This window comes from Mojavia sp. (genome assembly GCF_059505145.1).
In genome coordinates this window covers 1-103,570 of sequence record NZ_JCACKA010000071.1, presented here as the reverse complement: position 1 = coordinate 103,570, position 103,570 = coordinate 1, and the positions used below count along the sequence as shown (strand labels likewise).

Genomic DNA, 103,570 nt, shown 5'->3' with positions numbered 1-103,570 from the left:
TGTTGTAACTGGTGGCGACATCGGGATGGTCTTCTCCCAGCAGCCGTTGCCTCAGTGACAATGCTGTTTGATACAGTGGTTCAGCTTCCGCGTACCTGCCTTGGGATTCGTAGAGTCCAGCCAGGTTGTTGTAACTGCTGGCGACATCGGGATGGTCTTCTCCCAGCAGCCGTTGCCTCAGGGACAATGCTGTTTGATACAGTGGTTCAGCTTCCGCGTACCGTCCTTGGTAATAGTAGAGTCCAGCCAGGTTGTTGTAACTGGTGGCGACAGAGGGATGGTCTTCTCCCAGCAGCCGTTGCCTCAGTGACAATGCTGTTTGATACAGTGGTTCAGCTTCCGCGTACCGTCCTTGGTAATAGTAGAGTCCAGCCAGGTTGTTGTAACTGGTGGCGACAGAGGGATGGTCTTCTCCCAGCAGCCGTTGCCTCAGTGACAATGCTGTTTTCAACAGTGGTTCAGCTTCCGCGTACTGACCCCGTTCGATCAAGTAGTAACCAGTCCTAGCAAGTAACAAAGCTGCTGTTTCTAACTCAAATTGATACAGCGAGATCCAATTAATTGCAACTCTTGCATGGGGTAAAAGTCGCTCACAGACCAACCAATTTACATATTCAGCATTGGGAAAGACTTCTGTAACTGCACAAACAGTCCTTTCTGCCCAAAGACGGCAATTGTCTTCATCCATCTCGGCTTTTAACACTGACTGCACTAGGCGGTGAATATCAAAGGTTTTATTAATCGGGTTCCGGTAAATCAGCGAAAACCGTCCCGCTTCTGCGATAACTTTGACAAAATCTAGGGGTTTGTTTGCTAATGAGCTAAGATTTTCTCCTAATTCTGCTGCACCTGCGGTAAAAATTTCTTCAGGAATCGCATCAGGTGCTAAAAAGGCGCAAACGCGAATTAAATCGGCGGCGGTGGGGTTGCGTTGTAATACTTTCTCAAAGGCGAGGGAAAAGGTGATGCTCACGCTGGGATGATCAATTGCCAGTTCGCCTCGTTCCGCCAGTAGTCTCGCCCCTTCTTCTCGGTAAAATTGCAAATACTCCGCCAAATTTGAGGGAGTTTCTTCAATAAACGCTGCTGCTTGATCTAATGCTAAGGGTAAACCGTCCATTTCCCGCGAGATGGTTTTTGCTAAACTGCGTTCTTCTTCCGTCACCGCATCCAACCCCGCATTTTCTGCAATCAGTTTGGCACGCCGCAGCAACAACAGCGCCCCATCTTCCGGTTGCAACTTTTTAATTTCAATTCGCTGATATATCCCCGTCGCCTGAGCGCGGGTAGTCAACAACACATAACCTTGATGTGCCTCTGGTAAATACTCCCGCAGCATGGGAATTTCATCGGCGTTATCTAAAATCAACAGCCAGCCGTTATGTGTTGCTAACCACTGCTTAACTGCCTTAACTACTAAGCTTTCATCCTTTTCTTGGCTGACAGGTAAATTCAGTAAACGCGCAACTTCCACAAAACCCGATACCAATTCTAGGTGGGAAGCTGCCCTTACCCACAGTATCTGCTGATACTCATGACGATAGCGATAGGCAAACTCGATCGCAGTTTGAGTTTTGCCAATCCCACCCAAACCGCTTAATGCTGCTAACTTCTTTGTTAACAAAGCATTCCGCATTTCCTGCAACACCGCTTCGCGTCCTGTAAAAAACGGGTTGCGTGGGTATGGTATATTCCACAATTCTTCCGGTACAGTTTCGTTCTTCGGTAGCGGGATGATGTTTACTAATTCCTGTTGGAGTACTTGCAAACCACAACCCGTTGATGCTTCCGCCCACCTCAACAATGCAGAAACGCGATCGCCTTGAGGAGCAGTAAGCGGTGGAATTACATTATTTGGCGCATCCACGGCAAACAACAGCATATCCAACTGCTGCGGCGGTAAATCATTGAGCAGTTGCATGAGTGTAGAGCGATCGCGTGGGGGTGTAACCATTAGCGAATTGACAAGAGTAATGTTCTATTTTAAAACAACAAGACCTACGCCAATTTTCCGTTAAATGTAGGGTGTGTTGTCGCCCAGCGCAATGCACCGTCTGAAAGTAATTACACAAGCGATCGCTTTAGGTATCTGTATAAATTTAACGTGAATTAGATAAATTCAGGTGCGTTATCGGCATAACACACCCTACGTTGAGAAGGGTATCGGATTTTGCAGAATTACGGTGAAAGAATGTTATCCAATTCCTGTTGCAGTGTTTCCAAACCGCAACCTGTTGGCCCTTGTGCCCATCTTAATAATGCAGCAGCGCGATCGCCTTGGGGAGCAGTCATCGGTGGAACTACACCATTGGGTGCATCCACTGTAAACAAAAGCATATCTAACTGCTGTGGTGGTAAATCATTGAGTAGTTTAATCAGTTTAAATCGATCTATTTTAGGCGCAGGCTTTGCAGGTTTAGGTGTGAAGGTAGTTGTTTGTGTAGCTCCGAATGCAGCCTTTAATGCTGTATTAATTTTGATCACAGGAGTAAGATGCTCTGGAATTCCTTGCAATTGAATTGCATTGCAACCAAACTTATAAGCGTCTTCTACAGTGCGTCCGCCACCGAGAGCATCATAAAACCCCACGGAAAAATTAATTGCAGCTTTATCTCCAATGGCTTTGCTCATCCCAATCACATAGCCAACGTGCCCAATCATAGCTTTGGCTTGCGCTTCGGAATAACAAGCATTGAGTACAATACACTCAACTCGACCTGCAAATAATTCAAACAGATTTGCCAAAGCTTCTGTATTGACTAGTTTACTTTTACCTTGTTCATCCTCAAATATCAGTCCTTCATCCACTCCATGACCGCAAAAGTGAACGATTTGGGGTTCCACATCTAACAATGCTCGACGCAGATCATTTATTCTCACAGCCGATCGAGGTTGTAACTTAATTTGGTCACGATATTTAGACCGTCGCAACCCTTCTTCAATCTCCCGCACTTCTACATCTAGGCGCAGTCTTGCTTCATCTACGGGACTAGCTGCAAGTACAAGAATTGTTTTGACCGCAGGACTATTGCTCATGATGGAGTCAGAAAAGTTATACCATTCAGTTTAATAAATATACAAATACGCGAGTAAGGATTTCGCAATGCTAAACCCCTACGAAATTCTGCTGTCAAGTTCATCAAATTTCACGGTTCCATTCCTCAACAATGAATGAATAATTAAAACCAGCTTTAACCGAATAGATTGCATCAAATCCTTCTTGCCAATTTGGTAAAACCAGCTTTTTATAAGTCGCTAATAATCCAACTAAAGGTACAACTTGCTCAGGAGACCTTTGGCTATTTCGTTGCTTGCAGTCTTCCAATTTAGATTGAAAGGAATAACCCAAAACCCTAAAACGTTTCGCTTTAGCTGGAAGAATATAACGTTTTCTGTCTTCAACAGTCGGGTTAGTGTTATCTATCACAAAAGGCTGTTTAGCTTCTAAGCAGGCTTGAAAAAGGATTTGCTCTCGATGACGAGTTTTGAGCATATCAAGGTTAATACGAATGTGGGTATTAAAGAAGCGATCGCGATAAAAAGTAGACTTACCCGCTCCCTGGATTCCTATAAAAATAATTGCTTCCATTTACAGAAATTATCATTTTTATCTGTGTTTATTTGTGGTTATTTAATTTTTTGGCGTTGTTTAAGAAGGGGATGATTTTTTTCACGCAGAGGCGCAGAGGCGCAGAGAAAAAGAATTATATATTAGGACTTACGCACTGAAGTCTGAAACCCTGATCCCCCCTAACCCCCCTTAAAAAAGGGGGAACGTCTAAAGCCACGCCACTTGCTACAAGTCGGGGAACCCGCCTAACGCAGTGGCTCCCCTTTTTAAGGGGGTTGGGGGATCTGAGTGCGTAAGTTCTAATATATATGCAACTGGTTTTGTACTCAGCACTCATCACTTTGCTATAAACACCGCCATTTGTGTTGGTGAACCGACCTCTGGATCTTCTGTTCCTACAGGTTGAAATTCTACATTGTAATTAAAGCGTTCTGCTACTTTGTTCGCCCAGTTGTGAAACTCTTGACGCGTCCATTCAAAGCGGTGGTCTTTATGTCGCAGTTTGCCAGCCGGGAGGTTTTCAAATTTGACGTTGTACTCAATATTAGGCGTTGTCACTACTACTGTTTTTGGTCGAGCAAACTCGAACAAAACTTTTTCAAATGCTTCTAGGCGCGGTAAATCGAGATGTTCAATTACCTCAATTACTGTAGCAGCATCGTAACCGCTGAGGCGTTTGTCTTGGTAGGTGAGTGCGCCTTGAATTAGTTGCAGACGTTCCCATTGGTTGCGGGGAAGGCGCAGGCGGTCTAATCTCTCTTGGGCAATTTCTAATGCCCTGTGAGAAACATCTACACCTGTAACCTGTTCAAAAAAGATATCTTTGATGAGTATTTTCAAAAGATTTCCCTGACCGCAGCCTAAATCAATCACCCGCTTTGCACCGCTTTGCTTTAAGGCAGCAATCACAGCATTCATTCGCTGTTGATTCAAGCTAATAGGTTTTTCTACCGCCGCTTCTTCTTGGGCATGGCTTTCTTCGGTACTGTCGGGATCGGGATTATCTTCTTCTGCTAGTTGGGCTAAAGCGAGACGAGTCAGGCGCTGCTGTTGTTTGAGGTAACGTCTGGTAATTTGTTCTCGCGCTGGATGCTTAGTTAACCAACCCTCACCATGACGTAGTAACTTTTCAATTTCATCATCGCCTACCCAATAGTGTTTATCGTCATCTAAGACTGGAATTAAAACGTAGAGATGACTTAACAAGTCGCCCAGAGGCAGAGTGTGCTGTAGTTCAACGGTAAAATATTGGCTCTGTCCCCAATCAATAAATTCCTCATCTAAGGTGTGTCCTTGGGCACTTACGGTGTAACCTAACGGCTCAAACAATTGCCGCAGAAAACTTTCACCGCCACGACAAGGTAAGACAGATAATTTTGCAACTAAAGGAATAGGAGTTTGGGCGAGTTCTGGTCTGTCTTTGCAGCGACCTGATAAAGCACTGCCAAATACTTGGGCGATCGCTACACTTAAAAATGATGAAGCAACATAAGGGCGATCGTTTACATATTGTTCTAGCCTTGTACTACGTCCCCGCACCAGCTTTACTGGATCAACATCCAACAACAACGCCGCCGTACATAGTTCTGGCTTCGCTTCTGGGTAAAATACGTGCGCCTGTCCAAAAGTTAAAGAAAAAGACTGGCAGCGATCTGGGTGTTTATGTAGTAAGTAGCCTAACTCCGTTGCTGGGGAGTGTGTCGTTGCGATGGTGAGCAGCATTCACTTGTGCAGGGTTCAGGGGAATAGTTGATGAATACCGCTTTAGAGTAAACGATTACGGAAAAAAATAATGGTACTGTTGAGGAATATTAAGCAATATCAAAGAAGGGAACAGAGAACGAACAACAGTTCCCTGTTCCCTATTGCCATTTAATACAAACAACAGCTAGGTGATAATCCACAACATCACTCACTTTTAGCTTTCTTACTAAAAATTCGATAATAAAGCCATGTGCTAGTTTCCTTTAAGGGAAACAGTATATATGTGAGAGGATTTATTGCCACAATGATATTACGAAAATCCCGCCGTGCAAAAAAGAGGATGGCACGAGCCACTTGCTGTGCTGACATCACTCCATAAGGATTAAGTTGACTTTTAAATGGCCCAAGGATTAACTTGCGAATTATACAATCCCCATCTAATCGCTTGAGAGTGACAATATCTCCTAGCGATCGTTTGCTGAGTTCATAAAGCGGACTCAACGCTGGGGATACCTCAGCCTCAGAAGTGTTAACCCAAATTTCCTTAGTTGCTTTTGATTGTGGCCCTGTTACAGTCGTCAAAAATATATCCATCAACCGCAAGGCTGAAAAGGTATTTATTTCATAGGAGGAGTTGATTGCCTCTGATGTGCGGCTACTATAGACATTAACTCCATGATTGATAATCAAAATATCAACTTTTTCTAATCTCTCCTTTAAAGCTGCCTCATTACCCAATTGCCAAGCAACCACAGTTATTCCATCATGCCCCTGTAATTTTTCTGGGTTTGTCGTCAAAGCTACTACCTTGGCGTTATGCTTTAAAAGTTCAGCAGTCAATGCTTGACCTAAAGCTCCAGAAGCACCAGTTAAAGCGACAGTTTTTCCTTTCAGAGATAGTGCTGTTCCCAGTATTATATCCACTAGAGGAAAAACACCACTGTAATAGGCATTGACATTATCAAAATGATGCCGCCAATGGTAAGACCGATTCACCCACCAAACAGATGGAATTGCCTCTAATGGCCCAGGTAGGTGGTTATAGTCTGTATCAATTGACCCCTGGAAGTATCGCACTGACGCACCATACAAGAAGGTGCAAGCATAGGCTACTCCCAGCCAGAAACCGATTTGCTGGATAAGCAAGGCAGTTACCGCCAAAATCGCCACTAAAAGACTTGACTCTAAAATATCGTGGTAGAGCTGGGAATCTTGGTAAGCTTTCAACGAAACTATCGATAAATCCCGACGATAGGCCATATGGTGCTTATTGTGCCATTTAGCAAGCCAACTCACCTGGTGGCACAAAGCATGATAGCTGTCTCTTAATACCTCAGCCAACACAAGAGAGAATAATCCCCAACTGGCAAACTGCAAACAGGCATTTACCATAGACCAATGAATCCGTAATTGACCCTCAATTTCAGCCCAGCCTTCAGCTAACACACTCATAGTAATTTTTTTGTACTCACTTTCTGTAATCATTCTTCATAATCTAATAAGAATGGGCTAAGGTCGAGTTCTAGCGCAAACTTTCAATGGGAACTAGTGGTTGCCATGCTCTGTCTCAAGCAGGTAGGGACACATACTCATGGGCTTTCAACCTGGGTTTTGTAAAGAAAATTCCAAACTAATCAACGATCATTAAAAGAAAGTAGGTAAAGAGTATACTTGGGCTTTTTCAATGATTTGCGATCGCAACAACCGCGATCAAGATGTGTATTTAGAAGGCAAAACGGCAGTTGCTACCCTGCCTTAAGCCCTACTCTTCTCCTGTCGCAGACGCTACGCGAACGAGAACGGCTAGCCTTCGGCAACGCTAAAGGCGAACGCCGAACGGGTGTCTACAAGTCTAGCGACCGAACGCACTGCCTTGTCCATCGGCGGTTTATTTCATCTAACTAATGCACTAATTTAGCTGTGCCACGCCGCTACAAAGAAGATATATTGATGCTTGCGATAAAAATATCGTGATCTAATATTGTTGGGTATCTTATCATTTACGATCGCCACAAGACCGATGATTGAAGTTGAGCATCTAAGTAAAATTTACGGTTCCACCCCAGCGATTACTGATGTCACTTTTAGCGTCGAACCTGGGGAGATTTTAGGGTTTTTAGGGCCGAATGGCGCTGGTAAAACTACAACCATGCGAATTTTAGCCGGTTATTTACCAGCAACCAAGGGTACAGCCAAGATTGCAGGCTTTGATGTTCATGACAATTCCCTGGCTGTGCGGCAACGAATTGGTTATTTACCAGAAACACCGCCGTTGTATCCTGATATGTCGGTGGAGGGGTTTTTGCATTTTGTTGCTCGAATCAAAGGAGTTCCAGCAGGCGATCGCAATAATAAAGTGCAAGCTGCGATCGGCCGCTGTAATTTAGAAGATAAGCGTCAAGTGATTATTCGCAAACTTTCTAAAGGATATCGTCAAAGAGTTGGCATTGCTCAGGCGATCGTCCACGATCCACCAGCAATTATTTTAGATGAACCCACCGTCGGACTTGACCCCCGCCAAATTATTGAGGTGCGGAATTTAATTAAAAGCCTTGCTGGAACCCACACGATCATTCTTTCTACCCACATTCTGCCAGAAGTGAGCATGACTTGTAGCCGTGTCGCCATCATCAATCGCGGTAAAGTAGTCGCCACCAACACACCAGAAAATCTCATGACACAGTTGACAGGTGGTTCTGGATATGAATTAGAAATTGAAGGAGAAGCAGCTTTAGCAAAACAGGTATTGCAAAATATATCTGGTGTGAGTTTGGTAGAATCAATTCCTGGTCATCACCTCCCCAGGGAAAATCGCGCCTACCTGCGGGTGATATCCCAACCAGGAACAGAACCAGGAAAAGATATTGTCACAACATTAGTACGTGCGGGATTCGCCTTACATGAAATGCGGCGTGTCAGCGCTACCCTGGAAGATGTGTTCTTGCAACTAACAACAGAAGAAAAGAACTTAGAATCTATTGAAGATTCAGCAGCCAAAGAAGGAGAAGCAGCGTAAATGGGTATAGTCCTGAGTAACATTATTGCCATTTATCGCCGAGAGTTACAGAGTTATTTTGTATCGCCTTTAGCTTATGCGATCGCTGGCATCTTTTGGTTAATAGCTGGATTGTTTTTAGTGATGATTTTGCTAGGGCCAGGTGGCATTTTACCAACAGTCACAGCCTTAGATTTACAAGGGCAACAATTTGGAGTGCCAGTCCCAGCAATAGATGTACCCTATGAATTTGTGCGGGCATTTTTAGACAGAATGGGGTGGCTGTTGTTGTTTGTGTTGCCAATTCTTTCAATGGGACTTTATGCCGAAGAACGCAAACGGGGCACTTTGGAACTATTAGCCACGTCACCAGTCACAAACTGGGCGGTAGCTGTCGGTAAATTATTAGGAGTGCTAACTTTTTTCACAACTATGATTTTACCTCTGCTAGTAATTGAGGCGATCGTCATCAGTGGAGCTAATCCCCCAATGTCACCCACAATAATTTTGCTGGGTCATTTTGGATTAATCTTGCTAGCAGCAGCAATTTTATCTTTAGGAATGTTTATTTCTTCATTAACAGACAGCACAATTCTCTCTGCTGTATTTACTTTTGCAGTAATTTTATTGCTATTATTCTTGGATTTAATTGCTAAAACTGTTCCCGGCCCTGTAGGTGAAGCCTTGGGTTATATCTCACTGCTAAAACATTTCAATACTTTAATCCAAGGCATTTTCGATACCAGTGCCTTGCTTTTATTTGCCAGTTACATTTTTCTCGGTGTCTTTTTGACATCTCAATCAATTGATGCACTGCGCTTTCAACGTCAGTAGTCAATACTCATTTTAATTACATCTGTGAATAACAAGATCCCCGACTATTCTAAGAGGCTGTTTGAAAAGTGGTTGGCTGTGATTTTAGGCACTTATTGATCCCCCCTAGCCCCCCTTAAAAAGGGAGGAACTAAAGTCAAAGCCCCCCTTTTTAAGGGGAGCCACTGCGTTGGTGAGGCAGCGCGGTCTTGGGGGTTTCCCCCATGAGCGACTGCCGAAAGGGTTCCCCGACTTGTAGCAAGTGGCGTGGATTTAGGGGGATCTAAAATATTTTGCTACCGACGAAAGTATTTTTAAAACATCCTCTAAGAAGTCGGGGATCTAAGCCTCTCAATTTTGACAAATAATATGAAAAAAATCGTTAAAAAGAAACCTTGGAAATATTTATTTTGGCTTGGCCCATTCCTAATTGTTGCAGGTTTAACTGCTGGGTCAGTCGCGGCACAGTGGGGGCCAATTCCTTTAGGATTGCTGATTACAGGAATTGTTATTAGTGGGTTGTGGGTAGTATGGCAAAGTCAGCAAAGCCAATGGTGGAGGCGTCGTTCTACCCAAGCTGGCACTAATGCCATAGCTGCAACTCTAGCAGTATTAGCAATTTTAGGGTTAATTAACTTTTTAGGTACTCGCTACCATGTGCGGGCAGACTTAACAGAAGCTCAGTTATTTACCCTTGCTCCCCAATCGCGGGAATTAGTAAATGCTTTACCACAGCCAGTTAAGGTATGGGTGTTTGATGTCACTCAGAATCCTCAAGACCAGGAGTTATTAGAAAATTATCAACGGCAAGGGTCAAACTTTAAATTTGAGTATGTTGATCCCCAGGCTAGACCAGGATTAGCAGAAAAGTTTGGCGTTAAAGATTACGGAGAAGTTTACCTAGAATCTCAAGATAAAAGACAGTTAGTTCAGGTAGTAAATGAAAATGAACGACTGTCAGAAGTTAGGTTAACTAGTCGTCTGCAACAAATTACCAGTGCCAGCACAGCTAAAGTTTACTTCCTTCAAGGTCACGGGGAACGCCCACTTACAGCCGCTGAGGGTGGAATGTCCCAAGCAGTTCAGGGATTAGGTGACAAAAACTTTACTACATCACCGCTGAATTTAGCCGAACAGACAAAAGTTCCTGATGATGCTGCTGCTGTGGTGGTAGCGGGCCCTAAACGCGGAATGTTTGAAGGTGAAGTTAAAGCTTTGCAAGATTACCTGAATCGAGGCGGTAACTTGCTGCTGATGATTGACCCGAATACTGATCCTAAACTCGACAACTTACTTAAAGATTGGGGCGTTCGCCTTGATAATCGTTTGGCTGTTGATACCTCTGGAAATGTAGGACTTGGCCCAGCAGTACCGTTAATTACAGAATACGGACAACATCCAATTACTAAAGAGTTTGGTAACGGCATCTCTTTTTATCGGTTAGCACGTCCAATAGAAACTAGTCCAGTAGCTGGTGTTGAAGCTACTCCTTTACTGCGAACCAAACCTTATCCCAACAGTTGGGCAGAAAGCGACCTGCAAAGCGAAAAATTGGAGTTTAATGCTGACAAAGACCTCCAAGGCCCGCTAACTTTGGGTGTGGCTTTGAAGAAAAAACTGCCAGCCACATCAGAAGTCAAATCAACCCCAACTCCAACAGCATTACCATCACCGACAACTCAAGGTCAAGCCAGCCCAACTCCGCAAGCTTCGCCTACTCCGGCAGCATTACCATCACCGACAACTCAAGGTCAAGCTAGCCCGACTCCGCAAGCTTCGCCAACTTCAACAGCATTACCATCACCGACAACTCAAGGTCAAGCTAGCCCGACTCCGCAAACTTCGCCTACTGCGACAGCATTACCATCACCGACAACTAATCAGCAGACTGAACAAACTGCCAAAGAGTCACGGTTAGTAGTATTAGGAAATTCGGATTTTGCTACCGACGGCTTGTTTCAACAGCAACTAAATGGTGATGTGTTCCTTAACTCAGTCACTTGGCTGAGTCAACAGGATCAGCAACCGCTGTCAATTCGTCCCAAAGAAGCAAAAAACCGCCGACTCAACCTAACAAGCACACAAGCCAATCTTTTGGCATTGTCGTCTTTATTAGGTCTACCTTTAATTGGGTTTGCGGCGGCAGCTGTTATTTGGTGGAAACGCCGTTGAGGAAGAAGCAGGGGGGCAGGGGAGACAAGGGGGCAAGGGGACAAGGGGACAAGGGGAAAGAACCATGATTAACTCCAGAACTTACGCACTCAGATCCCCCAACCCCCTTAGAAAGGGGCAGCCCTGCGCCCTTGCGGGTTCCCCGACTTTCTCAGTGGCGTGGCTTTAGACGTTCCCCCCCTTTTAAGGGGGGCTAGGGGGGATCGGGGTTTCAGGCTTGAGTGCGTAAGTCCTAAACTCTTACTCCCTGTCCCCCCATCCCCCATGCTCCTTGTCTTCTTTATCCAATGCCCAATGCCCATTGACCAATGACCAATGACCATTGACGAAAAATGAAATTTTCTCGCACGACTTTAATTTTGATATTGCTAGCGCTGGGTTTGGGGAGTTTTGTTTATTTCTATGAAATTCGAGGTGCAACTCAGCGAGAAGAAGTTAAGCAACAAAACCAGCAAATTTTCTCTTTTACAGAAGACGATGTGCAGTCTTTGACAATTACAACTAAAAAGATTGCCTTGTCTGTGGAACGTAACGCCCAAGGAAGCCAGCCCAAGTGGTTGCTTAAATCCCCTGTATCAGAGCCAGCAAATGATGCTATTGTTTCTTATTTGACGGATTTGTTGGTTAAGGGTACGGCTACTCGCACTGTGTCAATCCCAGCTAATCAAAAAGGAGATTTTGGCTTAGATCAACCCCAAGCAACTATCAATATCAATCTCAAAAATCAGAAAACTCATCAATTACTGTTAGGTAAATCTGACTTTAACCGCCGTTTTTTATACGTTCAAGCTGACCCTACTGTAAAACCCGATGGTAATATAGATGTGCTGTTGGTATCTACAGATTTTGAAAACGCAGTGAATCGGGAAATATCAGAGTGGAAACAACCCGTAGATAATAGCGAACAAAAGTCTACACCAAGCCCGGAGAAACTAACTCCACCAAGCAGCAAATAAGCAATTACCAAACTCCTCGATATTTCCATGACCAATCCAACAGCAACATTGCTCATTTCTTGCCCCGATCAACGAGGGTTAGTGGCGAAAATTGCTAACTTTATTTATGCCAATGGCGGCAATATCATTCATGCAGATCAACATACAGACTTTGCCGCCGGGTTGTTTCTTACTCGTATAGAATGGCAGTTAGAGGGATTTAATCTGCCACGAGATTTAATTGGCCCTGCATTTAATGCCATAGCACAACCTTTAGGTGCTAAGTGGGAGTTACACTTTTCTGATACAGTTCCCCGTATTGCTATTTGGGTAAGTCGCCAAGACCATTGTTTATTTGACTTGATTTGGCGGCTACGTGCTAAAGAGTTTTTGGCTGAGATTCCTTTAATTATTAGCAACCATCCTGATTTAAAAGCAGTAGCAGAACAATTTGGCATTGACTATCATCACATTCCTATCACAAAGGATAACAAGCTAGAACAGGAAGAAAAACAACTAGAATTACTGCGTCATTACAAAATTAATTTGGTTGTATTGGCGAAATATATGCAAATTGTTAGTGCAGATTTTATTACTAAATTTCCGCAAATTATTAATATTCATCACTCCTTTTTACCAGCTTTTGTAGGAGCGAATCCTTACCACAGAGCTTTTGAACGTGGTGTTAAAATTATTGGTGCAACAGCGCATTATGCTACTGCTGATTTAGATGCCGGGCCAATTATTGAACAGGATGTAGTAAGAGTTAGCCACCGGGACGCTGTTGAAGACTTGGTAAGAAAAGGTAAAGATTTGGAGCGAGTTGTACTAGCAAGAGCAGTGCGATCGCACTTGCAAAACCGTGTGTTAGTTTATGGCAATAGAACAGTAGTCTTTGAGTGATTTAGCATCTAGGCAAAAACTGCTTGGTATTACTTCAATAAGTTTCTAGCGATCGCCTGAGCATCTAAGCGACATAATTTTACCTTTGTGATGATGTTTGCACCTATTCTTTGATAAAAATTAATTCCACGCTCGTTAGATGCAGCTACAGTCCAATCGATCCGACCACAACCTTTTTTCTGCCCTATCTGACACAAGCGTTGTATAAGTGCCTCACCAACACCGTAGCTTCGATGTTCAGCTTTGACATATAAATCATCAAGCCAAATTCCAGGTTTTGCTAAGAAAGTTGAATAGATAAAGTGATAGGTAGCTAACCCAATAGCATTGCCATCAACCTCCGCTAAAAGTACAAAAGTAAGCGGTTTTTCTCCAAATAAATCAACTTCTAGCTTTTTAGGAGTTGCTTCTACAGATTCAGGACAACCATCAAACTCGGCTTTCAGATAAATCAATTCCATAATTTGAGAAATGTCTCTGTGCGTTGCATCTCGAATTGAAATATTTGTGCCGAGCATTTTCTTACTATTTACCATTTCCCTACACTTTGTATTGGGAGATAACTTCTTGTTCAACTTCGGCTGCTTTGATCCATTCTTGCATTGTCGGCATTGCCAAAATTGCCTCTAGGTAATTTTTAGCAACAGCATCTAACTGCACATCATAAGTAACAAACCGCAATACCACAGGCGCAAACATCGCATCGGCAATTGTGAACTCACCAAACAACATATCGCCACCAGCCCCAAACTTATGGCGAAATTCTCGCCAGATGCTGGTGATGCGGTCAATGTCTTTTTGCACATCAGGTGTCAAGCCTTGGCCTGGTAGTTTAGCACGGCAATTCATCGGCATATTCTGGCGCAGATTTTGAAAGCCTGAGTGCATTTCCGCGCTGATAGAACGAGCCAATGCTCTAGCAATTTTATCCTCTGGCCACCAGTGCAGATGCGGAAATTCTTCAGCTAGGTATTCGCAAATAGCTAATGAATCCCAGATGGCTTGATTGTTATGTAACAAAACAGGTACTTTACCTGAAGGAGAATATTGCTGAATTTGGATTGTAGATTCTGGAGTGTACAGAGGAATATTAATTTCATTGAATTGCAAACCGAATTGCTTCATAGCTAGCCACGGACGTAATGACCAAGATGAATAATTCTTATTGCCAATTACTAAGGTAAGTTGCGCCATATTTTTAGTGTCGATAAAGCTGCTCAATCCACATAGATATATCAACTTCAGAGCCTGAAGAAAAAGATTTGCCTGTTACCGGATCGTAAGCTTGCCAATAAATATTGCCGTGGCGGTCAATTTTTTGCCTAACTTGTAATTCGTCTGGATCTGCTAGTAGTATTTTCATCTCAGATTGCCAGAAATTTAACAATGATTTCCAAACAGATGTGAGGATATTATCGCTTAATTTACTTTTGCATAGATAGTTAGAATTTAGTTCTATGCCTGCTGATTTCAGACAGCTAACTTCCTCTTTCATCGGATTATTCCTGATAAATGCTCAGTACATAAGACTGTAACAACCTCTCAGTTAACAATCAAAACATGGCTTGTATAGTTTATATAAATGCTATTTATAGATATAAAATTCTTGAATACCATCTTTTTGGCACAATAATGTGTGTAGCCTTGATATCATCAACAGCCCATGAAAATCTTCCAACTTCGAGCCGTAGTTGCAGTAGCCGATCATGGCAACTTTAGTGAAGCAGCCTTAGAATTGCAACTTTCTCAACCTGCGGTGAGTCATGCTATTGCTACTTTAGAAGAAGAATTGGGTGTGCCTCTATTTGCCAGAGGTCGTCATGGTGCTGTATTAACACCTGCTGGAGAGCGGATTTTATATCATGCTCGTCAGTCACTGCAACATCTAGAGATGATGCAACGAGAAGCTAACCTGCATAAAGGTTTGCATGGTGGTCATGTGCGGATTGCAGCTTTTCGCAGCGTTGCTACTCATTTACTCCCAAAGGCGATCGCTTCTTTTCACGATCAATTCCCAGAAGTTGCTGTCACCATCATAGAATGTCCCGCGTTCCCTGATGTAGAACAATGTTTGCGTGAGGGACGTGCCGATATTGGGATCACCTGTTTGCCGACTAGTGATGAATTTGATGTATGGGAAATTTTTCGGGATGAATATGTAGCTTTAATCCCACCCCAGGCAAAAATTAACGCTGCAAAGATTACTTGGGAAGAAATAGGTGCTTATCCACCAGTCTTACTTCCTTGTGCGCCCTGTGGACGCATTGTCCACAATCACCTCAAAACTATAGCCATCCCCATCAATACAGCTAGCGATATTCAAGAAGACTCTACAGTTGTCAGTATGGTCAATCAAGGACTCAGAGCAGCTATTATGCCTCGTTTAGCAGCTGTACCCATCCCTACGAAAGTGCAGGTACACAGTTTGCCAACACCCTTAGAGAGAGTTATTGGTGTTGCAGTTTTATCTAATGCTCTTCATATTCCAGCCGTGTTTACGTTTTTAGAGATGCTGAGAAAATTTGATTTTTATACTTTAGCTAAATTCACTCTCTAACAATTCATTTTTACGCATAAATTACCATGACCTACCGCATTGTTGAGCAACTAAGCGAAAATCAAATTTTGCAATTAGTAGAGTTGTACAAAAATGAATTTTGGAGTAAAAAACGTACATATCCAGATGTTGTGAAGATGCTTGCGGCTTCAGATCTAATTATTGGTTTAGTTGATGAGAGCGAACAATTAATTGGTTTTACCCGCATTCTTACAGATTTTGTTTATCGTGCAACTGTTTACGATGTGATCATCAAGCCTACCCATCGAAAAATTGGGCTTGGTGTGAAATTGATGGATGCAGTGATTAATCATCCTCAGTTAAGTGCAGTGGAGCTAGTGGCTCTTTACTGTTTGCCTGAAATGATCCCATTTTATCAACGCTGGCGCTTTACTAATGAGGTGGGCGAACTTCAGTTGATGCATCGTTACAAGCAATGATCCCTAAAAGGTGCAATATGATTATTAACCCGGAAAATGTACCCAGTCGCACCAGTTCAATTTACCCCGATGAATTTAAGTCTCTGGTGCAAGGACGAGTCAAACAAGCATTAGGAAATGCGGCTGGATTAAAAAATTTTGGTGTCAACTTAGTTACTCTTGAGCCAGGAAGTTGTTCTGCTCTCAGACATTGGCATACCCGACAAGATGAGTTCATTTATGTCATCGCAGGTGAAGTGACTTTAATTACTAATGTAGGAGCGCAAATTCTTCAACCAGGAATGATGGCAGGTTTTCCGGCTGGTGAAGCAGATGGACACCACCTGGTGAATCGCTCTGATGCTGCGGTAGTTTATTTAGAAATTGGCGATAGAACTTCTGATGATCGGGCTTATTACCCAGATGATGACTTGATTGCCGAACCGAGTGCGGATGGTAGTCGAATTTTTACACATAAAGATGGTACTTTGTACGAAAGTTAATTAATTTGGACAGACGCGATATCTGCATAAATGCGATCGCAATTTATATCATGTCCGTTTAAAGATTTCTCATTATGGCAGCAGGGAAGCAGAGGGGCAGGGAGCAGGGGAGGTAGCAACTGGGCACTTAGAACTCAGCACTCACCACTCCTCATACCAAGTTGCAATCAAAAGTACCAACTGTCATTGCGAGCGAAACAAAGTGGAGCGAAGCAACCTCCCCTAACGAAAGATTACTACAACAGAACGCAACTTGGTATCAGCTGTCGTTTCTCTATCTGGGCAGATTTCATTATTGGGACTTAGATAATACAATTTTCCCTTAATAGTGCTACACATAGGCAGCAGGAGAAATAATTTCTAGCTGTAGAAGCCGGATTTCAGATCACGCAGAGCCATTTGTGACTTAGGAGTAATTAATTTAACAGAAATTTTACAACTAGAGTTATTATTTATGGCTGTCATATTTTAAACAATCGCCTTTCAACAACCAATGGTGAACTCTACCCTTGTTAGCACACTCTATGTCGACTCCGTGAAGGGGAATGATGCCAATGCAGGTTCACGGTTGAGTCCCTTTAAAAGCCTTACCCGTGCCTTAAAAACATCCACAAAATCTACAATTATTCAGTTGGGAGCGGGGACATATAACGCCGCTACTGGTGAGGTGTTTCCACTAATTATTCCTGCGGGAGTAATTGTAGTAGGTAGCGAAGCCAATAAAGGTGCTGGCATTGTCATTTCCGGCAGTGGTACGTATCAGAGTCCTAGCTTTGGTGTACAGAACATTACGCTGCTCTTGTTAGGCGATGCCAGTCTCAGAGGTGTTACAGTCACAAATGCTACGGCAAAAGGTACTGGTGTCTGGATTGAATCTACAGCCCCTACGGTAACTAACAATACATTTATTAATTGTGCTAGGGAAGGTATATTTACAACTGGCGCGGCTAAACCTGCAATTTTAGATAATGTGTTTTTGCAAAATGCTGCCAGTGGGTTGACAATGGCACGTTATAGCAAAGGCGAAGTTTTGCGGAATGTGTTTCAAAAGAATGCCTTGGGTATAGCAATTAGTGACTTTGCTGCTCCTTTGGTTGCCAATAATAAACTCTTAGAAAACCAAACAGCGATCGCTCTCTCACGAGATGCACGTCCTGTGCTGCGTCAGAATCAGATTACCAAAAATACTCAAGGTGGTTTGTTAGTTAATGGTAACGCAGTCCCCGACTTAGGTAATACCCAAGACCCTGCTGGGAATATTTTTCGTGAGAATAAAGAATTTGATTTACAAAATGTTACACCACAGCAGCTACTTTCAGTTGGTAATCAATTAAATCCTATCCAGGTAATAGGGCCAGTAGAGTTTCTCACTGCGACGACAGACACACCCAATAAAGTATCAATTGGTACGAGTTTTTATGACTTGGGTGGACATTGGGCAGTAGCTTTTGTGGAAGCATTGGTGAACGAAGGTGCGATTAGTGGCTTTCCCGATGGAACATTTAAGCCAGAAGCCCCCATTACACGTGCCCAGTACGCTGCTATAATTGCGAAAACTTTTTCACTGCCGACTGGAAACAAAAACAGTAAATTTGCTGATATAAAACCAGACTTTTGGGCAGCGTCAGCTATCTTGAGTGCTGCCAATATGGGGTTTGTAAGTGGATTTCCTGATGGTACGTTTCGACCGGGGCAAAATTTAACCAAAATTCAGGCAATAGTATCTATCGTGAATGGTTTGAAATTTAGTGGCGGAAACCCAAATGTGTTAACTGTATACCGCGATCGCGCTCAAATTCCGAGTTACGCCACAAATGCAGTGGCAGTTGCTACCCAAAAACTTTTAGTTGTGAACTATCCCCAACCCGAACAACTAGAACCACTGCGGGAGATCACCCGCGCTGAGGTGGCGGCAATTATTTATCAGGGATTAGTAGCTAGTGGTAAGCAAAAAGCGATCGCCTCACCTTATATTGTCAATCCCGATGTTGACATCCCCTCGTTCACCGACTTGAAGGGACACTGGGCAGAAGCGTTTATTCGGGCATTAGTCAGCCTGGACTTAACTAGAGGTTTTGCCGATGGCAGCTATAAGCCAGATAAACCGATGACTCGCGCCCAGTATGCAGCTTTAGTGGCAGTTGCCTTTAACCCTACAGCCAAACGCCCAGCCATCGAATTTACGGACGTCGCCAAGGATTTTTGGGCTTATCAGGCAATCCAAACCGCGGCTAGTGGTGGCTTTGTCAGCGGATTTAGCGATCGCACGTTCCGCCCCGATCAAAACGTCCAAAGACTACAGGTAATTGTTTCCTTAGTTAACGGATTAGCCCTACCACCCGCTGATATTAATGCCTTACTTGCCTACAGCGATCGTCAAGTGATCCCCGAATATGCACGTAATGCTGTAGCCACCGCTACACAACAGCAGATAGTAGTAAACTACCCAGATCCTAAGCAGCTTGTGCCAGTTCGTGAAGCAACACGTGCTGAAGTAGCAGCTATGGTATATCAAGCTTTGGTGGCGATCAAACGCACGCCAGCCATTAATTCACCCTATATCGTCTCGCATACAGCTTAGTTGACCAAGTAGAATAAAAAACACTTGCTATCAACTTGGCAACACTTGGGCAAAAATCCTGTAGCTAAAAGCACTTTAGGCTATATGCAATGGGTGAAAAATCTAACCTATGTCTGAAACTCATAGCTCCATGTTCAAACCCGTTCCAGACAGTTCTGTCGATTTGGCAACAGCCTTATTAACTCACTATAGCTTCGACCTCGGTGGTTATAGTGCTAGTCAGCTAATTAAACGTTGGGAAAGCGCCTACCCAATTGAATGGATACACATTGCAGTCATTGAGGCGCTATATCAAGGTCGTTACAAAGCAGTTTCTGTACAGCAAATTTTAAATTTCTGGCAGCGGCGGGGTCAAGCTACCTATCATTTCAACATGGAATTTGAACGCCTTATTTGTAGCAAATTTCCTGAAAGCTTAACGTCACTACATACACCAGTTTTATCTCCTGCCAAGAAAAGCACCACTTTGGAGAAGACTCATTCTCACTTAATCAAAGCCAACCCATCACCTAATCAGGTCGAGAATGCTTACCATCAAAGAAAGATTGCGCCTCTACCACCACTAGTGAGTAAAGAACAAAAGCAACTCTCATCTCATAACACACAAAGGATTTCAGAGTCTCCTACACCTAGTGTTGTCGCCTCTACCCCAATGCCTCAACTGTCCTCTAATGTACCGTCAAATTTAGATTTACAAGAGAGGCTTGAGCCAAATACCCCAGTTGCTCCCAGCCCTAAGAAAGCGGCTCATTTCCTACCACCTGCTACCAATCACAGCCCAATAGGGCAATTTACTCCTGAAACAAGCGATCGCACAGAATCATTCACATCCAAACTCAAAGCAATGTCTAGCAGACAAGTTCCAGCAAAAACTTATACTCAAGAAAGATTAACAGGTGAAAATAGCGCCACAAATTAATCAACCCAGCTTTAGGCGAATTGCTGGCATAATTTTATTTTGTCTCAAATTATACTAATTCAAGTAAAACCAGTTACAAATTATTCTCTCTTGCATAAGTCTAGATTTTGTATAAGGAACCACAGATGCACAAAAATCAACGAGGCAGTGCGCCGTTGGTGCTTCCCACGGCAGGCTTGCCTAAGCGTTGTAGCAACTGCCGTATAGACAAATATCGGTGTGATATCATGTCCGGTTAAACACTTGTCATTGCGACCGGAGGGAAGCAATCGCAAAGATATTGGGATTGCGTCGTTCCACTTGGTTGCACTCGCAATGACATATCGCAACTAATTTAGCGGACATGATATGAATCGGTGTTTATTTGTGGTTTATTTTGGTTTTATTTGGATTTTTGCAAGAAGTCTATTATTAAAGCGGATTATAACTGTCATACTCCACCTTGCCATAATCTAACTTAATTATCCGGTCTGCCAGGGGAAAGTAATGAGCGTCGTGGCTGATGACAAATACTGTTTTTCCCTGTTGTTTAAGATTCAAAAGTATTTGTTTGTAGAAAAATTCCCGAAAGTTAGGATCTTGTTCCGATGCCCATTCATCAAATAAACAAATCGGACGATTTTCTAAATAGGCAGTTAATAAAACAAGACGTTTTTGCTGTCCTTGGGATAGTGCTGTTGTTGTTAATTGTCCTTTCACAATCTTAACTTTGCTATCTAAATTTAACAGCCGCAAATATTGCCTAACTTGGATATCTAAATCAGCATTACCAGTATCTAAAAGACGCTCAAATAAGTAAGAATCAGCAAAAACTACAGAAAATTGCTGACGATACCACTCCCGATTTCTATGATCAATTACTTGGTCATCTAACTTAATTTGCCCAGAATTGGGGATGTAAAGTCCTGTAATCACTTTAGCTAGAGTAGATTTGCCGCTACCGTTACCACCAACGATAAATATTAGTTCGCTGGGATAAATAGTTAAATCTATCGGGCCTAAAACAAAATGGTTGTCTTCTTGTTCATCTGGGTAAGCATGGGTAACTTGTTGTAATTCTAGCTTTGTCCAATTCTGTGTTAATGGAAGCTTAATTGCAGAATTAGTCTCAGTTTCAGCGGTTAATTTTAACCCTATCCTCTCGATTTTTTGTAATGTTACACTGGCTTTAGACAGTTGCTGTAGTTTGTCCAAAATGCTCTGCATTGGCAATAGGAGGTAAGTAAGAGTGAGTACATATGCAGATAATATAGAGCGTTCTATAGCTATGTAATTAGGTAAAGCAAACAGCAATAACCCAACTAAGATAAAAAACAGCAGATTTGACCATCCCTGACCAATCGAAAAGCTTAAGAGGGCCGCTACATTATGTTTGCGGGATATAGCTGCACTAGTTTGCAGTTCTTCAGAGAAAAACTCTTGGCGGCGTGTGGCGTGTAGTTTAAGTTCTTTGATTCCATCGGTAAGGGTGCGAAAGTGTTGGAACAAGCGGTCTTGTTCATTTCGTGCCAAGTTCAGAAAATGTTGAGCATTGTTAATCAATAGTTGAATGCTGCCCACCGCTACCATGATAAACCCGACAGTAACAGCAAATACTATGCCTGATAGCCAATAGAGGTAGATTAAGCACCCGCCGATAATTGCAATGTCAACGCAGATAAAGGGAATGGCATAAACCGTGTTGGATAGTGTTGTTATATCCTCGGTTAAAGTTGCCATGAGACGGTTAGGGCCTAATTGTTCTAAATTTATTAGGGGGGAGGATAAAATTCCTTCACTCAAGCGTAACCTGAGACGATAAACTGCATCTTCGGAAATATTGATTAATAAAAATTGGCAAATGAGGCTGTTGAAGAGAACTACTAATGCTAATGCCCCAAAGTACCATACCAAGTTATCTGTGAAATTACCACTGATAGCGCTGTTAATTAGTCCAATTAATCTGGCGGTAGAACCACCACTAACCAAGCCTGTTAAGATAGCGATCGCTATCTGCAACCTAGAAGCCCGTAAAACAAGCCAAAATAAATTCATCCACGCTAAGGCAATGATATTGAGTTAGGTTTGTAGCCAATCAACAATGCGAGTTCCAGCCACTTCCAGTAGCAATCTACATCACTAAAGCCAATATTTCGCAACCAACTCAGTTGTGTTTCTACGTCTAAAAGTTTGTTGGATGGGTCGTCGTTTTCTGGTGCAATACCAAGTGTTTGTAAAAAATGTTCGTGTAGTGTCTCAGTAGGTGAAGCAACGTGTTCTAAATTGCAGAAAATACCACCAGGTTCCAGCATTTGGAAAATTTCTGTATACAGGGTAAGTTTGCGATCGTGGATGAGGTGGTGAATAGCAAAGCTGGAGACAACTGCATCAAATGAACCTAATTCAGGTAGAGGTTCATCCAAGTTATGTGCAATCACTTCCACTGTTGCATCCCCAGCAAAGCGAGTGTTGACCGCCTCCAACATGGTTGCAGAAAAATCAACTGCGACACATTTAGCCTGGGGACGATCAAACTTGAGTAGTGCTAGTAAGCGACCATCTCCAGTTCCTAAATCCAGAATGCGCTTCACAGACTTGGGGACGTGTTCTAGCAAGACTGCTTCCCCTTCGGTACGATGGGGAATTTTATCTATTTGTGTAAGATAGGCCAAGGCATGGTCAGCAGAAGCCCAGAGGTTGGTTTGATTCATCAAAGAACACTGCGCTGCGATCGTACTGTTCTAGCTTGCCATTTAAAGTAGCTCTACAACAATGTTAAATTGTTACTCAACTCAAACAAGCAGCTTAAATTTTTAAGTAGTAATAGCAAATTACTAAAGTCTGATAATTTCTTCGCCGTGAAAAAAAGCATATCCTCAAGCAAAGATAACAACACTAGCCTCAACCTGAGATAGGTATTTAGTTAGCAACTCATGAGCAATTTAATCTCGCATAAATTAGTAATTTTTATATTCAATTTGGGAAGGATAAACTAGAATATTTGCGCGGCAAGCATAAGACTTGTCAGCATCAATATTACTGAGTCAAACAATTAAACTATTGCCTCTATAATATAGCGTTTCCTAGTCTGCTGAGGTATGTATTTGTCTGTATTTATCTGTATTAATCTGTGGTTATCTGTGGTTAATTATTCTTCCTGTACATTACTGGGATAGAAAACGCTATAGTAACGTAAAGTAATCTAGTTTCTAACAAGCAGCAAACTACTTTCTGGGTATTTAACTATGATTAGCAGATTTGTTAGCTTTTCGCTCATTTTGCTTATATTGCCTTTGAATTTTTTCTTTAGCAAGCCAGCGTATGCACACAGTCTTGATTACTGCTTGGAGATACTTCAGAACGCAGCCTATGTAGCCATTAATAATGAGGAGAAGTTTAAAATTAAACAGTATCCTGAGTATGCTGCAATTGCCAAAGATTGTGATAAGTCGCTTAAAAAGGAAGGTTTGATCACCCTTTCACAGTTAAAAGATCGTGACATTGCTAATAGTGTTCTAAACGGTATACTTCTGGCAGAAGATTTGGATGATAAAGTTAAGAAGGATAAAGAAACCAAATTAAAGCAGAAGGAGGAGGATTTGAAAGCAATTCGGAATACAATTTGTTCTAAGAAGAATAAAATAGATGATTTTGCCTGTGTGAGTCAGTGATCGCACAAAGCGCGCCAAGAGCGTTTAGATGTGCAACTCGCTCGCTTAAACCTAAGCACTGAACGATCGCAATCTTAGCTACATAGTTATTGCCAATTTACAGGTATGCCCCTAGCGCGTGCAGGGGCAAGTTTTGCTTTATCGATTACCAATGAGCGATCGCCGCTGGAGCAGCAGGAACGGGAATGGCTAAGAGTTAACAGGAGTTACGCAATTGGAATGAGAGTGTAGAGTGTAAAGAGGATCTACCCTGCCTTCCTCTCACCTGCGTAACTCTCAATATGGTTCGGATAAGCACTCTTCACTGTCCTTGTGGTCTGAGAAAAGGTTAAGGGGTAAAGGATAAAGGGTAAAGGATACATTCAAAACCTTTTCCCTTTCCCCTTTAACCGAACCGTATTGGCGTAACTCCCGTTATGGTTAACGACAAAACTTTAATTCCTGAACACCCACTAGCTAATTTGCACAATCTTGGCTACAGAAGGTACACCGTTATTCAAAATAAACAGCATATAGTGACCTGGTGGACACAAGTTCCTGTCTGAAGGTGCTGTAACGTTTAGACTGCCTGCTGTTTTTGTATAATTTAGGCGATTGATCCGTTGGTTTTCATTAAATCCATGGGTTACGGAGGAGAGTCGTATCCAAGAAACACTTGTAATGTTAGCTGCGTCAGGCGTGTTTACAGCAAACTGCTGACTATAGCTTACACTGGTGGGGGCGGAGGCGATTGTTGGCCGCATTCCAGCGAACAAGTAGGGCGGTGAGTAGATTTCTACATCATAATGTCCTTGATTTTTCGGATCGTTACCGTCTGACGGTTCACCAGCCGCTAAAGGCAAACCTCCGCCTCCTACTAGAACTCGACCATCCGGCAGTAGCGCTGCAAACGAGTGATAAAACCGTCCAACTTTCATGCTGGCCATGGTAGACCACTGCTTCGTTGCTGGATCCCACATCTCTGCGGGTAGGACTGTGCGATCTACACCGTTCTCAATTGCGGTGTTGAAACCTGAGCCGCTAGTTCCTCCTGTGACAATTATTTTGCCGTCCGGCAGGAGCGTAGCGTTATGATGTCTTCGACGGAAAGCCATCGAAGGTACAGGTATCCACTGGTTAGATACAGCCACATCAATGACTTCAGCCGTATTTGTGGGCAGACCGCTATACTTTTCCAGGCCACCACCTACGATCAGTACTCTGCCATTGTCGTACATTACAGACGACCCGTAGAAGCGATCGCCAAGGTTGCTGTTTGACACTGTGCTCCACTGACCGGTTCCCACAGTATTCAAGACGCGCGTAGTTCGATTTGGACCCGAATAAAAGACTCTGCCGCTCGGTGCTACGAAGCCCCATGGATAGTTGTCCAATTTCTGCGGCGCAGCGGTGAGGGAGCGGTATGTTGCACCGCTAGTCCAAACTTCAGGGATTGTAACGATGTCTTGTTCGTCGTTGTTAGTACCAGCAACTACTGCTGCCTCTCCATTGCCAAGGTAGGTGACAGTAGGATACCACCGACCCTTGTTCATTTTATCGATATATGAAAACCAACTGTTGGTGTTGAAGTCATAAACATTAGAGTCGTTCGAGCCGATATCAGCCTGTTGATTAGGATCTGGGGTAGGCGAACCCTCGTGTCCTCCTGCAACCAACAGCCGACCACTCGGAGCAAAAGCATGACCTGCACAGAAAATATCAGTTGCAACAGTCGGTACTGAGGTAAAGGCTTTGGTGTTTGGATCCCAGACTATGCTTTGTGGAGTATTGGCTGGAGCCAGTTTCGGGCGCTGCCAAGCTATCACCTTACCATTGGGGCCTACACTTGCATGAATGGGAACGAGCGGCCATGGATAGGGGCCAGCCCAAGACCCGACTAATGCTGGGTTTGTTCCAGACTGCGCTAAAACAAACTGTTTTGTTGATACCCCACTTAGGATTACGATAACTGTAATTAAAGCAAATACCAAACTAAGAAGTTGCTGCGGTCGAAATAATCTACGCATTGAAACTCCTTCTTTATATTTCATTACTAAATATAACAAGACCTAGCCAACTACCACAGAAAAGTGATGATTGATAGTACAAAAGTATTGTATAGGCTTGCCCTGATCGTTGATTGGGTGATTTAACAAAGCGGCTACTGACGTTTGCGTATTTTCCCTTTAGCGGCGACCCCAGATTTTGCATTGGTAAGTTCTTTGCAACTATGGAAACTGTGCTGTTGCTGACAAATATTGCCCAGCAATTCCGGTTAACATTAGTGCCAAATCAGGAAGTTACACCCTGGTCTGCTTTGAAGTTGCGTCCTAAATATCGGATAAAAATGTTGCTTGCCAAACGGTAATCATGGCATATATTTGCGTAACTTCACTCATCATGCCTCTCTAGCAAGAAACAGAGGGTTAGGATGGTTCAATTTGCTTACTTTGCCGCCACACCAATAATATGAGGACTAACAATCGGAAACGGTGCTTCAAAATGCTCATAATTTACGCTGGCAAATCCAGCATTTTCTAGGGCTACCCAAGTTTCGCGATCGCAGTTACAACCATCACCCAATACTTTCCAAATAGGGCGAATTGTACTTTGTACGCGTCGCAACCGAGTTCCACGTTCTGCGGCGACGTGTTCAATAAATAAAAAGCGTCCACCTGGTTTGAGAACTCTTAAAACTTCTTGTAATGTAGCATCAAGATTCGGTACTGAACATAATACTAAGGTACTAACAACAGCATCCATGCTGTTATCGTCAGCGTCTATGCGTTCAGCAGTACCAGTGCGAAGGTCGATATTTAAGCCCAGCTTTTCTGCTTCTTGTTGAAGATAAGAATGCATGAAGGGGTTTGGTTCAATTCCTACCCAGTGAATATCTTGAGGGTAATAGGGTAGATTGGGGCCAGTTCCAGGGCCAATTTCTAAAACATTGCCGTGCAGGTTGGCGAATAAAGAACGTTTGCGATCGCTTACTACTTTCTCATATCCAGCGCTACCTTTAGCCATCATCCAAGCAAATAGGCGTTTGCCACAATTGCTGCAAATATGATTTGGTGATTTTCCACAACTTTGGTTTACAGCCATTTTATATATTTCCTAGTATTTTGCCTCTCTTGCTTATCTCAGATTACAATTTGCTATGAAAAATTGACCTCAGCCAGTGGACTCACCTGGTTGGGTGATTTTGGATAATTAACAGATGCCAAAATCAGATTAATTTATAAATCAAGGTTTGCTTAAGAATTTTTCAGAGATTTTTTTTGTGCTAACCAAGTAAATAAAACTATACCGCAGAGGTCAGCAGTTAAGTCAACTAAATCAAATGTCCGGTTGGGTGAAAATTTTTGGAGAAATTCTTCAGTCACAGTGAACAGGCTAACTAAAATTGCTGCTAGAGGAATAGGAATACTAAAAAAAATAATTGCCCGCTTCTTGAGTGCCAAATGACTTAAAAAAGCTCCTATACCTATTAATATAAAATGCCCAATTGTGTCATAAAATGGAATAACTGAATTTTTGACGGGTAAAATTTTCATGTAAGCAGAAATAATGATTGTCATCAGTATTCCTAAGTAAAACCAAAAAGCCATGACCCAAAAGCGGTTAGATTTCATGTTATTGCTTAAACAAAACATGTATTATATAGCAATCCGATTTGATTTCTGAATCACTCGTAGAGGTAAGGGACTGGGGATTGGGGACTGGGGACTGGGAAGAAGGAATAAAGGTGTACTGAATTTTGTTCAAAAATCAAATATGAGTCCTATAGCTTCAAGAATAAAAAAGAGTATTCCGCAATTAGAACACCCTTTTTTAATAAAATATGTTAAATTAATGTGAATCTAAGTTAAACATTTTAGGTCTGTAAAATGCCTGTAATCTAGCAAAATTAGGCATGAAGGTTGGCTTGTTCTTGCAACCAAGGATCTACAGGCTGTCCATCTTTGCGACGTAATTCAATTTCCACTACCATTACTTCTTTAGAACCAGGGGGAGCCGGTTTTTTATGGAAGATAATGTCATAGTCTAGTGGATCATGATTGCGTTCTTTCAACCATTCTTGTACCTTGGTTGTGGCGAAGAATGATTGCCCTTGCTCAAACATGCGAGTAATCTGCATTTGTAGCGTGTAGGGATTTAAGCGACCCATTTTCTACCACCTTGATAAAATAATTCGTAGGGTTAGCATCGCCTACCCTACTTGATACTTTCATGTTAGTTGTATCACAACCAAGATTTTTACCATACAGGATATTAACTTAAACTCTCCGTCTAATACGAAATCTGGTTTTAGCTGTTTCTCAGGCTGCTGGTGCTAAGTTGAGATATTCACCCCCAGCAAGCAAGTAAGAGATTTACGCTTGTTTACTGCCAATTTTAATTCTATTGTGGGGGTTCGGTAAACCTCATGAGCTATAGGTGGCAATTCGCAGTCAAAGTTAATCTATCTCAAGGTAAAGCCACAAAACGTCTGGAGTACGGTAAACTGCAATACTAAAGTTATTAATTGACCGTTACAATCAAAACTATAAAGCAAGTGGAGGAGCCACCAGGATGCAAGTTACATACGATTCTGATAAGCGTAAATTGCTATCCTCTCTGTGTCATGGGGCGATTTTCTTTAGTACAGCATTGTTTTCGATTGGAGTTCCAATAGCCATAAATTTACTTTACGACGACCCAGTTGTTAAAAGTAACGCCAAAGAATCGATTAATTTTCACTTCAATGTTTGGTTCTGGGCAACTTTAATTGGTGTCCCACTAGGAATTTTATCTTGGCTTACTTTTGGTATTGGCGGAATTTTATTTTTTCCCGTTGTTGCTTTGGGCTTTGCACTGCACTGGGGATTGACAATTTGGGCAATTTATCATTGTCTCACTCAGCCAGATGAACCGTTTCGTTATCCGTTTATTTTTAGACTTTTCTAATTTTATCGACTCAAGATAAATTTTGCTTTGGCAAAAGGGATGGAGACAACTATCCCTTTTTTTTGTTTTTATTTTAATGGTGCGATCGCTTTAAATAATTATTCTCATCAAATATTACATAAAAGATGGATTTCGGTAAACTCTGGTATTCGTAGGTTATTTAATTATTATCTCTCGCTGGAAATTACTTAAAATTTTAATTTGAGAGCTAATATTTTTCAGTATGATTACTAAGTTAACTATAAAAGTTTAATCTTTTTTTACTGTATTTTTATATTGGATCTATAAATAGCTATTAAGTTTTAGTTTATATATTTATTTATATAAAATCTTAAAATCCTTATAATGTAAACAAATTACCGTGTTTGGGCTTAATTTTATATACAAAAATAATAGAAATATCTATTATTTAAATGGTTTATTTAAAAGATTAAATTTTCAGTATAATTAACATAAAGCGAAAAGATAGCATATATACAGTTGCTTTACCTGGTTATAAACCTTACTTTCAATACATAGGTTTATAATTCTTTGCTTAAAATGAAGGTTGCATCATTAATTCCTGCTTTTTTGATCACAACATCTGTTGTCCTGGCTACGACTTCTATGCCAGCTTCTGCTGTGACTTTTGGTTTTAGCAATATCGCTGGTGGTGATACAGTTGGCGATGCTTACAATTCCAACTTCTCATTTGATGTGATTCAAAGTAGCAGCGATACAGTTCTGTTCCAATTTTCTAACACAGGTTCTGTTGAGCATGCCCTTAAACAGTTTGCGTTCAGCATTGACAATAGTGTATCTGGACTTTTGTCTAATATGATGGTCAATGTGGGCAATGTTGGTACTGTAAACTTCAATGGCAATCCCCAAAATTTATCACAAAGTAATAATATTCTCGGATGGGATGGTACAACTTTTGGCGGAGGAAAATCTGGAAAAAACAGCAATTCATTGCAACCAGGTGAAACTTTAGGCGTTAGTTTCACTGCTAATTATAATAATGTTATTGCTGCTCTAAATGCGCGTACCTTGCAAGTAGGTATTCATGTTGGCAGTCTTCCAGGAGGAGCTAGTGATAGCTACGTAAATAGCAGTCCTATCTCCCAAAGCGTTCCTGAACCAGGTACTATCGTTGGTGTTATGGCTTTTGGAATTGCTGGCTTGTTGACACGGAAGAATAGCAAAAATGAGAAACTAGAAAATATCAAAGCTTAATTTAGGAAAAATTTAGGATTCTGAATTTTGCTATTTTGAAACTGTCTTAACCAAAATACAGTTGGACTTCTATAAATTATTAGCCTTTGAAGCATTGGATAAATTTATATCTAGCGCCAACCAGTTTCATCAGCTATTTTATTTGTTTCCCTTTTCCGTTTGGATGGGGAAACATTTGTATTAAGAGCTGATTCGTAAATAAAAGCTTAAGATGCCATACGCTTGACCATCAGACGAATCAATGAGCCATAAATCATTGCTTCACTTAACTCTGTGTACAACTCATAATCCTTACTCAAACGCCGAAATCGATTGAGCCACCCAAATGTGCGTTCTACAATCCATCGTTTCGGCAATCGCTCAAATGTTTTCGATATCCTTTCAATCACCTCAACACGAACGTGTTCACTCACACTTCAGATTGTGCATGAATCTGCTAGCGATCGCCGCAAGCACGAAGAGATGGGTGTTGTTGCTGGGTGGAACTCCAGTTTCGATTGCCTTGACGAATTTCTGGCGAAGCAAGTCCAACAGCAGCAGAATGGTTTCACAATAACATTGCCATCAGATCGGGAAATCGTCGTGACTCGCGTCTTTAATGCTCCGCGCAGACTTGTCTTTGAGGCCTGGACTCAACCCGAACACGTTCAGCGCTGGTTTGGGGGTTGTAGCAGTATGACAATGACTGTTTGCGAAATCGAACTGCGCGTGGGTGGTGCTTGGCGCTATGTCTTACATGACTCCAAAAACAGCATTGAACACGCATTTTCAGGAGAATATCGTGAAATTGTGCCACCAGAACGATTGGTTAGTACCGAAATCTATAAACCAGTCCCCAATAGCGACCACTTGAATACGCTAACCCTGACTGAAATTGACGGAAAAACAACGCTGCATATTCACATCCAACACCAGTCAAGAGAGCAGCGGGATGGGCATCTCCAATCTGGTATGGAAGAGGGACTGGGCGAGACTCTCAACTGTCTTGAAGAACTCCTCCAATCAATGGCATAACACTCTTACAAAGGATAGCAGCAAATATTGAATGGCAATGAACGCGATCGCTGCTTTTTCCTGTGTAGCGAAATCTTTGAACACAAGAAAATTTGCAGAGAACAATATACATAAATTTCTGCTTCACCTGATTGGGTGAAGCGGAAGAAGGAGGCAATTGCTACCCTAAGAAGCACTGTGGCAAAACTCTATCAAATAGGGGAAATATCATGTTCTCTATTCATAGCCTGCATATCCCTCTACATCAAGTATCAACCCTTAGAATTGGTGACTCGACCTTAGAAATCAAGCAAAAATCACTTATTTGATATCATCGAACGCCATGAGATGAATACAGCACAGAACTAGAAAAAACCATTCTTTAGATAGACTCAATGGGCAGATTTAACTGTCAAACTACATTTGTAGCTTTTGTAGTATAGTTTAAAAAGATACTTTGCTTGCTAAATACTTAAATAGAATTAATCATACAGATTTTCGTCCTGTTCGTTGTTTTCTGTCTCCACGAATGAATTTAATTTTGTTCAACTACTTATGAGTCACACGCTACAAACCACAAAATCTTCATCATGTCACCTGACAATGCAAACCGCACCGCACTCACAGCACGGGCAGTCGCAGCAGCTGTATCGGTTGCTTCTGCCTACGGTGTAAAGGTTGAGGCTCCCCAAGTGCTGAATAATGCTTATTCAGTGCGGGTTTATTTACATCCTGCACCGATTGTTGCTCGTGTCAGTACCGTCACTGCTGTACTCCGTTCTCCAATCGAATCCTGGCTGGCACGGGAAATTTCTGTGGCTAAGTTTCTAGCTTCACAGGTTGCTCCAGTGATTGCACCCAGCGATCACTTACCAGCAATCCCGCATCAGCATGACGGATTGTTTATGACCTTCTGGCACTATGTCCAACCTATATCTGATAGCCTGCCAGATCCTAAAATCATCGGCCGAATGCTGGCTGAATTACACGCCCTGCTGCACGATTACCCTGACGATCTACCTTTATTAGCACCACCCCTAAACGATATTCCCCGCGGGCTGGAACGGCTAAAACAGGCAGGCAATATTCTAACTACAAGTGATTTAACATTGCTGCAAGAGACTTATGATCGCTTATTGCCGCAGTTAACAACCGATCAACTACAACCATTGCATGGAGATGCCAATGCTTTAAATTTAATCCCCACAGCAGAAGGATGGCTGTGGAACGACTTTGAGGACACTTGCAGGGGGCACGTCGCCTGGGACTTGATCAACCTTGATGACGCAGGGAAATCAGCTTATCCCAACGCACCTGACTCTACTGTACTGGAGCCATACATCAAGATGCGACAACTTCACGCGATTGTTTGGGTTTATGCATTATTATCAGAGTTTCCTGACTGGGCTGTTCATGCCAAAGTCATGCTCAATAACCTACGTGATGCACAAGCACCCTCTCAACGAATAGAACCCATACCCCGCAACTAATCTTAGCTGCTTCGTTCACTATGAAAACTTCTCAATCCCAGGGTTCATCATCAAAACCTTCAGTGCCATCTCGCCGAGTACAACTTGGACTGCTAACACTTCTGCTAGTAGTGGGTGGCGGTGTGGTAGTTTGGCGGACAGTTACTCCTATCAGCAACTCAGCATCTTCGCAAATGGCTCAAGGATTTCCGCCAACAACAGTAGAAACCGTTGCTCTGAAACGAGGTGAAGGTATTAGACGCATCCAGTTATTAGGACAAGTAGAGGCCAGTAAAAGTGCCACACTCCGCACCCAAACTGCCGGGACAGTCGAGAGGGTTTTGGTAGAGGTGGGCGATCGCGTTAAGCCGGGAATGACGATCGCCACGTTAGACGATGCGGATCAGCAGCTAGCATTGGCAGAAGCACAAGCAAAGCTGGCCCAGGCGCGCAGCGAACTGGCACGTTTGGAAGTAGGCACCCGACCGGAAATTATTGCCCAGCGTCGAGCGGAACTTCGCTCTGTGCAAGCACGAGAACGGGAAGCACAGCAGAACCTTAAACGTTATCAAGAGTTAGTGGCAGCAGGGGCAATCAGCGAGAGGGCGCTATTAGAGGAAAGGGCTACGGTAGATGCGACAAGAGCCGAACGCTTGAAAGTAGAAGCAGCCCTAGCGGAAGCCACAGCTGGCCCTACCCGTGAAGAAATTGCGGCTCAAAAAGCTAGCGTCGCCGCCGCCGTATCTGCGGTTAATCAGGCACAACTTACTTTGGCGCGGACAGAAGTTAAAGCTCCGGCAGCGGGAATTGTGCGATCACGCGAAGTGAGTGTGGGGGATTTGGTCGAGAGTCGCGATCCAGTGCTAACTCTGGTGAATAGCAACGAGTTAGATGTCTTTTTGGAATTACCAGAGCAACTCAGCGGCAGTATTACCCCTGGTTTACCTGTAGAACTAACTGCCCGTGCGATTCCCAACTGGCAAAAACGCGCCACAATTAGCGGTGTGGTTCCGGCGGCTAATGCAGCATCACGGCGGCAAATGGTAAGGGTGCGATTGCAGAATCCACCCCAGAATTTATTGCCCAAAATGGCGATCGCCGCAGAGCTACAGTTGCAGGTTGAGCCGAATAGCTTTGTCGTCCCCCGCGATGCTTTGGTGCAGCGCGATGACAATTGGCTGGTTTACACCGTTGCCAATGGCAAAGCAGCCCAAATACCCGTGAAACTAGTCGTTGACATGGGCGAAACAATGGCGATTTCTAGCAGTCAATTGCAAGTCGGGCAACCCGTTGTGGTGCGGGGTGGTGAAGCGCTGATGCATGGAGCGCCAGTGCAGATTGCTGAACAAAACACGAGGCCAGAATCATGAACTTCATTGAAACCTCTGTCCGTTGGCGACATGGCACCTTTGTTTTATTCTGCCTGTTGACGATGTTCGGGTTGATTGCCCTGTTCAGGTTGCCTTTGGAACTGCAACCAGGAGGCGATCGCCCAGAAATTACGATTACCACTCCCTACATCGGTGCAGCCCCAGCAGAAGTAGAAGATTTGATCACTCGCCCAATTGAAGATGTGCTGGAGGAAATCGAGGGCGTTGAGGAAATTACTAGCCAAAGTTTATCAGGGATTAGCACCATCACGATCAAGTTTGACTGGGGTACTGATGTCGATGCCCGCCTAGTCAATCTGCTGAACAAATTACAGCAGCTAGAAGAACTACCAGAGGAAGCGGGCGAGTCTGATGTCCAGGTTGCTAGCGGCAACAATAACCCGATGATGTGGATCGTACTGAAGCCCAAACCCGGTTATCAGACTGACTCTAACCGCTACCGCGACCTGATTGAGGAAGTGATTGAACCCGCACTGCGACGAGTCGAAGGGACGAGTCGATTTTTTATTGTCGGCGGACAGGAGCGGGAAGTTGAGGTATTAGTCGATCCGAAAGCCTTATCGGATCGCAATCTTACCCTCACCGATATCACCGACACCCTAAGAACCAACAATCGTGATATTCGGGGCGGGCCCTTGGTGCTAGGAAAACGCGAATATCAGGTGCGGACGGTCAACCGAGCGCAAGAGTTAGATCAACTCAAAACCTTTGTCCTGCGGCGCAACGACGCAGGAACAGTATATCTGGGGGATGTCGCTGAGGTGGAAATGGGGCGCAAGTTCCAGGACAGCGCCTTTCTGTTCAACGATGCTCCCTCTGCCGGAATTGGCATCATCCGTCGGGTAGGCGCGAATGTGCCGCAAGTCTCTAGGGGAGTCCGCGCTGCATTAGCGAATTTGGCAAGGCAATTTGATCGCCAGGGGGAAGGAGTTGAGTTTGAGATTCTTTACGATGAAAGCACGTACATTGACCAGTCGGTGTCTAACGTCCGGGGTGATTTAATTACAGGTGGAGTGTTGGCGATCGCAGTATTGCTACTGTTTTTGGGTTCACTCCGCACCGTTGTTGTTGTTGCCATTAGCATTCCGATTGCGATGATCGTGGTGTTCATCGTCAGTGCAGTGCTGGGGCGATCGCTCAACATCATCAGTTTGGCAGCATTGGGATTTGCGGCGGGGATGGTGGTCGATAACGCGATCGTCGTCATTGAAAACATCTTTACCCACATGCAGCAGGGTAAAAGTCGCCTGCAAGCGGCGATTGATGGGACGCAAGAAGTCGGCGGGGCAATCTTGGCGGCAACATTGGCAAACGTGGCAGTATTTGCGCCCCTGGTGCTGGTGACAGGCGAAGTCGCACAGTTGTTTGTCGATATGGCAATTACAATTACGGCTGCTGCTGTATTATCAATGTTTGCATCATTGACGTTGCTACCAATGTTAGCGAGTCTGTTTCTCAACCCAGCAGAAGCACAGCAAACGTTCCAATTAGGAAACGCCAGCGATTCCCAACTACAAAGTAGCGGCAACTGGCTAGAGCGATCAATCATGCAGACTTCGTTCGGGTTTCGACGGCTGCAAAGCAAGTTAGAAAGCTTTTTATTGGCAACGGTAGGTTGGGCGCTAGGCCCGCGTCGGCTCAAGCGCAGACTTGCATTGCTCTCTATTCCGATTGTTTTGCTAGCTTCCAGTATTGTCTTGCTGCCTCCAGCGGACTATTTACCAGAAGGCAACCTCAATTTTGTGTTTTGGTTGACCGAGACGTTTCCCGGAACCAGTGTCCCAGAGGCAGTCAAACTGTCTGCACCTCCCAGAGGATTCCTGAAAGAGCAATCTGAAATCGCCAACACATTTTTTGTCAACTTTCCGCAGTTTCGCGGGATTGGCATCAGCCTCAAGCCAGAATCAGCGACGGGTAGCGGGCTAGCCCAGATGGTAGAACGCTTGGCTGGTAAAAGCTTTGGTTATCCAGGCTACAAATTCATGTTTCCAATCCGGTTTCCCATCTTCAATGACCCGGGTAAATCCTTTGAGGTGCAGATCATTGGGCCAGACCTGAAACAACTTGGGGAGCTAGAGCAACAGTTGACTCAACAAATCTCAGCCTTGCCGGGAGTTGCGAATGCTCGCTCTAACTCTATTAACGGCGCTCCCCAACTGCAAGTCATTCCTAACCGTGTGCGACTTTCCGAAGTCGGTTTGTCAGAATCGGAGGTTGGGGCGATGGTCGAAGCGGCGCTGGGAGGACGCTTTGCCTCTGAGTTTGTGGATGGTAAAGAAGAACTGGATGTTACTGTACAGTTGCAAAATATCTTTGTCAAAACACCTGAACAGTTGCGCCAGTTGTCGCTGTACAGTTCTCAAATTCCTCAAGCGCAGCAAGCAGGGAATAGTCAGCAATCAATGACTAGCTTTCAAGGGGGACAAGTTCAGCTTGCAGATGTGGCAACTGTTCGCGAAACAACCGGGCCCGGTGTGATTAATCATGTGGATTTAGAACGTTCTACTACTCTAACGGTGAGCTTGACTCCAGATGCACCATTAGGAAAACTTGTCAATCAAACTGAAAATCAAATCCTCGCACCATTACGAACCAAATTGCCGCCGGCATTTCGCGTGGAACTGGCTGGATCTGCGGATCGCCTTTCGGAAACCGTCGGACAACTCGCCTCTGCTTTTGTATTTTCGGTGATTATCACCTATTTGCTACTGGTTGCCCTGTATCGTTCATTCCTCTATCCACTGGTGATTATGGCAACAGTACCAATGGGATTGACAGGAGCATTGCTAAGTCTGGTTGTTGCCAACTGGATTCCTGGTGTGATTGTGCCTTTGGATATGATTACCGGATTGGGGTTTTTGATTTTGACTGGAGTAGTGGTGAATAACGCTATCTTGATTGTGGAGCGAGTGCTACAGCTTCAGGAGGAGGGGCAAAAGTACGATGAATCGCTCTACAATGCGACACGCGATCGCCTCCGTCCTATTTTTATGTCAGCAGGTACGAGCATTCTAGGCATGGTTCCCTTGGCAATCTTTCCAGGACAGGGATCTGAACTGTATCAAGGTCTAGGAATTGCCTTAACCGGAGGTTTAGCGTTTTCCACAATCCTCACCCCGACTGTGGTTCCGGCATTGATGGCACTGTTGCATGATTTTTCACGCGATCGCTCAAAGATTATTGGACAAAATTGATTTAAGGTTGTCTTACATTGGTCGGTTGGGGCCAAGGGGGAAAAGGGAGAGTGTTTATAAGTTTTTTCCACACTGCGATCGCTCTTTGCGATGAACTTTATCGGCGTAGTTTACCGCCGTAGGCATCGCTTCCATGAAACTGCATCAAAGACAATTGCCTGACCCAAGTGATGATCGTCGTATGATGAACCCCTTTTACACGTTCAATGCCTCTAAAACCCAAGACAAGAGAGATACATTTTTAAGCATTCTTCCTTGATCTCATTGCTGTAAGTTCTTGAGGGTTCGTAGTTATCAATAAACTGGCGACCACAGCCCACACATATGTAATTCTGCTTACCATTTTTTCTCCCGTTTTTACGGATATGGCTGGCATCATAACTTGGACAATTCATATTCCAGCACCCAAAATTCATACTCCATCATGCAACGCCTGATTTTCCTTAACAAGCGTGCCATTCGGGTTACTGCCATTTGTGGCAGGAGCGAGCGTATTCCCTGTCCGGTAGCGATCGCTTTAAATTATGGGCAAGAAAGTCCCAGTGATTCTTGGGGGCAGCGATTCATGTAGAGCAAGTATTCACGGATAGCTTTTCTCTAAGAGACCGTCTGGTGCGTCTTGGTTCTGGAACAAAAAAAACAAGGACATTTTACCCACATCTGGGTGATCGCCAAGAAAACCGATTAGTAAACGGCACTCAACAACCAGTCTACGTTTACGCCTGTCACGATCCTGCGGTGGCTGCGGAGTTAAAGGGAGCAATTGATGAGTTTTTCGCACACCCGAATCCGGCCGCGGCACTCAAGAAAGCGGGGGCATTCTCTAAGAAAGCTGTGGTTACTGCTTGATGGTCATCGGTCATTGGTCATTAGTCAACAGTCAGCAGGCAGTGACCGAGCGGAGCGATGTCTGCGACAAGCCGCTAAGAGCATCTACGCACCCGATAATTCTGTTATTGAAGCTATTACAGGGCGATCGCATATTCCCCCAGAGCAATATAAAAGTTAGTAAGCTCTTCGATATCCGACTTTTAAAAAAGTTGGGTATCTTTTTGTTCAAGTGCGTAAGTCTTGGCTATATTACCCAGTTCTTCTAAAGCATCGTTTAAACATCCAGTGTTTATCTCGGTAGATGCAAGATATCAGTTATGCTTACTAATGAATTTGCTAATGCCCATTAGCTGATAAATAATTTTTATTTTAGATATAGTTAATACCATTGCTGGTAATTGCTTATATTTGAATAACTTTAGTGAAATAGTTACGTAAATTTAAAAGTAATTACCCAGTAGTTGCCATTTATAGCAGGGAACAGGGGACAGACTTTAAAGTCGCTCAGTGTCCATGCTTGATAATTAGTCTTTGCGATTATCTATGTTTCGACTGCTATAACTTTTACACAATGAATCTAGCAATGGTGCAAATGAATATGTTTCAGCAAACAATAAAGAAAACTTTTTGCAAAAAGCAACTTCTTTCTCAGCCAATTATTTTTTTAAATCAAGTTTTTTTGGCTATTACAATCATTACGCTTTTTATTGGTAGTAATTCTATAAATACGTTAGCTAATACACATACCAATAAATTCTTAAAGTTTGAAAAAATCAGTTCAAACAAACAACTTACTATTAAATTACCAAACTTAACAGGAAAATACCAAGTAGGCACAGTTACTTACGAATTCACCGATTTTAATCGAGATGAAGTTATTACTACAAATAATTTGATAGATAAGCGGCGGCTTAAAGCTCAAATATGGTATCCCGCTAAAGTATCTCCAGGAAAAACACCCGCGCCTTACATGGAATCTGAGGCAGTACAATTTGCTGCTGAGTTAGTCAAAAATTTGCCCAATGTACCACCAGATATTGCTAAAAACTTCTCTCATTTAATTAGCGTAATTCGTACTCATGCGATTCCTAACGCGCCTCTTGCTTCTCAAAAATTCAGTTATCCCGTCATTTTTTTATCTCATCAAGGTAGCGCAGGGTTTCCTGAGCTACACACTACTTTGGGGGAAGAACTAGCTAGTCACGGCTATATAGTGGTTAATATTTTTCATACTTACGATGCTGCTGTTACTGTGTTTTCAGATCAGACTATTTATGCAGATCCGCAAATTCTGGCGGATTTGTCATCAACAGATCCAAACAAATTTAAGCGCACTGTAGACTTACTTGTAAATATTCGTGCTGCCGATGTCAGCTTTTTACTTGATGAACTGCAAAAAATTAATACTAGTGACCCTAAAGGTATTTTGACGGGACGCTTAGATTTGCAAAAAGTTGGTATTACTGGCCACTCTCTGGGCGGGCAAACTTCTATGCTGGCACTTAGCCGTGAGCAGCGATTAAAAGCTGGAATTGGGATGGATGGTTGGCAACCTGAGATCATTTTAGCGCAGAAACTGAATCAACCTTTTATGCTGCTGCATCAACCCTTTCCTGATTCATCAAATAAAGAGATTGATGCAATTTGGCGAAAGCTAAAAAATGATGGTTACGATGTTTCAATTAAGGGTTCAGAACACCAAGATTTTGCTGATCTACCTTTATTATTAAAACTATTTTCACAACAGATTCAAGGACAATTACGCATAATTGACCCGGCTGAAGCAAACAAAATTATCAAAGCTTATCACTTAGCTTTCTTTGACAAATATCTCAAAAATGATAATTATCCACCTATTGATTGTTTAGCCTACAACTATAGAAAACAAGTGAATTATCGAGCTTTTATTGTGAAACAAACTCAAGCTAAGGTTCTAGGGGGATTCTTCTCATTATTTGCAATAGGAATGATATGCAGACGTAAGCACAAATTAACTAAAATCAAACTCTAACATTCACTAATATTATGTCCGGCTGATCAGTTGTGATAAACGTGCATCTGTGCAGTGGCAAAACTCTCTCCCCTGCCCATTCAATTTTAGATTTGGGATTTTAGATTTTAGATTTGCCATCAATCCAAAATCCAAAATTTAAAATTCTTCTGTCCCCTGCGGCCTTAATCATAAGTCTTTAACCGGACACGATATAAGTCAGATCGCGCTATATTTCTAGTTTTCCACTGCCATTAACTGACTGCGCCTAAACTTTTTAAGGTGGCTATTACTGCTGGGGTTACACCTGTAACATCAGTGATTTTCATCCCTTCGTAGGGGCGATCGCATCTTATAGTTCTAATACACGTACTTGTGAAAATATCCCAGATTTTAATAGTGCCATCACCACTACTACTAGCAAGTAATTGACCATCCGGGCTAAAAGCGACACTATAAACATCTTTGCTATGACCTTGTAAGGTTTGCAGACAATCTCCTGTACTGATTGACCAAAGTTTTATTGTAGAATCACAGCCTGCACTAGCTATAGTTTTACCATCAGGGCTGAATGCGATCGCGCAAATTCCCCGATAGTGTTTAATAATAACTTCCCTACATTCTCCTGTCTCCACATTCCAAAACCTAATTGTGCCATCAATGCTGGCACTGGCTATAGTTTTATTATCAGGGCTAAACTTCACTGATAATACTGCACTTTGATGTCCTGTTAGTGAGTGGAGAATTTCACCAGTTGCTATATTCCATAACTTTAGAGTTAAGTCGGTACTACCAGTAGCTAAAATCTTGCCATCATGACTAAACTCTACTGAATAAACAGCACTATTGTGTCCCGCAAAAATTCTTTCACACTCAGGAGAAGCTAAATCCCATAATCTTACTTCATCATGGTCAATATTGTTAGCTAAAGTAATACCATCACAACCAACCGCTAAAGTTTTGCCATCTGGACTGAAGTTAATTGACCAGATTTCTCGACCCGGTAAATACCAAGTTTGTAATATCTCTGCTGTAGCAATATCCCACAACTTAGCTGTTTCATCTTCGCTACCACTCGCTAACATCTTACCGTCGGGACTCAATGCTACAGATGCAATTGAATTCTGATGACCTACTAATGTACTTACAACTTCTCCTGTACTCACATTCCACAATCTAATTTTCTGGTCATGATGACCACTGGCAATTAACTTTCCATCAAAACTAAAACTAACTGAATTAATTGGTTGAGAATATCCATACCAAGTTCGTAAAACTTGACCTTTACTTATATCCCAAAGTTTAATTGTTTCATCAGTACTTAAACTAACCAAGTTTTGACCATCAGGACTAAAGGTAATTGCTAAAACTTCATCGGAGTGACCTTGCAAAATTTGACAGCATTCACCATTAAATATATTCCATAATCTAACTGTTTGGTCACGACTGCTGCTGGCGAAAGTTTTCCCATCAGGACTAAATGCAATAGACTTAATTGATAGGGTGTGACCACTGCTTTTGATTAAGCAATTTTTATGAGAAATATCCCATAGATGAATAGTAGCATCCGCATTAGCACCACCGATAGCTAATATACGTCCATCCAGATTAAAAGCTAAGGCGGTAATCTGACAACTATGATCGGTTCTAAATGTAGTAAGATTACCACTAGTCGTATCCAACAACTTGATTGTTTGGTCTAAACTAGCTGTGGCTAATGTTTTACCATCAGGGCTTAAAGCAATGGCGGTGATTTTTTCATTGTTTGCAGATATACTCCTAACGCAACGACCATCAGCGATGTTCCAGATTTTGTATGTTTTATCTGAAGCAATACTAACTATTTGCTGACCTTCATTAATAAAAGTCACAGTGATTAATGGTTGTGTATGTCCTGAAAAAGTTTGTACACGCCGACCGTTAATTGTATCAAAACAAGATAATAAACAGTCAGAACCTCCACTAACTACTAGTTTGCCATCTGGACTAAAAGCTAGACAGCGCATCCAACCTTGATGTGCTTTAATTAGCATCAGTTGTTGATTATCTGCAATCTGCCAGAGACAAATTTTGCCATTACCATCACCAATAGCCAAAATTTTACCATCTGGACTAAAGGCGATCGCACTCATGTAACTATTAGTTTGGATAAAACTAGATTTTGCTAAATCAGCACGAGAAAAATTTACATTTTGTAAATTAATTCCTGCCAAATACGCCTGCCAAACAGTTAAATATGAAAAATCATATCCACTCAAATCAACTTTTAAATAACATAAAATATTAATAATATTTCCTATTAAATATCCTGGTTCTAATGGAGATTGCTGTTGCTGTTGAGCTAGTAAATTTTTGAAGTGATTTTCGATTTTATTCCTAGTAACGAATTTTTGGTGCAAGCGTGTGACTATTTCCTGAATAATCAAACGTTGCTGTATACTTCTAATATAATCATCGCTTGTAGCTTTCATCAGAGCATGGCTATTCAAAAAATTGATTTTATTATTAGCTATTTCATTATAAATTTGTTCAATTATACAAGTATTAACATACTCCATTACTACTGGCTGTTGAGTAATTTTAGACGCAGAATTTTTAGCATATTTACTTACCTCAATTAAATAACGCCGTGATAGAGAATCTAGTGCTTCTAATAACTTTGGCAGTGTTACAGGTGAAACTATATCTGCTTGTATTTCTGTAATCGTCACAGCTTCTCGATTAATCGCCAACCAATACATTACCTCTTTTTCTAATTGAGACAAGCGATTAAACTGCTGTTTTAATAAATTAGAAATATCTCCAAATACTGCTGTGCCTTGGGCAAGGAAATCAGAAATATTACTAGCAAATAAATCTTGAATAGTGGTGGAAATAATCTTTAATGCTAAGGGATTACCAGAATAAAGATGAGTTATTTTTTGCCATTCTTCCTCTGTAGCATCAAACTCTCCTTTAGCTTTGAATATTTGTTGTGCCTCAGTAACTTTTAAACCTGATAATTGAAATGAGCGCACAGGAAAAGTTTTCCCTTCCAGGGAAGCGACTTGTTTAGGTTTCTCTCGACTAGTTAATATCAAGCAACTTTGATGAGGTACTTCTCCAACACGCTGGAATAATTCACCATATCCCTCATAACCTGAAAGATAATCACCTGTACCAATAGCACTACTCAAAATTGTTTCAACATTATCTAAGATAATTAAGCAGCGCCGAGAACTAAGAAGTTCTAATAAACTTGATATCAGTTTTGCGGGATTTGTTGGTAAATGATTTACTTGATGCTGAGAAATAAATTTAATTAAATGCGTTAAAACGTCTTCTATCATTGGAGCATTGCGGAGGCTTAACCAGATGATATATTCAAATTCATCTTGGATTTGTTGAGCTAATTTAACTGCTAGGGTAGATTTGCCAATACCACCAATACCTAATAGTGCAAGCAAACGACATCTTTCACCAACAATCCAATGCTTTAGCTGCGCTATATCCGCATTACGTCCATAAAATACACTAACATCATTTGCTTCTCCCCAATCGTGATATTTATTTCTTACAGTTTGATGAAGATAAAAAGATTTTTTATAACCGAATTTTTCTAAGTAGTAAGGAATACGATTCCAACTTTTAATTTTAAAATTTTCTTGACCTAAGCTAGTAAATAAATCTTCAACATATCTATATAAACTATTAGATAAAGTTACTCTAACTGCATTAGCATTTTGTGTTTTGTAGACTTTATCTGCTATTTCAGCAGGGCTGTAACCACATAATAAAGCTCTTAACAATCTTTTTTCGGTAGGAGTTAACCCCTTTTTCTTGGCAGAGGCCAAATCAACATATAACTTATCCAAATTCCAGAAATCTGCTGCCTCTTTAAACTCCTCTGGTTCAGGCAATATGTGCGATGCCATAGATTAAACCAAAAAATCTAATAATGCTAGATTCAACACCTTTTATTAAAGCACATAACTTTGTCAGTAATTTTAACAAAGGTTAAATTTATTAATGAATTTACTAATGCTCATTAGTAGATGAAAAAAATTAAGCTAGTTATGCTTAAAAGCATGAGATTAACTAGCAACTGTAAATATGAAAATGTTGTTTAAAACTGCCGTATCTACAATTTAATATGCATTTTTAGTGTGTAAAAGGAGAATAATCGATGCGAAATCAATGGTTGAAATGTTTGATAGAAACAATGGGGATTGGGGTTGGGCTATTGCTATGGAGCGCGCCTGCGATCGCAGAACCTGCTCCCGTTATCAGACCGTTGTTAAACGATATTCACCACAAGTTACCCAAAGATTTACTCGTTCGTTTGCCAGCAAGCCTTCCCGATGGTTCAACCCAGTTGTACCCTTATCTAGATTCCAACAAACAGGGGTTAAGGATTATGTTTGGGACGACTCCCGATTGTGGTAAATCAAAAGCTCCAAATCATTGCACAATCGGCGGGTTAGGTATCTTTCCTCAAGATTTTCAAGGTTGGCAACTTCAAAGCGATAACTTGACTCCTATTGATATTGGTAATGGCATTCAAGGCTATACATTCACCAGGGGACAGGGACGCAGTACCAATCGGTTAATCACCTGGGAACAAGATGGTGTTCGATATGTAATCGGTGCAATAGAGGCTGTAGTTTCTCAAAACGATTTGCTAAAAATCGCACGTTCAATGGTGACAGAACCTCCAATTGCACCTACCCCGCAAGAGAAATAACTGATCGGGCGATGTAGAGTCAGCATCATCTGAGGCAATCTGATTTTAGAGTTCATGCTCCTGATTATTCCTGTGTCAGGTTTGGTTGTCATTCCTGACATAGGTTTCTCTGTTTGGGTAACTTATACCATTTTGGATTTTGAATTTTAGGATTTCTATTCACAGGTGAGTTGATGCCCATCAGCAAATTTTAACTGCTGACAGATGGATTATATACGGGTTTGGTTGCATGGAAACCCTCTGGCTACGACTGAGCGACACTGACTTCGTTTGTATTTTATCTGCTGTCAGTAAATTGCTCTCACCTCATTTGCATGAGGCGATCGCCTTCAACAATAAGAATTTGTAGGCTCATAATAGTGAAAATGGTTATTATCAGTTCTCATCGTATAGGAAAGATGCCCAGCATCGTTGAAGGAAAGTAGGCGCATTGTTCCATCAGCATCAATCCGCACTTCACTAATCGCACAGTTATACATATCTAAGGACAACCACAACTCGATGGGTAAGTTAAGTAAACGGCAAAGAAAAGAACCTAGCAAATTGCCATGACTCACAATCACTTCATGTGTTATCCCTGCTTTTGGAGGTTGAAAGTACTTCTCAAAAGCTTGCTGTGACTGTATTTCTCCCGCCGCTACTGCTTCAAAATCTACATAATGCGTCCACATATTCAAATAGGGGCGGATGTTTGCAGGAATATCATACTTATCCTTATCTAATGGCTCAATTCGGTTAGCAGCAAACCATTCGCGGAAGTGTTGTGGCAGACCTGGAACACATTCACAGAGTAAAGCAGAAGAATTGATCGGTATATTGCCGAGTTGTGCGGCAATGATTTGTGCAGTTTCTAGAGCGCGTGGGTAGGTGCTGCAATGAAGGGTACTAATGGGAAGGGCGCTCAAACGTAAACCTGTTAGCTGCGCTTGTTCTCTTCCGAGTGGGGTCAACAGCCATCCCTTGGGTGTGGGTGGGCGAGTGGTGAGATCAATCTGCCCGTGACGAACTAGATGTAAAACTCGTTGTAGCATTTATCCCTTTATACTACGGTGTTATTAATCTGCGTTAAGAATCTTTTGTATTTTTGCTTTCACCTGAGTGTAATCTTGCATATTATTTCGGATAGCTGCTATGGCTAATCCCTTCAATCCGATATGCAACATATAACAGCGTAATCGTTCTTCAAAATGGTCAAGAGAAAAGTTTATTTGTCTGTTCCTCAACCATTGGAGCCATCGCTGTTTGTAGCAAATATTCTCAGACCAAAACTCTAGGTAAGCAATATCGTAAACATAATCTCCTAGCAAGGATTCTGCCCAATCAAGAACACCTGTAATCCTTTGTCCATCTGACATCACATTATCAAAGCCAAAGTCACCATGTACCCAATACTTCTGGGTTGAGCAAAACTGTAAATTATTTTGGATAGCGACAAGGGCTTTTTCATACAACTCTTGCTCCATAAATGTTTCACGAAAGAGTTGTTTCCAAGTAAATGGAAACTTCTGATTATAAAAAGACAGCAAATAGTCTTGCCAAGAGGCAAAACGTCCATTGCCAGAGGCATCTGTTAGCCCCCAACCTGAGTAATTTGAACTATCTAAAGTGTGAATAGTGTGCAGTGTGTTAAATAAACTTGGTAGCGTCTGTTCGATAGCTCCTGCTTCTAAATCGTTCAATGTCATGCCTTGACAGCATTCTGTAATTGCAAAATAGTGAATCTCGTCAAAGCAACCGAATTCAATCATTTTGGGAATAGGTAACTTAGATGAAGCAAACTGCCTATAGGCAAAGGCATCTTTGAGAAAATCTTCTGGATGAGAATTTAACCTAATGACAAACTGTTGCCCATCAAAGTTAAATGAAAATGCTTGCGAGAACATTCCCGCACCAATCAGAGCAACATCTGATATACCTGGGTTGAAACCAGACTGAAGAAAGTTAATTACTATTGCTGGAGTAATCATTGACGTTGCAGATGACAATTGATGCGCTTGAGATTATGCTGCTCGGTTTAAATCTGCTTTTAGTAATCCATACAAATAATCATCAATTAACTTACCATCACGGTATAGATGCTGACGTTGAATGCCTTCTAGCAGGAAGCCATTCTTCTCTAAAACTCGACGCGATCGCAAATTAAACTCAAATACTCGTGTCCAAAGTCGGAGTAAACCGAGTTCTGTAAAAGCATAGTCAATGAAAACTTTAACGGCTCGAGTCATGATTCCCTGTCCCCAATAGGAAGAAGCCAGCCAGTAACCAAGCTCGGCAACATGAGGATGCCTGCCGTCCATTTCCCCAATCCCGATAGAGCCAATCAGTTGCGCTTGGGGATTGCGAATTGCTAATACATGCGGCTTGCCGTATTGATTAGTGATATCTGTATGGCGTTGAATCCAATGCAGTGCGTGTTCTTTGGTATAAGGGTAGGGAATATTTTCTGTTGTCTTGTGAATCATTGGATCATTCAAATGCTCAACATAAGCGATCGCATCGGTCGCTTGCAAATTTGATAATGAAAAGCTATTTTTTAGCAGTCGTATGATCATAGGTGGCGATCGCCTGCTTTAACTCATCAATAAATTCGGGTTCAGTTGTTTTAGTTAGCAGTCCCTTCAGTGCTTCCAAGTGAGCCGTTTTCTGGGCTTGCTCTGCCGGAACTTTGACATCGGGTTCCACACCAGTGCCTTCCCAATTTGTTTGCGTTACTGGATTGACAGCACGTCCTGTAGGAATAAATACACCAAAATGCTCATCTAAAGGTTGAAATTGTCCGGGATTTGCCCCTCCACCTGTTGTTTCACCAACGATTGTGGCGCGTTTGAGTTGCTTCAAGTTATTAGCAAATTCTTCTGCGGCTGAAAAAGTGAAGGAACTGGTCAATACATAAACTTCTTTATCGAGATACCGTTTTCCAGGAACATAGGGCAGTGTCCAGTATTGTTGAACCCGCTCATAATAAGCTCCGTTAGCATCTTGTTCTCGCCAGTGTAAATTATTTAAATGTACAGGTTGATCATCGAATAAATAGGTTGAAATCAAAGCCACTGAACGAGGTGAACCGCCGCCATTGTGCCGTAAGTCAATAATCAAAGCCTCCGTGTTACTCAAAAAATTCATAGTGGCGATCGCAGTGTCTCCAGCTAGTTCTGGTGGGACAAATCCCCGCAAATCAAGATAGCCAATGTTGCCTGCTAATCGTTCAACTTTATAAAACCCAAAGTTTTGCCATCTGGCATAGCGGTGTTCTCTTTCCTGTTCCTTTGGTGCTGTTGGTTTTCCTAGCTCATTGAGTGAAGGTAATGGTTTATAGCTATAAAACACTTGCAGATGTTTATCATCACTAATCGTTTGTATCTGTTGAGTCAAAACTTCTGCTAATTTCATCGCGCTGGTTATATCAGCATAATTTCCATTCTGCAATTGAGTTAAGAGGTGGGATGCGATTTTTTTAGCTACTTGGGGAAAAATATATTTATCCAAAAGTGAAATCAGGGTTTCAATGATCTGTACTCCTACATTGGGATCAATGCTCAAGTCTGGTTGATCAGAATCCGGCAAACTTTGAGAACAAAGTTCTTCTAAAGGTATGAAGACAGACATAAATGGAACGCGTTCAAGATTACTGCAAGTTTGCTAAAAGAACACCAGTTTCTTAGAGTAATTCGTTTCGGCAAGCATTGTCTTGAACGTTTTTGCAACCGAGCGCATACTGCCTGGGAGTCGTCCCTACTAAGCGTTTGAAGTGTCTGGTGAGATGGCTTTGATCGGCAAAACCAGTAGCGATCGCAACAGTGCTAATCGGTATGCCTTGGGCTAGATCGTGTTTAGCGCGTGTAATACGGATCTGAGTCAAGTATTTATGTGGTGGTAAACCCAACTGTTTGCGAAATGCCCTGAGCAGGCGAAGGGGTTGTAAATTTGCGATCGCTGCTAGTTGTTCTAGTGAAACATTTTCGTGATAGTGTGCCTCTAGATAATCTTTTGCCTGTGTCACGGCTCGCGTTTCTAAACCGACAATCGGTAATTCTGGGCATTCTCGCGTGTACCGAGTTAGCAACTGCGTCAGCGTGGAAAGTAAGCAACTTGCTTGCATTAGGTTAGAACCAGTCTCTGTGGAGGCGGTATGTAACTGCCAGAGTCGTCGAGCTAAGTCATAATCTTGAACCGCAGCAAAGGGAAAAAAAGGAGTTTGCTCTCGGTTCATAATTTCTGCCATCACTTGTTGCAACAGACTATTCTCCGGGTAAAGCATTCGGTAAGTCCACCCCACCTCATCGGCTGCACCACAAGCATGGACTTCATCTGGATTAAATAACACAATGCTGCCTGCGGGAATGGTATAAGTAGTTCCTCTTTGCACAGTTTTGACACTACCCTGCTCAACAATACCAATGCCAAAAGTTTCATGAGAGTGGCGTGGAAAAGTATGATTCACATAGGTCGCACGCATAAATTCTAGATTCTGCAAACTCTCTACCCGCCAAAACTGAGCCAGTTCGGTTGTTTTCTTCATGATTTCCAACCCTATTATTATCAGCGTCGTCGTATCGTGTTTGTTGAAAGACTGATCATTAAGGCCGAGGGGGACAAGGGGGATAATATCGTGTCCGGTTAAAGACTTATCATTAAGGCCGCAGGAGGGCAGGGGAGCAGAGGGGCACAGGAGAGGGTTTTGTCGTTTCTGCACAGATGTATGGAATCACAACTGATTAGCCGAACATGATATAAGTCATTTGTTCATAATTTCAATAGTGCAGTTTGCAGGCGCAATAGCTTATGCAACTTAAGTGCCGATTAGCTTACGGCTCCCCATCAGTAGGGCATCTATCGAGGCATAAAACTGAGCATAGCCATAGTCATTATCCTCTGTTTGAAATGCAGAGAGCCAGTCTACACTGCCATCGGCAGCAGCAATATAGCCATCAATCCTTACAGCAACTTGGTAAATAATCTCGGTCATAACAAGTGATCGTGCAATTTCTCACTCTTGAATTTATAATCCTAAAACACCCAACCGGACGATGTGGGAACACGAGCCATTTATGTTAATAACTAACGGTATCTCGACTTTAGAAAGAAGTAATCATGCAAACCTTAGTGCCATCGATTATTATTGTCATCTCAGCAATCAATTTAGTAGTAGTGCCTTCGATGATGGCTCAAGCCTCGCCTCAATCATCAGCACCTATAAATCAGTTGGAATATTTTCAAGGGAACTGGATTTGTCGAGGTCGTTTACTGGATACCTCTACACCATCATCTGCCCCGCCAGAACTTGAGTTGCATTGGACTGTTCAACGAGTCTTAAAGGGTTTCTGGTTTGTAGGATACGCCCAGCAGCAACCATCCCCAGTCAACCCTTCACCCCTGACTGTTCAAGAATTTTTGGGATACGATACAGCCTCCCAAACTTTTACTCGTACTATTTTTGTAGATAATGGCGATCGCGTGAATTTGCGTTCTAATGGATGGCAAAATAAAGTCTGGGAATGGAGCGGAACAGTCACTACTGGTAAGCAAGTGAATCCTTTGCGACAAGTAATTACTCAACAACACCCGCGTCGGTTTACTGCTGTCTATTACAGCCCTGGAAGCAATAAGCAAAAATGGATTGCTGATAGTGAAGAAGTTTGTGAGAAGCGACTGCCAACCAATAAGTAATAAGATGTGATAACGCAGTATAGCTATGGGAGAATCATCAATAATTGTTTATCTTAATATTAATAGAGTCTATCTCAGAAACTAACTTTTCCCGTTAAGTCTCTTTTGCAAGCTGCCAACTTTCACAGAGGTCGTGTAATTTTAACCAACCTCGCCACAGTACCTGGATACCAATAGGTGTTTTACTTCGATGTTCTAAGTAGCCACCAAGACGAGCAACGGCTTCAATAGCCCAGCTAACTGTTAGCACTTTGGGGAGTTTGGGAGACGAATGCTTTTAAAATCTTGAGTTCAAGGGGATTAAGAATTTCAATTGCCGGGGCTAAGGGTTGAGTGCGGTGTAGATAAGTTAACTGCAAAAGTTCAACAGCAATCACACTCAAGAATCCAATTAAGGCTTTCATGCCGAGAGCAGCAAGCCTATATTTTTCTACCTGACATCCCGACTTGAAAATTTTATGATACTCCTCAACTCGACAACCACAATACCACCATAAATATCTAAATTGGAATTTTGACTATTTCTGTGGTGCTTTACCTGATTATATGCATTAATCAGCTAATTCAACCATGTGCAGTCTCAATCTCTTTACTTGATACCTCAGTATTCCTGCTGGATAGCCGGCAACAGTAATAATTTAAGGTAATTCTCAACTTAGATTTCAACTATTGGTTTATATAGTCTATATTCGACTATATGCAATATCTTTCCGCCCAAATTGGTTTTGTCATACTCTCCTGCAATGATCCCTCCCAAAGATTCAGGAATTTTTTGACTAGGGATATTGCGCTTGTCTACTGGATAGCGCAAGTATTCATAATCTAAGTTGTTCTCTGCCCATTCTTTGAGAGCAGATATTGCTTCTCTGCCATAATGATTACCATGAGCAGATTTCTTTGTCCAAATTCCAAGTTCTGGCGTATTTGTATTGAGATCATGTAAACCAATACAACCAATAAATTCTTTAGTTTCTTTTAGCAAAATCACTAATTCTAAATTAGTGCCATCTTTTAGTTCTTGGATTGATTGCTTGATAAAAACATCAGTTTTGGCAATATCTGGATCAGGAACGACATGGGTATAATCAGTTATTTCTTTTGTAAATTCTTGAAATATACTTTCTCTATATCTAGGTGAAATTGGTACTAATATTAAACGCTGGCTGTCAATTTGAACATTAGCAATATTATTCATGAGTTTTGCCTGATGTTAATGTGATATCACGATATTTTGGCGGTATTGATTAATACTAATTGTGAAACGCTAAACAGCTTGATTGAGACGGTGGGCGCTATGTCCACCATCTTTGGCACTTGCCAATAATAAAATGCAAGGACCGTCGATGCACGACCTTCGCTCGTTTGCACCAAGATATCTCGGCTCTGGCAACAATATTGTTAATACGGTTGGGCATTTTATTTCTTGGATCTCCCTTTTTTGAGTTATTGAACTAACCACAAGTGAGAAGTTCTGAACAAAAGTATACTTTGAGCAGAGAATAAAACTTGTTGTCGGTACAGGGTTAGCAATTGGGAGTGTTCGACTTGGCAAAGCCTGTCAAAGCAGGTTTCTGGAAGTGTGCGCGTATTTGCTGTATTATATGCCATGATTAGGGTTATCACTGATTCAATTGGCTGGCGATTGCATTTTTTTAGTGTGCGATGCCCTTTCTACATTCGTGATTACGCCGCGTTCACGTTCGCAGAGCGTCTCTGAAACAGAAGTGTGCCGAAGCTATCGCAACTCGCGGTCAATCAAGGTTTGAATCCCTGATAGAGATTAATAGAAATTGCAACGGTTATTCTCATCTATCAAAATGCAGTCACTGCAATAGCAAATTTACGACAACGCTCGCTCTATTTTCATCCACGCTCCAGGGCATCACGCGGATGTTTTCAACGTAACTAGAAAGTTTTCCTTTAGAAGAGGTTAAGGCTCAGATGGTTGAGGAATTTTGCAACAAATCGGCAAATTAAATCATCTTTTTTTCGCCTCACATATTAGGACGGATGCCCTGTATAGCCCTTTGGAATCTGCGCCAGTATAAATACTCAATAAGTGCTTTTGTTGAGGTCAAATCACTGTTGTTTATTGAGTTTATTTTGCCCTGAAACTTGTTTTTTGGCACGCCTACTGCCGTCGTTGTTACCAAAAAACCCAGTCATAATGACTGGGCTTTTGATGGGGTTATATTGACCCAATACTTAGTTATAAAAGTTCTCTATAAGTTGTATTCTGCTTCAAATCGCTACAATTATATAAGTAGCTACAGAAAACAACTAACTGCATTTCGCTATATCCTACTGAGCGTACAACTGAATTGATATAAGAAAATACACTGAAATTTTCAAGGGAACTACCTGCGGCCTATGTAATTCTACAGTTCTTGCCTAAGTATATGCTGCTGTCAGCTTAGGCAACATTATTAAAATTTCGCCAAAAAATGTAAATTAATACATTTAAAATTTAACTTTTGCCGAGAAATTTATTTGTCTGATTTGGGTACATTTAAACTTAATTGTTTTCCCAAAAAGCTTAGGTTTTCCGGCTGCTTCATAACAACAATAAACCTCTGATTTCTTGTGAAAAAGATTCTGTCAACTTGATTTTTATTGATGAAACTTATATTTAGCAGTATTTTGTTACATCTTCACCACATTCATCCGCTAAATACATCAAACACTTAAACCTCAGACTCACCACTTGTTCGTACAGAGGGTTTAACTTGCACAAGGGTGGGATGTGAAAAAGCGTCCGCCCTAAAATTGATACAGTTCTCTCAAATGGGCAATGAGAAGGAATAACTCTACACAAGAGTCTGGCAAGTTTATCATTACGGATTTCTACTAGCTCAAGTTGCTCTTGGATCTGGTTTAATAAGCTGTGATTGGATTGAACTTTATTTGATAAGTACATAAATCAAATTTCCGAAAATCAATCTCTACTCCTTTAAGAGTATAACTAAAGATAGAGAAAAACATCGTAGAATTACGAAACTATTTTTTTGATTTTTAAAAATCAATTTAAAATTCAGTAAATTTACCGAGTCTGTAAAACAAGTCAACTAGTTTTGACTGAGAATTTTTCAGAGTAACAGCTAGTATATATGCGGAATGCAATTACAGTCTTTGACATTTTTGTTGAGTACGCTTGAGCAGTCAAGATAGCTTTTTTAGTTTTTCTCTTTCAATGATTTATTATGGTTGGGGATGAATTTATCCCTGCTATAGGTCGCTTTCTAGTAGTAAACACAGCTTTTTGAAATGCTCCATTGACCGAAGCGCACGGCAGGAATTGGAGTTGAAGCTAATTTGAAAATGGCAATCGCCTTTTAATAAAGAGAACTGGGATTTATAGGCATAGGCGTTTAGTTAGAAAAGATTAATTCGTCTTATTTCTAGCCAGTTGCCTTCACCCGACCTTGCGTGCTGTCTCCATTATGTAGCGCCTTGACTACAGCACTCTCGCAACTGGCCCACACCGGAACAACACAAGCTCATCGTTTGACCGTCCCCGACGTATAGCTTTTTGCTTGCCCCGTTGTTTTGTTATTTCCATTAAAACTGTAATCGCAAGACATTGGATGCCAAATTGCCAAGAAGCGAATGGAGCTTGCCTGGGCTACAGATTCAGGCTCCACAACACTCAACACTTTCTCTTCTACGCTGCACTTGTTGGCACTTGTTTATGTCCTGGTCAAAAACTGGCGATAAGTCAAAAGCTCTCGAACTCGTACAGTGATGATAAGAGAGTTGTGCCATACTTTGTAAATTAAGTTGCCACAACTCATAGTCATTTCGACTATGATTAAGACAAGTGGTGCTGAGGAAACACTTCAGAGTTGAACTTTATCGGGTGCTTAACCTCTAGAACTTAATTTATGAATAGATTAAACGGCAAATACGCTTTAATTACTGGCGCTTCTCAAGGACTAGGACGACAGTTAACAATTGATTTTGCGCGTGCTGGAGCCGCTGGGATTGCAATCGTCGCCCGTCATGCCCAAGCGCTTGTAGCAACACGGGATTATATTCAAACGATAGCCCCTACAACAAAAGTGTTGGCAATCGAAGCAGATGTGGCTCAATCTCCTGACATTGAGCGAATCGTAGCTACAACATTGAGCGAATTTAAAGGACGGCTTGATATCCTCGTCAATAATGCCTCGACAATTGGTCTATCGCCGATGCCTTTTTTGCTCGATTACCCAATTGACACGTTTCATCAAGTCCTTAATACTAACTTGATTGCGCCGTTTTTACTGATCCAAAAAGTTTTGCCTGCCATGATTGAAGAAGGCGGCTCCATTATCAACGTCACCAGTGACGCAGGTGTAGTGGGCTATGCCGGATGGGGAGCGTATGGCATTTCAAAGTTTGGCTTAGAAGGACTTTCGCAAACTTGGGCAGCCGAGCTTGAAGATAGTCCGGTACGCCTCAACTGGGTTGATCCTGGTAACATGAACACCGCCATGCACCGAGCCGCAGAACCAGATGAAGACCCGAAGCAATGGGCAAATCCGCAACAGATCACTGAAATTTTTCTGTACTTAGCTTCCGATGAGTCGCAAGCAGTGCACGGACAAAGGTTTCAAGCACAGCCAGATGACGAGGTTGAAGCTGCCTAAATTAGAACAGGATTTAGAACTCTATGAGCGCCCCATTTTCGTTTGTTTTGCCCTCTGAACTGTCTGCCAAAGAACCACCAGAGCAGCGAGGCATTGCTCGTGATGCGGTACGTTTGATGGTAATTGATCGCTTAACTAAAGCCGTTAATCATACCCAATTTAATCAACTAGGTGCATTCTTACGTCCGGGCGATTTATTGGTCTTCAATTCCAGTCGTACTTTGCCTGCGGTATTGGCAAGCTCTGAGACTTCAACGGGTGAATGTTTACAAATTCGTTTAGCGCATCATTTGCCGGATGGCTCTTGGTTGGCGTTGCTCATCTGTCAAAACGGTGAACCCTTTGCTTGTGGATTGCACTCAGGAATGCAGATCCAGTTAAATAACCAACTGTCTGCAACGGTGGGCGATCGCGATCCTCGCATACAACGTCTGTGGAATTTGCGTTTTTCTCAATCCGGGTCTGAACTCATCCAATCGCTGTACCGCATCGGGCAACCTATTCGCTATGAGTATGTCTGTGCACCTTGGGCATTAGATGCTTATCAAACTGTGTACGCCCGTGAACCCGGTTCAGCAGAAATGCCTTCGGCAGGACGCGCCTTTACCTGGCAATTGCTCTTTAAACTCAAGCGAGTGGGTATCGACATGACTCAAATTGTCCTGCATACCGGATTATCATCTTACCTGGATGATGACCTTGATGCCCAGCATCCTGCGTCTGAGGAGGAATATCTCATATCAGAGGTAGCGGCCACTAAAATCAACCAAACTCGTCGAGCAGGCAGACGAATTATTGCGGTGGGAACTACAGTCTTGCGGGCATTAGAATCAGTCGTGGATGAGCGGGGAATTGTCACGGCAGGACACGGCTACACCCGCTTGCATATTACAGCAACTCATAAATTAAAAGCAGTCGATGGATTGCTAACTGGGCTGCATGAACCGCAAGCCAGTCACCTCGATCTGTTGACTGCTTTTTTACCTGCATCAGTAATTCATGATGCTTATGAGAATGCTGTGAAGATAAAGTATTTATGGCATGAGTTTGGCGATCTAAACTTAATTATCTAGTTTGATTCACAGCCGGAGTTTTTCTTGAGTAAGCGCTTACTTAATCGTCGGTTCGGAAGCTAGGGATAAATAGCCCTGACCAAGCAATTCGCAGTTCGCAATTCGCAATTGTGGACAGAACATAATTGGATAATTGGGCGTTGCATAAATGCGGGATGATTCAGGCAAATACAGGTATTTCTCTATACTTTAGGTAGTAAAGTAACAATCGGATAGAGTATTTGAGCATATCTACAGATTTGGAATAGCATAATGTTTTCCGATGTAGTCGTGCCAGATAATGCCGTAAACGGGTATTCTCACCTTCTACTCTGGTCATATCTGTTTTGCTGACAATATGGTCTCCTGGTTCAATAAAACTGGCATAAACTTTCCATCCCTTCGGGTTCGCAGTCCCCTACAGAAGGAAACCTTCTTGCAGGGCTGTCTCACCATCAGTGACGTAAAAATAACATTGCCAACAGCAAACAATATTCCACAAAGGTTGAAATGTTTCAGCGCTATGATCTCCTAAAACCCAAGCCAAAATACCTTCATGAAAGTGATTTACAGCCGTCCACAACCAGATTTTGTTTTTTTTGAACCAACAAAAGTTTCTAGTTCATCCAACTCACCAACTGATGGTATCTCTGTAGTTGGCGGAGCATCTGGAAGTTGGTCACCAATTTGTTTGAGCCAGTAAATTACGGTTGTATGATGAACACCTTTATCACGCTCAATTGCTCGCAAACCCATGCCATTAACATAGGCTTTTAGGCATTCTTGTTTTACTTTATCTGAGTAGCCTCTTGGTGGACTATAAACATCGATAAATTGACGACTACACTTAACACATATGTGATTCTGTTTACCTCGTCGCTTTCCGTTTTTTCTTATCTCCGTACACTCACACTATGGACACTGCACAGTAGAACACCTCAATTCATCCCTTTATTATGCAACGCCAAATTTGTCTCCAGGACTTACGCACTAAGGTTGTCTGTTTAGACTGGGTGTAAGGCTTTGGAACACATACACCCCTGCACCCCTATACCCTTGTCCAAACCCTTGATTTTCCGTATCACTGCGTAAGTCCTACAAAGGCAACATGATTGCAAATTCAGTTCCTTGATTGAGTGTGGAATTAACCTTAATTGCTCCACCATGTTTTTCTACTACAATTTGATAAGCGATCGCCAATCCCAGTCCAGTACCTTTGCCTAATGCTTTCGTAGTGAATAGACTGTCAAAGATTCGCTGCTTCACCTCGTCTGTCATGCCAATGCCATTATCAGAAATCCGAATCGTTATATATTCAGGGCTTAACTTCTGAGTGCAGATGTTAATTGTCAAATAATCATTTACTCGCTTTCCTTGCTGCCAAACATCTTCTAAAGCATCAACAGCATTAGCCAAGATATTCATGAACACTTGATTGAGTTGTCCCGGATAACACTCAATCTTTGGTAAAGAAGCATATTGTTTGATGATTTGAATTTCAGGTCGTTGCCCCAATCCTTTGAGACGATGCCGCAAAATTAATAATGTATCGTCAAGCCCCTCATGGACATCAAATGGAACCTTTGTGAATGTGTCAGTGCGGGCAAAGTTTCGCAGTGATATGGATATATCTTTGATTCGTTCTGTGCTAACGTGCATCGAATTGAGGAGCTTTGGTAAATCTTCTAAGATAAACTCTAGATCTGTTTGGGCGATCGCATCCTGAATGACAAGTGGTAGTTGGGAATAATTTTGCTGACATAATTGCAGGACATGAGTAAGATCAGCAATATACTCTTGAGCAGGATGAATATTGCTAACAATGCAGCTAATGGGATTATTCATTTCATGTGCTACACCTGCTACCAATTGACCAAGCATTGAAAGCTTTTCTTGTTGCACCAGTTGCACTTGTGCCTTTTGTAACGCTATCGTTCGCTCTGTAACCTTTTGTTCAAGGTTATCGGTCAATTGCTTCAGTTGCAAATGCATTCGCACTCTGGCAATTACTTCTGCTTGTTCAAAAGGTTTGGGAATGTAATCAACGGCTCCTAAAGAGAGTCCTTTCAACTTATTTTCAGTATCCGCCAACGCTGTCATGAAAATAATTGGAATGTTTTGCGTTAATGAATCAGCTTTAAGTCTCTGACAAGTTTCAAACCCATCTATTCCCGGCATTTGCACATCTAACAAAATCAGAGCGGGTAGTTTATGCTGCACAAGTTCGATCGCACTTTCTCCATCTTCAGCGACTCTAACCGCAAAACCTGCACTTTTTAGTGCTTGTGATAGTATCGACAAATTAGTTGGATTATCATCAACGATTAATACAAAATCAGAGTTTTTCATCAGTTGATAAATTATTTTTTATAGAAGAATTAAAAAAATCAACAAATAATTACTATTAAATAGTAATTACTCAGAATTTATTTGGACTGGTTTATCCAGTGGGCTAAGGTTTCTCGCAGTTTTTTGATTTGAAAATTTTCGGCAAGCTGGATCACTTGTTGAGTAAAATCAACATAAAAAGGGTGATTAGTTTTCAAGTTATTAACTTCATGCAATATCCCATCGACATCGCCATTTTTTGCTAATTCATGCAAGCAAGTCAAAAATTCAATCGCAGGTAAAGAGATATCCTGATAATCTGACTGATTATTAGTTTGCTTTCGATTTAAATCAACTTCTGATATTGCTGCATAAATCCATACTAAATTTAGTTTTAACCGCAGTAATTCCAGCAAGTTTTCAGCTACAACAGGTTTAGATAAAAAGGCATCTGCACCAACATCTAAACTCTGATTTTTATCGCTGTCAAACACACTTGCAGAAGAAGCAATTATGGCAATATTTTTTAACTGAGCAGATTGCTTGATGTAGCGAATTAAGTCAAAACCATCCATTACAGGCATGACTATATCAGTAATGATCAAGTCAGGTTGAGATGCAACAGCCTGATCAATCCCCTCTTTGCCATTACTAGCTTCTATTAGCTCAAATCCTATTGGTTCTAGTAAATTTATGATTACCGAACGGTTTTCCCATTTATCATCTACTACTAAGATGGTGCGTTTGTTGCCCTGATAGCCTGTGATAGTTCCTTGTTGCATCACCCTAGAACTTGCAGCCCATTGTTTTGCTTCTCTTAATTTCACTTCAAACCAGAAAACACTACCTTTACCAGGTTGACTTTCCACTTCCAAACTGCTGCCCATGAGGTGGACAATTTTTTGACTAATAGCTAATCCTAATCCGGTTCCTTCGGACTGTTTTTTGATTTCTCCGACTTGCTCAAAGGGAAGGAAGATTTTCTGCAATTGCGCCGATGTCATCCCAACCCCGGTATCTTCTACTTGAAAACGGATTTTATAATTAGTGATGTGTTCTTGGTCATTTGCCACTTGTTGTGTTTCTTGACTAATGACATTTACTTTTAAAGTTACTCCTCCTTTGTCTGTAAATTTGATTGCGTTACCCAAAAGATTAATTAGAACTTGTCGCAGTCTTTTCTCATCAGCATAAATACCAACTGGAAGTTGAGGATCGGGCTGATACTTAAAAGAAACCACTTTTTGATCAGCCTTAATGCGGCAGATTTCAACAACTCCTTCTAGAAATGAGGGAAAATGAAAATCTATTGTATGCAACTCCATTTTGCGAGCTTCGATTTTAGACAAATCCAGCACGTCGTTAATTAAATTTAATAGATGAAAGCCGCATTGATGGATGATTTCAATTCCTTTGTATCCTTTTTCTGATAAGGTTTCAGTTTGTTGGAGGATTTGAGTATAACCGAGGATGCCATTCAGCGGTGTTCTTAATTCGTGGCTCATGTTGGCGAGAAATTCACTTTTGGCTTGATTGGCAACTTCGGCAACATTTTTTGCTTCCTTGAGTTGGGCTGTTCGTTCTTCAACTCGTCGTTCTAGTTCATCATTGGCTTGCCGCAGTATCATTGCTGACCTTTGGTTTTCACTAGTTACAGCAGAAATTACAAAGGTAGTGATAGCGATAACGCAAATGAATGATTGCAGTAAGATGAGTGATTCATTCGGCGAGAGTTGTTTAGCAAAAGAACCGAAGCCTTTAATAGTGCCAAAAACTGCGATCGCTGACACAATCATTACAGCTAGAGTCGATATCCGCGCCTCAAATCGAAATGCTGTCCAAATCAACGGAGGAATGATCATGTATTCGATAGGGTATCCCCCTGAAAAGGCAACCCGCACAATTGCCATCATTGACAGTAAGACAAATGCAAGTTCAAGAATTTGTCGGCGATGAAAGCTTCTTGGCGATGGAGATTTTTGCAACCATGCCAGCACTAAAGGTGTAACAATTAAAATACCTGTGCTGTCTGATGTCAGCCAAGTTCGACAAACGTTATTAAATATTGACCAAGGTGCAATACCACTAATACAAAGCGTTAGTGCAGCCAAGATCGAACTGATGAGGGGACTGGGTATAGTCAAAACTATAAATTTAAAAATATCTTGCGATCGCTCTAAGAAATGGCGACGCTTAATAAACTTTTGAATTAAAAAAGTTGCTACGAAAGGAGTAATTAAGTTGATAGCCGGAATGATAGTACTAATTAAAAGATTGTTCTTAAAAAAGAGAATATAACTAACAATAAAATCACTTAAAAATATGATGGGCCAGACCCGATAGCCTACCAATAACATTCCTGCTAAAAACACACCGAATGAAGGCCAAAATGCTGACGCACCACCGATAAATGTCATGGATAAACCTATGTATCCAAGTCCGAGGTGAACAATAGGAATAGTCAGTGCTGCTATTATAAATGGACGATCCAGGTTGGGTAGGAATTGCTGCTTTATCGTAGTTTGCTGCATTTCTTGTCTCCGTGCAGATAGCTGAAGGCCAGTAACCCTCAACAAAGGTTGTCCAGTTTATAATTCCCAAAAGTGGTTGTGACTTTTATCATCAAGAATAGATATGGCATAGCTGTCAGCCACTAGGCTAGGGGCAAAATGTAAGCGTTTAAGCAGTACATATACGCGGTATTAAAGTATATAAAATTTTCTGATTTACCCTTGCACCCTTACACTCGGTCTCAACGGTCAAGCTCTCGTTTGTTAATAGCAGCAGCCCGAATTAGCTCAGATCTGATTCGTAAAGAAAATCTTAAGAACGCTTCAACCCTTACTCAATATGACTTTCAATCTCTAGGCAGTTCAGGCGTTCAATTTCTGAAAGCTTTATCATCAAGGATTTTCAGCAAGTTTACAAATCAGCTCTCACTTGTAAAAACTGTGACTTTTAAGATGGCAATAGAACTGTATCCATCATCCTTTCGTTGCGACTGTGGACATGAATCGAATTTCTTTGAGAATACTATCAGGGAAATGGAAAAAATGAGCATCCATAAACGAGCCGCTTTAGGAGATGGAGGAGATAACAAACATACAATTGTGTTTTTCAAGGGCAAGGCAATAGAAATTATTTGCCCCAAACTCAGAAACTGCAAAATAACCGACTCACAGTAATGGGCTTGATCGACAATGGCTTTCAAGTCAATCTCGGTAATTAATAGGCATCAGCTGTGTGAGTGTATCACCTACCCCACTACCGCTAGCCAATCGCACACCACAGCCCTACAACCGTCCGCAAAGTTAACACAGGCCTGCCATTGTCCCAAATATCGATTCCATACTGGTTCACCATCAGCAACACCAACAGCCTCACCGACTTTGGAAACAAGCTCAGTGTAGAACTGACTAGCATTCTCTAACCCCTGCCTCAACCTCAGTTTTAACCCTTTCCAGCCCTCCATAGCCTTATCTAATGTATGGGGAGTATCAGTTGATGTATTTTTTGACGGAGGTGGAGAATTTATCAAATTCAGCAACGGTAAAGAGATCCTAGTAAAAACTGCATGGGTCTGGGGATGGGAAGGATTGCTGGAATATGCCAGCCCAATATCTGTTTATCGATAATGACTTTTTTCGTTTTGCTCCTCGCTGTTCACGGGAGCTAGTGGCTCTTTATCCGTTGTGTGTAATTGGTTAGTCTGCGATCGCTTTTGCCAAATTGGGAAATTGTGCCTGGGCTACTCTCCATTATTAAGGTTCTTTTATTGGGGCGATCGCTTTTCCCAGATCAGAACTGGGAGCAATGCGAACGGATTATGAAACTGCTTAACCCTGAACGCGCTATCGTTGAAACAGAGAAAATCGCCGGGTATTGTCTCAACCCAGAACATCCACAAGGAAAGCACAAAGCGCGTGTATTTCAATCTGCACAGACTTAAATTTAGAGTGAACAAGCTTGAAAGTCTCATACAGTTTAGGTTTTATGAGGAGTTAATGTCCTAACCTATACTTCAATTCCTATGACTGCGTTCGTAGTCATAGGAATATCACCTATAGCAGTCCTACATGAGTTAAAAAAATCTATTCTCTATACTGATTATCTTTTACTAGCAGCAATTAATCTAATTTTATTCCTTAAGATAGATAACTTTTTTTAGTAAATCATTATTTTTACAACACAGTTTTCCATTATAAATTTAATATTATTTTTATTATTTCCATAAATTTTATCAATATCTAAAACTCTAGTGTTAAACAGCAAATAATATTACAATGATTTGTTAATTGCTTGATGTATTAATTTGTACTTTATTAAATGTGAAAGTTATTAGGTATCAAGAAATAATGTTGAAACGTCGCACAATACTAGAATGCCTACGATTGATGCTGCTGTTAACTTTGATATTCGGGCTGATACTAATTGTTGATGACGGTTTATCTATAGCTGCACAGAAGGTTGGGCAACCAGGATTTATAAACCCTGTAACTGCTGATATTACCTCCAGTCAGCCTCAAGTGGTACAACCTTCAGTCACCGGACTTGTGTCTACATTGTCGGATGAAGTCTAGGAATTACCAGCCGAGTTAATTCGCTGGTCGACTTACTGGCAACTTTGCTGGGAAGCATATCCTGAAGCTGAAGCATACGAACTGCAAACGGTGCTTATGGAAGGCAAGTCTCCCAAGTTGAAACGACAAAGCGATCGCTGCTTTCGTATACAAGCTGCATCTAATGAAAACCATTTGTCACAAGGATTACTCAACCGTGATTTAATCTTGTTAATGCATAAAATTCAGCTTGGTTATCGAGTGCGAGCCGTCTTAGATAACAACCGCGTCAGTGAATGGTCTCAAGTAATGGCGGTCGGTGCAACTACTATTTCTGGCGTTGCTGATTAAGCATCCCCGCTCTCATAAGTTGCTTGCTGCTTTGCGACGACATAAAAGTCGTCGCTGTCCAAAGCCGCGATGTCTGGGTTACTTGCATAAATAAAGCAGCAAGCAACTTATTTTTGCACGGGCCCTAAAGGAATAAATTTTGTTTCGCACAAAGACTTAGGCCCGAACCCGAATGACACGCTTGAAAAGCTCTTTAGGCTGGGGGAGTAAAGAGGAAAAGTTGTATTTATAAATACTAGAATAGCCTAGAATTCACTTATTTCTTTGTCTGCCCCAGCACAAAAGCGCTCAAGAACAGCTTGCCTCAACAAATAACGCGCACTCTTCGTGCCATTCGGCCCGAACCCGTAATAAAATGCCTAGCCCTTCTTCTCCTGTCGTAGAGGCTGCGCGAACGGAGACGAAGGCAGCGGAATAAGCAATATTACAGGATTTTTTGAGCTAATACTGTACTGTAAAAGGTTTTTTAAGTAATGCTTTCACTTCAATATTGTGGATGTGCAAATGCTTCGGTAAAAGTATTTAATAATCAGTAAAAAGCCAAGGTTTTGTGGAGAACGATAGGTTTACTTGCTGTTTTTTTTATTGCTGAATGGAGTGTGGGCTTATGGAGTCAAAGTTTATCTTTACAGGCAGATGCTGGACACATTTTATCGGATATTACAGCTTTGGCGATCTCGCTAATTGCTAGTTTTTTATCACAGCAACCATCTCAGAAAAAAGCAACCTTTGGAAATCAGCGGATAGAAGTTTTAGCAGCTTTGTTGAATGGATTAGGTTTGCTTATAATCGCGACTTTTATCACATGGGAAGCTATTCAACGCTGGCAACATCCAGCAACAATTTTGGGCTTACCAATGTTAGGAATTGCCGTGTTAGGTTTAATCGTCAATCTGCTCAACATTACTTTGCTTCATCCTCATACTCACGACGATTTAAATCTGCGGGGAGCTTTGCTTCATGTCATTGCCGATACTGTTAGTTCTGTTGGCGTAATTATAGCTGCTATAGCAGTTCATCTTTGGGATTGGTGGTGGGCAGATGTCGCTGTTAGTTTAGTAGTTGCAATTTTTACGGGTTTAAGTGCTTTACCTTTAGTGCAAGAAAGTTTAAAGATTTTTTTAGAGTATGCACCAGAATCAATTGACCCCGTTGAGGTCGAAATATCTCTCAAATCTTTTCCTGGTGTTGTGCAAGTAGAAAAGCTCCATATCTGGGCACTTAGCTTGAATCAGATAATGCTGTGTGCCAATTTGACAGTTGAATGTGCAACTATCCAAGAACGCGATCGCTTACTCAATAAGTTGGAAAATCACATCCGAAAAACTTTTCATATTGCTGAAATAACTTTACAACTCACTGGCTGCAAAAAACCTTCAAGCCTACCAATACATCCTTTATTTAATCAAGATTTAATTTTAATGTTGTCTCGTAGTAAAACAAAGTAAAACAAATTAGAGCCAGATATTTTTACTAATTCTCTCCCAGAATTACTGAAATTAACATGTAAAAGTCATGCTTATTAACATTCAACTTTAGTGTCAAAGCATGGCGCTCGGCTATTTAATAGGAAGTTTCCTGATCATAACTTTCATTCAAAAATTCCCAATGATTTCATTAATTAAACAGTAAAAAGGATTGAGCCAGGATGAATTTTCCACTTTACCTCCTTCTATAACTGTTAGAGAAATTTACTACTACATTGTTATTCCTGGTTTTCGTAGCCAACGAGTTAGTTTGATTACAACTCTATTAGATCAAACAATCTATCCTACTTTAAAAATAGTTCAACTTTACTATCAACGGTGGCAAATTGACATGGATGCAAGAGCGAACGAGTAATGTCTTAATTATTGCCTCAGCTAACAATTTAGAATTGCTACCACCAGAACTGACACGATGTGGACGGTTTGATGACATTTTTAAAGTAGATTTACCTAACAACGGGGAAAGACACGAAATATTCAAAATCCACTTAGCAAGATTTGACAAGCGTTTCCGTGATGGGGGGAATGCGTACAGTGAGGAAGAATGGCGCAGACTCCTGAAAGAAACCTATCGTTGCGTCGGTGCAGAAATCGGAGCCATTGTCGAAAAAGCCGCAGCTTCAACTTTCTGTCTTATGTTTGAGGGTTCTACAAACGACTATCTCTATTCCCAACTCCCAGCATTAGAAATTACTGTTGCATCCTTATTAGAGGCCAGACGCAACATTAATCCGCTAGCAATCAGAGAGGCGGACAAAGTTGAGAGGATGCGAAACAGAGCTTCTTTGCAAGGACTACCTTCGAGCATGGTTGATGATTCTGTTTACAGCCACGGCAATATTAATATTTTTAGTTAATTATGTTGCTCCCAATTTCAAAAAAGCTAGATTTTATTGCCGTTGAAGGATTGAAGATGCTAGGTTCCATTGCTGGCATAAGTATTATTGTTGGCACTGTTACGTTAGGATTTTTCACCTCTCGCCCCCAGTATTTACCTTTAACTCATAGTTTCACCCATGACAATCGAACATTTAAGCTGGAAGTCGCAACTAGACCAGAGGAGTTAAATAAAGGATTGAAATATCGTTCTAGTCTCAAAAGCGATCGCGGAATGTTATTCAATTTAGGTAAACCTTATAAAAATGCTGCTTTTTGGATGTATAAAGTAAACTTTCCTCTCGACATAATATTTATTCATCAAGGAATAGTGACAAGAGTTGTACATAATGCTATTCCCTGTCATCATCAACCTTGTCCTATATATACGGCTCCTATTGCTACTCATGTACTTGAACTACCTTCAGGTATGGCTAAGTTAACTAATATTAAAATCTGGGATAAATTGACTTTTTCTAAACAGCAATTATCAAGTTATAGTGATAAAATTCAGCAATATTGTTTCCGCATTCCAGTTTTTTTAAGACTTTAAAAATTATGATGCACGTACTGATAATCGATGACTACCCAATTTTACGCCTGGGATAAAGACTGTCCTAGAGAGCGCAAATATAGAAGTGCAGGAAGCGGATTCAGGAGAACAAGGCTTACAAGCAGCGCGAGAAAATCATCCAGATCTTGTAATTTTAAAGATAGATTTACCTGATATCAGTGGGATTGATTTAATAGCTGAGATTAATCAAGAGTTTCCCCAAGTCAAAATAGTAGTTATGAGCCAGCATTCAGATGAAGGACTACTAAAGATGTAAAGATGGCTTTTAATGCTGGTGCTAGTTCCTACTTGCTAAGTGATACAAGAGCAGATATTTTGTTATATGCAGTTTAGAACAAGCGGTTACTCACCAGTAGAATTATTAATCAATCAGACAAATAAATATTTTCAACAATCGCAGTCCCAATCACGACCTATAGTTCAGTTTCACGATTTGTTCAAAGAGGTTGAATTCACCCCACAACTCATATTTAGCGCGATCGCTGCCAAGTATGAGTTCGACCGTTTGTTCAATGCCGCAGTCACAATGGAAAGGCGGCGTGAGAGTGAGCGTGGCCCCAGTGCCATCATCCAAACGCAGCAAGGGTCAAAATTGGAAATCACAAACCTGACTCGCTACGATCATCCCTTAATCTGGAAAGCACAGACCATTAATCTGAAACTAGAAACGGACAAGCGTTCCTCAAAACTAGTGGCACTCGCCCAAATAAATAATGAAATTGGGGATGATGGCCAGCCGCAATACCGTAAGTTGGGTACAGTGAGTCCTCAATCGGTGTCAGAATATGGACTCAAGCCAGGGACTCAGGCAAGCAAAGCCTCACTTGTTGAATTCAAACCCGAACTAAGCCGAGGGCAGACTAAGTTAATGTTCCAGCAAGCTTATCAGTTTGCCCAAGCATTTCGAGCGGGTATACCAGAACATGAGCGATTGTCGGCCTCCGCGGCGGCGTGGAGTGTAGGGGCGGCGAGACAGGATGAATTGGTTGTAACATCTTCGGCTCCTAATCAACCGATAACCGTAGAAAACTTACGCTCATGGTGGCGTACAGCAGATAAATTGGGAAAACCAGAAGCATACAAGCAGCGGATTGCCCAAATTGCATCGGAATTTAAGGCTGGTGGCCAGTTATCACCGCAGGCAATAGAAGCAATGCAGAAAGAGACAGTTAGCCGAATCGCCCAGATTGCTCATAAAATCGTGTCAGCTTTGGGTCAACCAGAGTCGGATGGTACTACCCGTGTCCAAGGCAAGATTTATGATGTATGTTTCCATCCTGAGCGCAAAAATTGGGCAGTTGCACACAAGAACGGGGATGTAATTTTAGCTGTACAATCTGGGCAAGTGCAAATTAATAAAGTAACTCCAGAAATTTTGCAGGATTTTGAGAATGCGAATAGCAAACTTGATGAGGTTTTAGAAACTAAAAAACAGGCAGCAGGATTGCAAAGATAGAATGACTTTGCAGAAAAAAATAACCACTCTTTTGCAAGAGTGGGCGGGATTCGCTATTTGGGGGCCATCGCACCCAAAACGGTCTAATTGTACGCGCTTGGAATCAAAGCGATTGCCCAAACCTTTACTACGAATCGGTGTTCTAGCAGCAGCGAAAAAGGATAAGCCTAAAGTGCAGCGACCATCGAAAAAGCATAATGTCGAACACCCCAATCCTCCACCTAAACCAATGCTAGAGAAACAGTCCCAAGCGGTTGAAGTTCAATATTGTTAAATCGGTACTCTTTGTTGCTTGACTGAGAATAGAACTTTCCAAAGCCGATCCAGAGGTACAGAACCCTGTTCCTGAACAAAAACTAAGGGTAAGAGAGCAGCCATCCGTAGGACAGCTGAGAGAACAAATAGTCTCAGTAAGCCATCGGTACCAGGCAGAGCCGCGAGAAAACTACCAGCAGTAATTCCCATTGCTCCAGTGACACCAGCAACCGCCCCGGCGATCGCAAAGTAAGTGGATTGATTAGTCACCGGTGCCACTCCCATCATCAGATTGTTAGTACACAGGTCTATGGCCGCCCACGTCCCAGATGCCAGCAGGTGTAACAAGGGTAACCATATCCAAAGGGAAATTGAATCATTGCCAGCTACTAGCCATAATAGAGGTGTCACCGCCACCAAGATTCCTACTAATAACATGATGGGACGATTCCCAATCCGGTCAGACAGCTTACCCCAGAAAACTAGTAGTAGCATATTAGCACCAGCTCCTAAGCCGTTATAAATTGTTACTAGGCTGACATCTATATCTAGGTTATCTAGCATATAGAGGTTAAAGAAGGGAGCGCTGAGGTTAACGGCAAAGCACCAGATGGCAAGGTAAATCAGTAACTTCAAAAAATTGGCATCATTGAGGAAGCGAAGATGTATCCCGCTGCGGTATGGTTGGGGTATATCTGACCCCACAACTTTTAAAAGCTGCGGGTTAACATCGCTCATCCAGAACTGACAGCCCTGACTAAGTAGCCCAAGCACAATTCCTAGAACCAAGATTGCACCGTAGCCTTGGAGCGTTCCACTAGGCCAAGCCGATACTGCTAGACCTAGTAGGGGCACACAGATGAGATTCGTCAAACTCAAAACACTATTGCGAAAGCCAAAATACCGCCCCCGCAACCGCTCAGGTACTACCACAGCCGTCCAGGTCATCCAGGGAGCACGGGCGAAAGCTTCAATGATATTAACCACCAACATAATTCCTAATGTCAACAGCACCACTTGGTGTTCAGAGATCTGGTTAGATGATCTGACCAACCAAATCGCTGGCACGAGAATTATCCACAGTAGCCGCGCCGGGATGAAAATGCTCATGCAATACCAGTTGAAGCTGGTACTTCGTTCTACCAAATAAGCTCCCAGTGGTTGGAGCAAATTTACTAACTGAGGAATAGAGGCGAGCAAACCAATTTCCAATGGGCCGGCACCCAGATCCAGCAAGAAATTACTAAGCAAGGCTGAACCGATGATACTGTAAAAAACCGCAGCAAAGAGACTCTCGATAGTTAATGCCCTGAGACTTGTGCGAATTTGCGGTTTGGAAAGTTTAATAGGCACATTTGTGGGAAGAATTACTGTCTCTGTTAATTCCCTATCCTCTGGGATTTCCTGAATGGGGAAAGGGATCTTTTTTAGTAAGCTTTCGTCTTCTACTTCGTTGGACATACTGAATAGCTAAAATTTAAAAAGAGTTAACGCGGCCTTAATTGCTGGTTTAATGTAGAGAACAGTAGACGAGCATCAGCCTACTGGAACAATCTCTTTGAAAGAGACGTTAGGAATGAGGGGTTATTAGCCCTGTTGTGTTACTTTAGCGATAGTATAATAAATTACAAAGCTTAGAACGAAGGTACAGAGTATGGTATAGCCTCGTTCGCTCTGACAAACCATGAATTTTGTGGTCGACTATTGTTTGTTGTATAAAAAGCTGTTTTCAGATGTTAGGCTTTTTGAAGCATTTAAATATCTACATATAGGATGTATTTCTGACTTAAAAAGGAAGAGCCTTTCAGAAATAGCAAAAATTGTTGGATTAAATAAGTATCAAGGGCTACATCATCTCTTAAAAACACCATCTTGGGATGTAGAGAAGAGGAGAGTTTTGCGTTTTGAACTAATTTTACAGATACTAAAAGGTAGACCAATTATTTTAATTATTGATGAGACAGGAGATAGAAACAAAGGAACTAAGATTGATTTATGTTAGTTGTGATTTGGGTAGACTAGAGCTACAGTAAGGACAAGTTCGTTCAAGCATTTTTGCAGGTTTGTGGTGCCAAAGTTGAAATTATCAAGCGAACCGAAGCATAATTTCAGGTGTTGCCAAAACCTGGGTTGTCGAGTGTATATTTGGGTGGTTTCGCTGGTTGCATCGCACAAGTCACAGACCATGAACTATTGCTAGGTGTGAGCGAGTTGATGAGCGAAACGGTAATGGTGCGCTTGATGTTGAAGTGCCTTGCTGTCTAAACAGAACCTTTATAAATCAGCTCTTATATGGAGCCACAACAGTTTGGAGGAAGTCTATATGTTTCACAAGATTCTAGTTGCAATCGACACCTCTGAATCCGCCAAGGATGTCTTTGATAAAGCCTTGTTCTTAGCAAAAGCGAGCCAGGCCAGCCTTATGCTGTTGCATGTTCTGTCGGGCGAAGAACAGGGCAGAGTAAATATACCTATACTTCCTAGGCAGGATTACTATCCATATCCCGTAATGAGTAAAAAAACTTTGGAGTTCAATCAACAGCAGTGGGAGCTTTTGGAAAAGCAAGGTCTAGAGCTACTACAATCATGTACGGATGAAGCAACTCTAGCAGGCGTGAGTACAGAATTCATCCAACCCTCTGGTAATCCTGGTCAAACCATCTGTAAATTAGCCTCCACTTGGGGTGCTGACCTAATCGTAGTTGGACGTCAGGGTCTATCTGGTTGGAGTGAGTTAGCCTTGGGTAGTGTCAGCAATTACGTACTCCACAATGCTCCCTGCTCAGTCCTGATTATGCAACACATATTAAAAATGAATACTGAATCTGCTCAAGACGAATCAAGCAGAGTTAGTGCATCGGATTGATAGAATTAAAGCGAAACAGCTTTGTTGCATGAAACAGAAAAAGACACACCTTCTCTTAATAAAGTTGGTAATTAGTCTTCAACTTTGTAGCTATCCGGTTTGCCCAACCCAATCATACGGTTAAGTGCAGCATATTGCAGAAATAGCTCGTTGGCAAGGCTATCAAAACCTCGTCGCCGTAACCGACCCCCAAAGATCATTTTGAGTCGAAACATAGCGGTTTCAAATAATGAACGACGATGAGAAGCTTTTGTACTTACAAGTTGCACAATTAAAAATTTGGGTAAAAACTTCAAGTACTCTCCCCTGCCCCTTTGCGGTCTCAACAAACAAACTTTTGTAGTTAACAGCTTATCTCAATCCGCATCCTACTACTATCTGAAAGTCCTGCAACAATAATTGTTGCTGCTAATTTGACGAGACATTAAGGCAAGTTTAACCGTTTACGCGCACCAAAGCGAAACAGTTTATCCAGTAGAATCGCTCTCAAACGAGGCAACCATTGCGCCTCATAGCCCACACGGTAGCGTAATCGTGGTGAGGAGCTTGAAGCAATACGGAAAACTGCTTGTGCAACTTTATCAGGATTATCGCCTTGTGCAATTGCGCCCTGGACAGATGAGATGATAACATCGCGCACGTTGTCGTAATCACTACTAATTTTCGTTGGTTGTAACATGGTTAGGTTGAAGTTGGTTTTGAAATAGCCAGGCTCAACTAAAGACACTTGAATATTAAATGGGTCTAGTTCCACACTTAATGCTTCGCTATAACCTTCAAGTGCAAATTTGCTTGCAGAGTAAAAGCCTTCACCTGGTGCGCCAATTAATCCTGCCACCGAACTCATATTAATAATATGCCCACTACGCTGCTGTCTCATGATGGGCAAGACAGCATTAGTAAGACGCACAATACCCCAAAAGTTGGTTTCAAAAATCTCTTTGGCTTGTTCTAAAGAAGTTTCTTCAATCATGCTGGCATGAATTTGTCCAGCATTATTCACAAGTACATCTATGCGGTTAGTCCGCGTGAGCAACTGATTGATACACGATTGTACTATTGCAGGGGCAAATGCCTTTGTTCCCGATGATTCAAATCTGAGGCTAAAGCCCCGTACCTTCAGGCCGGGGTCAGCTTACCAGTTTTAGCTTTCTGCTTTTTGTTCGTGATATTCGGAAATATGCTCGTATATCTCTGGTGGAAATTGTAAATCCTTATAAACATTACAGGCATCTGGATCGTCAGCATTAGGACAGATAGGAAACTCCTGCTGAGATTGCCATTGGAGAATACGCTCTCGTCGAGGTGGGTTATAGTCTTTACCTTGAACCTGTAAATACAAAGAACGCGCTTCCTGCTCGCTGAAGTCTTTATCTTTTTGAAGATAATCAATTAATTCAGACTCACTCAAGAAATGACGAGCCACCATTGCAAATACCAGCCTGCCGTAATGACCAACATCTTGACCCGCATCAAGAGAATTCAGCAGGTGAACCATCATCTCATTTTTCTGTAACTCAACAAGAGCCATGTATCCTCAATCCTTATGTTTCAGTTTGAGACAGGTTTATCTTCGTTTTCATAGTACTGGTGTACTGAATAAGTTTCCTATACCTTGTGGCTGACATTCAGGTGCATTTAGATAAGGCACCTACAACTAATAAAATGCAAACGCCCTGCGGGTTCGCTAGTTGCTCATGGGGGTAACGAACATGACCGCACTGCCTCACCGTTTCAACAATTTGGCACAGGCGCGTAAATCAATTTAACTCTAATGAAGTTATATACAGTGGCATCTATTGATAAAATTATTGGCTAAAAATTATGTTGAAACTCAAAGTGCGATTGCGCGAAAGCGCACTGCAATCATGCGAGCGCATCTTGTCTATAAGGGAAATCTTATTCTCAACAATGCCAAAACCGCATTAACCCATGCTAACTATATAACAAATTGTAGATTTTTTGGCAAAAAACTTGACAAAATTACTAGATTCATATTGATGAGATAAACTAAGTAAGCAGATGGCATTAAAACAAACTAATAAATATCTAAAATTTGTTTTTTGCTTATATTGAATTGAATACCCTGTAGGCAATACCTGAGCTGAACGAGTAAAAGCAGATATTTTTCTTCGGGTTTCAGGGGTAATAGCTATGGGGATGAAATGGCGTTTGTGATTACCCACATTAAATATGTGAGGTTAGCAATGAGCGAACAATTGCATATGAATAAAAAAGCTGTTGCGTCCACTTCTGCATCAGTACAAAATGCTTCCGCTTCTGCTGAAGAAGATAAAAAAATCAGATTGATTCGTGATCTTGCTCAACTTTTCCGACTACCAGTTGCTATTGTTGCTGCAATAACCGGCTGTGCCACAATCTACGCGCTCAATTCAGCAGCTTCATTACAGCAATATCTATTGACAGCAACTATTTTAGTATTTACACACTCTGCGGCCTGTGCAATTAATGATTATTGGGATGTGGATAAAGACCGCATCGATCACCCCCAAAGACCACTCCCATCTGGTCGCCTTTCACCTGTTGCAGTTTGGTGGACAGCTTTGATTCTGTTTATCGGCGCGGCGAGTGCGGCCATTCCTTTAGGAATTTCTTGCTTGATTTTGGTAACTGTGAGTTCTATTTTGCTCTGGAATTACTCGCATATATTACTCCAAAGCGGTATTTTTGCAAATTTCATTGTGGCAACGATCACGGCGGCGGTAATTTTTCTGGGTAGTTTGGTTGTAAATCGACCGGGAGCCATGCTTTATCCAATTTGGTTTTTATTCTTTTATATTTTAGCTAAGGAAATTATTTGGGATTTACACGATACAGCAGGCGATCGCAGTCAGGGAATTGTTACAATTGCCAATACCTGGGGAAAGGAAACGGCTTTTTGGATTGCTTGGGGATTAATGGGTACGTTGATTGTGTCAATTCCAATAGCACCCCTATTATTGCCGATGACACATCCTCTGTTGTTTTTAGTCTTCTCCACAGCGATGATGCTAAGTGTGACAATCGCACTATTACGCTATCAACAGCAAGGTAGTGTGAGCGCTTACGAAGGATTTGTATTCTGGGATCGGATTGGGATGCTATTGGGGGTAGTAGGGCTGTTAGGGACGGCTCCAATATTGTAGCTTTAGCATCCCCGCTCTCATAAGTTGCTTGCTGCTTTGCGACGACATTAAAGTCGTCGCAGCCCTGCATCCGGGATGTTTGGGTTACTTGCATAAATAAAGTAGCAAGCAACTTATTTTTGCACGGGCCCCTTAGGATGTGTCATCAATTGAGCTAAATGACAGAAGCAGCCAGATAAATTGCACTTAGAAAGTTTGTAGCGCGTTTGTCGTAACGCGTTGCGATTGCGCTCCGCGCAGTGCAATCATGCAATCGCACTGTGAATCAGTAAGCTAGAGTCGGCTAATCTATAAAGCAATGCCAGATGCTGTGATGAAATTTATTTTTTGGGATTGTCAAACCCATGAATGTGAAACTTCACCAAATTACATTTGAAGATAATTAGTATTGACTATGCGGGTTTGGGTTTAAATACTGGCTACCCAACCAAATACTTCACAAGGAGCGGATCTATCGCCGCAATCCGATGCCTAATTGACTGTGGAGGATTGTTGAAAAACTGTTTTAAATCTCGACTTTTCACAAAGCAGAATCAAAAATTTGTTGTGCTGTCAATTTGAGATGGGTAAATAAAGGCGATACAATCACATCATCTCCTCTGAACACAGTAATTTGATAATCTCCGTCAACTAAATTACAAATGGTAATAGTTTGTTGTTTAGGATTACCAGTAAATCTTTTGCCACCGAGTGCAGCATAGTCCACAATCCAATACTCAGGAATTCCCATTTCTTCATAGTCCCTGAACTTGTCGTAGTAGTCATCTCGCCAGTTGGTACTAACCCTTACGGGTTCGTCAGTTGCTTCAACGCGGGGAACCCGCGCAACGCACTGACTCACTACCTCAATAACAATTGGTACAGATGCAGCTTGCATAACAGTCGATTGTTTACTCCACAGAGGTTCATTAACAAGATTGTCATGATTTAATACTAAAATGTCGGGAGAATAGGTTGAGTTATTGCTCTCAATTTTGATAAAGGCAGTTTTGGGGATGCGAAACGGAAGCCCCATTTGCAAGAACCCAAAGGTGATCTGTGCTGCCAAAAATCCAACAACATTTTCGTGTTCACCAGTGGGGGGTGGCATTTCTGCAATGACTCCTTTATGTAGCTCACATCGCACCCCGTTTGAGGGATACCACTCGATAAATTGTTCAAAGGTTGCTAACTTGGGTAGGGTTTGAGTCATCTAGCACCTCCATATATATTTGACTTTATCATCGCCGCCGCTAGATTGTGCCGCAGATTAAAAACTGGCTATCCCACCAAATACCTGACAATAAAGCGGATCTATCGCCGCAATCCGCTTCTTAATGGCTTTGTTGCATGAAAGAAAAAAAGATACACCTATCTTGTGGTATTAGAACAAAGTTAGTTTTCTACTTTGTAACTGTCTGGCTTGCCTAACTGGATCATGCGATTCAGGGCAGCACATTGTAAGAATAACTCGACAGCCTGATTATCAAAAAAGCGTCATTTCTATCTGCCATAAAAGTAAAAGCTTGCTAATCCTTCTAGTGTTAAAACAATGTACGCTCTACTAATAGTAAACTGGGAGAAAAGCTAGCTGTAAGTAATTAATCCCTCTTTTGTTACTACGAGGAGAGAAAAATATTATTCCTAGCCTGAGCCTCAGATATCATCACAAATGTAGGCGATCGCATCCCGACTTGATCATTTACATCCCTTTGTTGAAAAGAGACGTAAAAATAGACGTTTCAGATTATTCTCTGCCGAAGGTAACAAAAGAGGGATAAGCGGCAATCAAAATCGACTTACTTAGCAATAAATTGTTATGTCTTCATTACACTCATCAGTTAGATATAAGAGGCACTTAAAGCGAAGGCTAACTATTTGTTCATAGAAAGGATTGAGCTTGCACATCGGTGGGATGAGAAGGATAGTGCGATTGAAAAATTTTATTTTCCGCTCAAAAGGGCAATGAGCGGGAATGATTTTGCACAGAAAATGCGCCAGATTGGGATTATCAATTTGTATAGATTCGAGCCATTGACGTACTGGGTGCAGTAAATTAAATTTATGATTGAGAAAAGTTAAGTTTTTCATTTGTCAAATATTCTTAATTGTTGATTTTAGGGGTGCTTAAAGTTGAATTCCGCTTCTATTTAAGAAAAGCAATATTCAACAACTTGCGAAATTTCTTCAAGTAAAAGAGAATCTGCTATTGAAGTACCTGCTATCAAGACATCCATAGCATTTCTATTGAGGATGATTCTGCTGTTGGGAGTCATGCTAAAGTCTTGTCCAAAAATAAAACCCCGAGAAATTAATTTTTTAACTGCGAACTTGGTGAGTTCTTCTATGACATCTAAATGTTGTATGTCGTGAAGATTACGTAAAGTCCAACGACAAGCATCGGCATCTGTTTCGGATAATTGCAATACTGCTGCCATCAAGATATCGCTGGTATATTCAAAACCAATCAGAGCAGCAAGTAATTCCTCTACAGATTTTAGGATTGCTTTGTTTTGGAGCTTTAGGGTATCAACCATTAGCTCAATTTGGAGATTGAAGCTTTCTACATCATTGATATCTTGCACAATTTTGCACCTCTTTAGCTATGAAAAATTTCCTCTAAAGCTCTGTTTTGATACTTGCACCAGGCAGAAATAATCGGAATGATTGCTATTAAAGCGGTAAACTTTGTCTGGATAAAATTCTCTAATTTTCGCTGAGTTCAAAAATATAGTAATAACTACTCCTTAGCTAATAAACTCCAGTTCAAGTTATCTCTGAATAGCTTCTATATTGAAGTTAAAACCTAAAAATGGAGAAACTGTGAAGAATGAGGGAACTTTTTCAAAAAATATATATGTTAGCGATCGCAAACTTTGTTTCAGGTGTTGGAGCGTGAGTTGCAGGCGATCTTGGTTTAGCTCCACCCCAGAGCTGTTGCTACCTGACGAGCCAGGCTCATTGGATTGAAAGGTTTGGCGAGCATTGCTGCTACACCTATTTGGGCGAATCGCTTCAGGTTAGTAAGCTTTGCTGTTAGCACAATCACTGGAATATGCCAAGTTGCGGGATTAGTCCTCAACTGCTGAAAAGTAGCGAGTCCATCCATATTGGGCATCATGATATCTAGGAGAATCGCATCTGGCTGTTCAACTTCAGCCTTAGTTAACCCCTCACTCGCCGAGGCAGGAGTCGATACCTGCCATCCGCCTACTGCTTCGAGAGTGAGTTGGGCAACTTCTCGGATATCATCTTCATCTTCGATAATCAGAATGCGTCTAGCTAACACAGTTACTCTATCCTGCTGCACTGGGGAAAACTACTGTAACTGCACGCTAGGTAGAAAACTTTAACCTTCGCTGTCTTTGCTTGATCGGTTCCCTTGGCAGACAACCAATATCTTTGTTTGTACATGCAGAACTCCTAATTTAAACCAATAGAAATCTTTAATCAGACAAGTCCTACTAATTGACTAACTAGCCCACCAATAAGCTAGATGAATCAAGCAGACTCCTATAACAACACTGGAGATAAGGGGAATCCACTGAAAACCTGTAATCATGATGTTGTAACTCCTTTGAGTGTGGCGATCGCTAGTAAAAAGAACAGCCCCAGAATTAGCTGTTGTATTCTCACAAAAGAATGCGACAGATTGGTAAGTGCAAAACAATGTTGTGCCCTTAGCATTCCCGAAGGAATAAGTTGGTCAGGCTTATATATATCAATTCATTCACAATCTCTCATGGAGGCGGCACGCGCCCCTTAAGGCGCGTGCCAAGCCTGACCAACTTATTTTTTCTCAACCCCTTACGAATAATTGATGTGTCGCAAACATTATTTGAATTGGTATTAGTTTTAAGATTAAAGCTAAAAACTGGAGAAATTGTGAAGAGCGAAATTTAGTCACTCCAGCCCAAGACATCTGCTACCAGGTCAGGTAAAATCATTGGATCGAAGGGTTTGACAATCATTGCTGTTAAACCTAATTCAGCAAATCGGTGCCGATCGGCAACCTGCACTTTTGCTGTTAGCAAAATCACTGGAATATGCTGGGTGACGGGATTAGCCTGTAGCTGTTGAAAAGTAGCAATCCCATCTAAATCGGGCATCATGATGTCTAGGAGAATGGCATCTAGCTGTTGGGAAGCGGCTGTGGCTAACGCTTCATTTCCTGAGGCAGCAGTTAATACTTCCCAACCGCCTACCGCTTCGAGAGTGAGTTGGGCAACTTCCCTGATATCTTCTTCATCATCAACGATCAAAATCCGTCTGGCTGTCATGGTTACTGTCTTCCTTCCTGCCGCCAATAATCAGGTTGAGCAATTTAATCACTCGGCGTTCAAATTCCTCCGTTGTAATCCGCCCTTTAGTCAGAAACAAGGTCTGTCCTAGCTTCAAACGTTCTCGGTCGGAGTCGTCTAGGTCTTTAGCAGTGTACACAACCAATGCCACTTGACACAGACGATTGTGTTGTCGGAGCCAGTCTACTACAGTAAAACCATTACATTCCGGCAGTACTAGGTCAAGTACCAGCAGATCGGGGATAACGCGCTGGCTCATCTGGATGGCTTCCCGTCCTGTCTGAGCATGGTAGGTTTCGATGCCATAATGCTCAAACATGGAGATCAGTACTTGTGCTAAATCTAAATCGTCCTCTACCACTAAAACTCTAATATGCCGATCCGAGCCACTTAAAGCCCGCTTTAGAGCTTGGAATAGCTGCTGCTGCTCTGGAGGCTTAACAATCCAGTCACTTATTCCTGGATGCGGCACTTCTCTAGCATCCGGCAATAAACCACTCAGGATAATTATCGGAATTTTTTGAGTGTTCGGCTGCTGTTTGAGAATTGCTAAAGTTTCCCAGCCATGCATACCAGGCATCATGAGGTTCAGGAGAATTGCATCAGGCGGTTGCGCCACTGCCTGCTCTATGGCTGCCTGACCCGAAGCTACTGTTACCGCTCGGTAGCCCTGCTTTTCTAGCATAGCTTGCATCACATCTCGAATTGAGGGATCGTCATCGCACACTAGCACTAAGGGATTGCTAGGATCGGCGATCGCCACTGCTGATTCCGATCCCAGTACTGGCAGCGTAAAGTAAAAAGTACTACCCTCCCCAAGCGTGCTTTCAGCCCAAATTCGCCCCCCGTGATGCTGTACGATGCTACGGCAAATAGCTAATCCTAACCCAGTTCCACCTTTTTTACGCGAATCAGAAGCATCGACCTGCTGGAAGCGTCCAAAAATCGTTTCCAGCTTATCAGCTGGGATACCCCTACCCCGATCTTTTACCTGGAACAACAGCTCAAGTGAGGAGTTTCGCTCCACTTGCTCGCTCCTGACAAGTTCAGCAGTCAGCCAAATGGTAGAACCTTCAGGGGAGAATTTAATCGCATTACTGAGCAAATTCGTTAAAACCTGAATTATTCGGTCTGGGTCAGCCCATAATCGGGTTGCTACGGGAGAAACTGATAAAGTAACTCCTGCCTTTTCAGCCATATCCCGCATGGTATCTGCTGACTGGATCATCAAGCTGGCTGCATCGCAGGCTTGCTTTGTCATAGTGACTTTGCCTGACTCAATGCGTTCGATATCAAGAATGTCGTTGATCAGGCGCACCAACCGGTCTGTATTATTCAGTGCAATGTCCAACATCCGTTGACTCTTTTGGGGCTGGGTGCGTACTACGCCATTGGCTAGTAGACCTAAAGCACCGCGAATCGAAGTTAGGGGCGTGCGTAATTCGTGGCTAACTACGGAGACGAATTCATCTTTCAACCGTTCAATTTCTCGGCGCTCGGTGATGTCACGAGCAATACCGCGATAACCTTGAAAAACACCTTGGCAATCGAATACGGGAGAGCCACTGGTTTCCAGCACAACTAGATGACTATCTTTGTGCGTCAGCGTTTTTTCAAGTCGGGTGAAAGGCTGTTGTGTAGAGATAAAGTAACTAATCACTTGGGCAAATCGTTTGACTTCATTCACCGCCATCAAGTCAAAAGTACTCTTACCGAGAATCTCTGCGATTTCGTAGCCGATAATTTCTGACGCTTTTGGACTGACGTAGGTGAAGATACCGTTGGCATCAATTTCCCACACCCAATCACTGGTTTGTTCGACGAGATTACGGAACTTCTCCTCGCTCTGCCGTAGCGCTTCCTCCACCCGCTTGCGTTCATTAATGTCTTGGAAAAAAACTGATAGCCCCTTTTGATTGGGATAAGCATGTACTGCAAACCAGGTGTTAAGTGGTTGATAAAATTCTTCAAATTCGACACTAATTTGCTGCGATACCGCTTTGTGATATTCCTCATAGAATTTAGAACCTACTGCTTCTGGCAACTCATCCCACAAATTTTTACCTAGTAATTCAGCACGCGAGCGCTGTAGGTGTTGTTCTGCTTGCTGATTCAGGTAGGTAAAACACCACTGGCTATCAACAGCAAAAAAGGCATCTGTGATACTTTCCAAAATATTGGCGACTTGGTTGCGAGCTGCCTCTGCTTCGGCGCGTGCTGCCTGTTCGTGGGCAAACAGTTGCTTCCGTTCTTCCTCTACACGCTTGAAATCGTCAATATCTGTATTCGTCCCGAACCAACTAACGATCGCATCTTCGCGATCGCGCAGAGGTAAAGCGCGTCCTAAGTGCCAACGATAAGTTCCATCAGCCGCTCGCTGCAAGCGAAATTCAATTTCGTAAAGCTCGCCCGTTGCCAGGGAATCCTGCCAGCGCTCGAGACACTGCGGTAAATCCTCTGGATGAATCTTTTCCTGCCATCCCCAACCGAGAATTAGCTCACGGGTAGACGCGAACTAGTCAAGGACGCGCTGGTTAACATAGCTGAGTTCGCCATTTGGCTGGGCAATCCACACTTGCTGGGGAATCGATTCGGCTAAAAAGCGGAAGCGCTCTTCGCTTTTTTGCAACGCCACTTCTGCTTGCTTGCGCTCGGTAATGTCCATCGTTACCCCAGTCATCCGCACCGCTTTGCCAGTCTTGTCGTAATAGACTTGACCCTTGCTCGCCACCCAGTGAATAGAACTGTCGGGCCAGATAACGCGAAATTCAATTTCGTAGTCTGCTCCTGCTTGCACAGCTTGCGTTACTGCTTGATGAAGCCATTGGCGATCGTCGGGATGAACGCTGGCGAGGAAGCTTTCATAGCTGCCACCAAAAGAGCCTGGGGTAAAACCGAAGTGTGCTTCCGTGGTGACAGAGTGAAACACTTTGTTGGTCAGAATGTCCCAGTCCCACCTACCCATGTGAGCAGCTTCCAAGGCTAAACTTAAGCGCTCCTCGCTTTGGCGTAGCGCTGCCTCATGTTGTTGGCGCTCGGCGATCGCTGCTCGCTGTTCTGCCCAGTTCTGGCGTTCGCGTTTGATTCTCTCCCAGTAGTGATGAAAAAAGTCAGCTAATTCTGGCTCGTCCTCCAGCAAAAAACTAAAATGCTCAATAGCTCGCTTGTCTGCTGTATGTGCCACTTCGGGGTGAGCTTCCATCCAAACATGACATGTCTTTACGTAAGCAATGAAGGATACTAAGTGCTGGTAATTGACTGTACCCAGCAAGTGGCGCAACTGGGTGCGATAGTAATCAGCTACCTCTCCTTCCAAGGAAATAAAGACTGCACAGATGAGCAGGCTTTCTTCAATAGTTGAATTCCAATTTGACAAAACTGCCAACTGCTCAGAATGATCAGCGAGTACCTGCAAATGAGCATTTATATCCCTTTGGTCTGGGGGAGGTGCTTCCAGCAGGTTCAACACTTCCCGCGCCCTCACCCCCAAGGGACGTAGGGAACAGCTATGACAAATCATGCAGTAGGGAATGGCACAGTAGCGTGAAAGGTACGCAGCCAGCTTTTCCTTAAATAGCGGCGACAGCGGATTGTTGACGTAGGCACAAACCGTCTGTTGCCATAGATTTTCCAATACCTGTGGGTTCTGTTCTGCTGGGCTGAAGAAGGGGGGAAAAAAACCGAATTTCTCCTCGATTTCTGCCTTAATTTGCTCGCTACTTCGCATAAATTTATACCTCTCTTCCCTCAGCCTGGGGATTCGCCCCATCAGTGCTTTTGCTGCTATTCAGTCAAGAGTTGGGGCATTTCCCCGATCGCCTCTCACTGCTTGAGCCTGGCGCAACGCCGCTGCCGCCGCTTTATAAAGTGCTGGCAGGTTAATACCATCTTGGGGATATTGCATCGCAGCAGTACTCAAGGTTACTTGAAACTGAGTGCCGTCAAAAGCTGTGAACTTCTGCTGGTGTAGAGCCTCTAGGACTTCGGCTAGCCGCTTGATTCCATCAGAGCGAGTCATGCCATACATCCCCACAATAAACTCTGCTCCTCCCCAGCGGCCTACAACATCATCACTTTGAAAGTGGCGATGCAGTAGTCCTCCCAGTCGGGACAGTACTGCATCGCCACTGGTATGACCGTAGCACTCGTTGATCTGTTTGAAGCGATCTAAGTTTAAGACAGCAAAGCAAAGTGGCTGCTGGTGGTGATCGCATAGCTCAAGAAACTGAGTCAGTTGTTGGCTTGACTTGCGGTAATTGGCAACTCCAGTTAAGGCATCAGCTTCCACCAAATTTCGCAGTAAGCGCGATCGCTCTAAGCGATTGAGGATGCGGGTGACCAGTTCTGGCCCAACAATCGGCTTACTCACATAATCATCGCCACCTGCTGCAAACACCTGCTGCATTGTATCTGCATCTGTATGGGCTGTGAGAAACAGGATCGGCAAACCACTCCAACGCATATCAGCACGGACGGACTGGCACAAGTCGATTCCACTGATCTGGGGCATTTCTACATCCAAAATTAGCAAATCTGGTGCTACAGTTTCTAGGTTATTCCAAAACTGCAAGGGGCAATCGAGAGTAGAGAGCTTGAATCCCCAAGGCTCTAGTAAACTGTGAAGTGCCGTCAGCACTTGGGAATCATCGTCCACCACCATGACTTTAGCCGCAGTAGTGCGAGTGCGCTGCAACAAAGCTGTAGCTGCTTTTAGCACCTCAGATGCAGTCACGGGCTTAGGTAAAAATCCGCGTCCGCCTAAACGAGCTACTTTTACTCGGTCGATTGAACGTTCGCGATCTGCAAGCACTAGCACTGGGACTGGAGGTGTGCAGGCATTCAATTCGCACAGCAGCGTTAGATTGTCCTGTGGGGTATTAGCACAGAGATCCAGCAGTACTATATCGGGGCGATCGCTAGATATTCGCTCTCTGGCTAGAGTAGGAGTTCTAGCTATTTCTGCCCGCATTCCCCAAGTAGCAGCCTCGACGACCAACGCCTTAGCCAAGGACTTATCCTGCTCGACGATCAATAGCCAAGGTCGTTTGTCTGGTGACGACACCTCAGGTTTCTGTCCTGCGGTTGTTTGTTGCAACTCCTGACGCAATGCCACAATTAATTCAGATAAATGCAGCGTTTGGTTTCGATCTACCAGCTCTTTTGATTGAAAAAATTGTTCTATTTCTTGAGCTAGCCGTGAACCTTGGACAAAGCCATACATCCCTAGCGAACCTGCTAGCTTGTGAGCTTCCCGTTCTGCCGCAAATTGCAATTCATGCGAGAGCTGATTTTGTCGTAGCGCCGTCGTTGCTTGTTCGATTGTGGCTATGCGATGACTCAACTTTTCTTTGGTTCGCTCCCAGACTTTAGCAATCTCTACCACAGTTTGCTGCTTTTGATCTGGCGAGAGGCGATTGGGCACTACTTGCCCCTTGGGTGCCTTTTGTTGTTCTAATGGTTTGAGGCGATAACCAATGCCATATATTGTCTCGATTGGATCTTCGGGGACTCCTGCTGCCTTCAGTTTTTGCCGTAATCCCTTTATATGAGATCTAACTGTCTCCTCTCCTGGCAATTCTTCAAACGACCAAATGCAATCTAATATTGTGCTACAGCTAAATATGCGCTGGCGATTGCGGAGGAAAAGTTCTAAAAGACTATACTCTTTTGGGGTCAAATGTAATGGTTGCTCATCATACGTAACTGCAAAATTACTGGGATCAAGATGCAAGTTTCCCCATTCCAATAAGGGAGAAGAAGTCGAGTTTCCTCGCCTTAGTAAAGCTCGAATTCGCGCTAGCAGCTCTTTCATCTCGAACGGCTTCACCACATAGTCATCCGCTCCTGCATCCAAACCCATGACTTTTTTGGTACTGCTGTCTTGAGCAGTCAAAAGAATAATTGGCGAACGCAGTCCAAGCGAGCGCCACTGCCGACAAAGGCTAATACCGTCTAGCTTAGGAAGCATCACATCCAGCAGAATTAAGTCGTAAGCAAATGCCTCGGCTAGCTCCCAACCTGCTTGACCATCCGTAGCAACATCTATAACATAATGCTGGTCAGTGAGAGCTTGTACCAGAGCTTCAGCAATTAGCTCGTCATCATCGACCAGTAAGATCCGCATAGTGAATTATTAGCGCAGATTACCAAGAATTACGAGTCTAACTTAACAGGCACTGTTAGGTTAATATCCTTCGCTAATCTTATCCTGTATCAAACAATAATTTGACGTTAAACTGCAATTCTTTGCAAATATAAACACTGTAAGTAACTGAAAAAAATAATACGCTTTAGAATCAGAATAAACTAATGCAAGCTACCGCTTAATAGCACTCACAGAACTTTTTGACGACCAAATAATTATATATCTATGCTTGCTTCCCTATCCTTCCTAGCCCTCCTGTTTGCTATTTGTATTAGTCTTCAAGCGGTATTAATTAGATAAACATATCAAACGCCATGAAAGAAACTATTGCTAGTAGGATACATCTAATAACAGCTAAATACTTAGCCTACGTGGTTATTTTTATACAGAAACGATCAAGGTTTAGCCAAAACTGTGGGGTACAGTTTATAAAAACACAAAAAAGAAATTTTCTCTTGCGTCTTCGACCGAGCAGAGATCGCCTCACTCGACCATTTCAGAATTTTGGCCAGATGCAGACCTTACTCCCCCACCGGATACCGCCGCATCATTTCTGCCAACGCCACCGCCTTACCATCCGGCGTGTACACAACCTTACCCGACATCGCAATCACAATCCTTTGCCGCCTCGCCCACTCAAACCAATCCTTCACAGCAGATTTCACCTGTGCAGATTCCGGCTTTCTCCCCTCCTTGCAAGCAGCCACAAACACAGCCTCCGGCGACTTGATCCCCTTCCAAGTCCGTATCGCTTCTTTGAGGTAGGCGATGTCTACGACAAGCCGCTAAGAGCGTCTACGTACCCGGCAGATTCTCCCAGTACCGCTTAACTGTACGTTGAATCTCTGCATTTAACCGGAACTGTGGAGTACAAGGTATTTCCCGTAACTGCTGTAATACTTCCTGAACCTCTTGGTTACTAGGTTGTATTGATTTTTCAACAGGCTCGAAAGCAGAATCATCACCAGAGTCTTCGTCACAAAAATTTGACACAACCGGGGCGGCGGAAGAATGATCCTCATGAGTATCTGTCTCAGTAGTCGAGTAATCTTGTTCTTGTTCATCAACGAAGCGAGAAATTTGGGGTTGCTCTAGTTCTAGGGCGTAGTCAACAATCCCGGTTTGTTTTGGTTCCTCGGCGCAGTCCAAAATCTCGGTTTTCACTTCCTCACCCAGAGGGTTCGCCACTTTGCAATCGACGGGAACCGCCAAGATTGCAAGTGGCTCACTTTTTTCAAGCTCAACAGCAGAGTGTTGTTGTGGCTTTGAAGCTTCTGGATGGGATCTGTGGTATTGTTCTGCATGGAATCTCGAATGTTCAGTTTTGCACTTGCCATGTTCCAATAACCTATTCAGTACATCGAAGTTTAATTTATACTGCCATGTCCGATCCTGACCGTTACCGCGATTCTTCTGCTTTTCGATAATGCCTATCTCTTCAAGCAGAGCGATCGCCAATACAACGAAAACGATAGAAAAATCATGGCACAAAGTAACTATGTCATTCCTGCAAGATCCTGATTGGGGCGAATGCTGCGAACTAATACTTCTGTCCCCAAATCATCCAAACGCAGAGTTAATCGAAATTTCAGGTTACACGTTGGTCTACTGCAATGGAGTTTGCCCCAAAATCTACCGTGTCTACAAATGTGAATCAATGTTGGGTTTGGTCTTTCAACACATCACGCATTGGACAAACGAAGTAGACGAGAAACAGTACGCCAAACCGTTAAATGCAGCAGTAGCACTCGATGATTTTCTGAACACTGCAAGTATGGCCAAAACAGACGGCAACATTGCAGCTTAATTAAAGCTTTCAATCTCAACAAATAACCATTCACTAACTAAAACAATGGAACCTACAATCTTGATTCCCAAGGGTTGGACATACCCTCGATTTACTTTTGGACAGCGAACAGAACGAGGTCAAATTATCGGCATGAAATATTACGCCCAAGACATATATCTAGCCAATGAATACGGAGAAGGACTGCTGAAAAATAAGTACCCCAATGATGATTGTTCATTGAGGTAATGGGGAGTTTCTCTTGCGCCGTCATCAACATTACAGCAAACACAACCGCACTCTCTGTATTCATCAACACATACACAACTATGGAAACGATAAGAATCAACAACAGCGTTTTTTTTATTCCTCCCAGCCAACCAAAACTGCAAGCGAACTGCGCCAAGGAGTACGGGCAATTTCTTTTAGACTGCCCACCAAAACTAACAATTCTGGAAGCACAGCAGGGTGGTTATCTCAAAGGTAACAAGGCGGATTTTGCGATTGCCTTTGGCACTGCGCTTTAGCGCAATCGCTATTTCTCGTCCAGACCGTTTACTCACAATCAACGAAAATTTCACCAACGAAGCATTCACCGAACTGTGGGTGATTCCAGTAACAGGCGAGTTAAAAGACCAGTTTATTTGATGAGCCGCCACACCAACTAATTATGAAACGATTAACAGGATTTACCCCAATTGCTGCACTACCTGAATCAACTGCGGATAAGTGCTAAAAAACGATTACTAGCCACAATTGATTGGCTACAGGCTGAGGGTAAATTCATTAGAATCCCACTCCTTTTAGGGGTGGGATGAACTTAATTTTGCTACCTTTTGGCAAAGGTATTGCAACTACAACAGAGTTTTACACCAGCACAATGTCCGTGGTGGTTGAAAAGCCAGCAGGCTTGTTCTCGATAGTAGCGAACTGAGTGCCCAGGAAGGACAACGCACCAGAAGAACTGTCATAGTTGAACTGGGAAATGGAACTAGCACCAAATCCAACTTTGCTAATCTCGATTTTGTCTGATAAGCTCGGTTGCGCCCAGTCTTTCTGGAAATCTTTGATGATATCAATACCTTGGGATACGGAGTTGAAGACAAATTTATCAGCGCCAGCACCGCCATACAGTACGTCAGCACCGTAACCACCAAGGAGATAATCATTGCTAGTGCCACCGTAGAGAGTGTCTTTGCCTGCACCACCACGTAACAGGTCATTACCAGCATCGCCATAAAGAGTGTCGTTGCTAGTGCCACCATTGAGGGTATCGTTGCCATCATTGCCATAACCTTGCAAAGATGTAGTTGTGCCACTACCATCAAGCAAGTCATTGCCAGCGCCGCCTTTGAACTCTACTAAAGTTACACTCGTCGCTGCAAGGCTGTTAACATCTAAGATGTCATCGCCACCTTGACCATTGATCTCAAACTTCTCGGCAGTGTCTACAGTTAAAGTGAACGGTACAAGGTTCAATCGGTCAAAAATAGCTCTGCCTTGGGCATCCTGTTGCAAACGGAAGTTATCTCCTACAGGCGCACCATTGACTTGCACTACGTCGTAGCCGTCGTTACCGCTCATTTTGTCACTGCCGTCGCCGTTGTTCCAAATTAGCAGGTCGTTACCTGCTCCGCCAACAAACGTGTCTGCGCCACGATTCCCTACTAGGGTATCGTGTCCTACACCACCAGATAAGTAATCGTTGCCGTCGCCACCGCGTAAAAGGTCATTACCAGCATCACCGTAGAGACTGTCCTTGCCTGCGCCACCATTGAGGGTATCGTTGCCATCATTGCCATAACCTTGCAAAGATGTAGTTGTGCCACTACCATCAAGCAAGTCATTGCCAGCGCCGCCTTTGAACTCTACTAAAGTTACACTCGTCGCTGCAAGGCTGTTAACATCTAAGATGTCATCGCCACCTTGACCATTGATCTCAAACTTCTCGGCAGTGTCTACAGTTAAAGTGAACGGTACAAGGTTCAATCGGTCAAAAATAGCTCTGCCTTGGGCATCCTGTTGCAAACGGAAGTTATCTCCTACAGGCGCACCATTGACTTGCACTACGTCGTAGCCGTCGTTACCGCTCATTTTGTCACTGCCGTCGCCGTTGTTCCAAATTAGCAGGTCGTTACCTGCTCCGCCAACAAACGTGTCTGCGCCACGATTCCCTACTAGGGTATCGTGTCCTACACCACCAGATAAGTAATCGTTGCCGTCGCCACCGCGTAAAAGGTCATTACCAGCATCACCATAAAGGCTGTCGTTGCCTGTACCACCGTCTAAAATATCGTTGCCTGCCAATCCAAAGATTTGATCGTTACCATTAGTGCCAGCGAGAATAGGATAATAGACTCCGTTTTGAATTGTGCCGTTGTCGTTGTAAATAGTACCGTTTTTAGTAACCATGTGAGTTCCTCAATAAATTGTAATGTTGTAATTAGTACAGGAGTTAATCTTCGATTTGACTCTGTGTTTGTTTAACAAAGGTGAGCTGAGAAATTTATGCAAAAAAGAGAAAAGATGATATTTGTATATTGTGAAACCTAATATTGATAACCTGGAAACATCATGTCTAGTTACCAATACTATTGGTGTTGTTCGCATCTCCTTTGAGTAGTTGATATTATTAGGTTCTCCTATGAATCCAAAAACGTAAATGTGGATAATTTAAGGAGTTTTTTCAATAAAATTCAGCTATAAAAATCAGAGTTAAGGTTAAGTAAGGAAATTTAAGGTGATTGAAGAAGGCAGAAGGCAGTCCCAATGAAACAAGTTTCACCGCCACGCATGAAAATTGGCATGGGTGAGCCAGTCGCGTGGTGAGGCAATTCCCCTCAGGAGGAACTGCCGAAAGGGTTTCCCGACTTGAGCGTAGACGCCCGTAGGGCTTCTCGTAGAGTACTGGCGTCATTGGGGTATCTACATCGATAGTTGTCGAAGTAGTATTTTAAAGTCAGCCATTCACGCCATGTTTTGGCACAACCAAATACAAAAATTTTTACTCCTTGCTTCTGCCTCCTGCCCTCTGCCCTTTCAATTACAGCAGTCTACTATCGGTTCTGAAGCGATATTATTTAAACCAATAAATTGCAAGATTTTAACCCAATCATTTCGTTTTGGGTCTAGACGGCGAAGTTCAGATGAAGCAGTCAGGTAATTGTACCAAATACCATTAGTGGCATAAAGAGCAGCGCGTTGCTTGAGCGTTGCTTTCTCTAACTGATTTTTCACAGTAGCGTTGAGTTCGACCCTTTTTATCCAACCATCAACATAAACAGGTGGTTGTTGTGGACTACAGTAAACATCAAAATACCAATGATAACGCTTACCAATTTCTAATGAGAAAGCTGTTGATGGCAGAGAAATAGTGATAATTCCTGGTTTTCCAGACAATGATACAGGTCTTTTGTATACGGTCTGTCCCGCTTCATTCTGTAGCACAAACTCTGCGGAAGCTGTGGTTACATAAGGAACGTAAAACCAGAAAGTTGGCTGCGAGAGAGTCGTTAATCCAAAGACTAGTTCCGCATTTCCAGATCCATAAACTGGAACTAAGGCTGTCAGTCGCTTATCGCTGGATGTAGCAAGCTGTTCACTCATGACCGAGCAGCCGCGTTTTCCTCCTGCTGTGCGATTACCAGGTGCTTTAATATCAGGTGGCGGTGGAGGTGCGTTAAAAATCTCCGTTCCGGGAAGCTGAGATTTTACATGCTGTGTTGGTACTAGGGTAAAGCCAAGCGATACTAAAGCGAACGCGCAGGCAAGTTTGATACTAAATCGTGATTTGTAATTCATAATTCATACTTAATAAAGTCATATTTAATAAGTCGTAGGGGCACGGCACCAATAAGATAGTTTGATATACCAAAAAATTTTGGATGTAGTGCCCCCACAAATAATTTATCTTAAATTTTTGACATCTTTATATTGGTTTATAGTTATTAGCTCAATATAAGCAGCGAATTCATGAAGGCTATTTATCTCATCAAAGGCATGAAACTTATTTTCGGAATCATTCCTTTCTATGTGGCTTTCCAAGTTCCAAATTGTAAATTACAAGTAATACACTAGTGCCTGTAACTACCAATGTTAGTACGGCAGTAATTAGTGGTATCCAAATGCCTTTCAGAAGCATCACAAAGCTAATTGCAGATATAAGCACAATTACAGAAATTCCCATCAGTCCTAAAAGCAAGAGATTACGAATGTGCCATGCTACTATTCCGCCAATAATAGACCAGTAAAATATCCATAAAACTTCACCCCAAATAGGCCAAACCCACAATAAAGTGCGCCCATCTAAAACGGCACTGAGAATTTGACTCACCATTTGAGCATGAACAATAACTCCTGGTATTTCTTGCTTTTGGTCAGTAGTGTAAGGTGTAGGAAAATAATCACCAGCGCTTTGGTTAGTAATACCGATAAGTACGATTCGATTCTTCACTTTATTGGGATTGATCGCACCCTTGAGTACATCTTTGAGCGTGATTTGCTCTATAACCTGTAAGGGAGAGTTAAAGGAACGGTAATTCAGCAATACTTGATAGCCCCAGTCATCCAATTGTTGATAACCACCCATGTGTGAACGCAAGCGCTTAAATACAACTTTGCCAATTTGCAACTCCTGATTTTTGGTGTACTTGGCAGATATACTCTCTGCTTCTAGATAACGAAATGCCAATTGAGCGCTGAAGGCGTAGGGCGTAGTGCAAGGTGATGAGTCGCCTGGTTGCATCGCAATCAAATGACGGCGGACAATACCATCGCTATCTTTGACAAAATCACTAAAGCCTTGACGTTCTGGAGGAATTTCTGGGGGAGGTGAAACACCTGGTTCGTTAATTTGAGGTTCGCTGACTTTGCAAATAGCAATGAAATTGTCCTTGCGTCGCATCCAAGCAGCTAAAAATGATTCCTTGGAATCTACAGGGAAATCGCGATAAATATCCAAACCAATGGCTCGTGGTTGCAACTTTTCAAGTTTTTGTACAAGTAAAGCAAGTGCGCGATCTGAGAGTGAGCCTTTTCTATTTTGCTGTTCTGGTAGCTTAAAATCATCTTCAGCGATCGCAACTACCAAAAGGCGAGGATCTGGTTGTTCGCTAGGGCGCAGCCGCAGCAGTTGGTCGAAAGCCTTTAACTCCAAAGTTTGTAATAGTCCCATATGGCGCACGCCTATTACCAAGGCTGTGACAATCACAGATAGAATTAGCACTGTTTGCAGACGGCGCTTGCTGGACAGAGGCGATATTTCAACAGATTGTAAACCTAATAACGTTTTATCAAGCCAATTTTGATTGAAAACATCTGCATATATGCGGTTATAAACTTTTAATACACCCTGTTGCTTGACTACCAATCCTGATAACCGCAATTCCATTTGCTCATGGCTGTTATTTGCTGTTATTTGACCTTTTTGTAAAATTTGCTGATAAAGCTTGAGCAACTTTTTAATGCGCTGTTCGCTTCTCAAAATACCATTGCCATCGGCGCATCGGCAAAAAAGGCGATCGCGAATCGTTCTTAAATGCTCTGGTTCATCTTGAGATTCCCAATTTTCTATTACTTGCGATCGCACGAGTTTATCAATATACTCTGCTTCACCATCTGGTGGAATGACAGAGGAAGAGGTCACAACTAACTGACAAAGCTTCTGAGTCAGAAAAGGTTGACCGCCACTCCAAGCTAATATTTCTTGCAAAACTATCTGAGGATTAACAAATTTACCTGCTAATCCCTCAGCTAATGGTTGAGCTTCAGACAATTGAAAGCCGTTGAGTTCAATTGCTCGACCAATGTTAAAAGGTGTCCGGTGTTTGTCTTGAATTAAATCGTAGGGAGTAGTTACCCCTAGCAATGCAAAAGTCAGACGTTGGTAAGCGGGATTATCGGCTCGTTTGTTATAGCAAGCCCGAATCAAAGCTAAAAAATCATCCTTGAAGTTCAATTTGAGAATGCTATCTATTTCGTCTACAAAAATCACAATGTTTTGAGACACTTCTAGCAGCAGCACTGACTCGATAAACTCACTCAAGCACTGTAATGGTGACAGCCCAGTGCGATCGCTCCACCAATTTAATACTTTGAATTTAGGGATAAAACTACGCGCCAGTCTCCGCAGTACGCCCAAATACCACTCAGATGGCGTAATCTCCTGACTCCCAATCGCCGTAATGTCGATCACACCACAGGCAACATCTTCGGCTTGCAGTTTACGCATTGTTTGCACTCGCAGACTAGACTTACCCATCTGGCGCGAGTTGAAAACATAACAAAATTCCCCAGCTTTGAGCGCATCATAAAAATCTTTGTCGGCTTGGCGCTGCACATAGCTGGGAGCATCAATTTGTAGACTCCCTCCGACTTGATATTTGTAAGCCGAGTTTTCTGCTTTACTCATTTGCAAGGTCAAGAGTCAACAGTCAATGGTCAATGGTCATTAGTTATTTCCCCAGATCCCCGTGTCTCACCGTCTTTGCGTCTCCTTGTCTCTCTCATCTTCCTTAATAGCTAACTAAGGCGATTTTGAAAATATTGGCGGTACAAACCGCAACGTGGCATCACTTTATTGTCATTACAATATACGACTAAGCCCATACTGTGTAATTTAAATGCTGACTCCGAGTCTAGTTCTATGGGTACTAAACTGTTGACAACTTGGCTAAAAGCTGATGCTAAATTGGGATGATGTTCGAGATTACACAAATGTCCTCGGAGATGATCGCTGTAAATTCCCGCTTCAGTTGGGGCTGTTTGCAACAGCTGCTCAAGTGTGATGTCCTGGTGTTGAACCTGATAAAGAGCTAAACGTACTAAGCAGGGATGTCCTCCTACCATGTCCATTAGTTTTTCCACTTGAGCATTAGTCCAATTTAGCCCCTGATGCCGCTCAACTAAAATTTGGACTTGTTCGGGGCTAAATTCTTGCAATTCAACGCTCAAACCTACATTAAACGGAGATTGATTGATATTTAGCGGAATATAAACTTCTTTGGAATGTACCAAAACTAGCCGGAGTTTTTTCCAGAGTTCGCTACTGCGATCGCCATACTTGGCATACTCATACCAGGCACGCAACAGGCTAAAGAAGTCTTCGGCAATGTCACGATATGGAAAAATGCGATCGACACCATCTAAGCTAACTACTAATGGGCTATCGATTTCTTCTAATAAACACTCTTCAAAGTAAGCAGTGGTTTTGTCCTTACTGCCATAAATACTCCAATAATCATCTAACTGATGAAGCCGCTTCAGTTTCCTACCAACACTTTCACAGAACCAGCGTAAAAATGTATCCAAGCTAGCGAAAACTGCTTTATCTGCTGAATGAAAGCTTAAGGATACTGTTTGACAGTCATGTTTTCTGGCTTCATCGAGAATCCTAGCCATGAGCGAGGTTTTACCCATCTGTCCGGGTGCTTTGATACGAATTAAAGAACCTGGCTGCAAAATCTCTTGATAACAGCGCTCTTCAATTGGAGGGCGTTCAACATAAAAGTTAGAAGCCAGAGGGACTTGACCCACCGGAAATTCTGGTTCTGCATTTAGTTGAGTTCGTTCATTGATGTTTACAGTTAGTAATGGTTCCTCATTTTCTTGAAAAATTGAGCTATTTGATGTCATTTTCTCCGTTTTTAATTGTGAAGATGATATCAGCTTGTGTGAATGAAAAATTGCTTCTAACTGCTTAGGTGTAGCCGCAGTGCGCGAAAGCCGCTGACGCTCTAGTGCTGCCTGAAAATTCTTTTTACTAACCTTTTCGCCAATTGCTTCTGACAACATCTGCCATAGCTTAGGGCCAACATCATGCTGTAGGTATTCGGTAGTGTAGCCATGAGTTTGGGCAATCTCATCATATTTTTTCCCTTGCCAAGAACAGCGAAGTATTGCCACTTCAATATCTTTCAGATGTCTTTTTGTCTGGGCAACAACTGCTGCATCTAATATTTTGAATGCTGTTTCAAAGTCCATTGCTCAGGGATGAATCACAACTATTTATATATTGATCTACAGCCCGAATTTTTAACTTTCCAGATTTTTTCACCAAACAATATTCAAATGGCTTAAATCTAGAACTTACCTAGTTAGGCAAAGATGACTCTCCTTACATTTTCTTACTTAACCTTACTTAACACTTTTATCTTTTAATTTTTTGGAAATCAAACTCCTTAAATTATCCACATTTACCTTTTTGAGTGCAAAAGGCAACCTGGTAATAACAGCGATCGTTTCGGATTTGGCTTGAGTCAAATTTAGCTCGCTTGAAAAATTGGAAATAATACACAAACTCATAAGCAAATCAAAGGAAACACAAAATTATGGCGATTATTAGTGGAACTATAACCCAAGCCGACGACAAAATCGTAGCTGATGGGGCAAACGATACAATCGATGCTTTGGCGGGTAACGATACGGTAAATGGTGGCGCAGGCAACGACACTTTAATAGGCAATTTCGGCAACGATTCTCTATTAGGAGGACTTGGTAACGATTCCCTTGATGGTGGATTTAACAGAGACACCCTTGATGGTGGTGCGGGTAATGACACTCTCAACGGCGGCGATGACAACGATACCCTTTCTGGTAGAATTGGAAACAATCTCGCTAATGGTGGCGCAGGTAACGATATTCTCATCGCTCAAAACGGTAACTTTCCTAGTGTTGGTGATGTTGGCGATACCTTGATTGGCGGTGCAGGTAATGATGAACTGCGTGTTGAGGGAGCTTCAAATTATTTCTTGACTAATAATCAGCTCTTTGTTAGTAATTTAGCTCACAAGTTTTCTGAAGTTGAGGATGTCAGACTCACTGGTACTACGGGTAATGACACGATTAATGCCTCTCAGGTTTTGTTATCAGGGCGAACCTTTCTGTTTGGCGGTGATGGAAATGACACTATCACAGGTAGCAGTGGTCTCGATCAGATCAACGGTGGTCGGGGTGATGACAGCATAGTAGGAGGAGCAGGATTTAACTTTCTACGTGGTAATGATGGCAATGACACCCTCATCGGTGGAAATGACAACAATAATTTGAATGGTGGCGCAGGGAATGACTTTGCCCAAGGTGGAACAGGAAACGATAGTTTTTCCGATAGTAGTTTTGATGGAGCGGGGAATGACCAATACATCGGGGGAGCAGGTGATGATTTCTTATTTATCCAAGGCGATACTAACTTTCAGCTGCGCTCACTTGCCAATGACCCAAATACCAGCATACTCAGAGGTGGTAAGTCAATAGGAGGCATACCGGATGGAACAGTCACCGGTATTGATACCCTCGAAGGTATTGAAAGCGTTACCATTCAAGGCGGCGATAGCTTCAATATCATAGATGCTTTTCAAGCCAACCAAAACGTTATTTTGATTGCTGGCGGTGGTGGTAGCACTATGAAAGGTGGTCGTGGTAACGATAGCCTATCAGGTTCATTTTCTGACAATGACTCGCTCTCAGGAGGTGCGGGTAATGATACCTTAAATGGCAATGGCGGCTTTAATACCGCAGAGGTAGATATCTTAATCGGAGGGAATGCCAGCGTAGGAGTTCAATCTGCTGATACCTTCTTAATATTGGATGGTTATCGCCAAGCTGGTCATGCTGTGATCAGCGACTTTTCCATACAAGATGGAGATAAAATCCGTCTGCGTTTTCCTTTCCAAGGATCTGCTAGCGATTTCACCTTCGTACACCAAAACTTTCCCAATACGAGTACAGGTACAAATTCCTCATCTATTAAAGATACAGTTATCTTCTTTGGCTCGCTATACACAGCGATCGCCTTACGCTCGTAAAGTGAGAATTGTCCTGGACGAGAAGCAGCTACCTTGCGAACTCAAAGAAACAGACATTAACAATAAATCAAGAGAATTTCTGGGTTTATCTCCCATTGGCAAAGTTCCGGTATTGGTGGATGAAAATGGCCTCGTTTTTTGGGATTCAACCCTAATTGTGGAGTATCTAGACGAGACTTATCCTCAGCCGGGTTTTTATCCAGGCGATCGCATTGAGCGTTGGTGCTGTCGTCAGGGAGAAGAGTTAAGAGAGCTACAATTATTTACGCCGAGAGGATGACAAAGCATCATCTGGGCCAACGCCACCGCCTCACCCCAGTAGCGTGTACACAGTTTCCCCCGACATTACAATCACAATCCTCTGCCGCCTCGCCCACTCGAAGGGAGCCGTTACCTCAGATTTAACCTGTGCGGATTCCGGTTTCCGTCCCTCCTTACAAGCAGCAACAAACACAGCCTCCGGTGATTTCACCCTTTCCAATCATTTACCAGGAATATTCTGCCAACAACCGCGTCAATAGCGTTGAGTGCCAGCAATCATAGGTGAGCAAATAGAAGCCGAACTTCAAAAGCGATTAGGAATAAGTGATTAAGTTTTTCTTAACTATCCTTGTGTCTTTGTCAAAATTTTGAGATATTAAATTGAAAAAATTAATTCAGATAAAAAATTATGGCAACCGAGCACGAGCTTCAATCTCTTTTTAATACCTTGGATACCGATCAGGATGGCAAAGTTTCTATAAATGAGCTTTTTTTAAGTCCTGGCTTAAGCGCAATCATCTCAGCCGAAACAGGTGTCAGTAGTCCCCAGGAATTGCTAGCTATGCACGGAGATAAAGACGGTAGTATCTCCTTTGAAGAGTTGAAACAAGTTGTTAAGTCAGCTGGAAATTTAAACTAGCTGTACCCTATCCCTCCCCAACCTAACTCCATCTCCCCACCCCTGCCCAAACGATCACTACAGCGCTGCCGCCCTCTGAACCACTAGGGGGCGGTTTTGCGTTGTGGTGGAAGGGCATTGCACAATTTGGCTGAATTTGAATAAAAAAGACAAATTTTAAGCTTTTTTATTTTCCAAGCAGCAAAAAGTTATAAAGATATATTGGGGTTTAGCCGGAATACCCGCAAAACAGGACACATTGTAAATTTTTGTTGCAGAGCGTGTTTTTTGATTTACCAACTTACCCATAAATGATCTTGGGCCATCAAACATTTTGCACGATAAAATCAACTCTTCACCCCTTTCAGTGCCGCAAGCTTGCCCATAAACAATCATTTTTGGTGATGTTTTCATCTTCAGTTGACATCAAAACCACGGTGGGAAACAACGCTAAATCAATAGTTTCAACTCTTTAATGTTACAAAATTTTACAACGAATCGCACTTGCACGTATCCCGGCTGTACCCCTGTCCCGCCTTGCCCACTCGAACCAAACAATCACACCAGACTTGGCCTGTTGTGCCTCCGGTTTCCTCCCCTCTTTGCAAGCAGCAACAAACACGGCTTCCGGTGACTTGACCCCTTTCCAAATTCGTATCGCCTGAGATAAGCGATGTCTGCGACAAGCCGAAACAGAGCGTCTACGCACCCGGTGCATTCTCCTAGCACCGCCTGACTGTGCGCCCAATCTCTGCATTTAGCCGAAACTTTAAGGTACAGTGTATCTCGCTCAACAATTAAACTATAGAGAAAGTGAAAATAACTGCTTGGGAGGTGAATTAAGTGTGTGGTTATGGGAAAAAGACTCAGTTGAATACGAGATATTCAAGAAATACGAACGAGCGTTAGTAGCTTCGCTCCCAATTCAAAATTCACGCATTGAGGAAGAAGAAAGTAATTTTGTATTTTGTATTTTGTATTTTAAATTGTTTTAGTCAGCCTCGGTGTCAACACCTGACAAACTCTACTGAAGAGTTTGTGAGCGGAAACCATAGTGAGATAATCTGATTTCGTCGTTATGTTAGACAGTTGAATAGGAGTGACTGGTGAAAACCAATAATCTCAGAATCAATCAACTTTCACCCGAAACTTACAAGTGGTATCTGAAATACTTGGAAGCGTTGGATAATTTAGACATTGAGGCATACGGCAAATTTTTAGCTCCAAATTGCTGTGTGCAGTCAAATAATAATCCGCCCCTTGAAGGCAAACAGGTTGTGATACAAGGACTTGCTGCTTACTGGAAAACCTTTGCTAGTTTAGAACACGACCTGCTGAACATTTATGGTAACGATTCATCTTTTGTCCTTGAAGCACTAAATCATTACCAACGTAACAATGGGCAGCTTGTAACCATCAGAGCAGTTGCTTTCACTGACCGTAATGAAGAAGGCTTGGTAACTTCTGTAAGATTCTACACAGATACTACACCCGTATTTGCATAGCATCAGAGGCACAGAATTTATCAAGTTCACCAACGGCAAAGAAATTACGGTAGATGCTGCGTGGCGTTGGGAGTGGGAACGGTTGCTGAAATATGCGACTAATCGATAGCTTACGCTACTCATCCCACTTCACCAGCACACCATCTGTCGCAACCAATCCCCACTGCGGACACTTCGCCACTAGCTTCTTGATCACAATCCTCAAAGCCGGATCATCAGCCCAACACTCCATCAGAAAATCATTCCCTGGATTTTCCCGCAATTGTTCTGCCATTTTCAACTTGTCCATGCGCCAGGGTCGCACTCTTGATCGCTCAACGACTGCCTCATACGACCATTTTTCAGGGTTTGAGTCAGCTGTCACAGCACAAAAGCCTTCATGATGGGCTTTTGGTTCCTGTACTGGCAAATTCGATATAGCAGGGGCGGCGGAAAGATGGTCTTCATGATTGGTTCCCGACTCATCACCCAAATCCTGGTTCCCTACCATCAAGGAAGCGGATTGACTCAGTTGAGCTTGATTTTGGTGCTGACTGGGATTTTCAGAATTTGCGGCGACGGGCGCGGCGGAAAAAGTGTCTTCATGAAGGGCGATTGCCTTTGGCACTGCGCTTCGCGCAATCGCATCATCACCCAAATCTTTCTTCTCTGCCAACAACGAAGCAGATTGACTCGGTACACCACAACCGTCAGCGTCGTACAGTCCGTTACCGCAGGTAACTCTTCTTTTTCTTCTTGCACGCTTTCGACAGTCTGAGGCGACGCATCCCTCAAGGATGTGATTGCCTCCGGCACTGCACTTCGCGCAATCGCCGTCTGCTCACATTGCAAATTTTCGTTTTGCGTGGAAGAACCAACTACCTTACCAACCACCTTAGTGGGTGGTTGGTAGGTAGTTAAGAGGTTCTTAGAAACGTTGTTAGGTTTCTGGAAGCCTTGCAAATCCTGGTTTTTTTGACCATTCTTTTGGAATTGTTCCAAATCAGGTTGGATTTGTTTCGCTTCGGAGTGGTTTTGGTTCCTCCCAGCTTGGTTAATTTCCTTGCCGGCGTGAACAACTTTCTCGTCACAAGAATTCGTTTCGCCTGATGTAGACGATTCCCAGTAAAAGCGATTGTAATAACCGTGCAAGTTACGGACGCGATAACCAATCAGCCCAGGTCTGCCGGAAGGTAATCGGCCAAACACTTCCTCAAACTGAAACAAACCTTGAGCAGTCAACGCTGCACCTGCTTTTTGCAATGACTTGTAGGTGAGATTGGTTTCCAGCTTGTGGGCAGCCCCACCAAATTGTTCTGCTGCTACTGAGTCCAACCACAACTGCTGCACACAAGGTGGTTGCTGACGAACCCAGTTGATATCCTCAATCGAGATTTTACAGTGTGGTTTAATTGATTTTTCTGCGTCTGCCTGCTGACAGTCATTTCGCTGTTTACTACCACCGTTAATTGCTTTTAACGCTGTAATCATATTCCCTCCTAAATTTTCCATGGCAATATGAGCGACATTGCACGCATGCCGCGTTTAAGTTTTTAGCTATCTCAAAGCGAGTTTTATCTACTTGTTCTCGCCCTGCCAGAATCTCAACTCGTCTCGAAAGTACCTGTCAGTTTTCTTGGACTCGTTTCGCCAATGATCCCAAGCCACCACTACTTCCTCGCCTAAATCCTCTACGACTTCACCCCTCTCTACATACAAAGTACGGTAAGGATCAGCATGGGCAACGATAGAGCCAACGCCAATTGTGTCCGGTTCAGCAGATGTGTTTTGGAGAGCCGTAATTAGCTCTGTCTCCTGGGTACTTAATTCTGCCCAGTAGTCCTGCCAAGTACACCGAGGCTGTGAAAGTGCCCGCCGAATATCACTAACAGCCTGGGGTAGCATTTCCAACTGCTCGGCTCGATATGCGATTGCCTTCGGCACTGCGCTCCGCGCAATCGCGCTTTGTGTCGGCTCACTCCCCAGAATTATCGCCGCAGCTTCGAGCGCTTGGGTATTGTTCATAGCGGTGGCTAGATTCTTCAACGCCATGCCCATCAGCCGCAGACATTCGGTGGCATTTTCTTTGGGGGGTTCAACAGCTAGCGATTGCGCGAGGCGCACTGCCAAAGGCAATCGCAAATCAATCGTTTTTTCTAAGGCTTGCTTGACTTGTTTGTTTAGGGCTTTGGTTGCTTGGATGGTTCCTGATTCCCCGTGTCTTGGATGAGTTGATGACGTAACCGTGACTTTGGCAGGTTGCGGAACCAATGGTTCCTGAATTTTAGGAACCACTGGTTCTGTGATTTTTTGGCGTGGCAGATGAGGAACCACTTTATTTGCAGCTGCGGCAAAGTCTGATTCGCTAGGGGAAGGATTATTTTGCAGTGCAATCGCCACAGCCTGTTTTATCCCTCTTCTGTCAGTTTCCGGGTATTCTAAATAAAAGGATTAAAAGAAAAAACTCTGGAAACTAAGCAGGGCAATGGATGTATAATTACAAATCCTGAAACATTTGGCAAGAGATGCCCACCCAACAGTTGCGCTCGTAGATGAATATTGTGCAGAGTACAAAGACCTGTTCAAAGAAGTAAGAAATTATGAATGCTTTAAATATTTACACTTGGGAATAGTTTCACCGATTAAAAGAAAATCATTACCAGAAATAGCCAACATTTGTAAGTATAAAATCTCCCCAATCATTACATCATTTTATAGCCAATTCAGACTGGTCATTAAAGGAGTTAAAAGCAAGAAGATTAAAGAAAATAAAAAGAGCATTAAATGGTCAAACAATTACGGTAGTAATAGATGAAACCGGAGATAGAGAAAAAGGTAAAAAGACTGATTATGTAGCTAGACAGTATCTAGGAAGTGTAGGAAAGATAGATAATGGGATAGTAACAGTGAATGCTTATGGAGTTTATCAGAATATAACATTTCCGTTAAGTGTAAAAATATATAAACCGAAAGGGACGCTAAAAGAATCAGATAAATATAAAACAAAAATAGATTTAGCATCAGAGATAATTACAGAGTTAGTCGATGAAGGCTTTAATATTGAATTGGTACTAGCGGATAGTTTATATGGTGAGCCAGCGCGTTGGGCGGCTTTGCCGACTTGAAGCGACTGGCGAACCCGTAAGGGTGAAAGTAGCCAATTCATTCAGAAATTGAATGAATACCAACTTGCTTATGTGGTAGCAATTAGGAGTAATCACGGAGTCTGGCTGCCAGCCAATCAAAGCGTTAGGGCTAATAAGTGGTGTAAATTTGAAAGAACATTTAGTAATCAAAAATCGGAAACCAGATATATTCGAGAAATAGTTTATGGTAAAAGAAGAGCCATAACTTATTGGGAAATAACTACTGACCCAGAAACACTACCGGAAAATTCTACTTCGTTTGTCATGACGAATCTTCAAGGAAATCTGAAGAAGATTTTAGGCGATCTCTATGGATTAAGAACGTGGGTAGAATATGGTTTTCGTTACTTGTAAACAGGAATTGGGTTGGACAGATTATCGCTTTACTAATTTTAAGGATATTGAGAAGTGGTGGGAGATTATTTTTTGTGTTTACACAATGGTTAGTTTAAAATCTCCAGCTTTTTTAGCTTTACATCAATCTCACCAAATTGAAATTCACAGACAAGAAAGTAATTCTGAAAATTTTTCTAAACATCAACAATGGAACCATGAAGGTGGATGGAAGAATACTCTAAATAACCTTCGTTTAATTATCCAACCGCTATTTCTGTTTTCGTTGATTTACCCCTGGTTAGATATCTTTCCTAATCCTGATTTATTGCGGGGATTCAATCACCTAATTGGTGCCATGAATCAGTTTAAATCCTTTTATGCTTCTGGATAATTTTACTTATTTAGTACTTGCCTCTCCCGGAAACTGACAGAAGAGGGATATCTCCTGGCTTCAATTTTTCCCGTGGCTTGTATACTTCAAACAGTAAGGGAAAAGTCATCCCGCAGAATACACCATAGGCGGTGACTGCTACAACTCCATTCTCAACCTTTCCCAGATTTCCGATGTACTGCCGTTTCACATAATCTGTGGTATTTCCTTTCTTCTTATCTCCTGTTTCATCAATAATTAAAATGATTGGTCTTCCTTTTAGTACCTCTAAAATTAGTTTCAATCGCAAAGCTCTTAACTGTTCTACTTCCCAAGATGATGTAGTTAAGAAATGATGTAATCCTTGATAGTTATCTAGCCCGACAATTTTCGCTATTTCAGGTAAACTTTTCCGTTTTAAATCAGAAATACATCGTATATGTAGATATTTGAAAGCTTCAAAATTCCTAACAACTGAAAACAGGTTTTTAACCACAAGCAATATTCATCCACAAACTTGACGGTTTTTATGGGTGGACGAGGCTCTACCATGCTCTGTGTCTTCGTTGTAAGCTTTGTACATTATTATTATACTACTGCGATAGTGACACAAGAGGGCTAGAATCTTTGCAATTTCTCTGGTTTCTTGGAGTAAAGGTTCAACCTTATTTTTCTCATTTTTGGTGTTGGCGAAACTTTTCAGTCTACTGAAATTTACTGAAAAATCAATTCAAACTAGTCGATAAATTTATCCAAAATTTGATAAATACTAATAATAATTTATCTGAAAGAGAAAATTTATTTTTTATGCTTGAGGGAAAAGGAATAATTATAAAAAATGAGTAAAAATTGGCAGATTCTAATAATTTCTAGGTTAGTAGGACTAGGAGTATTATCTATCACTAAAGCTCAAGCAGCATGGAGCGAAATTGCATAATGCTTGAGGCGATTCTTTGTGATGCACAGACTAAAGCCACAGATATCTCCCCACCTATCGCTTCCCAAAGCCAATGTGCTGGGGCTGGCGATCGCTCCCCATTCCCTTATGCTTAAGCCTTCACAATTATGAAGAAAAATTTTTTCTCCCAAAAAACTCGCTCACTGCCGTTGCAATGGGTATTAATAGTGCCATTTGTATTGCAGATATTTGGAGCAGTGGGGCTAGTGGGATATCTGTCGTTTAAAAATGGTGAGAAAGCGGTTCAGGAGCTAGCAAAGCAGTTGATGCAGCGCACTAGCAGCCAAGTGAATGACCATTTAAGTGCCTACCTAGCAATTCCCCATCAAGTCAACCAAATCAATGCCAATGCCATGCGTCTAGGATTGCTGAATGGGCGCGAACGCAAAACTGTTGGCAAATTCTTATGGCAGCAAATGCAAGTTTATGACCTGACATACATTGCCATAAGTCTACCTACGGGAGAGGGGACTGGAGCAGGCCGTTACGATGGCAAAACAGTCACCATTGATGATGTAGTTCCCAAAACTCCCAGTCTGCCTAAAAATGCTACAACTTATCTAACTGACTCCAATGGCAACCCCACTCAAATTTTAGCCACGGCTACCTGGGATACTGTCAATGAGATTGTCTATAGAACCCATTTGGGATCTATAAATGTGCCAGCCGTTTGAGCATCAGCCTGA

Annotated in this window: 102 protein-coding genes and 9 pseudogenes; 56 read left to right on the top strand and 55 right to left on the bottom strand. The window is 42.4% G+C overall.

Annotated features, from left to right (window positions below; all coding sequences use genetic code 11):
* The 5 genes from AC5JL8_RS18050 to AC5JL8_RS18030 form a co-directional block, all read right to left on the bottom strand.
* Nucleotides 1-1,954: tetratricopeptide repeat protein (locus AC5JL8_RS18050; RefSeq protein WP_495881063.1), on the bottom strand; the 1,954-nt coding region annotated here is incomplete at its 3' end.
* A 224-nt stretch (nt 1,955-2,178) separates the two neighbouring features.
* Nucleotides 2,179-3,036 carry a CHAT domain-containing protein gene (locus tag AC5JL8_RS18045; RefSeq protein WP_495881062.1) on the bottom strand — a complete coding sequence of 286 codons (858 nt, stop codon included), beginning with the start codon at nt 3,034-3,036 and terminating at the stop codon, nt 2,179-2,181.
* A 103-nt stretch (nt 3,037-3,139) separates the two neighbouring features.
* Nucleotides 3,140-3,589: an AAA family ATPase gene (locus tag AC5JL8_RS18040; RefSeq protein WP_495881061.1), complete on the bottom strand. Its 450-nt coding sequence runs from the start codon at nt 3,587-3,589 to the stop codon at nt 3,140-3,142.
* Nucleotides 3,590-3,907: 318 nt separating this feature from the next.
* On the bottom strand, nt 3,908-5,293 hold the full coding sequence (locus AC5JL8_RS18035) for a 3' terminal RNA ribose 2'-O-methyltransferase Hen1 (protein WP_495881060.1): 1,386 nt from the start codon (nt 5,291-5,293) through the stop codon (nt 3,908-3,910).
* Nucleotides 5,294-5,479: 186 nt separating this feature from the next.
* Nucleotides 5,480-6,760, bottom strand: a complete 1,281-nt coding sequence (locus tag AC5JL8_RS18030) for a bifunctional sterol desaturase/short chain dehydrogenase (RefSeq protein ID WP_495881059.1) — start codon at nt 6,758-6,760, stop codon at nt 5,480-5,482.
* Between the two features lie 199 nt (nt 6,761-6,959).
* Between AC5JL8_RS18030 and AC5JL8_RS18025 the strand changes: the two genes are divergently transcribed.
* The 6 genes from AC5JL8_RS18025 to purU all read left to right on the top strand — a co-directional run bounded on the left by AC5JL8_RS18025 (nt 6,960) and on the right by purU (nt 13,093).
* Nucleotides 6,960-7,034, top strand: a complete 75-nt coding sequence (locus AC5JL8_RS18025) for a hypothetical protein (protein WP_495881068.1) — start codon at nt 6,960-6,962, stop codon at nt 7,032-7,034.
* A gap of 261 nt (nt 7,035-7,295) precedes the next feature.
* Nucleotides 7,296-8,291, top strand: a complete 996-nt coding sequence (locus tag AC5JL8_RS18020; protein WP_495881067.1) for an ABC transporter ATP-binding protein — start codon at nt 7,296-7,298, stop codon at nt 8,289-8,291.
* Nucleotides 8,292-9,104 (top strand): ABC transporter permease, encoded by an 813-nt coding sequence (locus AC5JL8_RS18015; RefSeq protein WP_495881058.1) that lies wholly within the window; start codon nt 8,292-8,294, stop codon nt 9,102-9,104. It begins immediately after the preceding gene.
* A gap of 348 nt (nt 9,105-9,452) precedes the next feature.
* Nucleotides 9,453-11,255: a GldG family protein gene (locus tag AC5JL8_RS18010; RefSeq protein WP_495881057.1), complete on the top strand. Its 1,803-nt coding sequence runs from the start codon at nt 9,453-9,455 to the stop codon at nt 11,253-11,255.
* Between the two features lie 332 nt (nt 11,256-11,587).
* The gene (locus AC5JL8_RS18005; RefSeq protein WP_495881056.1) at nt 11,588-12,211 is read left to right on the top strand and encodes a DUF4340 domain-containing protein; all 624 of its coding nucleotides are present in this window, start codon (nt 11,588-11,590) and stop codon (nt 12,209-12,211) included.
* Nucleotides 12,212-12,238: 27 nt separating this feature from the next.
* A complete protein-coding gene (purU, locus tag AC5JL8_RS18000; protein WP_495881055.1) occupies nt 12,239-13,093 on the top strand; it encodes a formyltetrahydrofolate deformylase in 855 nt (284 codons plus the stop codon).
* A 29-nt stretch (nt 13,094-13,122) separates the two neighbouring features.
* On the opposite strand, the gene AC5JL8_RS17995 is transcribed toward purU, so the two are convergent.
* The 3 genes from AC5JL8_RS17995 to AC5JL8_RS17985 are packed head-to-tail and all read right to left on the bottom strand — an operon-like array spanning nt 13,123 to nt 14,588.
* Complete coding sequence (locus tag AC5JL8_RS17995; RefSeq protein WP_495881054.1) at nt 13,123-13,629, bottom strand: GNAT family N-acetyltransferase; 507 nt, start codon at nt 13,627-13,629, stop codon at nt 13,123-13,125.
* 4 nt (nt 13,630-13,633) lie between these two features.
* Nucleotides 13,634-14,287: a glutathione S-transferase family protein gene (locus AC5JL8_RS17990; protein WP_495881053.1), complete on the bottom strand. Its 654-nt coding sequence runs from the start codon at nt 14,285-14,287 to the stop codon at nt 13,634-13,636.
* Between the two features lie 4 nt (nt 14,288-14,291).
* A complete protein-coding gene (locus AC5JL8_RS17985; protein ID WP_495881052.1) occupies nt 14,292-14,588 on the bottom strand; it encodes a hypothetical protein in 297 nt (98 codons plus the stop codon).
* A gap of 168 nt (nt 14,589-14,756) precedes the next feature.
* Between AC5JL8_RS17985 and AC5JL8_RS17980 the strand changes: the two genes are divergently transcribed.
* The 5 genes from AC5JL8_RS17980 (at nt 14,757) to AC5JL8_RS17960 (ending at nt 20,072) form a co-directional block, all read left to right on the top strand.
* Nucleotides 14,757-15,650, top strand: a complete 894-nt coding sequence (locus AC5JL8_RS17980) for a LysR family transcriptional regulator (protein ID WP_495881051.1) — start codon at nt 14,757-14,759, stop codon at nt 15,648-15,650.
* Between the two features lie 26 nt (nt 15,651-15,676).
* Complete coding sequence (locus AC5JL8_RS17975) at nt 15,677-16,090, top strand: GNAT family N-acetyltransferase (RefSeq protein WP_495881050.1); 414 nt, start codon at nt 15,677-15,679, stop codon at nt 16,088-16,090.
* Between the two features lie 17 nt (nt 16,091-16,107).
* Nucleotides 16,108-16,572: a cupin domain-containing protein gene (locus tag AC5JL8_RS17970; RefSeq protein ID WP_495881049.1), complete on the top strand. Its 465-nt coding sequence runs from the start codon at nt 16,108-16,110 to the stop codon at nt 16,570-16,572.
* Between the two features lie 493 nt (nt 16,573-17,065).
* Nucleotides 17,066-19,153: an S-layer homology domain-containing protein gene (locus tag AC5JL8_RS17965; RefSeq protein WP_495881048.1), complete on the top strand. Its 2,088-nt coding sequence runs from the start codon at nt 17,066-17,068 to the stop codon at nt 19,151-19,153.
* Between the two features lie 109 nt (nt 19,154-19,262).
* The gene (locus AC5JL8_RS17960) at nt 19,263-20,072 is read left to right on the top strand and encodes a hypothetical protein (RefSeq protein WP_495881047.1); all 810 of its coding nucleotides are present in this window, start codon (nt 19,263-19,265) and stop codon (nt 20,070-20,072) included.
* A 411-nt stretch (nt 20,073-20,483) separates the two neighbouring features.
* Here AC5JL8_RS17960 and AC5JL8_RS17955 read toward each other — a convergent pair whose 3' ends face one another.
* Nucleotides 20,484-22,106 (bottom strand): cyclic peptide export ABC transporter, encoded by a 1,623-nt coding sequence (locus AC5JL8_RS17955; RefSeq protein ID WP_495881046.1) that lies wholly within the window; start codon nt 22,104-22,106, stop codon nt 20,484-20,486.
* A 5-nt stretch (nt 22,107-22,111) separates the two neighbouring features.
* Nucleotides 22,112-22,762, bottom strand: a complete 651-nt coding sequence (locus AC5JL8_RS17950; RefSeq protein WP_495881045.1) for a class I SAM-dependent methyltransferase — start codon at nt 22,760-22,762, stop codon at nt 22,112-22,114.
* Between the two features lie 534 nt (nt 22,763-23,296).
* On the opposite strand from AC5JL8_RS17950, the gene AC5JL8_RS17945 reads away from it, so the two are divergent.
* The gene (locus AC5JL8_RS17945) at nt 23,297-23,722 is read left to right on the top strand and encodes a hypothetical protein (protein WP_495881044.1); all 426 of its coding nucleotides are present in this window, start codon (nt 23,297-23,299) and stop codon (nt 23,720-23,722) included.
* A 105-nt stretch (nt 23,723-23,827) separates the two neighbouring features.
* Nucleotides 23,828-23,953: a hypothetical protein gene (locus AC5JL8_RS17940; protein ID WP_495881043.1), complete on the top strand. Its 126-nt coding sequence runs from the start codon at nt 23,828-23,830 to the stop codon at nt 23,951-23,953.
* Nucleotides 23,954-24,174: 221 nt separating this feature from the next.
* Here AC5JL8_RS17940 and AC5JL8_RS17935 read toward each other — a convergent pair whose 3' ends face one another.
* Nucleotides 24,175-25,728 (bottom strand): galactose oxidase-like domain-containing protein, encoded by a 1,554-nt coding sequence (locus AC5JL8_RS17935; RefSeq protein ID WP_495881042.1) that lies wholly within the window; start codon nt 25,726-25,728, stop codon nt 24,175-24,177.
* A gap of 113 nt (nt 25,729-25,841) precedes the next feature.
* On the opposite strand from AC5JL8_RS17935, the gene AC5JL8_RS17930 reads away from it, so the two are divergent.
* Complete coding sequence (locus AC5JL8_RS17930; RefSeq protein WP_495881041.1) at nt 25,842-26,069, top strand: cytochrome P450; 228 nt, start codon at nt 25,842-25,844, stop codon at nt 26,067-26,069.
* Nucleotides 26,070-26,146: 77 nt separating this feature from the next.
* On the opposite strand, the gene AC5JL8_RS17925 is transcribed toward AC5JL8_RS17930, so the two are convergent.
* From AC5JL8_RS17925 to AC5JL8_RS17915, 3 genes are all read right to left on the bottom strand, one after another.
* Complete coding sequence (locus AC5JL8_RS17925) at nt 26,147-26,803, bottom strand: class I SAM-dependent methyltransferase (protein ID WP_495881040.1); 657 nt, start codon at nt 26,801-26,803, stop codon at nt 26,147-26,149.
* A gap of 152 nt (nt 26,804-26,955) precedes the next feature.
* Nucleotides 26,956-27,279 carry a VanZ family protein gene (locus AC5JL8_RS17920; RefSeq protein WP_495881039.1) on the bottom strand — a complete coding sequence of 108 codons (324 nt, stop codon included), beginning with the start codon at nt 27,277-27,279 and terminating at the stop codon, nt 26,956-26,958.
* Nucleotides 27,280-27,608: 329 nt separating this feature from the next.
* Nucleotides 27,609-27,869, bottom strand: a complete 261-nt coding sequence (locus AC5JL8_RS17915; RefSeq protein ID WP_495881038.1) for a hypothetical protein — start codon at nt 27,867-27,869, stop codon at nt 27,609-27,611.
* A 404-nt stretch (nt 27,870-28,273) separates the two neighbouring features.
* On the opposite strand from AC5JL8_RS17915, the gene AC5JL8_RS17910 reads away from it, so the two are divergent.
* Nucleotides 28,274-28,648 (top strand): DUF4870 domain-containing protein, encoded by a 375-nt coding sequence (locus AC5JL8_RS17910; protein WP_495881037.1) that lies wholly within the window; start codon nt 28,274-28,276, stop codon nt 28,646-28,648.
* Between the two features lie 540 nt (nt 28,649-29,188).
* Entirely contained in the window at nt 29,189-29,863 is a 675-nt protein-coding gene (locus AC5JL8_RS17905) for a PEP-CTERM sorting domain-containing protein (protein WP_495881036.1), read from the top strand.
* Nucleotides 29,864-30,069: 206 nt separating this feature from the next.
* Here the strand turns inward: AC5JL8_RS17905 and AC5JL8_RS17900 are convergent.
* A pseudogene (locus AC5JL8_RS17900) lies at nt 30,070-30,261 on the bottom strand (transposase); the annotation flags it as partial.
* A 25-nt stretch (nt 30,262-30,286) separates the two neighbouring features.
* Between AC5JL8_RS17900 and AC5JL8_RS17895 the strand changes: the two are divergent.
* The 4 genes from AC5JL8_RS17895 (at nt 30,287) to AC5JL8_RS17880 (ending at nt 36,910) form a co-directional block, all read left to right on the top strand.
* Nucleotides 30,287-30,877 (top strand): SRPBCC family protein, encoded by a 591-nt coding sequence (locus AC5JL8_RS17895; protein ID WP_495881035.1) that lies wholly within the window; start codon nt 30,287-30,289, stop codon nt 30,875-30,877.
* A gap of 569 nt (nt 30,878-31,446) precedes the next feature.
* Complete coding sequence (locus tag AC5JL8_RS17890) at nt 31,447-32,346, top strand: phosphotransferase (protein WP_495881034.1); 900 nt, start codon at nt 31,447-31,449, stop codon at nt 32,344-32,346.
* A 20-nt stretch (nt 32,347-32,366) separates the two neighbouring features.
* Nucleotides 32,367-33,695 (top strand): efflux RND transporter periplasmic adaptor subunit, encoded by a 1,329-nt coding sequence (locus tag AC5JL8_RS17885; protein WP_495881033.1) that lies wholly within the window; start codon nt 32,367-32,369, stop codon nt 33,693-33,695.
* Entirely contained in the window at nt 33,692-36,910 is a 3,219-nt protein-coding gene (locus AC5JL8_RS17880) for an efflux RND transporter permease subunit (RefSeq protein ID WP_495881032.1), read from the top strand. Before AC5JL8_RS17885 ends, AC5JL8_RS17880 begins: the two co-directional genes overlap by 4 nt.
* A 151-nt stretch (nt 36,911-37,061) precedes the next feature.
* Here the strand turns inward: AC5JL8_RS17880 and AC5JL8_RS17875 are convergent.
* A pseudogene (locus AC5JL8_RS17875) lies at nt 37,062-37,305 on the bottom strand (IS1/IS1595 family N-terminal zinc-binding domain-containing protein); the annotation flags it as partial.
* Nucleotides 37,306-37,334: 29 nt separating this feature from the next.
* Here AC5JL8_RS17875 and AC5JL8_RS17870 point away from each other — a divergent pair.
* From AC5JL8_RS17870 to AC5JL8_RS17855, 4 genes are all read left to right on the top strand, one after another.
* Nucleotides 37,335-37,481, top strand: a complete 147-nt coding sequence (locus tag AC5JL8_RS17870) for a hypothetical protein (protein ID WP_495881031.1) — start codon at nt 37,335-37,337, stop codon at nt 37,479-37,481.
* Nucleotides 37,460-37,759: a hypothetical protein gene (locus AC5JL8_RS17865; RefSeq protein WP_495881069.1), complete on the top strand. Its 300-nt coding sequence runs from the start codon at nt 37,460-37,462 to the stop codon at nt 37,757-37,759. Before AC5JL8_RS17870 ends, AC5JL8_RS17865 begins: the two co-directional genes overlap by 22 nt.
* Before the next feature lie 13 nt (nt 37,760-37,772).
* Nucleotides 37,773-37,919, top strand: coding sequence for a hypothetical protein (locus AC5JL8_RS17860; RefSeq protein ID WP_495881030.1), 147 nt, complete (start codon nt 37,773-37,775; stop codon nt 37,917-37,919).
* Nucleotides 37,920-38,312: 393 nt separating this feature from the next.
* A complete protein-coding gene (locus AC5JL8_RS17855; RefSeq protein WP_495881029.1) occupies nt 38,313-39,752 on the top strand; it encodes an alpha/beta hydrolase family protein in 1,440 nt (479 codons plus the stop codon).
* Nucleotides 39,753-39,985: 233 nt separating this feature from the next.
* Here the strand turns inward: AC5JL8_RS17855 and AC5JL8_RS17850 are convergent, their stop codons facing one another.
* Nucleotides 39,986-43,645, bottom strand: a complete 3,660-nt coding sequence (locus tag AC5JL8_RS17850; RefSeq protein WP_495881028.1) for a WD40 domain-containing protein — start codon at nt 43,643-43,645, stop codon at nt 39,986-39,988.
* A 251-nt stretch (nt 43,646-43,896) separates the two neighbouring features.
* Here AC5JL8_RS17850 and AC5JL8_RS17845 point away from each other — a divergent pair, with 251 nt between their 5' ends.
* Complete coding sequence (locus AC5JL8_RS17845) at nt 43,897-44,454, top strand: hypothetical protein (RefSeq protein WP_495881027.1); 558 nt, start codon at nt 43,897-43,899, stop codon at nt 44,452-44,454.
* A gap of 329 nt (nt 44,455-44,783) precedes the next feature.
* On the opposite strand, the gene AC5JL8_RS17840 is transcribed toward AC5JL8_RS17845, so the two are convergent.
* From AC5JL8_RS17840 to AC5JL8_RS17815, 6 genes are all read right to left on the bottom strand, one after another.
* The gene (locus AC5JL8_RS17840; RefSeq protein ID WP_495881026.1) at nt 44,784-45,485 is read right to left on the bottom strand and encodes a histidine phosphatase family protein; all 702 of its coding nucleotides are present in this window, start codon (nt 45,483-45,485) and stop codon (nt 44,784-44,786) included.
* A 24-nt stretch (nt 45,486-45,509) separates the two neighbouring features.
* Nucleotides 45,510-46,421, bottom strand: a complete 912-nt coding sequence (locus AC5JL8_RS17835; protein WP_495881025.1) for a phosphotransferase family protein — start codon at nt 46,419-46,421, stop codon at nt 45,510-45,512.
* Nucleotides 46,422-46,454: 33 nt separating this feature from the next.
* Nucleotides 46,455-47,006: a GNAT family N-acetyltransferase gene (locus AC5JL8_RS17830; RefSeq protein ID WP_495881024.1), complete on the bottom strand. Its 552-nt coding sequence runs from the start codon at nt 47,004-47,006 to the stop codon at nt 46,455-46,457.
* On the bottom strand, nt 46,981-48,060 hold the full coding sequence (locus tag AC5JL8_RS17825; RefSeq protein ID WP_495881023.1) for a S41 family peptidase: 1,080 nt from the start codon (nt 48,058-48,060) through the stop codon (nt 46,981-46,983). Before AC5JL8_RS17825 ends, AC5JL8_RS17830 begins: the two co-directional genes overlap by 26 nt.
* A gap of 52 nt (nt 48,061-48,112) precedes the next feature.
* On the bottom strand, nt 48,113-48,973 hold the full coding sequence (locus tag AC5JL8_RS17820) for an AraC family ligand binding domain-containing protein (protein ID WP_495881022.1): 861 nt from the start codon (nt 48,971-48,973) through the stop codon (nt 48,113-48,115).
* Between the two features lie 270 nt (nt 48,974-49,243).
* Nucleotides 49,244-49,420, bottom strand: a complete 177-nt coding sequence (locus AC5JL8_RS17815; protein ID WP_495881021.1) for a hypothetical protein — start codon at nt 49,418-49,420, stop codon at nt 49,244-49,246.
* A gap of 125 nt (nt 49,421-49,545) precedes the next feature.
* Here AC5JL8_RS17815 and AC5JL8_RS17810 point away from each other — a divergent pair, with 125 nt between their 5' ends.
* Nucleotides 49,546-50,121 (top strand): hypothetical protein, encoded by a 576-nt coding sequence (locus AC5JL8_RS17810; protein ID WP_495881020.1) that lies wholly within the window; start codon nt 49,546-49,548, stop codon nt 50,119-50,121.
* Between the two features lie 94 nt (nt 50,122-50,215).
* On the opposite strand, the pseudogene AC5JL8_RS17805 reads toward AC5JL8_RS17810, so the two are convergent.
* The 3 genes and pseudogenes from AC5JL8_RS17805 to AC5JL8_RS17795 all read right to left on the bottom strand — a co-directional run.
* Nucleotides 50,216-50,600: pseudogene (locus AC5JL8_RS17805) on the bottom strand (hypothetical protein); the annotation flags it as partial.
* Nucleotides 50,601-50,776: 176 nt separating this feature from the next.
* A complete protein-coding gene (locus AC5JL8_RS17800; RefSeq protein WP_495881019.1) occupies nt 50,777-51,316 on the bottom strand; it encodes a GNAT family N-acetyltransferase in 540 nt (179 codons plus the stop codon).
* A gap of 1,434 nt (nt 51,317-52,750) precedes the next feature.
* The gene (locus AC5JL8_RS17795; RefSeq protein WP_495881018.1) at nt 52,751-53,038 is read right to left on the bottom strand and encodes a Mo-dependent nitrogenase C-terminal domain-containing protein; all 288 of its coding nucleotides are present in this window, start codon (nt 53,036-53,038) and stop codon (nt 52,751-52,753) included.
* A gap of 964 nt (nt 53,039-54,002) precedes the next feature.
* Here AC5JL8_RS17795 and AC5JL8_RS17790 point away from each other — a divergent pair.
* Together AC5JL8_RS17790 and AC5JL8_RS17785 are read left to right on the top strand one after the other, a co-directional pair.
* On the top strand, nt 54,003-54,749 hold the full coding sequence (locus AC5JL8_RS17790) for an SDR family NAD(P)-dependent oxidoreductase (protein ID WP_495881017.1): 747 nt from the start codon (nt 54,003-54,005) through the stop codon (nt 54,747-54,749).
* Nucleotides 54,750-54,772: 23 nt separating this feature from the next.
* A complete protein-coding gene (locus tag AC5JL8_RS17785; RefSeq protein ID WP_495881016.1) occupies nt 54,773-55,822 on the top strand; it encodes an S-adenosylmethionine:tRNA ribosyltransferase-isomerase in 1,050 nt (349 codons plus the stop codon).
* 160 nt (nt 55,823-55,982) lie between these two features.
* Here AC5JL8_RS17785 and AC5JL8_RS17780 read toward each other — a convergent pair.
* From AC5JL8_RS17780 to AC5JL8_RS17770, 3 genes and pseudogenes are all read right to left on the bottom strand, one after another.
* Nucleotides 55,983-56,698 (bottom strand): annotated as a pseudogene (locus AC5JL8_RS17780) (IS1 family transposase).
* 198 nt (nt 56,699-56,896) lie between these two features.
* On the bottom strand, nt 56,897-58,150 hold the full coding sequence (locus AC5JL8_RS17775; RefSeq protein ID WP_495881015.1) for a sensor histidine kinase: 1,254 nt from the start codon (nt 58,148-58,150) through the stop codon (nt 56,897-56,899).
* A gap of 77 nt (nt 58,151-58,227) precedes the next feature.
* A complete protein-coding gene (locus AC5JL8_RS17770) occupies nt 58,228-60,660 on the bottom strand; it encodes an MASE1 domain-containing protein (protein WP_495881014.1) in 2,433 nt (810 codons plus the stop codon).
* Between the two features lie 432 nt (nt 60,661-61,092).
* Between AC5JL8_RS17770 and AC5JL8_RS17765 the strand changes: the two genes are divergently transcribed.
* Nucleotides 61,093-61,314: a hypothetical protein gene (locus tag AC5JL8_RS17765; protein ID WP_495881013.1), complete on the top strand. Its 222-nt coding sequence runs from the start codon at nt 61,093-61,095 to the stop codon at nt 61,312-61,314.
* A gap of 71 nt (nt 61,315-61,385) precedes the next feature.
* On the opposite strand, the gene AC5JL8_RS17760 is transcribed toward AC5JL8_RS17765, so the two are convergent.
* A complete protein-coding gene (locus tag AC5JL8_RS17760; protein ID WP_495881012.1) occupies nt 61,386-61,676 on the bottom strand; it encodes a hypothetical protein in 291 nt (96 codons plus the stop codon).
* Between the two features lie 153 nt (nt 61,677-61,829).
* On the opposite strand from AC5JL8_RS17760, the gene AC5JL8_RS17755 reads away from it, so the two are divergent.
* From AC5JL8_RS17755 to AC5JL8_RS17710, 10 genes and pseudogenes are all read left to right on the top strand, one after another.
* Nucleotides 61,830-62,078 carry a DUF6883 domain-containing protein gene (locus AC5JL8_RS17755; protein WP_495881011.1) on the top strand — a complete coding sequence of 83 codons (249 nt, stop codon included), beginning with the start codon at nt 61,830-61,832 and terminating at the stop codon, nt 62,076-62,078.
* A 406-nt stretch (nt 62,079-62,484) separates the two neighbouring features.
* On the top strand, nt 62,485-62,709 hold the full coding sequence (locus tag AC5JL8_RS17750) for a hypothetical protein (RefSeq protein WP_495881010.1): 225 nt from the start codon (nt 62,485-62,487) through the stop codon (nt 62,707-62,709).
* Between the two features lie 96 nt (nt 62,710-62,805).
* Nucleotides 62,806-63,039 (top strand): hypothetical protein, encoded by a 234-nt coding sequence (locus tag AC5JL8_RS17745; protein ID WP_495881009.1) that lies wholly within the window; start codon nt 62,806-62,808, stop codon nt 63,037-63,039.
* A gap of 548 nt (nt 63,040-63,587) precedes the next feature.
* Nucleotides 63,588-64,487 (top strand): cation diffusion facilitator family transporter, encoded by a 900-nt coding sequence (locus AC5JL8_RS17740; RefSeq protein ID WP_495881008.1) that lies wholly within the window; start codon nt 63,588-63,590, stop codon nt 64,485-64,487.
* A gap of 190 nt (nt 64,488-64,677) precedes the next feature.
* Nucleotides 64,678-64,881 carry a hypothetical protein gene (locus AC5JL8_RS17735; protein ID WP_495881007.1) on the top strand — a complete coding sequence of 68 codons (204 nt, stop codon included), beginning with the start codon at nt 64,678-64,680 and terminating at the stop codon, nt 64,879-64,881.
* Nucleotides 64,844-65,383, top strand: a pseudogene (locus AC5JL8_RS17730) (AAA family ATPase); the annotation flags it as partial. The gene AC5JL8_RS17735 and the pseudogene AC5JL8_RS17730, both read left to right, overlap by 38 nt.
* Nucleotides 65,384-65,385: 2 nt before the next feature.
* Nucleotides 65,386-65,955, top strand: coding sequence for a DUF192 domain-containing protein (locus AC5JL8_RS17725; protein WP_495881006.1), 570 nt, complete (start codon nt 65,386-65,388; stop codon nt 65,953-65,955).
* Between the two features lie 52 nt (nt 65,956-66,007).
* Nucleotides 66,008-66,232 carry a response regulator gene (locus tag AC5JL8_RS17720; protein ID WP_495881066.1) on the top strand — a complete coding sequence of 75 codons (225 nt, stop codon included), beginning with the start codon at nt 66,008-66,010 and terminating at the stop codon, nt 66,230-66,232.
* Between the two features lie 66 nt (nt 66,233-66,298).
* Nucleotides 66,299-67,432, top strand: coding sequence for a hypothetical protein (locus tag AC5JL8_RS17715; RefSeq protein ID WP_495881005.1), 1,134 nt, complete (start codon nt 66,299-66,301; stop codon nt 67,430-67,432).
* Nucleotide 67,433: 1 nt separating this feature from the next.
* Nucleotides 67,434-67,706 carry a hypothetical protein gene (locus AC5JL8_RS17710; protein ID WP_495881004.1) on the top strand — a complete coding sequence of 91 codons (273 nt, stop codon included), beginning with the start codon at nt 67,434-67,436 and terminating at the stop codon, nt 67,704-67,706.
* Here the strand turns inward: AC5JL8_RS17710 and AC5JL8_RS17705 are convergent.
* Complete coding sequence (locus AC5JL8_RS17705) at nt 67,703-69,148, bottom strand: MFS transporter (protein ID WP_495881003.1); 1,446 nt, start codon at nt 69,146-69,148, stop codon at nt 67,703-67,705. The genes AC5JL8_RS17710 and AC5JL8_RS17705 overlap by 4 nt on opposite strands.
* Before the next feature lie 223 nt (nt 69,149-69,371).
* Here AC5JL8_RS17705 and AC5JL8_RS17700 point away from each other — a divergent pair.
* The 3 genes and pseudogenes from AC5JL8_RS17700 to AC5JL8_RS17690 form a co-directional block, all read left to right on the top strand.
* Nucleotides 69,372-69,680 (top strand): annotated as a pseudogene (locus AC5JL8_RS17700) (transposase); the annotation flags it as partial.
* 119 nt (nt 69,681-69,799) lie between these two features.
* Nucleotides 69,800-69,952, top strand: a complete 153-nt coding sequence (locus AC5JL8_RS17695; protein WP_495881002.1) for a hypothetical protein — start codon at nt 69,800-69,802, stop codon at nt 69,950-69,952.
* Nucleotides 69,953-70,010: 58 nt separating this feature from the next.
* Entirely contained in the window at nt 70,011-70,553 is a 543-nt protein-coding gene (locus tag AC5JL8_RS17690) for a universal stress protein (protein ID WP_495881001.1), read from the top strand.
* Between the two features lie 71 nt (nt 70,554-70,624).
* Here the strand turns inward: AC5JL8_RS17690 and AC5JL8_RS17685 are convergent, their stop codons facing one another.
* The 3 genes from AC5JL8_RS17685 to AC5JL8_RS17675 form a co-directional block, all read right to left on the bottom strand.
* Complete coding sequence (locus tag AC5JL8_RS17685) at nt 70,625-70,822, bottom strand: hypothetical protein (protein ID WP_495881000.1); 198 nt, start codon at nt 70,820-70,822, stop codon at nt 70,625-70,627.
* A 155-nt stretch (nt 70,823-70,977) separates the two neighbouring features.
* A complete protein-coding gene (locus tag AC5JL8_RS17680; protein WP_495881065.1) occupies nt 70,978-71,613 on the bottom strand; it encodes an SDR family NAD(P)-dependent oxidoreductase in 636 nt (211 codons plus the stop codon).
* An 84-nt stretch (nt 71,614-71,697) separates the two neighbouring features.
* Nucleotides 71,698-72,084 carry a hypothetical protein gene (locus tag AC5JL8_RS17675; protein WP_495880999.1) on the bottom strand — a complete coding sequence of 129 codons (387 nt, stop codon included), beginning with the start codon at nt 72,082-72,084 and terminating at the stop codon, nt 71,698-71,700.
* Nucleotides 72,085-72,760: 676 nt separating this feature from the next.
* Here AC5JL8_RS17675 and AC5JL8_RS17670 point away from each other — a divergent pair.
* Nucleotides 72,761-73,699: a geranylgeranylglycerol-phosphate geranylgeranyltransferase gene (locus tag AC5JL8_RS17670; protein WP_495880998.1), complete on the top strand. Its 939-nt coding sequence runs from the start codon at nt 72,761-72,763 to the stop codon at nt 73,697-73,699.
* A gap of 520 nt (nt 73,700-74,219) precedes the next feature.
* Here AC5JL8_RS17670 and AC5JL8_RS17665 read toward each other — a convergent pair.
* The 6 genes and pseudogenes from AC5JL8_RS17665 to AC5JL8_RS17640 all read right to left on the bottom strand — a co-directional run bounded on the left by AC5JL8_RS17665 (nt 74,220) and on the right by AC5JL8_RS17640 (nt 76,967).
* Entirely contained in the window at nt 74,220-74,891 is a 672-nt protein-coding gene (locus AC5JL8_RS17665) for a Uma2 family endonuclease (protein WP_495880997.1), read from the bottom strand.
* A 182-nt stretch (nt 74,892-75,073) separates the two neighbouring features.
* Nucleotides 75,074-75,175: pseudogene (locus AC5JL8_RS17660) on the bottom strand (IS5/IS1182 family transposase); the annotation flags it as partial.
* 306 nt (nt 75,176-75,481) lie between these two features.
* On the bottom strand, nt 75,482-75,769 hold the full coding sequence (locus AC5JL8_RS17655) for a Mo-dependent nitrogenase C-terminal domain-containing protein (protein ID WP_495880996.1): 288 nt from the start codon (nt 75,767-75,769) through the stop codon (nt 75,482-75,484).
* 59 nt (nt 75,770-75,828) lie between these two features.
* Nucleotides 75,829-76,263: a hypothetical protein gene (locus tag AC5JL8_RS17650; protein WP_495880995.1), complete on the bottom strand. Its 435-nt coding sequence runs from the start codon at nt 76,261-76,263 to the stop codon at nt 75,829-75,831.
* 186 nt (nt 76,264-76,449) lie between these two features.
* The gene (locus AC5JL8_RS17645; protein WP_495880994.1) at nt 76,450-76,605 is read right to left on the bottom strand and encodes a hypothetical protein; all 156 of its coding nucleotides are present in this window, start codon (nt 76,603-76,605) and stop codon (nt 76,450-76,452) included.
* Nucleotides 76,596-76,967: a response regulator gene (locus tag AC5JL8_RS17640; RefSeq protein ID WP_495880993.1), complete on the bottom strand. Its 372-nt coding sequence runs from the start codon at nt 76,965-76,967 to the stop codon at nt 76,596-76,598. Before AC5JL8_RS17640 ends, AC5JL8_RS17645 begins: the two co-directional genes overlap by 10 nt.
* Nucleotides 76,968-77,174: 207 nt before the next feature.
* Here AC5JL8_RS17640 and AC5JL8_RS17635 point away from each other — a divergent pair, with 207 nt between their 5' ends.
* Nucleotides 77,175-77,444 carry a hypothetical protein gene (locus AC5JL8_RS17635; protein ID WP_495880992.1) on the top strand — a complete coding sequence of 90 codons (270 nt, stop codon included), beginning with the start codon at nt 77,175-77,177 and terminating at the stop codon, nt 77,442-77,444.
* A gap of 133 nt (nt 77,445-77,577) precedes the next feature.
* Here the strand turns inward: AC5JL8_RS17635 and AC5JL8_RS17630 are convergent, their stop codons facing one another.
* Genes AC5JL8_RS17630 through AC5JL8_RS17615 form a run of 4 tightly spaced genes read right to left on the bottom strand, consistent with a single transcriptional unit; the run spans nt 77,578 to nt 84,103 of the window.
* Nucleotides 77,578-77,958: a response regulator gene (locus tag AC5JL8_RS17630; protein ID WP_495880991.1), complete on the bottom strand. Its 381-nt coding sequence runs from the start codon at nt 77,956-77,958 to the stop codon at nt 77,578-77,580.
* Nucleotides 77,930-80,473: a PAS domain S-box protein gene (locus AC5JL8_RS17625; RefSeq protein ID WP_495881064.1), complete on the bottom strand. Its 2,544-nt coding sequence runs from the start codon at nt 80,471-80,473 to the stop codon at nt 77,930-77,932. Before AC5JL8_RS17625 ends, AC5JL8_RS17630 begins: the two co-directional genes overlap by 29 nt.
* A 21-nt stretch (nt 80,474-80,494) precedes the next feature.
* A complete protein-coding gene (locus tag AC5JL8_RS17620) occupies nt 80,495-81,706 on the bottom strand; it encodes a PAS domain-containing protein (protein WP_495880990.1) in 1,212 nt (403 codons plus the stop codon).
* Between the two features lie 60 nt (nt 81,707-81,766).
* Nucleotides 81,767-84,103: a response regulator gene (locus AC5JL8_RS17615; protein WP_495880989.1), complete on the bottom strand. Its 2,337-nt coding sequence runs from the start codon at nt 84,101-84,103 to the stop codon at nt 81,767-81,769.
* A gap of 525 nt (nt 84,104-84,628) precedes the next feature.
* Between AC5JL8_RS17615 and AC5JL8_RS17610 the strand changes: the two genes are divergently transcribed.
* A complete protein-coding gene (locus tag AC5JL8_RS17610; protein WP_495880988.1) occupies nt 84,629-84,889 on the top strand; it encodes a hypothetical protein in 261 nt (86 codons plus the stop codon).
* Nucleotides 84,890-84,919: 30 nt separating this feature from the next.
* Here the strand turns inward: AC5JL8_RS17610 and AC5JL8_RS17605 are convergent, their stop codons facing one another.
* The gene (locus AC5JL8_RS17605; protein WP_495880987.1) at nt 84,920-85,615 is read right to left on the bottom strand and encodes a hypothetical protein; all 696 of its coding nucleotides are present in this window, start codon (nt 85,613-85,615) and stop codon (nt 84,920-84,922) included.
* A 7-nt stretch (nt 85,616-85,622) separates the two neighbouring features.
* Between AC5JL8_RS17605 and AC5JL8_RS17600 the strand changes: the two genes are divergently transcribed.
* From AC5JL8_RS17600 to AC5JL8_RS17590, 3 genes are all read left to right on the top strand, one after another.
* Nucleotides 85,623-85,931: a hypothetical protein gene (locus AC5JL8_RS17600; protein WP_495880986.1), complete on the top strand. Its 309-nt coding sequence runs from the start codon at nt 85,623-85,625 to the stop codon at nt 85,929-85,931.
* A 45-nt stretch (nt 85,932-85,976) separates the two neighbouring features.
* Complete coding sequence (locus tag AC5JL8_RS17595; protein WP_495880985.1) at nt 85,977-86,159, top strand: hypothetical protein; 183 nt, start codon at nt 85,977-85,979, stop codon at nt 86,157-86,159.
* Nucleotides 86,160-86,378: 219 nt separating this feature from the next.
* The gene (locus AC5JL8_RS17590) at nt 86,379-86,558 is read left to right on the top strand and encodes a hypothetical protein (protein WP_495880984.1); all 180 of its coding nucleotides are present in this window, start codon (nt 86,379-86,381) and stop codon (nt 86,556-86,558) included.
* A 219-nt stretch (nt 86,559-86,777) separates the two neighbouring features.
* On the opposite strand, the gene AC5JL8_RS17585 is transcribed toward AC5JL8_RS17590, so the two are convergent.
* The 4 genes from AC5JL8_RS17585 to AC5JL8_RS17570 form a co-directional block, all read right to left on the bottom strand.
* Nucleotides 86,778-88,322, bottom strand: a complete 1,545-nt coding sequence (locus AC5JL8_RS17585) for a calcium-binding protein (protein ID WP_495880983.1) — start codon at nt 88,320-88,322, stop codon at nt 86,778-86,780.
* 627 nt (nt 88,323-88,949) lie between these two features.
* Entirely contained in the window at nt 88,950-89,711 is a 762-nt protein-coding gene (locus AC5JL8_RS17580) for a DUF928 domain-containing protein (RefSeq protein ID WP_495880982.1), read from the bottom strand.
* A 217-nt stretch (nt 89,712-89,928) separates the two neighbouring features.
* Entirely contained in the window at nt 89,929-92,319 is a 2,391-nt protein-coding gene (locus AC5JL8_RS17575) for a CHASE2 domain-containing protein (RefSeq protein ID WP_495880981.1), read from the bottom strand.
* Between the two features lie 110 nt (nt 92,320-92,429).
* The gene (locus AC5JL8_RS17570) at nt 92,430-93,890 is read right to left on the bottom strand and encodes an AAA-like domain-containing protein (protein ID WP_495880980.1); all 1,461 of its coding nucleotides are present in this window, start codon (nt 93,888-93,890) and stop codon (nt 92,430-92,432) included.
* Nucleotides 93,891-94,237: 347 nt separating this feature from the next.
* On the opposite strand from AC5JL8_RS17570, the gene AC5JL8_RS17565 reads away from it, so the two are divergent.
* The 4 genes from AC5JL8_RS17565 (at nt 94,238) to AC5JL8_RS17550 (ending at nt 96,611) form a co-directional block, all read left to right on the top strand.
* Entirely contained in the window at nt 94,238-95,710 is a 1,473-nt protein-coding gene (locus AC5JL8_RS17565) for a calcium-binding protein (RefSeq protein WP_495880979.1), read from the top strand.
* On the top strand, nt 95,673-95,990 hold the full coding sequence (locus AC5JL8_RS17560; protein ID WP_495880978.1) for a glutathione S-transferase family protein: 318 nt from the start codon (nt 95,673-95,675) through the stop codon (nt 95,988-95,990). Before AC5JL8_RS17565 ends, AC5JL8_RS17560 begins: the two co-directional genes overlap by 38 nt.
* A 43-nt stretch (nt 95,991-96,033) precedes the next feature.
* Nucleotides 96,034-96,231 (top strand): hypothetical protein, encoded by a 198-nt coding sequence (locus AC5JL8_RS17555; RefSeq protein WP_495880977.1) that lies wholly within the window; start codon nt 96,034-96,036, stop codon nt 96,229-96,231.
* A 149-nt stretch (nt 96,232-96,380) separates the two neighbouring features.
* The gene (locus tag AC5JL8_RS17550) at nt 96,381-96,611 is read left to right on the top strand and encodes an EF-hand domain-containing protein (protein ID WP_495880976.1); all 231 of its coding nucleotides are present in this window, start codon (nt 96,381-96,383) and stop codon (nt 96,609-96,611) included.
* A 156-nt stretch (nt 96,612-96,767) separates the two neighbouring features.
* Here the strand turns inward: AC5JL8_RS17550 and AC5JL8_RS17545 are convergent, their stop codons facing one another.
* Nucleotides 96,768-97,004 (bottom strand): hypothetical protein, encoded by a 237-nt coding sequence (locus AC5JL8_RS17545; protein ID WP_495880975.1) that lies wholly within the window; start codon nt 97,002-97,004, stop codon nt 96,768-96,770.
* A 64-nt stretch (nt 97,005-97,068) separates the two neighbouring features.
* Entirely contained in the window at nt 97,069-97,347 is a 279-nt protein-coding gene (locus AC5JL8_RS17540; RefSeq protein WP_495880974.1) for a hypothetical protein, read from the bottom strand.
* A 349-nt stretch (nt 97,348-97,696) separates the two neighbouring features.
* Between AC5JL8_RS17540 and AC5JL8_RS17535 the strand changes: the two genes are divergently transcribed.
* A complete protein-coding gene (locus AC5JL8_RS17535) occupies nt 97,697-98,095 on the top strand; it encodes a nuclear transport factor 2 family protein (protein ID WP_495880973.1) in 399 nt (132 codons plus the stop codon).
* A 115-nt stretch (nt 98,096-98,210) separates the two neighbouring features.
* Here the strand turns inward: AC5JL8_RS17535 and AC5JL8_RS17530 are convergent, their stop codons facing one another.
* From AC5JL8_RS17530 to AC5JL8_RS17520, 3 genes are all read right to left on the bottom strand, one after another.
* Nucleotides 98,211-98,585: a hypothetical protein gene (locus tag AC5JL8_RS17530; protein WP_495880972.1), complete on the bottom strand. Its 375-nt coding sequence runs from the start codon at nt 98,583-98,585 to the stop codon at nt 98,211-98,213.
* A gap of 17 nt (nt 98,586-98,602) precedes the next feature.
* A complete protein-coding gene (locus tag AC5JL8_RS17525) occupies nt 98,603-99,565 on the bottom strand; it encodes a hypothetical protein (protein WP_495880971.1) in 963 nt (320 codons plus the stop codon).
* Between the two features lie 87 nt (nt 99,566-99,652).
* On the bottom strand, nt 99,653-100,474 hold the full coding sequence (locus AC5JL8_RS17520) for a hypothetical protein (RefSeq protein WP_495880970.1): 822 nt from the start codon (nt 100,472-100,474) through the stop codon (nt 99,653-99,655).
* Nucleotides 100,475-100,577: 103 nt separating this feature from the next.
* On the opposite strand from AC5JL8_RS17520, the pseudogene AC5JL8_RS17515 reads away from it, so the two are divergent.
* Nucleotides 100,578-101,947, top strand: a pseudogene (locus tag AC5JL8_RS17515) (transposase).
* Between the two features lie 49 nt (nt 101,948-101,996).
* On the opposite strand, the pseudogene AC5JL8_RS17510 reads toward AC5JL8_RS17515, so the two are convergent.
* Nucleotides 101,997-102,478: pseudogene (locus tag AC5JL8_RS17510) on the bottom strand (transposase); the annotation flags it as partial.
* Between the two features lie 366 nt (nt 102,479-102,844).
* Between AC5JL8_RS17510 and AC5JL8_RS17505 the strand changes: the two are divergent.
* Entirely contained in the window at nt 102,845-102,979 is a 135-nt protein-coding gene (locus tag AC5JL8_RS17505; protein WP_495880969.1) for a hypothetical protein, read from the top strand.
* A gap of 12 nt (nt 102,980-102,991) precedes the next feature.
* Complete coding sequence (locus AC5JL8_RS17500; RefSeq protein WP_495880968.1) at nt 102,992-103,558, top strand: hypothetical protein; 567 nt, start codon at nt 102,992-102,994, stop codon at nt 103,556-103,558.
* The last annotated feature ends 12 nt before the right edge of the window (nt 103,559-103,570 follow it).

Coding starts and splice junctions, on each gene's coding strand:
- AC5JL8_RS18045 (WP_495881062.1), bottom strand. CDS start 3,036: ATGAGCAATAGTCCTGCGGTCAAAACAATTCTTGTACTTGCAGCTAGT.
- AC5JL8_RS18040 (WP_495881061.1), bottom strand. CDS start 3,589: ATGGAAGCAATTATTTTTATAGGAATCCAGGGAGCGGGTAAGTCTACT.
- AC5JL8_RS18035 (WP_495881060.1), bottom strand. CDS start 5,293: ATGCTGCTCACCATCGCAACGACACACTCCCCAGCAACGGAGTTAGGC.
- AC5JL8_RS18030 (WP_495881059.1), bottom strand. CDS start 6,760: ATGATTACAGAAAGTGAGTACAAAAAAATTACTATGAGTGTGTTAGCT.
- AC5JL8_RS18020 (WP_495881067.1), top strand. CDS start 7,296: ATGATTGAAGTTGAGCATCTAAGTAAAATTTACGGTTCCACCCCAGCG.
- AC5JL8_RS18015 (WP_495881058.1), top strand. CDS start 8,292: ATGGGTATAGTCCTGAGTAACATTATTGCCATTTATCGCCGAGAGTTA.
- AC5JL8_RS18010 (WP_495881057.1), top strand. CDS start 9,453: ATGAAAAAAATCGTTAAAAAGAAACCTTGGAAATATTTATTTTGGCTT.
- AC5JL8_RS18005 (WP_495881056.1), top strand. CDS start 11,588: ATGAAATTTTCTCGCACGACTTTAATTTTGATATTGCTAGCGCTGGGT.
- purU (WP_495881055.1), top strand. CDS start 12,239: ATGACCAATCCAACAGCAACATTGCTCATTTCTTGCCCCGATCAACGA.
- AC5JL8_RS17995 (WP_495881054.1), bottom strand. CDS start 13,629: ATGGTAAATAGTAAGAAAATGCTCGGCACAAATATTTCAATTCGAGAT.
- AC5JL8_RS17990 (WP_495881053.1), bottom strand. CDS start 14,287: ATGGCGCAACTTACCTTAGTAATTGGCAATAAGAATTATTCATCTTGG.
- AC5JL8_RS17985 (WP_495881052.1), bottom strand. CDS start 14,588: ATGAAAGAGGAAGTTAGCTGTCTGAAATCAGCAGGCATAGAACTAAAT.
- AC5JL8_RS17980 (WP_495881051.1), top strand. CDS start 14,757: ATGAAAATCTTCCAACTTCGAGCCGTAGTTGCAGTAGCCGATCATGGC.
- AC5JL8_RS17975 (WP_495881050.1), top strand. CDS start 15,677: ATGACCTACCGCATTGTTGAGCAACTAAGCGAAAATCAAATTTTGCAA.
- AC5JL8_RS17970 (WP_495881049.1), top strand. CDS start 16,108: ATGATTATTAACCCGGAAAATGTACCCAGTCGCACCAGTTCAATTTAC.
- AC5JL8_RS17965 (WP_495881048.1), top strand. CDS start 17,066: ATGGTGAACTCTACCCTTGTTAGCACACTCTATGTCGACTCCGTGAAG.
- AC5JL8_RS17960 (WP_495881047.1), top strand. CDS start 19,263: ATGTCTGAAACTCATAGCTCCATGTTCAAACCCGTTCCAGACAGTTCT.
- AC5JL8_RS17955 (WP_495881046.1), bottom strand. CDS start 22,106: ATGAATTTATTTTGGCTTGTTTTACGGGCTTCTAGGTTGCAGATAGCG.
- AC5JL8_RS17950 (WP_495881045.1), bottom strand. CDS start 22,762: ATGAATCAAACCAACCTCTGGGCTTCTGCTGACCATGCCTTGGCCTAT.
- AC5JL8_RS17945 (WP_495881044.1), top strand. CDS start 23,297: ATGATTAGCAGATTTGTTAGCTTTTCGCTCATTTTGCTTATATTGCCT.
- AC5JL8_RS17940 (WP_495881043.1), top strand. CDS start 23,828: ATGCCCCTAGCGCGTGCAGGGGCAAGTTTTGCTTTATCGATTACCAAT.
- AC5JL8_RS17935 (WP_495881042.1), bottom strand. CDS start 25,728: ATGCGTAGATTATTTCGACCGCAGCAACTTCTTAGTTTGGTATTTGCT.
- AC5JL8_RS17925 (WP_495881040.1), bottom strand. CDS start 26,803: ATGGCTGTAAACCAAAGTTGTGGAAAATCACCAAATCATATTTGCAGC.
- AC5JL8_RS17920 (WP_495881039.1), bottom strand. CDS start 27,279: ATGACAATCATTATTTCTGCTTACATGAAAATTTTACCCGTCAAAAAT.
- AC5JL8_RS17915 (WP_495881038.1), bottom strand. CDS start 27,869: ATGGGTCGCTTAAATCCCTACACGCTACAAATGCAGATTACTCGCATG.
- AC5JL8_RS17910 (WP_495881037.1), top strand. CDS start 28,274: ATGCAAGTTACATACGATTCTGATAAGCGTAAATTGCTATCCTCTCTG.
- AC5JL8_RS17905 (WP_495881036.1), top strand. CDS start 29,189: ATGAAGGTTGCATCATTAATTCCTGCTTTTTTGATCACAACATCTGTT.
- AC5JL8_RS17890 (WP_495881034.1), top strand. CDS start 31,447: ATGTCACCTGACAATGCAAACCGCACCGCACTCACAGCACGGGCAGTC.
- AC5JL8_RS17885 (WP_495881033.1), top strand. CDS start 32,367: ATGAAAACTTCTCAATCCCAGGGTTCATCATCAAAACCTTCAGTGCCA.
- AC5JL8_RS17880 (WP_495881032.1), top strand. CDS start 33,692: ATGAACTTCATTGAAACCTCTGTCCGTTGGCGACATGGCACCTTTGTT.
- AC5JL8_RS17870 (WP_495881031.1), top strand. CDS start 37,335: ATGCAACGCCTGATTTTCCTTAACAAGCGTGCCATTCGGGTTACTGCC.
- AC5JL8_RS17855 (WP_495881029.1), top strand. CDS start 38,313: ATGAATCTAGCAATGGTGCAAATGAATATGTTTCAGCAAACAATAAAG.
- AC5JL8_RS17850 (WP_495881028.1), bottom strand. CDS start 43,645: ATGGCATCGCACATATTGCCTGAACCAGAGGAGTTTAAAGAGGCAGCA.
- AC5JL8_RS17845 (WP_495881027.1), top strand. CDS start 43,897: ATGCGAAATCAATGGTTGAAATGTTTGATAGAAACAATGGGGATTGGG.
- AC5JL8_RS17840 (WP_495881026.1), bottom strand. CDS start 45,485: ATGCTACAACGAGTTTTACATCTAGTTCGTCACGGGCAGATTGATCTC.
- AC5JL8_RS17835 (WP_495881025.1), bottom strand. CDS start 46,421: ATGATTACTCCAGCAATAGTAATTAACTTTCTTCAGTCTGGTTTCAAC.
- AC5JL8_RS17830 (WP_495881024.1), bottom strand. CDS start 47,006: ATGATCATACGACTGCTAAAAAATAGCTTTTCATTATCAAATTTGCAA.
- AC5JL8_RS17825 (WP_495881023.1), bottom strand. CDS start 48,060: ATGTCTGTCTTCATACCTTTAGAAGAACTTTGTTCTCAAAGTTTGCCG.
- AC5JL8_RS17820 (WP_495881022.1), bottom strand. CDS start 48,973: ATGAAGAAAACAACCGAACTGGCTCAGTTTTGGCGGGTAGAGAGTTTG.
- AC5JL8_RS17815 (WP_495881021.1), bottom strand. CDS start 49,420: ATGACCGAGATTATTTACCAAGTTGCTGTAAGGATTGATGGCTATATT.
- AC5JL8_RS17810 (WP_495881020.1), top strand. CDS start 49,546: ATGCAAACCTTAGTGCCATCGATTATTATTGTCATCTCAGCAATCAAT.
- AC5JL8_RS17800 (WP_495881019.1), bottom strand. CDS start 51,316: ATGAATAATATTGCTAATGTTCAAATTGACAGCCAGCGTTTAATATTA.
- AC5JL8_RS17795 (WP_495881018.1), bottom strand. CDS start 53,038: ATGTACTTATCAAATAAAGTTCAATCCAATCACAGCTTATTAAACCAG.
- AC5JL8_RS17790 (WP_495881017.1), top strand. CDS start 54,003: ATGAATAGATTAAACGGCAAATACGCTTTAATTACTGGCGCTTCTCAA.
- AC5JL8_RS17785 (WP_495881016.1), top strand. CDS start 54,773: ATGAGCGCCCCATTTTCGTTTGTTTTGCCCTCTGAACTGTCTGCCAAA.
- AC5JL8_RS17775 (WP_495881015.1), bottom strand. CDS start 58,150: ATGAAAAACTCTGATTTTGTATTAATCGTTGATGATAATCCAACTAAT.
- AC5JL8_RS17770 (WP_495881014.1), bottom strand. CDS start 60,660: ATGCAGCAAACTACGATAAAGCAGCAATTCCTACCCAACCTGGATCGT.
- AC5JL8_RS17765 (WP_495881013.1), top strand. CDS start 61,093: ATGGCAATAGAACTGTATCCATCATCCTTTCGTTGCGACTGTGGACAT.
- AC5JL8_RS17750 (WP_495881010.1), top strand. CDS start 62,485: ATGTTGAAACGTCGCACAATACTAGAATGCCTACGATTGATGCTGCTG.
- AC5JL8_RS17745 (WP_495881009.1), top strand. CDS start 62,806: ATGGAAGGCAAGTCTCCCAAGTTGAAACGACAAAGCGATCGCTGCTTT.
- AC5JL8_RS17725 (WP_495881006.1), top strand. CDS start 65,386: ATGTTGCTCCCAATTTCAAAAAAGCTAGATTTTATTGCCGTTGAAGGA.
- AC5JL8_RS17715 (WP_495881005.1), top strand. CDS start 66,299: ATGCAGTTTAGAACAAGCGGTTACTCACCAGTAGAATTATTAATCAAT.
- AC5JL8_RS17710 (WP_495881004.1), top strand. CDS start 67,434: ATGACTTTGCAGAAAAAAATAACCACTCTTTTGCAAGAGTGGGCGGGA.
- AC5JL8_RS17705 (WP_495881003.1), bottom strand. CDS start 69,148: ATGTCCAACGAAGTAGAAGACGAAAGCTTACTAAAAAAGATCCCTTTC.
- AC5JL8_RS17690 (WP_495881001.1), top strand. CDS start 70,011: ATGTTTCACAAGATTCTAGTTGCAATCGACACCTCTGAATCCGCCAAG.
- AC5JL8_RS17675 (WP_495880999.1), bottom strand. CDS start 72,084: ATGGCTCTTGTTGAGTTACAGAAAAATGAGATGATGGTTCACCTGCTG.
- AC5JL8_RS17670 (WP_495880998.1), top strand. CDS start 72,761: ATGAGCGAACAATTGCATATGAATAAAAAAGCTGTTGCGTCCACTTCT.
- AC5JL8_RS17665 (WP_495880997.1), bottom strand. CDS start 74,891: ATGACTCAAACCCTACCCAAGTTAGCAACCTTTGAACAATTTATCGAG.
- AC5JL8_RS17655 (WP_495880996.1), bottom strand. CDS start 75,769: ATGAAAAACTTAACTTTTCTCAATCATAAATTTAATTTACTGCACCCA.
- AC5JL8_RS17635 (WP_495880992.1), top strand. CDS start 77,175: ATGAATCAAGCAGACTCCTATAACAACACTGGAGATAAGGGGAATCCA.
- AC5JL8_RS17630 (WP_495880991.1), bottom strand. CDS start 77,958: ATGACAGCCAGACGGATTTTGATCGTTGATGATGAAGAAGATATCAGG.
- AC5JL8_RS17620 (WP_495880990.1), bottom strand. CDS start 81,706: ATGCGAAGTAGCGAGCAAATTAAGGCAGAAATCGAGGAGAAATTCGGT.
- AC5JL8_RS17615 (WP_495880989.1), bottom strand. CDS start 84,103: ATGCGGATCTTACTGGTCGATGATGACGAGCTAATTGCTGAAGCTCTG.
- AC5JL8_RS17600 (WP_495880986.1), top strand. CDS start 85,623: ATGTCATTCCTGCAAGATCCTGATTGGGGCGAATGCTGCGAACTAATA.
- AC5JL8_RS17595 (WP_495880985.1), top strand. CDS start 85,977: ATGGAACCTACAATCTTGATTCCCAAGGGTTGGACATACCCTCGATTT.
- AC5JL8_RS17585 (WP_495880983.1), bottom strand. CDS start 88,322: ATGGTTACTAAAAACGGTACTATTTACAACGACAACGGCACAATTCAA.
- AC5JL8_RS17580 (WP_495880982.1), bottom strand. CDS start 89,711: ATGAATTACAAATCACGATTTAGTATCAAACTTGCCTGCGCGTTCGCT.
- AC5JL8_RS17575 (WP_495880981.1), bottom strand. CDS start 92,319: ATGAGTAAAGCAGAAAACTCGGCTTACAAATATCAAGTCGGAGGGAGT.
- AC5JL8_RS17570 (WP_495880980.1), bottom strand. CDS start 93,890: ATGGACTTTGAAACAGCATTCAAAATATTAGATGCAGCAGTTGTTGCC.
- AC5JL8_RS17565 (WP_495880979.1), top strand. CDS start 94,238: ATGGCGATTATTAGTGGAACTATAACCCAAGCCGACGACAAAATCGTA.
- AC5JL8_RS17550 (WP_495880976.1), top strand. CDS start 96,381: ATGGCAACCGAGCACGAGCTTCAATCTCTTTTTAATACCTTGGATACC.
- AC5JL8_RS17545 (WP_495880975.1), bottom strand. CDS start 97,004: ATGAAAACATCACCAAAAATGATTGTTTATGGGCAAGCTTGCGGCACT.
- AC5JL8_RS17540 (WP_495880974.1), bottom strand. CDS start 97,347: ATGCAGAGATTGGGCGCACAGTCAGGCGGTGCTAGGAGAATGCACCGG.
- AC5JL8_RS17530 (WP_495880972.1), bottom strand. CDS start 98,585: ATGGTAGGGAACCAGGATTTGGGTGATGAGTCGGGAACCAATCATGAA.
- AC5JL8_RS17525 (WP_495880971.1), bottom strand. CDS start 99,565: ATGATTACAGCGTTAAAAGCAATTAACGGTGGTAGTAAACAGCGAAAT.
- AC5JL8_RS17505 (WP_495880969.1), top strand. CDS start 102,845: ATGGAGCGAAATTGCATAATGCTTGAGGCGATTCTTTGTGATGCACAG.
- AC5JL8_RS17500 (WP_495880968.1), top strand. CDS start 102,992: ATGAAGAAAAATTTTTTCTCCCAAAAAACTCGCTCACTGCCGTTGCAA.